Raw genomic sequence first — 115,343 nt, forward strand, 5'->3', positions numbered from 1 at the left:
ACCTCCCAGTCCGACGCCGAAATCCTGGCCTTTTTTGCCAGGGCCGCGGGCACCCGCACCTGCGGGCGCTTTGCGGCGGGGCAGCTGGAGCGGCCGTTGCAGCGCGCCGTCCCGGTTGCTCCAACGCGCTGGCGGGCCTGGCTCGCAGCGGCCGTGGCCTTGTGGAGCCTGCGCGAAGTGGCCCCCACGGTAGCCCAAGCGCAGGCTCCCGCCGAATGGCGCGCCCGCTACGGGGGCGGCCCGGTGCCAGCTACGCCGCCCGCGCCGCAACCTGCCGCTCACGCCGTACCCGAGGCAGCTTTGCCACTGGTGCTGCGAGGCGTTGTCACTGATTTTGCGAATAAGGAAGGCTTGCCAGGCGTCACGGTTCTTCTGAAGGGTACCACTATTGGAACCAGTACCAACCAAGATGGCACTTTCGAACTGGTGGTGCCCACGGAAATGGCGGCCCAAGCAAGCCTGCCCGTTGCGGTAAGCTCCATCGGTTATGTAACGCAGCTCCATTCTGTCGCAACTGCCGCGGTTGCCAGCCCGCTTGCTTTTCAGCTGCAAGCCGATAGGATGGAGTTTGTCGGAGGGATAGTAATGGGGGCAATGGTGATGCCCCGGGTTTTGCCGCCTGCGCCTTGGCACCCGCGCCGCTTTTACAATTGGGGTAAATACTGGGTGATGCGGCCCTTCCGGAGCAGGTAAAACTCAGCCGAGATAGGTAAAATTCTATGTTTATGCTACTTTCGAAGCATGGCTACTTCTCCGACCATTACTGTTCCGCAGCCCTGTAATCAAAGTTGGACAGCCATGAACCCTACGGAAGCGGGTCGCCATTGCGCCGCCTGCCAGAAAACCGTGGTGGATTTCAGCCTGAAAACAAGAGAGGAAATCCTGGCTTATTTAGCTCAACCCGGGCAAGAAAATTCATGTGGACGTTTTCGAAGTAGCCCGCAGCGTGCGCCGGCGCGGCTGTTGACCTGGTCAGCTGCCCCTTGGGCGGCCCTTTCGCTGGCGGCGGTATTAACATTGACCCATTGCACGCCCGATGCTTCGTCCCCTTCACCAGCTGATGTGCAAGCCACCATTCTGCCCGATGCGCAACTGGTTAGCGGCCGGGTACTCGACCGTGACACCCAGCAGCCGCTGGCCGGCGCCTTGATTATTTGTGAAAAGGATACCCTTTGCCAAACCCGAACTGCCGCCGATGGGTCCTTTCGCTTGGCTGTGCCGAAGCGTTTATCAGCCAGTAAGCTGATTGCAGTCCTGCCTGGGCGCCCGCAGGTGCGGCAGAATGAGGAAGATTGGTTAATGCCCTATATCCCTCATTATTTCACCGCGGGCCACGATGTAACAGTCCTACTGCGTAGGCCCCCAATGATTCTTGGAGAAACAAAGCTCGAGGCCGGCGAGACCCGCACTCCGGCTGTTTTGGGATATTTGATGCGTCAAGGTGCTGTACCACCGCCATTTCCTAAAATTGTCGATATAGAATTCCAGGCTCCAAAAACAAAGCCGTAACGACGGTAAGCAAACCTTTCGCCCCGCAAAATCCTTGTGGCAGGGTATGAAATTCTTGCGCTTATCCCTGCTGCTCGTTCTGGCTTCGGCCTGCTCTATCCTCAAGCCTACCACGCGGCACGACCTTTTTCCAGGCCAGGCCCAACTGCCGCAGGAAGAGGCCCCGCACGTCAAAAACTCGCTGGAGTGGTGGTATTTCACGGGCCATCTCAAGGACGTGGCCAGCGGCGAGGCCTTCGGCGTCGAGTACGTTTTCTTTCACTTCAACCCCGATGGCAAGCAGGATTACCAGATGGTAAACTTCGCCCTGACCGACCCGCAGACCCAGCAATTCCGCTACGACTACAAGCTCGACAAGCTTGCGGCGCCCCTCACCGCCGCACTGCCCATCAACCTCACCGGGCAGAAAGCCGCCCAAATCTGGACCCTCACCGGGCAGGAGGGCCGCTACCAACTTCTGGCCCGTATGGCCGACCATGCCGGCCAGGCCATCAACCTGACCACCACGCCGGCCAAGCCCGCGCTGCTGCACGGCGGCACCGGCTACGAGCAATACGGGGCCGTGGCCCAGGCCGGCTACTACAGCTTTCCGCGCCTGGCCGCCACCGGCACCCTCGAAGCGGGCGGCAAAATCCACCAGGTAACCGGCGACCTGTGGTACGACAGGCAATGGAACTGCGGCGGCGTAAACAAGAAAAACGTGGCCTGGGACTGGCTTAGCCTGCAGCTCGATGAGCCCAAAGAAGAGCTGATGTTGTACGCCGTGCACGACACCAAAACTGGCCAGCACATCGGCGGCGGCTCGCACTTCGGCGCCCAGGGCGAAAACCTGCACCTAGCCGAAACCGAGTTCAAACTCGAACCTCTCACGTACTGGACCAGCCCCAAATCCAAGAAAAAATACCCCGCCACCTGGCACGTGAGCGTGCCCAGCAAGGGCTACGAGCTAACCGTGACGCCGCTGGTGCCCAATCAGGAACTAGGCCTGCGCCTCTTCAAAGTCCTGAATCTGTACTATTGGGAGGGCATGTGCCGCGTGACCGGAACCCGCAACGGCCAGCCTGTGAAAGGCAACGCCTACGTGGAAATCACGAATCGGTGATTCGTACTCTAAACGCAAAGCGAACGATAACATCCCCTCCTTACCAAGGAGGGGACGTTGTCGCGCCAGCGACAACTGGGGTGGTTGGGGCGTCTGAATCGTTCGGGTGTCGTTCAACGATTCAACCACCCCCGTTCGAGCCAACGGCTCGAACATCCCCTCCTTGCTAAGGAGGGGAGTTTGACGTGCTACTGGTTCAGTATCAGCCGGAAGGTGGTGCCGCGGCCCACTTCGCTCCATTTCACGAAGAGCTTGCCTTCGTGGTAGTTCTCGATGATGCGCTTTGCCAGGGCCAGACCCAGGCCCCAGCCGCGCTTTTTGGTAGTGAAGCCGGGCATGAACACGCTCTCGAGCTTGTTTTTGGGGATGCCCTTGCCCGTGTCGGTGATGTCGATGGCGACCTGGCGGGGTGGGGTGGCCCGCCGGTACCAGGCGCGGCGGGTGCGAACGCGCCGCAGGTGCAGCGTGATGGAGCCGCGGCCGTCCATGGCGTCCACGGCGTTTTTGCAAATGTTTTCGATTACCCAATCAAACAGCGGCACATTGATGCGGGCGGGCGTATCGAGGGGCAGGTCGGATTCTATCTTGAATACCACCTTTTTCGACACCCGGCTTTGCAGGTATTCGATGGCGTTGCGGGTGGTGTGGTACAGGTTTTCGTCCTTCAGTACCGGCACGGAGCCGATGTTCGAGAACCGCTCGGTGATGATTTCCAGGCGCCGGATGTCCTTGCCCAATTCCTCCACAATCGGCTCGTCCTTGAAGCGGTCGGAGTCGCGGAGGTAGTTCTGCCAGCCCACCAGGCTGCTCAGCGGCGTGCCCAGCTGGTGGGCCGTTTCCTTGGCCAGGCCCACCCACACGCGGTTTTGCTCGGCGCGGCGCGAGGAGCTGAACGCGAAATAGGCAATGACGCCCAGGCAGCCAATCACCACGAGCTGCACCAGTGGGTAGGTGCGCAATTGCTGCAGCAGCTGCGAGTCGCGGTAGTAGATGTAGTTGACCTGCCCGGCCCCAAATTTTACCACAATGGGCTGGTGCTGCTGCTTCATGAGCATGAGCTCGCTCGCGAGCAGCGTCACCGAATCGGCCGGCGACAGGTGCGCCGGCATGTTGATGTTCTTGGCCGCAATGATGTCCTTGCCGTCGCTGCTGAGAATGACGGGAATGGTGGCATTCGCGTTGATTATCTCATTGAATACGAAGAGTGTATTCGAGTCCTGTTCGGAGTTGATGATGAACTCCTGGGCTTTGGCGTAGAGCTGAATCTGCTGCTGCTCCCGCTCCGACACGCGCTGCACCAGCAGGTTGGTGTAGATGACAGTGGCCGACCCAATGAGCAGCGCCAGCACCGCAATCAGGATTTTGAGGCGGGATTTTTGGTCGTAAATCGGAATCAGGTTCATCAATCAGCAGTACGGGGCAGGCAAAGGAACGCCAGTTAGCCCAACGTTAGTACAAAGCAGTCCGCAGGGAGGTGGCACGTAATGGAGCTGAACGGCGTGCGGCGCCAAACCATCTGTCATGCTTATCTGGCGTCCCGAAGGAAGCATCTTGCCCGCGCCTCTTGTCATGCAGAGCGCAGCGAAGCATCTTCTCACCGCGGAACAAATCGTTGTAACGTGATAGGATGCTTCGCTGCGCTCTGCATGACAGAAGGCGCGGGTACATTGCTGCACTCAGCATGAGCAGCTTACAAGCAAATCGAGGTAAATCAGCCGACCATCATGGCTTCGCTGCTGGCAATTTCCTGCAGAATCTCCAGCACCACGTCGGGCGTTTCGGCATCTACCAGGCGGGTACGCCAGGCTTTGGCTCCCTCCAGCCCGCGGAAATAGTGGGCGTAATGGCGGCGCATTTCAAAGATGCCCACTTTGGGGCCCTTCCACTCAATGCTCTTATCGAAGTGCATCTGGCACATGGCCACCCGCTCTTCCAGCGTGGGCGGGGCTAGTAGCTCGCCGGTGGCCACGTAGTGCTTGATTTCCCGAAAAATCCAGGGGTAGCCGATGCTGGCGCGGCCCACCATCACGCCATCTACGCCGTAGCGGTTCTGGTATTCCTTGGCTTTTTCGGGCGAGGTGATGTCGCCGTTGCCGAAGATGGGGATGTGAATGCGCGGGTTGTCCTTGATTTTGGCAATGAGGCGCCAGTCGGCTTCGCCCTTGTAGAGCTGCACGCGGGTGCGGCCGTGCACGGTGAGGGCCGCGATGCCGATGTCTTGCAGGCGCTCGGCCACTTCTTCCACGTTTTTGGTGCCATCGTCCCAGCCCAGACGGGTTTTTACCGTCACGGGCAGGTGGGTGTTGCGAATGACGGCGGCCGTCATTTCTACCATCTTGGGGACGTCGCGTAGCAAGGCGGCGCCTGCGCCCCGGCAGGCCACCTGCTTCACCGGGCAGCCGTAGTTGATGTCAATCAAGTCGGGTCCGGCCTCGGTGCTGATGGCTGCGCACTCGCCCATGGTTTCCACGTCGGAGCCAAAGAGCTGAATGCCGATGGGTCGCTCGTAGTCAAACACATCGAGCTTCTTGCGGCTCTTGGCCGCGGCCCGAATCAGGCCTTCCGATGAAATGAATTCGGTGTACATCAAATCAGCCCCGTTGGCCTTGCACACTGCGCGGAAGGGCGGGTCGCTCACGTCCTCCATCGGAGCGAGCAAAAGCGGGAAGTCGGGGAGCTGGATGTTGCCTATTTTAACCACGGAATATCTATTTTATTTCAGAACGTCATGCTGAGCCTGCTGAAGCATCTCGACCACGTAACTAGCTCAACGAATGGATTACTATTGCGGTTGAGATGCTTCGGCAAGCTCAGCATGACGTTCTCATTTGCTTGTTTTAAACAAGTCTAAAGTTAAAAACTGCGGTAAATTTACGCCCTTCCCAACCAGTCCCCGTCCATGAAAGGTTTCCTACCCCGTGCACTGCACCCTGGCCTTCAGGTATTGATGCTTCTGGTGCTGCTGGTGGCCGGCGCCTGCGTGGGCTACGCCGTGATATTTGCCTGGGCCAAGGTGGGCTTTGGGCTCTCGGTGCCGGAAGTGGGCAAGGTGATGACCTACCCCGCGGCCTTCCCGCAAGGCTGGGGCCTGCTGATGATGGCGCAGGGGGTGTTGCTGTTTTCGGCTTGCGCGGGTGGCGCGCTGGCGCTGGCTTCTGCCTTGGGCTACAGCTGGGCCGAGTACTTCAACCCCCGGCGGCTGGGCGCGGGCTGGTGGCTGGTGGCCGCGGCCTTGCTCATTGTGGTCATTCTGCCCTTCATGTCCACCCTGATTGCCTGGAATGCGGCCGTGCATTTTCCCGCTGTGCTGCACGATTTTGAGGTGTGGGCCCGGGCCAGTGAAGACCGCGCCCAGAACATCACCCAGTTTCTGACGCGTTTCAGCACCAACGGGCGTTTCTTGGCGGCGCTGTTGGTCATTGCCCTGGTGCCGGCCGTGAGCGAGGAGCTGGTGTTTCGCGGCGTGATTCAGAAAAACCTGGTGCGCTGGTTTTCGCCGCACGTGGGTGTGTGGCTGGGGGCGGCCATTTTCAGCGCCATTCACTTCCAGTTTTTTGGGTTTGTGCCCCGCTTTGTGCTGGGGCTGGTGTTGGGCTATTTGTACCTCTGGAGCGGTAATATCCTGGTGAGCATGGCCGCGCACTTCACCCAGAATGCCTTTCAACTCCTGATTCTGTACCTCACCCAGCACGGCCATTTTGGCTGGGGTTTCGACCCCGACGCCACCGAGGCACTGCCGTGGTGGCTGGTGGTGCCGTCGGCGCTGCTCACCGTTGGGCTGCTTTATTTTCTGCACGAGCGCATGAGTGCCCCGGCGGCCCCCACCCACATGCTCACGCTCAGCCACCGCGGCATCGAGGTGCGCAGCCCCAAGCCCTCGGCCTAGCGCCGCGGCCTGTTTGTCTTTATTCCCTCCTTATCCTTCCGAGTTGTCCGATTCTACGCCTCCGATTACCCCTGTTTCACCTGCTCCCACCGATACCAAGCCCGGCCCCAGCAACCTGCGCCTGCGGGTCATCTACGGCGTAATTGGCGCCGCGCTGCTGCTGGGCAGCGTCTGGTTTAGCCCCTGGACGTTTGGGCTGTTCTTCGCCTTTGTGCAGGCGGTGATGCTGTGGGAGTTCTATCGGATGATGCGGGGCAGCGGCTTGCACCCCGCCGGGGTATTGGGCATTGGCACCGGGTGGCTGCTGTTTGTAGGCACGTTCTGGTTTGCGCACACCGGGTACGGCCCCTCCGGTTTGGTCGATTCGTTGGAGTCTTTCTTCAGCGCCATCAACGGCCTGTACCTGCGCCTGCTCTGGTCGGGCCTGGCCGTGCTGGTGCCGGTGCTGCTCGTGCTTCGGGAGTTGCTGCTCTGGCCGCGCTATCCCAGCCCCTTCGGCAACGTGGGCGCGGCCCTGGCGGGCCTGTTCTACATTGGGCTGCCCATGGCCTTGCTGCCGCTGCTGGCCCAGGGCGAAGGTGGCTACGACTACCGCCGCATCTTCGCCCTGCTCTTCCTCATCTGGGCTTCCGACATCGGCGCTTACGCCGCCGGCCGAACCCTGGGCAAGCACAAAATGGCCCCCAACATCTCGCCCGGCAAAACCTGGGAAGGCTGGGTGGGCGGCTTCCTGCTCACGCTGGCCGTAGGGTGGGCGTTGGGCTACCTATTGCCCGATATGCCGCTGGCTCACCGGCTGGCGGCGGCGGGCGTGGTGGCCATTTTTGCGCCCATCGGCGACCTGGCCGAATCCATGCTCAAGCGCAGCATGGGCGTGAAGGACTCAGGCAGCATCATGCCCGGCCACGGCGGCCTGCTCGACCGTTTCGATGCCTTCCTGCTGGTGCTGCCCATGCTGGCGCTGCTGCAGCTGCTGGCCGGGTAGGAGGGACATCTGTCATTGCGAGCGCAGCGCGGCAATCCGTCCTCTCTATGCGACCAACCCAAAAGATTTGAAAAGCCTCGGTACTGCGCAGTGCCGAGGTTTTTTGCTGTTGAATAAAAGGCGTTGTGGCAAAAGGACATTGGTCACAGATAGAGGAAGGATTGCCGCGCTGCGCTCGCAATGACAGGCGGATTAATGCGGGCTGCGCTTGGTGATGACAAACTGAGCTGTCTCACAATGAAAAACTTGCAGAAAAACGCCGCAAACGTTTGCACCCAATTCGCCTTTCATCTTGGCAAAACCAATACCTTTGCGGCCCTAAACCGTACGCACACTCCCACCCAACACTTTCCCACTAACCATATCCCGAATGGCAACTCATACCGTGTATAAAGAGCCGGCTCCGATAATGGACCGCGAAAACCCGCTCGAATCCATGATGTCGCGCTTCAACATTGCGGCGGACATTCTGGGGCTCGACGATGCAACGTACAACGTGCTCAAAGCACCGGATAAGCAAGTGATTGTGAATATTCCGGTGACGATGGACGACGGCAATATCCGGGTTTTCGAGGGCTACCGCGTTATTCACAACACCATTCTGGGCCCGAGCAAAGGCGGCATCCGCTACGACGTAAACGTGCACCTCGACGAGGTGAAGGCCCTCGCGGCCTGGATGACCTGGAAGTGCGCCGTGGTTGACATTCCCTACGGCGGAGCCAAAGGCGGCATCATCTGCGACCCCACCAAGATGAGCGCCGGCGAAATCGAGCGCATGACCCGCGGCTACACCCTGGCCCTGAAGGATATCTTTGGCCCCGACCGCGACATTCCGGCTCCCGACATGGGCACCGGCCCCCGCGAAATGGCGTGGCTGATGGACGAATTCTCCAAGACCAACGGCATGACCTCGCCGGCCGTGGTAACGGGCAAGCCCCTGGTAATGGGTGGCTCGCTGGGCCGCACCGAGGCCACCGGCCGCGGCGTAATGGTATCGGCCCTGGCTGCCCTCAAAAAACTGGGCCTGAAGCCGACCGACGTATCGGCCGCCGTGCAAGGGTTTGGCAACGTGGGCTCCTGGGCTGCTGTGCTGCTGCACGCCCAAGGCGTTAAAATCAAAGGCGTATCCGATATCTCGGGTGCCTACTGGAACGACGCCGGCATCAACATCGACGACGCCATTGCCTACAAGAACGCCCACAACGGTCGCCTGGAAGGCTTCGAAGGCGCCACGCCGATGGACCCCAACGACCTGCTGATATCCGACGTGGACATGATTGTGCCTGCTGCGGTTGAGGACGTAATTACCGAGCACAACGCCCACAAAATCAAAGCCAAGCTGATTGTGGAGGGCGCCAACGGCCCCACCTCGGCTTCGGCCGACCCGATTATCAACGAGAAGGGCATCATGGTGGTGCCGGATATCCTGGCCAACTCCGGCGGTGTTACGGTGTCGTACTTCGAGTGGGTGCAGAACAAGCAGGGTTTCAAATGGAGCCTGGACATGGTAACCGAGCGCGCCGACCGCATTATGTCGGATGCGTTTGAGAAAGTGTACCAGACCAGCCAGAAATACAAGATTCCGATGCGTATCGCGGCCTACGTCGTGGCCATTGACAAAGTGGCCCAGACCTACAAGTTCCGCGGCGGCTTCTAAAAACACAACCCCAACCGTTGACGCCAATATTGCGTTAATCCGGTTGAAGGCAGCGTCCAGCTATGCTGGATGCCCTTAGAGAACATGCGGCCCACTTTACCCGTTGCGGTAAGGTGGGCCGTTGTTTAGAAAGAGGGCTTTAACTTGCACCCCCGGCGGCCCGTGTCGCAATTCGCATGAAGATTCACAAAGAAGGAAGACGTATCCTATTCGTCACGCTGCTGGCTTTGCTGGCGCTCAACTTATTGGTATTTCAGTTTAATAAGGGTGCCGACTTGGTGAACCGGCTATTTGCCGGGGCCACGGTCATCGTCTTCTTGTTGATTCTGCAGTTTTTTCGGAGTCCGTTTCGCCACCTGTTCACCCACGAAGACCTGCTGCTGGCCCCCGCCGATGGCAAGGTGGTGGTGATTGAAAACGTATTCGAACCCGAATTCTTTGAGGATGAGCGCAAGCAAATCAGCATCTTCATGTCGCCCATCAACGTGCACGTGACGCGCAATCCGATTTCAGGCATCGTGAAATACTTCAAGTATCACCCCGGCAACTACCTCGTGGCCTGGCACCCCAAAAGCAGCTCCCAAAACGAGCGCACCACCGTGGTGGTAGAAAGCGACGCCGGCCCGCTGGTGCTGTTCCGCCAGATTGCCGGGGCCATGGCCCGCCGCATTGTGTGGTACGTGAACGAAGGCGACGAAGTAAGCCAGGGCGAGGAGTTCGGCTTCATCAAGTTCGGCTCCCGCGTCGATGTTTTTGTGCCCCTCGATACCGAAGTAAAAGTGGAATTGGGCCAGAAAGTAAAAGGCGGCGAAACCGTAATTTGCCAGCTCAAAGTGAAGTAAATTCTACGAGCCTGTTGAGCTAAAAAAAGCCCGACTGCAGCGATGCGGCCGGGCTTTTTGCGTAATGCAGGCTCTATTAAAGCTAGTGAAAAGGCACTGCTGGGAAACCCATAATTCAGCCCAACAGGTGCGGCACAAACTCGGAGAGGTTGGTAATCAAGCCGGCCTCGCGCCGAAAGCCAATGGCGCAGGCCTCGCCCGCCCAGAAAACGCCCGCTTGGTAAAAGCGTCCTTGGGTATCGGTGGGCAACTCGGCCCAACGCTGATAAAGCGAAGGCTGGTGAGCAAACTCGCCCGGTACTTCCAGGCTGGCGGTGCCGTTGGGCTGGATTTCCGCTACGTTCTGGCCCTCGCGCCCATAAAAAGGCTTGCGAACGTGGTGCCCCGGCAGGGCCGCCAGGCTGGCTTCGAGCAGCAGCGGGTGGTGCGGAAATACGTCCCAGAGATGTGCCAGCAGGCCTTTGCTCTGGAAAAGCAGGCAGTAGGCCGGGTTGGCAATCACCACGTCGCGGGTAAGCTGCAGCTGCCCGAGGTCGGCGGTGAGCTCGGGCTCTTCTTCGGCCAGGATTTCCCACGGCACGAGCTTGAACAGAAAGTCGAACCGCTGCCACTGCGCCGGGGCCGTCTCTGCCCAGATGCCGCGGTCTTCGCCCTGCACCGAGACCTTCATGTCGTCGATGGGGCAGATGTGCACGTCGGCAAAGCGGGCGGCGCGGGCGGCCTCGGCCAGCACGGCACAGTTGGCTTCGTCTTCGGCGCTGCCGGGCAGGTACACGAGCAGGAGCGTGGCCTGCCGGTCGTTGTTGAGGGCGCGCCAGTGGCGGAACTGGTCTTCGAGGCACTCAAACAGGCCGTTGGCCTGGCGGCCTTCGTCGGACTGCCCGGCGGCTACCAGGCTGGCCCATTGCACCACGGCCGTTTCGGGCAGGCTGGTGGCCGTGTCGGCATTGAATTCTAGCAGCTTGGGGCCATCCGGAGTCATTGCCAGGTCGAAGCGGCCGTATAGATGCCAGTGGCGCTCGTCGTTCCAGGAGTGACGCACCACCTCCCATAAGTTGGCAGGGATGGCCAGCCGCTCCAGCAACGCATCCGGTATTTGGTCAGGAATGGCCTCCACCAGCATGTCGTAGAGCGTGTCGGCGGCCTGCAGCAGGGTTTCGGCCTCGCTTTCGGAGAGCTGCACGGCTTCGCGCGCCACGTAGTTCTGGCAGGCTTCCTCAATGGCCCATTCCCAGCCGAGCGCCCGCACGGCTGGCGAGACATCACCAGTGAGAGGAAGGAGGTTGATGTTCATTGAATGCTGGTTTTGGTAGTTCAATCGGCTGTCAGCAATCGTCTGTCATGCAGAGCGCAGCGAAGCATCTTCTCACGGCTCAACGAGTCGTTCAATCTTGAGAAGATGCTTCGCTACGCTCTGCATGACAAGAGGCGCGGATATGTTGCTTTACTACTGGTGCTGCATGCCGTCCCTTTTGCTTTATCCTAGCTTCTACCCGCCAAAACCCCGGAAGCCGCCGCGGCTTCCGAAACGGCTGCTGCGGCCAGACGGCGCGCTGCTGCGGAAACTGGGCCGGGGCGAGCTGCGCAGGGTGGAGCGGCTTTCCTGAATGCCGGCGTTGGGCGAGGTGCGGCCACCCGCAAAGCCCCGGCCGAAGAAGCCGCGGCCCTGGTTCTGGCGCTCGCGGGCCACGTTGGCGCGCCAGGCCTGGTTGCGCTGCAGCAAGCCTGGGTTGGCGTAGTAGCCGGGGTTGGGCGTGAGGAAGCGGCCGGCCATGTAGCCGATGCCGCTCCACATCAGCACGTCCATCATGCCGTTGCCCTGGGCTCGGTTTTCGGGGTTTGCGCGGCTGTAGTCCTGCATTTGCCGCTGCAAGGCCTGGCCTTGCAGGGTATCGGTCTTGCCATCGAAGTGGTGCATAATGGCGGCTACCTCTTCCTTACCGGCAGGGCGCTCGGCGGTAATCTTCCACTCGCCGGGCTGCACCTCGGTCATTTCGGTGATGACCCCTTCGCTGTAGCTCTGGCCACCCCAGCTGGCTTCGGCGCCGTTCTCATCCGCGCGGTTGTTGTCGCTGGAGCAGGCCGGCACGGTGAGGCCCAGGCTGCTGGCGGCGGCCATCAGCAAAACGTTGCGGCGCCAGTCGCCGAGGGGGTGGAAATGCTTTTTCATGGAAGTGCGCAGAAAAATAAGGTGCCGGAAACCGCAATGTTAGCTTAAAACCACCGGGCTGCCAGCTGCATGAGTTGCTCCAGCGCCGCCTGGTCGGCTTGGTCGAAGTCGTTGAGCTGGTCGCTGTCCACATCGAGCACGGCTACCACGCGGCCGTCTTTCAGAATGGGCACCACGATTTCCGATTTGGAATCGGAGCTGCAGGCAATGTGACCCGGGAAAGCGTCCACATCGGGCACCAGCACGGTTTGGGCCTGCGCCCAGCTGGCGCCGCACACGCCCTTGCCGTGGCGAATGCGGGTGCACGCAATCGGGCCCTGGAAGGGGCCCAGCACCAGCTCGTCGCCTTTCACCAAGTAGAAGCCCACCCAGAAAAACCCAAAGGCCTGCCGCAGCGCCGCCGCGGTATTGGCCAGGTTGGCGGTAAGGTCCGGCTCGCCGGCGGTGAGGGCTTCAATTTGCGGCAGCAGCTGCTGGTATTGCTCGGCTTTGGTGAGCGTGGTGTTGAGGGTGAGGTTTTCGGCCATGAGGGAAAGTAGCGCAAGTGGAAAAGTTCGCGCGGTTTAGGAGGATGACAAAGGGTTATTCGTTGAACTGAGCCGCGCATTACAGCTAACGCTTGCGTGGGCTCAGCTCACATTATTTATCGTTCACGTACCAGAACAATTCATCGGGCCCAACGTTCTCTTGGCTGCGCAAATGGCCCAGCCCAACCCGGGGCGCCGCAATGCCCTGGCCAAGCTTCATCGGCGCACGGAACACGCGAATCTCGTCCCAGAGCCCGGCGTTTATCAGCGCGTTCAGGACCGTGGGCCCGCCTTCGACAAAGACTGACAGAATCTGGCGCTGATACAAGTCGGCCAGCACTTGGGGAATCAGGTCGTCGGCTTCGGATAGCGTGACCAGGTCGAGGTTGGTGGTGTGGCGTGGCTGCCGGTACGTGTAGATGAGGGTGGGCTGCGAGCCGTCGAGCAGGTTGTGCGTGGGCGGCAAACTCAGGTTTTTGTCGATAACCAGGCGGGTAGGCTGGGGCCCGGGCCAGTCGCGCACGTTCAGGCGGGGGTTGTCGTGCAGGGCCGTGCGCGTGCCCACCAGGATGGCCTGCTCCTCGGCCCGCCACTGGTGGGTGAGCAAGCCAGCCTGCGGGCTGCTGATTTGCACGGGCTGGAAATACCGCCCGGCCAGAAAGCCATCGGCGGTTTCGGCCCACTTCAGCACCAGGTAAGGGCGCTTCTGCTCATGAAATTTGAAGAACCGACGGTTGAGCCACCGGCCTTCCGGGGCCAGCAGCCCGGTTTCTACCCGCACGCCAGCAGCGCGAAGCTTGTCGATGCCGCGGCCGGCCACCAGCGGAAACGGGTCCTCGTTGCAGATAACCACCTCGGGCACGCCCTTGGCAATGAGCAAATCGGCGCAGGGCGGCGTTTTGCCGTGGTGGGCACAGGGCTCCAGGGTCACGTACACGCGGCTTTCGCGCAGCAAGGCCTGGTTATCCACCGCGGCCAGCGCGTTTACTTCGGCGTGGGGCCCGCCGTACTGCCGGTGCCAGCCCTCGCCAATGATGCGGCCCTGGTGCGTGGCCACGCAGCCCACTAGCGGGTTGGGCCGCGCATAGCCGGTGCCGAGGTGCGCCAAATCGAGGGCGCGGCGCATGAAAAGGGCGTCGTCTGGTTTCATGCCCGCGAAGGTAGGGAGAGGGGCGTAGCTTCGCCGAAGGCCTACATTTGTGCCGATGACCGTCCGCGAATTCACCACTGCCCTAGCCACCGCGCTGCAACCCACTTATCCTGAACGCGAAGCCCAGGCTATAGCCACGCTGGTGGTAGAGTACCTGCTCGATATGGATTCGCTGCAGCGCATGATGGACGCCCAGGAAACGGTGCCGCCCGAAGCCCTGGCGGCCCTGCCGGCCTTGCAGGAGCGACTGCTGGCCCACGAGCCGGTGCAGTACGTGCTGGGCCAGGCGTTTTTTGGCGAAATGACCCTGGAGGTAACGCCGGCCACGCTCATCCCGCGCCCTGAAACCGAAGAGTTGGTGCGGGTGATAGCCCAGGAACAGCAAGGCCGCACCGGCCTCCACGTGCTCGATGTGGGCACCGGCTCGGGGTGCCTGGCCATTGCCCTGGCAGATGCCCTGCCCCAAGCCGATGTGCTGGCGGTCGATATTTCGGAAGCGGCCCTAGACGTAGCGCGTCGCAACGCCGCCCGCTATGCCCCCACGGTGGTTTTTCAGCATGTAGACATTCTGCAAGGCCTGCCCGCCGCAGTGGCTCCGGGCACGCTCGATGTACTCGTGAGCAACCCGCCCTATGTGCGCGAAAGCGAGCGGCTCCTTATGCGGGAAAACGTGCTGGCCTGGGAGCCCGCCACCGCCCTGTTTGTACCCGACGATGACCCGCTGCTCTTCTACCGTCGCCTGCGCGACGTGGGCCACGACCTGCTGCGGCCTGGGGGAGGGTTGTACCTGGAAATCAACGAAGCCCTGGGCTCTGACACCGCGGCGCTGCTCATCAAGCACGGCTATGAGGACGTGCGCGTGCTGACCGATATGTTCGGCAAGGCCCGCATTGTGCGCGGCACCCGCGCATAATTTTCCGTAAATTCCAGAAGCAAGTCTTGCGTTCAGGCAACCGACAGCCAGGAGCTGAGAAAGAAAAAATGCGGCTCAGCAGCTCAATTGCTTCCGAAAAAAGCCCGAGTTATAATGGCTCAATTTTGCTGAGCAACACGTCTCAATTAAGCTCACAGCAGCATTAATGCTCCCTTGCCTATGCTATTTTGGGGGCAACAGTTTCGAATAACCACCCCATTCATGGCGTAATTTGCGCAGCACACGTTACTATATTTTCACCCTTTTTTAACTCACCTACCTATGAGTCAAGAGCAAGACCAGACGCGCGGCGCCAACGCCGGCGAGAACGGTACGGCCGTGACCGGAGCGGGCAGCTCGCAGGATGGCCGTTTGGCTGCCGGCGAAAACGCCAATACGCTGACCACCCGCCAAGGCCACCCAGTCTACGACAACCAGAATCTGCGCACCGTGGGCAACCGCGGCCCCGCTACCCTGGAGAACTACCAGTTCCTGGAGAAAATCAGCCACTTCGACCGCGAGCGGGTGCCCGAGCGGGTGGTGCACGCCCGTGGCGCTGGTGCCCACGGCATCTTCGAAGCCTACGGCAAAGTGGGCAATGAGGCCATTGACAAATACACCCGCGCCAAGCTGTTCAACACACCCGGCAAGGAAACCCCGGTGTTTGTGCGCTTCTCCACGGTGGGCCACGGCGGCCACTCGCCCGAAACCCTGCGCGACCCACGCGGCTTCGCGGTGAAATTCTACACCGAAGACGGCAACTGGGACCTGGTGGGCAACAACCTGAAGGTGTTCTTCATCCGCGATGCCCTCAAATTCCCGGACCTGATTCACTCGCAGAAGCCCGACCCGGTACACAACCGCCAGACCGGCGAGCGCATTTTCGACTTCATCAGCAACACGCCCGAGGCCATGCACATGGTGTCGTTCCTGTTCTCGCCCTGGGGCATTCCGGCCAACTACCGCCAGATGCAAGGCTCCGGCGTGAACACCTACAAGTGGGTGAACAAGGAAGGCGTAGGTGTGCTGGTGAAATACCACTGGGAGCCCCTGCAAGGCATTAAAAACCTAACGCAGTCGGAAGCCGAAGCCATTCAGGCCAAGAACTTCAACCACGCCACCCAGGACCTGTTCGACAACATCAAGGCCGGCAACTTCCCGCAGTGGGAGCTGCGCGTGCAAATTATGAGCGACGACGAGCATCCGGAGCTGGACTTCGACCCGCTCGACGACACCAAAATCTGGCCCGAAGACCAGTTCCCGCACCTGCCCGTGGGCAAAATGACGCTGAACCGGAACCCCGAAAACTACTTTGCCGAAGTGGAGCAAGTGGCCTTTGGTACCGGTGTCTTGGTCGATGGCCTCGATTTCTCGGATGACAAGATGCTGCAGGGCCGTACGTTCTCGTATTCCGATACACAGCGCTACCGCGTGGGTACCAACTACTTGCAGCTGCCCATCAACGCGCCCAAAAAGCACGTGGCCACCAACCAGCGCGACGGCCAGATGGCCTACCACGTAGACTCGGCCCCCGGCCAGAACCTGCACGTGAACTACGAGCCCAGCAGCCTGCAGGGCCTGAAAGAGTCGCCCCGCGCCGGTGCCGAGCACATGCCGGCCTACGAGGGCCGCTTGGTGCGCCAGGCCATCGACCGCACCAACAACTTCAAGCAAGCCGGTGAGCGCTACCGCCTGCACGAAGACTGGGAGCGCGACGACCTCATCAACAACATGACAGGCGCCCTCGCTGATGCAGCTCAAGTCATCCAGGACAAGATGATTGACCTCTGCTCCCAGTGCGATGCTGACTGGGGCCGCCGCCTGGCCGAGGGCCTGCAAAACGCCCGCAACGGCAAAGCCGGCGCCACGCAAGCCAATGAAAGCAAAGCCTCGGCAGCCGTGCATGAAGCCGAAGCCATTGCACACGAAGCCAAGCCGTACTAGTTACGGTTGTTAGCTCAATAAAAAAGGGCACCCAATTGGGCGCCCTTTTTTATTGAGCTAACAACCGTCATGCTGAGCGCAGCCGAAGCATCTCGCGTGCAACAGTAATCAAGCTAGCTCAACGAAGCGGTAGAGATGCTTCGACAGCGCCCAGCATGACGGGCATTATGGTTGTTTTCTAATCCTACAGATTCTGCAGCACGAAATTGGTCATCTGACGGTAGAGGTGCAGCGAGGTGTTGCCGCCCCGGATGCCGTGGTTGCGGTTGGGGTAATACAGCGTCTGGTAGTCCTTGTTGGCCTTAATCATGGCATCGACGAAGGCAATGGAGTTCTGGAAATGCACGTTGTCGTCGCCGGTGCCGTGCACGAGCAAGAACTTGCCTTTCATATTCTGGGCAAACTGTACGGGCGAGTTTTCGTCGTAGCCGGCAGGGTTTTCCTGGGGCGTTTTGAGGTAGCGCTCGGTGTACACGGTGTCGTAGTAGCGCCAGTTGGTAACGGGGGCTACGGCGATGCCCATTTTGAACAGGTCGGCGTTTTTAGTCATGGCCAGCGAGGTCATGTAGCCGCCGTAGCTCCAGCCCCAGATGCCGATGCGCGACTTATCAACGAAAGGCAGCGTGCCCAGATACTTCGCGCCCTCGGCCTGGTCAATGGTTTCGAGCTTGCCTAGGTTGGCGTAGGTGAGCTTGCGGAAATTGCTGCCGCGCGCCCCGGTGCCGCGGTTATCCACCGACACCACGATGTAGCCCTTCTGGGCCAGCAACTGGTGCCAGAGGTAGTTGGTGGTCGAAATGCCGCCGCCGGTGTTGTCGGCCACGGTTTGCGAACCCGGGCCGCCGTACACGTACATCAGCACAGGGTATTTTTTGGCGGGGTCGAAGTTGCTGGGCTTCAGCATGGAGCCGTTCAGCTCTGTGCCCTCACTGGTTTTGAAGGTGAAGAATTCCAGCTTGCCCAGGTCGTACTGGGTCAGCGTCTGGCGCAGTTTGGCGTTGTCTTCCAACGTTTTCACCAGCTTGCCGCTGGCTCCCTCGCGCAGGCTCACCACCTGCGGCACGCCGGTCGACGAATGGATGTTGAGGAAATACTTCGTGTCGGGGCTCATGTTCACGGCATCGGTACCGTTGCCCGCCTCGCTCAGGCGCTGCTTGCCCGAGCCTTTCAGGTTGACGCGGTACAAGTGGCGCTGCAGGGGCGAGCCCTCGGTACTGGTGAAATACACAAACCCGGCTTTGGGGTCGAAGCCGTTGATGGTCGTAATTTCCCAGTTGCCCTTTGTGAGCTGGCGCAGCTGCTTGCCGTTCATGTCGTGCAGGTAGAGGTGCTGGTAGCCGTCCTTTTCGCTGGTGAATAGGAATTGCTTGCCGCCTGGCAAATAGCGCAGGTCGTCGGTGATATCGACGTAGGCCGGGCTGGTATCGGTCAGCACTACTTTGGTGTTGCCGGTGCTGGCGTCGGCATGCAGAATTTCGAGTTTGTTCTGCAAGCGGTTCAGGCGCAGAATGCTGAGGGTATTGGGTGCCGTGGTCCACTGCACGCGGGGGATGTATTGGTTGGGCTCGGGTCCCACGTCCATCTTCACAGTACGGGCGCTGGCTACGTCGTAGCTACTCACGCTTACGACCGAGTTTTTCTCGCCGGCTTTGGGGTATTTAAAGCGGTTTTCCTTGGGGTAAAGACTTCCCCATTCCTGCATGTCGTACTCGGGTACTTGGCTTTCATCGAAGGTGTAGAAGGCAATCTGCCGGCTGTCGGGCGACCAGAAGAAGCCCTGTGCGAAGGTGAATTCCTCCTCGTACACCCAATCGGCCGAGCCGTTGATGAGGTTGTTCTTCACGCCGTTGGTGGTTACGGCAGTTTCCTTCATGGTGGCCAGGTCGGTCACAAACACGTTGTTGTCGCGGGTGAAGGCCACGCGCTGGCCGTCGGGCGAGAAAGTGGCGTAGCCCTGCTTGCCGCCGGCGCTCAGCGGCGTCAGCTTTTTGGTGCCGCGGTCAAACACGTAGTAAGTGGAGCGCGCGCTATGCCGGTAAATGGGTTCCGTTTCGGTGGTGAACAGAATTTTCTGCTCGTTCGCATTGAAGGAGTAGCCATCTACCTCCAGGGGTTTGGCGGCACCGGGGAGTTGCAGGTCGGTGGCGGCTACCAGCGTTTGCAGGGCCTTGCCGGTGGTCACTTCGTGCTGCACGAGGCTGCCGCCTTCCAGCGCCGAGTAGTACCGGCCGTCGTTCATCCAATTGAAACCCGGCACACTGGCCGAACGGAACGTAGGCTTGGCCCAAATGTCTTCCAGGGTCAGCGGCAGCTTTTGCTGGGCGTGAATGGGGGAGGAGGTGAAGCCTGGCAGCAACGCTGGGCCGTTGGCGGCCAGCAAGGCGGCCAGCGCAAAAAAACGAAAACGCATAAAAGGGAAAAGCGTGAGCGAAATAAGGGAGGGAACTGAACGTTAAAGATAATACCCGCTGGCAGCAAGGTCGCAGGCCGGGTGGCTCCCGTTACCTTTGCCCTATGCGTTTTCGCCTCCTGTTGCTTTTCCTGCCCGTGCTCCTGGGTGCCTGCTCTAAAACGGCGACCCCCGTCCAGCTTGATTTTATCGGCACCACCACCCTCACGTCCGGCAACAAGGTGGTGAACCCCACCGATACGCTCACCACCCGGGCCTACGCCGTGGGCAACGATAACCTGCTCAAGCGCCTGCGCATCGCCGTTACCTACAAACCAGGCCCCGAGCCCATCCTCTACCCGGTGCCCATCTCTGGCTACGACCCCAAAACCGGGCCGCCCGAGAAGGAAATCGTGTACCTCGACTCGCTCCTAAACCCCATCGTGGGCTCAAACAACGATTCGCCCAAAGGCGGGGAGTTTCTATTCGAGAACCGGTTCTCAGCGCGCTCGACTTCGGGTACCGAACTCTGGCAATACACCGCTACGGATGTCGCCGGCGAAACGGCTTCGCGGGCCTACCGGCTCACGGTGCGCAAAACAGATTCTGCGGCCGTGTACCATAACTATACTACCGTGCTGCGGCCCGTGCCCCGCACCGACACCACCCGCGCCGCCCGTAGTACCCGGGCCCGCAGCCGCGTGTTCCTCAACCTGCGCTATGGCCTGCTGCTGCCCAAGTATGCCCTCCTGAACCAGGAAAACTCCCTACAAAGCAACCAGCCGCTCATCGACCTGATAGCCCTGTCCAGTGACGGCACCACCGTCAGCCTCAGCGCGCCAGCCGACACCCGGGTCCTGGTCCTCAACGCCGCCAGCTGGCCGGTGGCCAACCGCCGCGCCACCGAACTGCGCGCCACCAGGCTAACCCTTGCTGAATTCAGCACCGCGACGACAGCCGCAGCTTTCAACGCTGCCTTTACCAACGGCACGGCATTTTCCGACCCCTTGACCACGGGTACGCTGACCAAAAACCAAGTGATTGCCTTCCGCGTCGCCGAAGGCACGGCCACTCACACTGGCCTGCTTCTGGTTTCCGATGTGGTGCTGGGCACCGCGCCCGCGCTTTCCTGCTCGGTGAAGGTGCAGAAATAGCCATTTAGTACGCACGAAAAAGGCGTCCTCCGTACGGAGGACGCCTTTTTGCGTAGCATCGTGGGCAAGCTGCTAGAAGGTGATGCCTGCCGTGAGGCTGGTGGTAAAGCGGTTGTTGTCGACTTTCACCACTGGCTGCAGGCCATTGCCCAAGGTATAGGGCGTGTAAGTCTGGTCGAAGGAGGTGTACACTGCGGCGGCGTCGAGGAAGAAGTTGCCCTGGCGCAGGCCCAGGCCGCCGGTAAAGAAATTCTGGGCGCGCTCGCCGTTGGTATCGGCCTTGTAGGGGTCGCCGTAGCGGGCATAGCCCAACCGCACCCGAAACACGTCGAAGCGGCCCTCGGCGCCCAGGCGCACGTTGACGGCATCCTTGTAGCGGGCCTGGATGTCGCTGTTTTCAGCGCTAAACGAACGGGTGTCGCCGTTGGGGTCCTGCGAGTCGTTGTGCAGGCGGGCCTGACCGTAGCCCACGTATTCTACGTCTCCGGTCACGAAGCCGTGCTTGCTCAGGGTATAGGCCACTCCACCGTTGGCCCGGAAGGGCGTGGTTAGGGTATAAGCGTAGTCGTTGGGCAGCGCATCTACCGTAGTTGTTCCGATAGGCCCAGCGGGCAAGGAAGTCGAGACGATGTCGGTGCCCTGGGCACTGAACGTGGTGGTGATGCTGGAATTAAACGTGTCGGAAAGCCGCATAAACGTGGGCGTCTGAATGGAGGCGCCCACCCGCAAGGCATCGGTAGCCCGGTAAATAGCCCCGAGGCGCGCATTCAAACCCGAGCCGGTGGTTTTCAGCTCGTCGCGCAAGGTGTAGCTCGCCAGGTGGGTGGTGGGGTCGGTTTCGGTCTCGGTGAATTCCCGCACCCGGGTGAAGTTCGACGTGACGATGCCTACGCCAATGCCCAGGTACAGCCGGTCGCGGTAGCTGGCGCCATAGCCCAGGTCAAACTGCGACATCGAACCCTTCGACGAAATGAATTCCGACTGCCCAATGGGACCGCGGCGCACCCGCGAGCCCACCGAGTCCTGGCCCGTGGCGCCCGGCCGGCGGGTTTTGAAAATGCTGGTCAGGTAGGCCCCGTAGGCCAGGCCGTCTTCCGAGGTATAGTCGCCGGAATTTCCCTGGGCCCGCAGGTCGTCGAAGTAGCCCTGGCTGCCCAGGCCGCGCAGCGAGGCCAAGTACGACTGGTTGTCGCCCGAGATGATACGGCCATTCACGGTCCGGTCGTTGAGCTGGCCGGTGTAGCGGGAGGCCGTATTGAAATCGGCCAGCCGGGTAAAGCCAATGCCGAAAGAGCCGGCCCGCCAGTTGGTGCTTTCGTCGCTGTCAGGGTGCCGGGTGGTGAACACCAAGCCGCCACTGGCCACGTGCAGGCTGTTTTTGTCCTCGCTTTGCGCGCCCAGGGTGTTGTCTTCGATGCGGGCTTCGCTGCGCCCCACGCCGATGCCCGGGGTGAAATGCACCTCCGACTTCTGGTACATGCCCAGCCCGGCCGGGTTGCTGGTGAGGTTGCCGAAGTCGGCCCCCAGGGCGACGTTGGCCCCGCCGATGCCCAGCGTGCGGGCCGGCCCGCCAAACTGCAAGCGGGAATAGCGCAGCGCATCGGTGGCGCCTTGGGCAAAAGCGTGGCTGGCCTGCCCAACTACGAGGGCCAGGCTAAGCCAAATTATCCGTTTTTTCATGGGGTGGGGTAGGAAGAAAAGGAGCCGGCCGTTGGGCCGGCTCACTTGGGGAGATATGTCGCAGGAAGGGGCGCAGTCAGCGCTTAGTCGGGCCGGCTGCGGCTATGGCCACCGCCGCCACTGTTGTTAGAAGGGGCGGAGTACGAGGGCTGGCTGGAGCGCTGGGGCTGCTCGTACGACTGCTGCCGTTGGGGCTGCGGCTGCTCATAAGCGCGCTGCTGTTGCTGAGGCTGCTCGTAGGAGCGTTGCGGCTGCTGCGGCTGTTCGTAAGAGCGCTGGCGGGAAGGCTGCTCGGTGGCCTGGCCCCCGCTGTTGCTCGGCTCCGTGAGGATGTTTTGGAAGAAGCCACCCCGGCGCCGCTGGCCTTCCTGAGGCTGCGCCCGGTCGTTGCTCTGGGGTGCGGCCTCATCGTTGCGCCACCGGCCGCGGCTGTTGTCGCGCGTTACCTGGCCGCCCTCGGTGGGCTGGCTCATGTCGCGGTACACGGGCTGCTCGGTGCGCTCCGGCCGGCGGGGTTCGTTGTAAGCGTTGCGGCCGGGCGTCGATTCAGTGGGCTGAGGAGCCGCAGTTCCCTGCGTGCGTACTCGGCCTTCGTTGGGCGCAGAGGTGTAAGGTTGGGTCGTTGGGTTGGGCATGGCCACGCGGTCATCGTTCCGCACGCGGCCGTTGCCGGTACCGGTTGTGCCGGCGCCACCCGGGTTGCTCACGCTGCCACCCGACGAGTAACGGTCATCAGAAGAGCGGTCGGTGCGGTGGCCGGAAGTGCGGGGACGAGCATTGTCGCCGCCCGAATACCGGTTCCCGTAGCTGTAGTTGTTGCCGCCGTAGTAGCTGCTGCCGTAGTAAGCGCCCCGGCCATAGTAGCCGCCGTAGAAGGGGCTGCTGTAGTAGAATGGGTCATAGAACCCACCGCCGTAGCCGTAGCCATAGGGCCGGGCATAGCCATAGTAGACACTGCCGTAGCCATAGGGCCGCCCAAAACCAAGGCTGATGCTAAGACTTGAGCCATAGCCGTAGCCAAACGGGCTGTAGATGGGGCTGTAAAACGGGTCGCAGAAGGCGTAGGGCGAAAAGCCGCAGGCGCCGGCTCCCCAGCCATAGCCGTAGCCGCCGGGGTAGCTCAGACTAGTGTAGGGGCTATAGGGAGTGTAGTACGTGACGCCGGGGCCGTAGCCCGGCACGCCGCGCATGTAGGTATAGGTATTGTCGTAGTACTGGTCCGAGCCGCTGTTTTGGCGTGCCGACGGCTGGTTGGAGTTGCCGTTGTAGTCGGGGTTAGCGGCTTCGTTGGTGCTGGCCGGCGTCGGGGCCGTGCTCACCACCGCCGTGGTATGGTCTTTAGAAGAATAATAGACCCCATCGTCTTCCGACGAAGCGAGGCCCGCAGTGCTCGCACAGCCACCCAACGCGAGCAAGGCCAAAGCGGGCAAAAAAGCGGTGAGCAGGTTTTTCATGACTGAAAACTAAAGAGTGGGGAGGCTTACGGTAAAGTAACGACGCAAACGGGGGAAGCTGAATGAAGGAACAGTACTCCGCAATAGATCAACAAGCAGCCAGCACGAAGAAAGTTGCCACTGCCCACCTAGTGCGGGCAATCCAGCAAATAGACTCAATGCTATGTCCGCGCATTAGTAACGTAATTTGACCCCGAAACGGTGCCACTGGGTTAGGTCAAATCTTGTACCAGAATTTGGAACTATTTCAATTAATTTTAAGATGCCTCCCATGAGCAAAAAGTTGCCCACCCGCCAAGAAGATTATTCGCTTTGGTACAATGAGTTAGTGAAGCGTGCCGGGCTCGCCGAAAACTCGGCCGTGCGTGGCTGCATGGTTATCAAGCCCTACGGCTACGCCATCTGGGAAAAAATGCAGCGCCAGCTCGACGATATGTTCAAGCGCACTGGCCACGAAAATGCCTACTTCCCCATCTTCATCCCGAAAAGCCTGTTTGAGGCCGAGGAGAAAAACGCCGAGGGCTTCGCCAAGGAATGCGCCGTGGTAACGCACTACCGCCTGCAAACCGACCCGGACAACCCCGGCAAGCTGCGTGTAGACCCGGCCGCCAAGCTGGAGGAAGAGCTGGTGGTGCGCCCCACATCGGAGGCCATCATCTGGAGCACCTACAAGAACTGGGTGCAGAGCTACCGCGACCTGCCTTTGCTCATCAACCAGTGGGCCAACGTAGTGCGCTGGGAAATGCGCACCCGCCTGTTTTTGCGCACTGCCGAATTCCTGTGGCAGGAAGGCCACACGGCCCACGCCACCGCAGAAGAAGCCGTGGCCGAAACCCGCCAGATGCTCGATGTGTATGCCGAGTTTGCCGAAGAGCACATGGCCCTACCCGTTATCAAGGGCGTGAAAACCCCCAACGAGCGGTTTGCCGGTGCCGAGGATACCTATTGCATCGAGGCGCTGATGCAGGACGGCAAAGCCCTACAGGCCGGCACCAGCCACTTCCTGGGTCAGAATTTCGCCAAGGCGTTTGACGTGACCTATGCCACCAAAGAAGGCGGCCTGGAGCACGTGTGGGGCACCAGCTGGGGTGTGAGCACCCGCCTAATGGGCGCCCTCGTAATGGCCCACTCCGACGACGAAGGCCTGGTGCTGCCGCCCAAGCTGGCCCCGATTCAGGTGGTCATCGTGCCCATTTACAAGACCGGCGAGCTCGACGCGCTGCTCGAGCGCATCCGGCCCATTCAGCAGGGCCTCATCGCGCGCGGGATTGCCGTGAAAGTGGACAGCCGTGACACCGAGCGCCCCGGCTTCAAGTTTGCCGAGTGGGAGATGAAGGGCGTGCCCGTGCGCCTGGCCATTGGCGCCCGCGACCTCGACAATGGCACCGTGGAGGTAGCCCGCCGCGACACCAAGGAGAAAATGAGCTTGCCGCTCGCCGATATTGTGGCCAGCGTCGACCAGCTGCTCAATGACATTCAGCTCAATATTTACGCCAAGGCTAAGAAGTTCCGCGAAACCCACACCACCCGCGTGGATAGCTACGACGAGTTCAAGCGCGTGCTCGACAACGAGGCGGGCTTTGTGCTGGCTCACTACGACGGCACTTCCGAAACCGAAGAGCGCATCAAGGACGAGACCAAAGCCACCGTGCGCTGCCTGGCCCTGAACGAGCCCGACGAAGACGGCGTGTGCATGGTGACCGGCAAGCCAAGTACGCGCCGCGCCTACTTTGCACGGGCATACTAAACAGTTTGCTTAAGCAAATACCTGAAATTTAATACTTAGTTATTAGCGTTAAGCGCTACCTTAGCAAGGTAATGGGCTGCGCAATTGCGCAGCCCTATTTTTTTCTCCTTTTCCTTGCTATGCGTAAACTTCTATTCATTCTGATACTGTCAGCAACTTTTGCTGGCCACGCCCAAACGCTCACCCCCCTCGCGGTGCCAACCAGAGCAGCGGCGAAACTTGAGAAGGTTCTAAAAAAGACCCAAGACGGGTTGGTAACCGACAAGCGCCCCGCCTCTTTGCCCGTGGAGGCGCGGCCCGCCCTTAACCGCATTCTGGTGCAGTCCACCACCGAATTTTTGGCCATCACCTCGAATAATCCCACCAAGGAGGCCTATTTACAAACCCTGGATTCCGGCTTAAACCAGCTCAACCCACTGGTGAAGAAGGTGGAAGAGCGCCAGGACCTCGCCGTCTACTACCAGGCCTTGCTGGATATTGTGGGACTAAAAAGCTCCGAAGGTCTGCTCACGGCCTTTGTGGAAAAGAAGCCCACTTCGGCCAAGCGCTAGGTAGCCTGGAAGCTGGCCACTGCGTATCTTTAAGTAACCCATTTCTGTACGCCCATGCCTTGGCTCACTATTGCGATGCTGCTGTTGTTCGGCCTGCTGTTTGTGGCGGCTGAAGTCATTTTCATCCCCGGAACCACCGTGGTGGGCTTCGTCGGCTTTGCGCTGCTGGTGGTGGGCATATGGATGGGCTACCGCGACTTTGGAACGCCGGTGGGCCACTACGCACTGGGCGGCGTGGTAGCGCTGGCCGGGCTGATAGTGTACGTGGGGCTGCGGCCCAAAAACCTCGCGCGGGTGGCCCTCAACAGCGTGAATACTGCGGCGGTGAAGGATGTGAGGTGGCCTGACGTGGCGCCCGGCACGGTGGGCCGTACCCTTTCGGCGCTGCGGCCGTCGGGCACGGCACTGTTTGGGGCCGAGCGGCGCGAAGTGGTGACGCGGGGCGAATTTGTGGCCACCGGCAGCCAGGTGCGCGTGTTGGGAATTGAGCACAACCGCATTATAGTAGCAGCTGCATAGTTGGGTGTAAAATTCTGCGCTACCTTACGGCATGAATTTCCCCTTATTTCCATTGGCGGTAGCAGCCGTTGTGCTGCTCGTGTTCCTGTACTTTTTCCCCATCAGCCTGTGGGTCACGGCTATTTTTTCGGGGGTGCGGGTGAGCTTGTTTCAGCTGGCTTTCATGCGGGTTCGGAAGGTGCCGCCTTCGCTCATCGTCAATTCGCTAATTACGTCTACCAAGGCCGGCTTGCAGCTGACCGCCAACGACCTGGAGACGCACTTCCTGGCCGGGGGCAACGTGCCCAGCGTCATCAAAGCCCTGATTTCGGCCGATAAGGCCAATATTCCGCTCACCTTCAAGCAGGCCACTGCTATCGACCTGGCGGGCCGCAACGTGTTTGAGGCCGTGACCACCAGCGTGAACCCAAAGGTGATTAACACGCCCAACGTGGCGGCGGTATCGCAGGATGGCATTCAGCTCATTGTTATTGCCCGGGTTACGGTGCGCGCCAATATTGCCCAACTGGTGGGCGGTGCCGGCGAAGAAACCATTCTGGCGCGGGTAGGCGAGGGCATCGTGACCAGCATCGGCTCGTCGAAATCGCACAAGGAAGTGCTGGAAAACCCGGATAAGATTTCCAAGCTGGTGCTCTCCAAAGGCCTGGATGCGGGCACGGCGTTCGAAATCCTGTCCATCGACATTGCCGACGTGGATATCGGAGAAAACATCGGGGCCAAGCTGCAAATGGACCAGGCCGCGGCTGACTTGCGCGTGGCCGAGGCCCGCGCAGAAGAGCGCCGCGCCATGGCCGTGGCCGTGGAGCAGGAAAACCGCGCCAAAACCCAGGACGCCAAGGCCCGCGTGGTCGAAGCCGAGGCCGAAATCCCCAAAGCCATTGCCGAAGCCTTCCGCAGCGGTAACCTGGGCGTGATGGACTACTACAAAATGCGCAACGTGCAGGCCGATACCGAAATGCGCGATTCCATTGCGAACCCCGGCGGTAGTGGCAGCGGCAGTATCAAGCCGGGTAGGGAAGAAGGGCGGCAGAGCTAACGTCCCGTTTGTCATTGCGAGGCCGCAGGCCGTGGCAATCCGTCCTCTCCCTGCAACCAGCCCCTGAGTTGTGACAGGCCCAAATAAAAAAGCCCCGGCTCTGAGCAGAGCCGGGGCTTTTCACATTAGGAGGCTAGTCGCTGAGACCAGGACGGATTGCTTCGCTGCGCTCGCAATGACAGACAGTAAGCTAAGCGCAGGGCTTACTTCTTCGTGATGGTAAACTCTACGCGGCGGTTCTTGGCCCGCGTTTCCTCTTGGTCGTTGCTGGCAATGGGCTTGGTGCCGCCGTAGCCCTCGGTGGTGATGCGGCCGCCGTTGATGCCGTGGCTGCTGAGGTATTTCTTCACCTCATTCACCCGGTCCTGGCTCAATTTCAGGTTGAGAGCAGGGTCGCCCTGGTTGTCGGTGTGGCCCGAGATTTTGATTTCTACCGTGGGGTAGTCCTTCATAATCCGGATGAGACGCGCCAGCTCGGGGTAAGAGCTGGTGTTCAAGTAGTACTTACTCTGCTGGAAGAAGATGTTATTCAGCTTCACCGTCTGGCCCACATTGAAGGGCACGAGGAACAGGTCCTCCTTCTGCTCCGAGTATTTGTCCTTGGCCGTTACGTCGAGGTTGGCGTTTTCGGCGAGGTAGCCTTTGGCTTCGGCGCGCATGCCATACTGCACGCCGCTGGGCAGCACAATGGTGTAGGAACCGTCGACGGGGTCGGTTTCGGTTACCCCGATTTCTTCACCCGTGAGCAGGTTTTCGTAGTGAATGATGGCGCGCACGGGCTTCTTGGTATTCACGTCGAGCACGCGGCCGGTTACCAGCGTCACCACTTCGGGCTGGAACGCGGGGGCCAGTGAGATGCGGAAGATGTCCTTGGAGTTGTCGATGCCATTGCGCGACGACACGAGGTACGCATCCTGGCCGGCAGCCGAAATGGTGTAGTAAGCGTCGAAGTCAGGCGAGTTCACCACCGGGCCCAGGTTGCGGGGCGGGCTCCAGTTGGTCCAAGTATCGTCGAGGCGCTTCGTGTAGAAAATGTCCGATTTGCCGTAGCCGCCGCGACCTTCGCTGGCGAAGTATAGGGTCTTATCGTCGGCGGCCAAGAAGGGGGCAAAGTCCGACTTGTCGGTGTTCACGTTCGGGCCCAGGTTCTTGGGCTTGGTCCAGGCATTTGGAGCATCGGGCACGGGGAAGCTCACGAAGATGTCTTGGCCGCCTTTGCCGTCGGGGCGGTCCACGGCCATCAGCAGGGCTTTGCCCGAAGTGGCCAGGAAGAAATCGACGTGTTCTTTGTCGTTGTTGATAAAGTCTTTGATGTCCTGCGGTACGGGCTGTGTCCAGCCCATGCGGGTGCGCTTGCTGAGGCTGCAGCCCAAGGGGTCGAGGGTGCCGTCGCGGTTATAAATGTTGATGAGAATGGCGCTTTGGCCATTGGCCGACACCGAGGCGAGGCCGTTGGGGTCGTCGGGGGTGTTCACGGGGCTGCCCAGGTTTTTGGCCTGGTTCCAGGTTCTGTTTTTGCCGCTGGCCAATGTAGAGTACCACACGTCCTGCGGGTCGCGGCTGCCGCCCACGTTGCCGGGGTGGCTCTGGCGGGCGAAGTACAGCGTGCGGCCGTCGGGCGAGATAACGGGGTGCGTGTCGACGTAGCGCGTGTTTACGTTCGGGCCCAGGTTCACCAGCGACGAGTCGAACTGCGTGGAGAGCACCGCGTCGGGGCCTTTGGGCGCGTCAAAGGCCTTTTTTACCATGGTGGAGGCCACGTCGGCGATGCCGATGGCGTCAATCTGGTTCACGCCTTCCACCTTGCCGGTGTTCATGCGCACCACCACGCCCAGGGTGCGGTATTCGGCCGCGGGGAAGCGCACTTCCAGGGTGCGGAAGGGCTCGGGCAGCGGGCCGGGGTTGTCGTTGGAGTACACCTCGTGGTGCCCGCCTTTGGTATCTACCAGCTCAATTTTGGTGATGGAGCCGGGGTTGAAGTTCTCCACCACGGTCACCTGCTGGGCAGCTATTGAGCGGGCAAAGCGAACCTCGATGAACTCGTTGGGCCCTTCTTTTTTCGGAATCCAGGCGTCGTTGCTGATTTGGCCCAGCGGCAGGGCATTTGGCGTGCTCAGTACCTGAGATGGAGAGAAGGGCTCCTTGCCTTCCGATTTCTGCGACGACACCGCTACCAAGCGGGCTGCCCACAGTACGTGTTGCGCTTGAACGGTGGGGGCGGCCAGGAGCAACAGCGCTATCGGCCCAAGGGCCAATAGGCGAGACACAAAGGAATTAATCATAGAAGGAATAGCAGAAAAAGTAAAACTTCAGGGGCATGGCTGGCCAGATTATCAGCGCAGTAGCAGGCCCAAGCGGCTTTATTTACAGCTAACCTAATGAAAAACTAGTTCCCGGGCCACATTGCGCCGTGCATTGCCGTCCCGCTGCCGCTTCTTAAAACAGTTTGATACGGCTTGTTTGTAGCTGATAATGAAGTGGTTTTAGGCGCGTTTGGGCCATGGCGGGGCAAGGCGCCGCGCCTTGGCTGGGTGCACGGGCAAGGGCGGAATTTTGCTGGTTACGCTGGCGCTTGGGCCACCCGCCGATGCTCGTGGGCAGTCGCGTCGTTGCCGGCCGCTGCACTACCCGCCTGGCCACCGACCATGATAGCCGGTTGGCCAAGCGGAGTGCTGTACGGCAGCATTCCTTCGGAACCAGAATGTCGTCAGGCGGGTACTTCCATCGGCAGCACGCGCAGCAGCTCTTCCAGTCCCTGGGCCAGCTGTTCGGTTGCGCTTTGGCGTTCGGCTTCGGAGCTGGTTGCGGCTTCCAGACATTGGAGCAAGGGTGCCAGGCCGGCGGCCCCGAGCAGCTGCAGCGAGGGCCGCAGCTTGTGGGCCACAGCCGCCGCGGTGGGCCATTCGGCCGTGGCTTGGGCTGCGCGCAGGTCGGCTACGCTGCCGGGTGTGTTGGTGCGGAAGGATGTCAGAATGCGGTTCATGAAGGCCGTATTGCCGCGGGCCGTTTGGTGCAGCAGGGCCAGGTCGAAGGGTGGTTTTGCCTCGGGTGGAGCCGCGGTTGGGCTGGCTGCTGGGGTCGTGGCAGGTTCGCTCGGCGGTGCGGGAGCCTCCGCCGGAGGTGCATCGGGAAGGGAATCCGGGCGCGGTAGATCCACCAGGGGCCCAGGGGCGCCCGCAATCAGGGAGGCCAGCTTGCTGAGCAACTCGGCTTCGTCGAACGGCTTGGGCAGGGTGTCGTTCATGCCCGCGGCGGCATACTTTTCCGCATCGGCCCGGAAGGCGTTGGCCGTAAGGGCGAGGATGGGCGTGGCGGCCCGCGCAGCATCGGGGTAGGCGCGGATGTGGGCCGTGGCTTCCAGGCCATTCATGCCTGGCATCTGGATATCCATGAGGATGACATCGTAACGGCTTTGCTCGAATAGCACCAGGGCTTCGACGCCACTGGCGGCTTCGTCGACGATTACGCCGTGGCTTTCCAGCAGCAGTTGGGCTACTTCGCGGTTCACGGGATTATCCTCTACCAGCAGCACGCGGCGGCCCCGCACAGCCGCTTCCTGCACCGGCACCACGGGGCCCATGGCCGTACGCCGAGCCTCGGCGCTGGCTTTGGGCAGGGTCGTAATGAATGAAAATGAGCTGCCTTGCCCGTGCTGGCTTTGCACCGTGAGCCGGCCCCCCATCTGGGCCACCAGTGCCCGGCTGATGCTCAGGCCCAGGCCCGTACCCCCAAACTGCCGGGTGGTGTCGGCGTAGGCCTGGGTAAACTCCTGGAAGATGCTCTCCAGCTTGTCGGGCGCAATGCCAATGCCGCTGTCCGTCACCCGGAACTCGGTGGTGAGTGTGTCTTCGGTTTCGCTCACGAAGTACCCGCCCACCGACACCGTGCCGCCCGACGGCGTAAACTTGATGGCGTTCGACAGCAGGTTAATCAGAATCTGGTTGAGCCGGTACGAATCGCCTACCACCCACGGCAGGGGGCAGGAGTCGCGCAGCAGCGTGCCTACCACCCGGATGCCCTTTTCCTGCGCCTGTATCACCAGCGGCTCGGCCGCCTTGCCCATCGAATCGCAAAGGTTGAAGGCCGACTGCTCCAAATCCAGCTTGCCGGAGGTGATTTTGGCCATGTCGAGTACGTCGTTCACCACGTTGAGCAGGTGGCGCCCCGAATGCTGGATAATGGCGGTGTAGTTGCGCTGCTGCTCGTTGAGGCCGGTCTTGACGAGCAGGTTGGTCATACCCAGCACGCCATTTAGCGGCGTCCGGATTTCGTGGCTCATGTTGGCCAGAAAATTCTCGCGGGACGTGGCCGCGGCTTCGGCCGCGTGCTGGGCGTTCTTGAGGTCCGTGATGTCAGTGCTCACGCCGAGTACCTGGGCCGTACCGTCGGCCAGCACCAGCGGGCAGCGCACCGTCTGGTACCAGCGCGCTTCGCCATTGGCCAGCTTCACCGAGGTTTGAATGGTCAGCTGCTCGCCGGTGCGGAGGACTTGCTGGTCGGCCTGCATCGAGGTTTGGAGTTCCTCTTTGCTCAAGGCCGCCTCCATAGAGTCGACGTTTGCCAGTTGGCTCACGCGGCTGCGCAGGGCCACCATCTCGGCGTTCTCAAATATGGTGCGTCCTTCGGCGTCGCGCACCCAAATTAGGTTGGGGTTGAGGTCCAGCACTAGGTTGGTGAACGTTTGCTGGGCCAGCGCCTGGGCCTCGCTCTGGCGGGAGCGCGCCTCGGCCTGGCGCCGGTTCGTGATGTCGAGGCCGTAGCACATCATTTCCCGCAGCACCCCGTCGGCCCCAAAGATGGGCTGGTAATAACACTGCCAATAAATGGCGATTTCGCCGGTGGGCCCGGGCCAGCGCTCTTCCCAGCTCACCACCTCGCGGTTGGTCACCGCGCGCTCAAACAGGCGGCGCCGGCGCACGGCCAGCGCGGGAGGCAAGCCTACGTTGGCGCAGTGGTCGGCAAAATTCAGCCCCACGCGCGCTTTCCGCAGCGCCGGGTCGGGTTCGGCGTAGGGGTTCACGTAGCGGTAGCGTTGGTCGGGGTCGAGTACCGTCACCACGGCCGGCAAGTGGGCCAGAATGGTTTCGTAGAACTCGCGCTGCTCGCGGGTATCCTGCTCGGCCTGCCGCTGCGCGGTCACGTCGGTGAGGTACAGCATGGCAACGCCCTCTTCCGGCACCGGCACCGCAAACAGTAGAAACTGCAGGCCGTTGGCCAGCAAGTCGCGTTGCAGCTTCTCGCCGCTGCGCAGCGCTTGCATGGCCGCCTGCATCAGCTGCGGGCGCACCCGCGAGGGCCCTTTGGCTTGCAGCTCATCGGCCAGCATGGCCGCCGCGGGGTTGGCGTACAGGAGCTCCCCGGCAGCACTTAGCCGCAAAATCGGATTCGGGTTGAGCTGGGGGATGCGGCCGGCGGTGCGCAGCCGGGCCGCCTCGGCCTTGGCCTCGGCACAGCGTGTGCGTTCGGCCAGGAGCAGGGCGCGGAGTTCGGCCGGGTCGTCCGGCAGGAGCGAGGAGTCATTAGCTGTCATCACCTTACAAAGATGCCTGACAATAAGCAGAACGCTTCGGGGGAAGGCGCTGCGCTGAATGAAGAATGAAGAATGTGGAATGAAGAATTGGAATTGAGCTAAAGTGCTCGAACTTCCTCATTCCTCGAAGCGCTAAAGTTCTTTGCGCAGGCGGGCTACCGGAATATTGAGCTGCTCGCGGTACTTGGCCACGGTGCGGCGGGCAATGTTGTAGCCCCGGGCGTTGAGCATCTTCTCCAGTTTGTCGTCGCTTAAGGGGCGCTCTTTGCTTTCCTTGCCAATCAACTCTTTCAGGATGCTTTTCACCTCGCGGCTGCTGGCGTCCTCGCCCGAGTCGGTGGCAATGCCTTCGGAGAAGAAGTACTTGAGCGGGTAGATGCCAAACTCCGTCTGAATGGACTTGGAATTGGCCACGCGGCTCACCGTCGAAATGTCCATGCCAATGCGCTGGGCAATGTCCTTCAGAATCATCGGCTTGAGCTTGCCTTCGTCGCCTTCGGCAAAGAAGTCGCGCTGCAGCTCCACAATGGCATTCATGGTGCGCAGCAGCGTGTTTTGGCGCTGCCGGATGGCATCGATAAACCACTTGGCCGAGTCCAGCTTCTGCTTCACGAAGGTCACGGCTTCCTTCATCTTAGCGTCCTTCTTGGCCGCCTTGTCGTAGGTCCGGAACATCTCGGTGTAGGCCGGGCTCACGCGCAGCTCGGGCGCGTTGCGGGCGTTCAGGGTCAGGTTGAAGATGCCGTTGTCGTTCGTCAGAATGAAGTCCGGCATCAGGTACTGCGTCTTGCCCAAGCCGCTGGGGCCGCTGCCGCCCGGCTTGGGGTTGAGCTTCAGAATGACGTTGATGGCTTCCTTCAGCTCGTCGTCCTCAAGGTCCAGCTTCTGCTGAATGCGGGGGTAGTGCTTCTTGCTGAACTCGTCGAACGTTTCGGTGAGAATGCGCTCGGCGTTGGTGGTGGCCTCGTCCTGGGGGCGGCGCTCGAGCTGCAGCAGCAGGCACTCGGGCAGGTCGCGCGCGCCAATGCCGGGCGGGTCGAAGCCCTGAATCACGCGCAGCACGGCCTCAATCTCGGTCACGGTCACTTCCAGGTTCTGCGAAAAGGCCAGGTCGTTGGCAATGGCCGAGAGGTCGCGCCGGATGTAGCCGTCGCCGTCGATGGAGCCGATGAGCTGCTGGCCAATGGCCTCCTGGCGCTCGTCGAGGTCGGCAAAGTGGAGCTGGTCGAGCAGCGAATCCATGAGCGAGCCGCTGGTGTCGGCCAGGGGCGTGTCGCGCTCCTCTTCTTCGCCGGGGCCGTCGCCCTGCATCTTGTAGCCGGCTATTTCGTCGTCGTTGAGGTAGTCGCTCAGGTCGAGGTCGGTGTTGTCGGGCGCAGCTTCGCTGTCCACGGGGCCTTCGTCCTTGGGCTGAAGGTCGGGCTCGGGCATTTCGTCGGCCATTTCCTGGTCGGCGCCGCGGTCGTCGAAATCTTCGTCCAGCGTGTTTTCGTCGTTGTCGAGGGACGCATCGGGGTCGTCCGAATCGTCGCTGTCGTCCTCGTCCCGCTCCATTTCCTCGGGCTCGTCGTCGGCCTCGTCCTCTTCCAGGGCGGGGTTTACCTCCATCTCCTCCTTGATGCGGGTTTCAAGCTCGGCCGTAGGAATCTGCAGCAGCTTAATAAACTGAATCTGCTGCGGGCTAAGCTTTTGGGAAAGGAGCTGTTTAAGGTCGAGGCGTTGCATAGGAACGAAAATACGAAAAGGCCGGGCCGGCAGCCGTTTTTACTAAAATTTGGCATGAAAAGTTGGCGACGGCCACAACTCCCGCTGCCAGCTAAGGCAGCCCCAACGCTATACTCACGCATTGCTGCGCTATTCCCCAACTACAAGTTGGAGTTACGGCTACCTTTGCCCCCTTATCACCCGCTTCTCCGCTAAGTTATGTCCCTCAAACGGTCCACCGTGCAGCAACTTCTGTCGAGCCAGGAGCTCGACCGCGAAGTTCTCGTCAAAGGTTGGGTTCGCACCCGCCGCAGCAACAAATACGTCGCGTTCATCGCCGTCAACGACGGCTCCACCATCCACAACCTGCAGGTGGTGGCCGATGCCGAAAAGTTTCCGGAAGATAGCCTAAAAGACGTAGCTACGGGCGCTTCGGTGGCCGTGCGCGGCACGCTGGTGGCCTCGCAGGGCAAAGGGCAGACCGTCGAAATCCAGGCCACCGAAATTACCGTTATCGGCAAAGCCGACCCGGAAGAGTATCCGCTGCAGAAAAAAGGCCACTCGCTGGAGTTCCTGCGCGAAATTGCGCACCTGCGCCCCCGCACCAACACCTTCGGGGCGGTGCTGCGCGTGCGCCACGCCCTGGCGTTTGCCGTGCACGAGTACTTCAACAAAAACGGCTTCTACTACGTCCACACGCCCATCATCACCGGTTCCGACGCCGAGGGCGCGGGCCAGATGTTCCGCGTAACCACGCTGGCGCCCGAGCACCCGCCCCGCACCGCCGACGGCTCCGTGGACTTCACCGAGGACTTCTTCGGCAAGCAAACCAACCTCACCGTGTCGGGCCAGCTCGAGGGCGAGATTGCGGCCATGGCCTTGGGCAAGGTCTACACTTTCGGCCCCACCTTCCGGGCCGAAAACTCCAACACGGCCCGCCACCTGGCCGAGTTCTGGATGATTGAGCCGGAAATGGCCTTCTACGAGCTGGAAGACAACATGGACCTGGCCGAGGACTTCCTCAAAAGCCTGGTAAAATATGCGCTCGAACACTGCGCCGACGACCTGGCCTTCCTCAACGAGCAGTACGACAAGGAGCTGCTAAGCCGGCTCAACTCAGTAGTCGAAACCGATTTCCAGCGCCTCACCTACACCGAGGCGATAGAAATCCTGAAATCGGCGAAGCAGAAATTTGAGTTCCCCGTGGATTGGGGCACCGACCTGCAGAGCGAGCACGAGCGCTACCTCGTCGAGAAGCACTTCAAGAAGCCGGTTATCCTGACCAACTACCCAAAGGAAATCAAGGCTTTCTACATGAAGCTGGACGAAGACGGCCGCACCGTGCGCGCCATGGACGTCCTGTTTCCCGGCATCGGCGAAATCATCGGCGGTTCGCAGCGCGAAGAAGACCTGACCAAGCTCACCACCCGCATGGCCGAAATGCACGTGCCCACCGAAGACCTCTGGTGGTACCTCGACCTGCGCAAGTTTGGCACCGCGCCGCACTCCGGCTTCGGCCTGGGCTTCGAGCGCCTGGTGCTGTTCGTAACCGGCATGTCCAACATCCGCGACGTCATTCCCTTCCCGCGCTTCCCCAAGAACGCGGCGTTCTAAATCTCAATTCATAAAAAAAGGCGGCCCGATGAGGGCCGCCTTTTTTTATGAATTGAGGTAAGTCTTGAAATAAGTAGGCTGGTTTTGGCACGTTCGAATTGAGCTGGCTCAACTAAAGGAGTTTTAGTAGGTCAAAAACTCTCGATGACCTCCTGCACGGGGCTGGTCAGTTTCGATGCTGAAGGATGTAAATGTCTTCGGCTTCCGCACGAATTTTGGCCATGTAACCAGCCTGTGCTTGGTGCGCCCAGGCCGAATCAGGTTGTTGAGTAGTTTCGGCGGTAATTAGTTTGTTGGCAATCTGCTCGATTACCACATTCTCGGCTGGGGTATAGGGGTGATAGAGCCGATACACCCGGTCGGTGAAGCCAAACTCGCTTTTGATTAGATTGTGCTCCGTTATCATCAGCACAATAAATTGGCGCGATTCGATTTGCTGTTGTAAATCGACATCCTGACAGCCCAATCCCGTAGGCGTGAATGCTTTGTCGGGTAAGTATACCGCCATTCCGTAGTACCATAAGCGGGTGTCATCGGCAAAGCAACTGGTCAGGTAAGGACTAAACTGGCTCAGGCCCCAGAGAAAGCTGTCACCGACAAACAACGCGGGGGGGCGGGTTTGGCCAGGTCGGGGCGGGTCGAAAGCCAGTTGGCGGTAAGCTACCGGAATGGGTTCGGTCTGCTGCAGCAGGTTGAGGGGGGTAGCCAGGTCATTGTCATTGCCCCGCAGCGAGTCGGTGGTTTGCACCAGCACGGGCGGCCCGACGGTGCGCATTGTGGGAAAGCGCAGGCTGCCCAACTGTTCCAGCCGCCGCAGCAAGGTATCGGCGGCAAGGGTGGCACCATAGCCGCTCCAGTGGGTGCCAGCGCGCGAAAACAGTGGGTAGGGCTCGGTTTTCTTCCAGGCTGCAAACAAAGGTACCATGTCCAAGAGGTTGACGGCATTGGCCTGCAGTGCTTTGATGTAGCGGCTGTAGTTAGAGGGGGTTCCCGGTGCAATTTGCATGGCCGCCGGCAGGTCTTCTGGTTGAAAGCGCGCTTTGTTGGGGGCCATTACAAACAAGAACTGGACGCCCCGCTTGGCTAAGTCTTGCTGCACGGTGCGCAGGCGGATGGCCCGGGAGCGGACCCGGGCTTCGTCTAGCAGCTGGTAGCCACCGTAACTTTTGGCTTGCAGCGTTTCAAATAAAACGTTGTGCCGCCCAATGAGAATGCCACTCGAGCGAGGTACTTTAAACAGGGAGAACGCCAGTTGATTTCGGAGCCGAACCAAGGCGGGGCGAAAGCCAATGTGGTCCTCCAAATAGCGCTCCAACGTTGGCTGGAAAGTACCGCTCTGGAAGTCAGCCCAAGAAAACGTGGGACTAGAAGCCAGAGCGTACCCCCCGCCCAATCGATGCTCCTCAACAACGTGAAATTTGGCCTGCAGCACCAAGGCCACCAGCAAGGCAAAAATTACTCCCAGGGATAAGCGTTTAACAATAAGTCTCACAGTATAAGAAGGTGCTCGGGTAGAGAAAAGAGAAAGCGGCAGAATGCGTCGGGTGCTAAAATCGGAAGTAGATGAACGGGTTGAAGTAGCTGCTCACGATGTAACTCATGCTGACAACCAAAACCGCCACCGTGGCAATGGTAAGGCCGATGGCTCCTCGCCAGCTAAAATGGGCTTTGGCCAGGACGCGCAGCTCCCAGGATTCTACTTTGGGCCACGCCGCTGCGAAGGCAATGATGCCAGCCACGCTCAGCATGCCCCAGAACTCATTGGTCAAGTTGGGCAGGTTGGCTTCGTGCGGGCTTACGGCTGCGGCGCTGGTGCCCGCCATGCGCTTCAGGTAGGCGAAGGCCCCAGCCAGCGTTTCGGCCCGAAACAGCACCCAGCCTACTACGGTGATGAAGAAAGTGGGCAGAATGCTCAATACCCCGATTCTCTGGTATAAACGGAGCAGAAAAAGGCGGTCCAAAATGAGAAAAAAGCCGTGAAAGGCGCCCCAGGCGATGAAGTTCCAGGCCGCTCCGTGCCAGAAGCCCGAGAGGATAAACACAGTCCAAAGGTTGACGTAGAGCCGGCTGGGCTTCACGCGGTTGCCGCCCAGCGGAATGTAGAGGTAGTCGCGCATCCAGCGGCCCAGCGTGATGTGCCAGCGCTGCCAGAACTCGGTGATGGAACGCGAGATGTAGGGGTTGTTGAAGTTCTCGGGAAACTGAAAGCCCATCATCCGGCCCAAGCCGATGGCCATGTCGGAGTAGCCGGAGAAATCGAAGTAAATCTGGAAAGTGTAGGCTACCGCCCCCACCCAAGCCAGGGGCGCCGAAAGGGTGGCTGGCGCAAGGCTGAAAATGGCATCGGCCTGCTCGCCCAGCACATTGGCGATGAGCACCTTTTTCCCCAGCCCAATCACAAAGCGGAAGGCACCGGCCAGCTTATGGTCTATGGTGTCGAAAGCCGTGCGGTCGTTGAGCTGGCCGGCTATTTCGTGGAAACGCACGATGGGCCCGGCTATCATTTTGGGAAAGAGCATGATGTACAGCATGAAATCCCAAAAGCTCCGCAGGGGCTTGTTCACGCCGCGGTACACGTCGATGGAGTACGTTAGCTTTTCGAAGGTGAAAAAGGAGATGCCGATGGGCAGCACTACTTTTTCCCAGGTGAGCGGCGGCCCGCCGAAATAGCTACGGATGCTGCTTGCGTTGTCGAGAAAGAAGTTGGCGTACTTGAAGTAAAACAGCATTCCCACGTTGAGAATGATGCTTAGAATAAGGAAGATTCGTTGCTTCCAGCGCTCCGGCGCGGCATCCATGTAGCGGATGAGCACAAAATTGATTACTACTGAGCCGAGAAAAAGGGCCAGGAAATTGAGGCCACCCCAGGAGTAAAATAGGAGGCTGGCCACGAGCGCCACCGTGTTTTTAAAACGCGTTGGTACGGCATAATAAACCAGGAGAAAGCCCGGAAGAAAGTAGAAAAGAAAGAGGATGCTGCTGAATACCATCGGCGAAAAAAAAAGGCTGCCCAATAGGGCAGCCTCAAAGTTATGCGGCACTTAGTAATGGCAAGGCTTTAGCAAAAAGCCTCGCCAGTTAATCGCGTCGGCTGCGGGAGTAGCCCCCGCGGCCCTGGCCCGAGTCGCCGCGCCCGCCGCCCTGGTGGGCTTGGCCTTGGGGGCTTTGGCCGCCGTTGCTGCGGTTGTAGCCGCCGTTCTGGTACGGGCTGTTGGAGTAGCCACGGTTGCCGCCGGAGTACTGGCCCTGGTTGTGGTTGTCGTAGCCACGGTTTTCCGAGTAGCCGCCGCGGTTGTCGTATGCCCGGGCATAGCCGGGCCGGCCGTAGCCAGCGCTTGGGTAGTAGCCATCGCGGCCGCGGCTATATACCCGGTAGGGCTGGTAGGCATAGCGCGAATGGTAATAGTCGAGCTGGCGCCATGGCTCGCGGCCCCGGTACTCAATCACGACGGGGTGGAACTGGTAAGGGTCGTAACCATAAAGCTGCGGCAGCGGCACCCAGTAGCCGTCTTGGTAAACAATGTATTGCTGCGCGTACAAGTCATAGTACCCGTCAATCTCGGGGATATAGTAGTACTGCGCACCGTAGGGAGCGGGTGGCCCCCAGGCCGGAGACCCAATGTTGATGCTAACGCCCACTTGGGCCTGGGCAGCCGGAGCAGCGGCCAGTGCAAATGCACTCAGCAGGACTGTGCACAAAAACTTAGGAAGCGGGTTCATTGCGTTTTAGAAGAAGGAATTTAGGATATTAAAATATAACGCGGCAGCCGATAGGAACGTGCCAAATAGGTGGGTAATGCGAAAGCCCCACCAGAAAGGTGGGGCTCCGATTAATTAGATAGCCAGGCGGCTGGGAAGTTTAATGCTTGCCGTGCCCGTGTCCTTTGCCTTTGCCACCGTTGCCGCGGTCGTCATCACGACGGTCGTCGTCGCGGCGATAATCGCCGTAGCCACCGTTCATTTTCTTGGCTTGTCCGGGAGGCAGGCCGCCATTGCTGGGATTGGCGCGGTAACCCATCTTTTTGGCCTGGCCGGGGGGCAAGGCGCCGTTGCTGGGGTTGCCGCCGCGGGGGTAGCGGGCGCGGTACTCGTCGTAGCGCGTCCAGGGCTGGGCGCCTACATAGTCTACTACCACGGGGTGGAAATTGCTGGTATTATAGCCGTTGAGGGTGGTGGTGCGCACCCACTGACCATTGCGCGACACCACGTACTGGCGGGCCGGCACATCATAGAAGCCATTGGTTTCCGGGATATAGTAGTACTGCGCCCCATTGGGCACGGCCGGGCCCCAGCTGGGCGGATTAATGTTGATGTTAACCTGGGCGTGGGCAGCCGGAGCGGCGGCCAGCGCAAAAGCGCCAAACAGCGCAATGCGGAGGGACTTGAGGAGGTGTTTCATAAGGATTTCGCTAAAGGAAAGCGGGATGTACTGCTGAACTATGGGCAAGGACAGTGCCAATAAACTGCGCACTGGTACGGCGCAGCTGGCAGCGGGTTCTGCCAGGGTATTTACTTGTGCGGGCACAAACTGCGTGGCGTTGCTGTTGTGCACCAACGCACCTATTCCAACTGGCTAATGCGACTGGCAAATATGCGGTTGCCATTAGCCTTCGGGCTCCCTTTTTCGTACCTTTGCGCACTTATTCGCTGCGTTTCTGAATGGCCAAAAAATCCACTGCTACCCCGGTTGCCAAAGCCCCCAAAGCCAAGGCCGCCGCGCTGAAAACTCCAGCCAAAGACGGTGCCGCTAGTGCCGCCGAAACCGCAGCCGCGGTGCGCACCATGACCGAGCTTCCTGCCGCTGGCCCCCTTACGGAGCACACCAGCGGCCAGCTCAACGGCCAGAGCCCCGCCTCGCAGCACCTCGAAGCGCCCTTCATTGAAGTGTACGGCGCCCGCGAGCACAACCTCAAAAACGTATCGGTTAAGATTCCGCGCAACCGGCTGGTGGTGTTCACGGGCATTTCGGGCTCGGGCAAGTCGAGCCTGGCCTTCGATACCATTTATGCTGAGGGCCAGCGCCGCTACATGGAGACGTTCTCGGCCTACGCCCGCAGCTTTATGGGCGGGCTGGAGCGGCCCGACGTGGACAAGATTGAGGGCCTGTCGCCGGTTATCAGCATCGAGCAGAAGACCACCTCGCGCAACCCGCGCTCCACGGTGGGCACCATTACCGAGATTTACGACTTCCTGCGCCTGCTCTACGCCCGCACGGCCGAGGCCTACAGCTACGCCACGGGCAAGAAGATGATTCGGCAGAGCGACGACCAGATTATCAACTACATCCTGCGGCACTTCGACGGCAAGAAGCTGGTTGTGCTGGCGCCGGTAGTGAAAGGCCGCAAAGGCCATTACCGCGAAGACTTCCAGAAGATTGCCAAGCTGGGCTTCACCAAAGTGCGCGTGGATGGCGAGTTGCTCGACATCACGCCCAAGATGCAGGTGGACCGCTACAAAATCCACGACATCGAAATTGTGATTGACCGGCTCGTGGTGAAGGAAGAAGACCGGTTCCGCCTCAGCGGCTCGGTGCAGAATGCGCTGATGCACGGCAAAGGCACCATGCTAGTGCTCGACTCGGATGCGAAAAAAGCGCAGCCGCAGTTCTTCTCGCGCTTCCTGATGGACCCCACTACCGGCATCGCCTACGACGACCCGGCGCCCAACACGTTCAGCTTCAACTCGCCCTACGGCGCCTGCCCCACCTGCAATGGCCTGGGCGAAGTGCAGGAAATTACGGAGGACAGCGTGATGCCTGACCGCAAGCTGAGCATTGCGCGCGGCGGCATCGCGCCCCTAGGCGACTACCGCGATATCTGGATTTTCCAGCAGTTGCAGGTCATTCTCAAGAAGCACAAGGCCACGCTGAACACGCCCATCGAGAAGCTGCCCGAGGACCTGCTCAAGCGCCTGCTTCACGGCATCACCGAAGACGAGGCCGACGACAGCAAAACGCAGTACACGGAGGCGTTTGAAGGCATTATTCCCTTCCTGCGCCGACAGATGGATTCGGAGTCGGACAACATCCGCGAGTGGATAGCCCAATATGCCCAGGCCCAAACCTGCCCCGAGTGCCAAGGCTACCGCTTGAAGAAGGAAAGCCTGCACTTCCGGATGGCCGACAAGCACATCGGTGAGTTGTCGGTGATGGACCTGAACGACTTGGCAGGCTGGTTTGAGGGCTTGGAAAGCCGGCTCACCGAGCGCCAGAACGTCATTGCCCGCGAGCTGCTCAAGGAAATCCGCAAGCGCATCGGCTTCCTGCTCGAAGTTGGGCTGGATTATTTGAACCTGCACCGTCCGGTGCGCACGCTGAGCGGCGGCGAAAGCCAGCGCATTCGCCTCGCCACCCAGATTGGCACCCAACTCGTGGGCGTGCTCTACATCATGGATGAGCCCAGCATCGGCCTTCACCAGCGCGACAACGAGCGGCTCATCAAGGCGCTGCAGCATCTGCGCGACATCGGCAACTCGGTGATTGTGGTGGAGCACGACAAGGACATGATTCTGCACGCCGACCACGTGCTCGACATTGGGCCCGGCGCGGGCATTCACGGCGGCCACATTGTGGCCTCGGGCACGCCCAAGGAAATTCTGAACTCTGGCTCGCTCACCTCGCAGTATCTGAGCGGGCAGAAGCACATCGAAATGCGCCGCAAGAAGCGCAAGGGCGAAGGTGCCGAGCTGGTGCTGAAAGGCGCCAAGGGCAACAACCTGAAAAACGTGACCCTGAAAGTGCCGTTGGGCAAGCTGGTAGCCGTCACGGGCGTGTCCGGCTCGGGCAAATCCACGCTCATTCACGACACGCTGTACCCCATTCTCAACCAGCACTTCTTCAACGCTAAGAAGGAGCCGCTGGCTTACGGCAGCATCGAAGGACTGGACTTGGTGGACAAGGTGATTGAAGTTGACCAGTCGCCCATTGGGCGCACGCCGCGCTCCAACCCGGCTACTTATACGGGAGTGTTCACCGAAATCCGTCAGCTGTTTGGCGAAATGGCGGAGGCTAAAATTCGTGGCTACGGCCCTGGCCGCTTCTCTTTCAACGTGAAGGGCGGGCGCTGCGAAACCTGCGAGGGCGCTGGTATTCGCACCATCGAGATGAACTTCCTGCCCGACGTGCACGTGCCCTGCGAAACCTGCAAAGGCCGCCGCTACAACCGCGAAACGCTCGAAGTTCGCTTCAAAGGCAAGTCCATCACCGACATTTTGGACATGACGGTGGAAAAGGCCGTGGAATTCTTCGAGTTCCAGCCCCGTATTCTGCGCAAAATCAAAACCCTGAACGACGTTGGGCTGGGTTACCTCACGTTGGGCCAGCAAGCCACCACGCTTTCGGGCGGCGAGGCCCAGCGCGTGAAGCTCGCCACCGAGCTCAGCAAAAAGGACACCGGCAAGACGTTCTACATTCTCGACGAGCCCACCACCGGCCTGCACTTCGAGGACATCAACCACCTCGCCGACGTGCTCCAAAAGCTCGCTGACAAGGGCAATACCGTCCTCATCATCGAGCACAACCTGGACCTGATTAAGGTGGCCGACCACGTCATCGACATTGGGCCGGAAGGTGGCGCAGGCGGCGGCACCATCGTGGCCCAAGGCACGCCCGAGCAGGTAGCTAAATCCGACAAAGGCCACACGGCCCGTTTCCTGGCCGAGGAACTGAAAATCAGCAAGTACAGCGAGGTAAAAGCGGAGAAGGCCTAATAAATAGAAAAAACAATTTATTGATTCTTAGCCTGCACCGTCGGCAGCTCACAAATTTGTGGGCTGCCGACGGTGTTTTTGTTGGTGGCCGTGGAGAATACAGGTAGTTTAGCCCCTCTTTTTCCCACCTTATTACTGCTTATGCTGAAATCTGTACTCTTTTCCGGTCTGCTCATCGTTGCCATTGCCACGTCCCCACCCAAAAGCACACGGTGGATGGGCAGCGTAAGCAATGGCATGAAGGGCGATAAAATCAGTTTTGTGGTGTCGCCCGACGGCAAGACGCTTTCGGAGCTGACGTTTGACGGCTACTGGCGGTGCAGCGGCCGGCTCGAACGCCAGGTGGTAGGCCCCAAAGACACTTTTTCCATCGTGAACGGCAAGGTGAGCGGCGTGGCCCTCGACCCGCCCACCGGCGGCACCTGGCGCTTCGAGCTTCAGGGCGACTTCAGCGCCAAAACCGCCGCTACGGGTACTTTTCGCATGAACATCACCAGCCTGGGCTGCGACACCTACAAGCTGCAGTGGGCCGCCGCGCCGGTGCGCTAACCGAATCGAAATGCACATAAAAAAGCCGCTGCAACTACTTGCAGCGGCTTTTTTAGCTAGCCAGGTTCTCACAATAATTGAGAGGAGGCCCTGACCAAATCTTGATTATATCTTCATATTATTATTCTTTTGAGCCATGGCCAGGTGCTCCTGCACCACGGGAAGCGTTTTGCTAATAAAGGCCTTTATATCGGCATCCTTCGTCATTCTTTCGTGGGCCATCATCGTGTTGGCCGTTTTTTGGTGGTCGGCCTGCATTTGCTCCATATACTTCTGCTCAAACGCTTTGCCCGTGAGTTTTTCCATAGACGGCTTCATGGCTTTGTGCTCGGCGTCCATGTCGGTAGGCAGGGTAATGCCTTTCTTTTTGGCAATTGTTTTGAGGTCGGCCGTAGACTTGGAGTGGTCGGCAATCATCTTATTGGCCATGTCCTTGGCCATGCCGGTCACGCCTTTGGCCAGGGCCATTTTGCTTTGCTGAATCTCGTTTTGGTCGCTATGCGCGGCCGACATCATAAACTCCTTGTCGTCTTTGTGCGGCGCGGTGGGGCCATTGGGGTCGCCCATGGCGGTGCCGCCGGTAGTAGTGCCTTGGGCTGAGCCCGCGTTCTGGGGCTGGTTGGCGGGCTTTTCGGAGCCAGCCGGCATGGTGGTCGACACAGTGTCGCCGCCGGTGGCCGAGCTGGTCATGGTGTTGTCGCTGGCATTGCCGTTTTCGGCTGTTTTCGACTTGTTGTCGCCGCACGAGGCAAGCGCCAACAGGCCGGTTGCCAGTAAAGGAAAGAGGGTGCTTTTCATAATAGAAAGGGTTGTGTGGAAAGGAAAGAAGTGGTTAGCTCAACTAGCCGGCGGCTAGCCCAACGAAAAGCCAACCGGCTGGAAGTAGAAGTAGTACGGGCAGTTAAGGGAAAGTTGTTGCATGTTCGGGTATATTTTATTGTTCCCGTCAGTTCAAGGGGACTTACTGATTATCAATAAGCTGGGCGCTGCAAGGTGGGAATAAAAATAGCTGGCCTACCCCGGTAGGGCAGGCCAGCTGTGCGTCAGGGCTATATAAAATTACTTCCGTGCATCCACGGCTGGGCGCATTTTGGTCACCATGTCGAGGTGGCTTTTCAGCACGGGCAGGGTCTTAGCCGCAAAGGCCTTGATGTCGGGGTCGGATGCTTTAATGGAGGCATCGGTGAATTCCTTCACGTCTTCCTGGTGGTCCTTCAGCATCTCCTTCATGTATTCCTGGTCCATTTTCACGCCTTTCTCCTCCGTCACATCCTTCATGACTTTGGTATGGTCATCGCCGAGCGTGGCGGGCAGGGTGATGTTCTTCTTGGCGGCCAGCGCTTTCAGCTCGGCGTTGGCTTTGGTGTGGTCCGTCACCATTTTCTGGGCAAATTCCTTGGCTTGCGGTGTCACGGCGCGCGCGGCCACCTGCTTGCCCAGTTCTACCTCCAGCATGCCTCCGCTGGCGGCCTTTGTCAGGAACTCGGAATCGTAATCCATCTTTTTCTCCTCGAGTTTGCCCGTTTCCGTGGCCGTCGTGGCGCTGTCGGCTTTCGCTTCATTGGTCTTTTGGGCTTCCTTAACCGAGTCGTTGGAGGTGCAGCTGGCGCCGGCCATCATCAGAGCCGTACAGGTCAGCATCATAAGCGAGCGTTTCATGGCAATGAGTGAAAAGGTGAAAGGAAAGGAAAACTAGAGCTGCGGCGCAGCTCTAGGGCAAATCATCCGTGACTTCGGCCACTTCTTTGGCCCCGTCCAGTTCTTCGCTCACGGGGCGCTGGTACTTGGCCGCAAAGCCGCGAATATCCCCGTCGTACGCGTCGTCTTTCATGTCGTCGAAGGCATTGTCGTCTTGCTTCTGCGCCTTCACCAGCAGCTTCATAATGCTTTTGTCGAGCTCGTTGCCGGTTTTGGTGCTCACCTCGTGGTAGGCCGCTTGCTCGTCGGCGCCCAGGGCGGCGGGCAAGGCCAGCTTTTTGGCATCGGCCAGGGTGCGCAGCGCGGCCAGCAGGTCGAGCCGGTTTTGCACCAGGCGCGTGCCGTAGGCGCGCACGGCCGGGGTGGTAGCCCGGGCTTGGGCCAGCTTGGCCAGCTCCACTTCCAGCAGGGCGTTGCTGGTGGTTTTCACGAGAAACTGAGCGTCGGCCTCTTGCTTTTCGGTCACGTCGGCCGAGCTGATTTTGCTGTCATTCTGAGCCGTGGCCGACTCCACGGCGTCCTTGCCGCCCCCATCCGGCGAGCACGCCGTGAGCCAGGCCACCGCCAATGAAAAAAGCAGCGGCCGGGAAGGGAAGGAGAGGAGCAACGAGCCGCGCATGGCGAATGGATTGGGGGAATGGCTTATAGTTAACCAGCTATACGACGGCCCCCGGGCCAGGTTCTTTGGGCGAAAGGCATATTTTTTTTGGAGGTGCTTTAAACCCAGGCAGTATGCTTGCCTCCAACCGACCTAAACTCCAGCTTGCATTCTCTCACCTAACCCTTTTTTCATACCCTTATGCGTACCTCTTCTCTGCGTTCGCTCGCATTTGCTGCCCTTGCCAGCGGGTTGCTGCTCACCACTGGTTGCCAGCGCGACTCCGATGTTTCGCCCGATGACATTACCACCGCCGAAGACCGCAGCGAGGACAACATTGAAACGGCCGTTAGCTCAGACGCTATGCAGTCGGCCGGCCCAGTAAACCCCAACGTGCAAGGTTCTGCGTTCATTACCTCCGATGCCGAATTCCGGCTCAAGTTTGGCGCCTGCGCCACCCGCACCTACGATTTCTCGGCCCGCACGCTGACCATTGATTTCGGCCCCACCAACTGCCTGTGCCCCGATGGCCGCTACCGCCGCGGCCAGATTCTGGTTCGCTTCACCACCGATGTGCTCACGCGCCGCGCCGGTGCCGTGGTCACGCGCACCAACTACTTCGTGAACGACAACCAGCACACCGCCACCCGTACGTTCACGGACCTGGGCCAGGGCTCGTTCTCGGTTGATGTGACCAACGCCAGCATCATCCGGGCCAACAACGGCGGTACCCACTCCTGGACGGCCAACTGGGTCTTCACCCAAACGGCTGGTTTCGGTACGCCCCAGTTCTCGGACGACGTATTTAGCGTAACCGGCTCGGCCAACGGCACCAACCGCCGCAACGTGAACTACAGCACCGTCATCAAAACGCCCCTTATCAAGCGCGGCGACTGCTTCAAGTACTTTGTAGAAGGCACCGTGACCATCACCAACTCCAACGGCAAATCCATGCTGCTGAACTACGACCCGAGCGGCACCCACAACTGCGACAAAATCGCCAGCGTAACCATCAACGGCCGCACCAAGACCATTACCCTGCGGTAGTCTAGATTATCAACAAAAAAGCCCTCCCAGTAATGGGAGGGCTTTTTTGTTGTAGGGCCTTCCGGATTTCAGCTCAACCAGTTGCAGTGCCGACAGCTCAGCCTATCAGGTATCGTTTGGTGCCAAATCAATATCGATAATCTGACATTGCCCGTGCTACCTTAAGCCCCCTTAAAAACGGGCTTCCGCTTCTCGCTAAAGGCCTTCACGCCTTCAAAATAATCCTCCGACTCGCCCGCAACCTGTTGGCAGTGGGCTTCATAATCCAGCATCTCGTCGAGCGTAGCGGCGCCTGCTTTGTTCAGCATCTGTTTAATCAGCCCAATGGACTTCGTGGGAGCGGCAGCGTACCGGGCTGCTAGCGCATATGTGGCCTCATCAAGCTGCTCGGGGGCTACCACCTGGTTGACTAGGCCCAGCCGCAGGGCTTCTTCCGCGGGCACTTTCGAGCCCAGGCTGCACAGCTCGAAGGCTTTGAGCGTGCCCACCAGGCGCGGCAAAAACCAGGAAGAGCCCGAGTCCGGCACCAGCCCAATATTGATGAAAACCTCAATTAGCGAAGCTTCGGAACTGGCCACCAGCGCGTCGCAGGCCAGGGCCAGCGAGCAGCCGGCCCCGGCCGCCACGCCATTGATGCGGCCGATAATGGGCTTGGGCATGGCCCGCATGGCCCGGATAATGGGGTTGTAGCGCTTGTGCAGCGAATCGGAGAACGACTGTTGCTCGGCGCCCTGGGCGGCTTTCAGGTCCTGGCCGGAGCAGAAGGCCCGCCCCGCACCCGTGAGGACTATGGCGCGCACGGCGGCATCGAGCGTCACTTGCTTTAGGGCATCCTGCAGCTCGTAGCTCAACGAGTCGTTGAAGGCGTTGAAGACGTCCGGACGGTTCAGGGTGATGGTGGCCACGCCGTTGGGGCGCACGTCGTAGAGCAGGCTGGTGTATTCCATGGAGTGACTGAGTGGCGGAGCGCCTGAGTAGGAAAGCGGAAAGAGAACCGAGAAAGAAAGTTGCCTGCAAATAACGGCAGTCCAGATTCTACAGGGCTACGCTATTAGCTCAGGCTGCCGGGGGCGAAGCTCGCCAGCTCAGGCACGTTGCCACTTTGTTACGCAGTCGCTCTTAGTAGCGCCTCGGCCACTATTAGGTCTTCGGGCGTGGTGATTTTCAGGTTGCGGTAGTCGCCTTCCACCAGCTGCACGCGGCACAGGTCGTCCACCACGGTCGCGTCGTCGGTAAACGAAGCCAGCTCGGGCATAGCGTACGCGCGGCGCAGCAAGTCAATCTCAAACGTTTGGGGGGTCTGCATGAGCCGGAGTCGGCTGCGATTCTGAGCCGAAGATCCGTGCGGCGATACCAGGCGCACAGAGTCTTTGGGCATCACGGCGGCGGCGGCCGCGGCGTGGGTGGCGGCGGCGGCATAGGTGCGCTCCACCACGAGGCGCGACACCAGGGGCCGCACGCCATCATGCACGGCCACCAGGCCTTCCGGGTGCACACGTAAGGCACCCAAGCCGGCCTTCACCGAAGCCCAGCGCGTGGCCCCGCCAGCTACCAGGGTGTGCGGTATGCGCACTTGGTGGTGCTGGCAGAGTTGCTGCCAAGTTTCCATTTGGCTGGCGGGCAGCACCACGATTATCTCGGCCACGCCCAGCGCCGGTTCGGCAAAGCGGCGCAGGGTGTGCAGGAGCACGGGCTCGCCGTGCAGCAGCAGAAACTGCTTGGGACGGTCGGCGGCCATGCGGGTGCCACTGCCGCCGGCCACCAAAATTGCGAAACGAGGAACCGGCGGACGTGGATACTGAGGCGCTGGGCGGGGCGAAGGATTCATTGCCGCGAAGTTCAAACAAAAAAGAGCGCCGGAAACCCATGGTGGGTCTCCGGCGCTCAAAATTCAGCCGCAGCAAGTAGCGGGTGCTACTACAGAATCAGCATGGCATCGCCGTAGCTGAAGAACTTGTACTTCTCCTTGATGGCTTCCTTGTAGGCTTCCATCAGCAGGGGGTAGCCGGCGAAGGCGGCCGCCAGCATGATGAGCGTGCTTTCCGGCATGTGGAAGTTGGTCAGCAGGCAGTTTGCAATTTTGAAGTCGTGAGGGGGGAAGATGAACCGGTCAATCCAGCCCTGGGTGGGCTTCATGCGGGCATTGGCCGACACCGACGCCTCCATGGCGCGGATGGTAGTAGTGCCCACGGCGCATACCTTCTTCTTGGCGTCAAGCGCCTTGTTCACGATTTCACAGGCCGGAGCGGTAACGATGAAGTTCTCCGAGTCCATCTTGTGCTTGGTCAGGTCTTCCACATCTACGGTGCGGAAAGTACCAAGGCCCACGTGCAGCGTCACGTACGCCGGCTCCACGCCTTTGATTTCCATGCGCTTCATTACCTCGCGGGTGAAGTGCAGGCCTGCCGAAGGAGCTGCCACTGCACCAATGTGCTCGGCATAAATCGTCTGGTACCGCTCTTTGTCGGCGGGTTCGGTCTCGCGGTTAATAACCTCTTTCGGAATCGGGGTTTCGCCCAGTTCGTAGAGGGCCTTGCGGAACTCCTCGTCGGTGCCATCAAACAGGAACTTGATGGTGCGGCCGCGCGAAGTGGTGTTGTCGATAACTTCGGCCACCATGTCGGACTCGCCAAAGTACAGCTTGTTGCCTACGCGGATTTTGCGGGCGGGGTCCACCAGCACGTCCCACAGGCGCAGCTCCTTGTTCAGCTCGCGCAGCAGGAAAACTTCAATCTTGGCGCCGGTTTTTTCTTTGTTGCCGTACAGACGGGCCGGAAAAACTTTGGTGTCGTTCAGAACCATCACGTCTCCTTCGACAAAATAATCGAGGATATCTTTGAAGGTGCGGTGCTCAATCTGGCCGGTGGCGCGGTGCACCACCATGAGGCGGCTTTCGTCGCGGTTGCGGGCCGGATGCAGAGCTACCAGTTCTTCGGGGAGTTCGAACTTGAACTCATGCAATTTCATCGCCATAGGGCAGTATTGGGGGGAAGATACGGAAATTTGGGGAGGCAAAAGTACGGCTTTTTCTCATAGTATCTATTTTTTCGTACGCGGCCGCAACCCGTGCGACCTTTAGGTCTCAGCAACTTCCCTGCTTATTTCCGTCTTTTGAGGCTTCGATTACTGAAGGATGGAAAAACCGGAATGCCGGGTTTCCTTTGGAAACATCCTTTCCCCGTTCTTCATTCCTATTTGCGCCCTTATTATGCTCACGCTTCGCCTCACCCTGGAGAGTTTTCGCTTTGCCCTGGATGCCCTCAAGTCCAACTTGCTGCGGACCATCTTGTCGTTGCTGGGCGTCACGGTGGGCATATTTGCCATCATCGCGGTGTTCACCATCGTCGACTCGCTGGAGGCCAACATCCGCAGCAGCCTGGATTTTGCCGGCGATAAAATCATCAGCGTTTCAAAATGGCCACTTACGTTCGGCCCAGACTACCCGTGGTGGAAATATTTCAAGCGGCCCGTGCCCACCCCGCGCGAGTTTCAGCAGTTGCGCAAGCAGCTGGGCCCGAATAACAAAGGCGTGGCCATATTTGCTACGAACAATGGCAACACCCTAAAAGCCGGCTCTAACTCTGTGGCCGACTGCGTGCTGCAAGGTGTGAGCTACGACTTTCGGGCCGTGGGCAATGTGCCTATCAAGGAAGGTCGTTACTTCACCAGCCAAGAGGTAGACGCGGCCCGGCCGGTGGCCATCATCGGCGCAACCATTGCCGAAAACTTATTTCCGAACGGCAACGCCTTGGGCAAGCAGTTTAAGGCGCGCGGCCAAACCCTGACGGTAATTGGGGTGATGGAAAAAGAAGGCAAGAAGCTCGTTACCATTGCTAGCAACGACGCCAACTGCATCATTCCGTTCGGCATGTTTACCAAGATGTTCACCCTGAGCACCACCGGCTTTGGGGGCGGCCCCAGCGCCACCATCGCTGTAAAGGGCCGCGACGAAGACCCCGGCCTAATGGATTTAGAGTACGAAATGAGGGGCCTGATGCGCAACATCCGTGGCCTGAAACCCCGCGACGAAGACAATTTTGCCCTAAACCGGCCCGAAATGATAGCCGCGGCCATCGGCAAGCTGTTTGGCGTTATCGGCATCGTGGGAGGCGTTATCGGGTCGTTTGCCATTCTGGTGGGCGGCTTCGGCATTGCCAACATCATGTTCGTGTCGGTGCGCGAGCGAACCAATATTATCGGCATCGAGAAGTCGCTCGGCGCCAAGAATTTCTTCATCCTGTTTCAGTTCCTATTCGAAGCCATCTGCCTGTGCCTCATTGGGGGCGTGGCGGGCATTCTGCTCGTGTGGCTCGTGACACTGGTGCCGCAGGATGCGCTGCCGCTGAACATGTCGGCGGCGCGCGTCATCCTGGGCTTGCTGATTTCCGTGGGCATTGGCGTGATTGCCGGCATCGTCCCGGCTGCCCTGGCCGCCAATCTGGACCCGGTTATCGCCATTCGGGCCAAGTAGCGGGCTAACAGGCCCGGAGCCTCGGCTCCAGCGTGTGCCCTGCTTTATTTCAAAATCCCGCTAACCAGGCCGCGGCCTGGGGGTACTCTATAAGTTAGAATGACGCTGCCACCCTTTCTGCACTACGAAATTCTGGGCAATGCCCTGAGCCAATACTTACTTGCCGGGCTGATTTTGCTTGTGGGCGCCACGTTGCGGCGCTTGCTTTCGCGGCTATTGAGCAAGGTGCTGTTTCGCTTCACCAAGCGCTATACGGCCGGCGTGACGGAGGAGGAGATGCGCGAGCTGCTCATCCAGCCCCTGTCCATTCTGTTTCTGCTGCTCACGGTGTATGCCGCGTTTAGCGTGCTGCGCTACCCGCTGCCGCCCAATGCCGTGGTGGGCTACGAGCCCTGGCCCAAGGTGGCGCTGCTGCGCCTGTTCCTGTTGGGCTTTATTGCCACCGTTACCTGGGTGGTGCTTCGGCTGGTAGATTTTGCCCTGCTGGTGGTGCAGCGCCGCAACGAGCTGCGCGCAACTGCGGGCACTCAGCGGCTCGACAACCAGTTTCTTCCCTTTGCCAAAGACCTGCTCAAGGTCCTGATTATTATCATCGGCCTTTTGGTGGTGCTGGGGGAAGTGTTTGGCGTGAACGTAACGGCCCTGATTGGGGGCCTGGGCATTGGTGGGCTGGCAGTGGCCTTCGCCGCCAAGGAAAGCCTCGAAAACCTCATTGCCTCGTTCACCATCTTCCTCGACCAGCCCTTCGGCGTGGGCGACCTGGTGAAGGCCGGCGAAGTGAATGGTACGGTAGAAAAAATTGGATTCCGCAGCACCCGCCTGCGCACCGCCGAGAAAAGCTACCTCACCGTGCCCAACAAAAGCATGATTGACAAGCCCCTCGATAACCTTTCGCTGCGCACGTCGCGCCGGGTGGGCTTCACGCTCATTTTCGACCAAAAAACCACCAGTGCCCAGCTCCACGCCATCATCGCCGGGTCGTTGGAAGCCATGCAGGCCCACCCGCTGGTAACCCAGGAGGTGCAGATGAAATTCAACGCGCTGACCACCGTGGGCAAGGAAGTAACCGTGCAGTACTTCGTGGACACCACCAGCTACGATGAATACCTCGACGTGAAAGAAGACATTAACTACCGCCTGGTGGAAATGGTGGAGCAGCACGGCGGCGCCTTTGCCACCGCCCCAGACGCCGCCGCAGCCGTGGCCGCCAGGCCCTGATAGCTCAATTTCCGGCGCCATACTCCTAAAAAAGAAAAGGCCCTTCCGCTACGGAAGGGCCTTTTGCTTGGGTCTGAAAAGTGCCGGATTGGCCTAGCGACCACCCAGGAGCCCGCCGAGGAGCGAGCCCATGCCGCCGCCCCCGAGCAGGCTGCCCAGTCCGCCACCGCCGGCGCTGGCCGGCTGGGAGTTGGGCCGGCCGCCCAGGCCACCCAGGATAGACATCATCGAGCCCAGGCCGCCGCTGCCGATGGCCGAGCCTTGCTGCGGGATATTGGCAGCGCTATTACCGCCACCCAGGATGCCGCTCAGCATGCCGCCGCCCAACAGGCCACCCAGCATGCCGCCCAGGCCGCTGTGGGCCGCACCGCCCAGCAGGCCGCCCATGCTGCCGCCTAGCAGGCCACCGCCACTGCCTTGGTTGCCGTAGCCTTGGTTCTGGCTGCCGCCGCTCATCACGCGCGAAATGACCATGGGGGCCACCACGCCGAGCAGGCCGGTCATGAGGGCCGCTTTGGGAATGCCGGCGCTGGACAGCTTATCGCCGATGCGGCTGAAAAAGCCTTCCTTGGCCGGGTCCTGGGGGTCGTGGGCCACGGTAGCGGCTTGGTCCACCACGGTTTCGAGGGTTTGCTTTTGCTGTTGGTTGATGCCGAGGTACTCCGACATCTTGCTAATCATGGCTTCTTCGTCGTTAGCGTAAGCACCATCGGCCCGCGCGAAGCTGATGAGGTCGGTCACCAGTGAGAAGCGCAGGTCGCTGTTCTTCAAAACGTCGAGGTTCTGCTGAATGGTCTGGTTGGACGAGTCCTGGGCTGCGGCCAGCACTTGCTGGGTTGCGCCGCCCGACAGGCCCGCCTGCTGCGCCAGTGCCTGTAGAAACTGGGTTTCGGCGCCCGAAGCCTGGCGGTCGGCCGTGGCCAGGCTGGCAATTGCGCTCAGATAAGCGGTTTTCTCTTCTTCGGAGTAATTCTGCAGGAGTTGGGTATCCATGGGAAAGAAAGGTTGGTTGGAAAGAACTGTGGGAAGCTTAACGGTGCCGGCGCGAATACGTTGCTTGGGGACCGCGGGTCTAAAAACAGTTTTTTTTCGACCCCGTCTTTAACTTTTCTTTGCCTGAAAATGAAATTGTTGCTGCCTCAAAAGCCCCCGGCGCAGAAGATTCTGGCAGATTATTTCAGAAAATTGTTTGGCACTTCCAAAAACACCCCCCATCTTTGCAATCCCAAACGGAAACACCCACGGGGGATTAGCTCAGCTGGTTCAGAGCATCTGCCTTACAAGCAGAGGGTCGTAGGTTCGAACCCTACATCCCCCACTATTGAGAAACACCCACTTAGCTGCAAAGCCGAGTGGGTGTTTTGCTTTCGGTGCCCACCTTGGTTCATACAATTACACGCTGAGCTACCGGCAGAGAATTGGGCTACTGCACCGTGAGCCGCTGGCTGAGCGCGCCGCACCGCAGAATATAAATGCCCACCGGGAGCCCTGCCAATGGCAGCGCGGCTTCGGTCCCGGCGCTGGGGGCGGGCTGGGTGCGTACCACCCGGCCCAGGGCATCGTACACCTGCAGCGCCGCCGCGGGGGCCGGGTCCAGCAGCACCACTTGCACGGCGTCGTGAGCGGGGTTGGGGAATACTAACAGGCGGGCAGAAGCTGCCGCTTCAGTTGTAAGCGCCACGGTGCGTACCGGCGAATAGGTAGTGGTACCATCAAAGTCGACTTGGCGTAGGCGGTAATAGCTCGTGCCGGGTAGCGGCTGCAGGTCCACCACTTCGTAGTTGGTACGGCTTTGCGATTGGCCTGCTCCGGCTAAAATACGAAGGTCGCGGAACGTTTTCCCATCCGCTGACCGCTCTACTGCGAAGGTGGCACTGTTCTTTTCTGACGCCGTTATCCAGCGCAGCACAACCCGCTGCTGACGGGTGACTGCCGTAAACAAGATTAGCTCAACGGGCAGAGGCGGACAGTTCGGGCTGTTGCTGGAAACAAGCTGGTCGCAGGTTCGCTCGTTAGCATTGCCGCTGCTTGCGGGCGGGCACCCCACCGCGGCTATTCCCCGCGCACACACTATGGGGGTGGGCAGAATGGAGGAGCATTTCTGTGTGACCTGATTTAAGGCACCATCACCGCCGAACACACATCCCAGCGCAGTGACCCGGCCGTTGCCGCAAAGCCTGTTGTTGGCACTACCTCCCGACAGGTCAATGTTGCCGCGAATGGCCACGATGCCGTTGTCAAGAATACTTGAGTTGACTAGCACCAGGTTGCAGTTGGTGGCCAACGTGGCGCTTACGATGGAAGTAGAAGCTACCGTTATGGTCGCCTTATTCACTATTAATTGCTGTACATCCACGGTACTTCCAGGGGCGAGGGCCAGGCGGGTATCGTCTTGCGCTCCAGTGCCATCCCCTACGGTGAGCTGGCCATTGCCTACCAGCGAACCATTGCCCGAAACGGTGATGGAGCCACTCCGCGCCACAATGTAGTCTTGGTCCAGCGTAATGTTGAAGCCATCAATGATGATAATAGCATTTGTGTCTGATGTTGGATAGGTGCTAGTTCTGCAAGTTGAGCCATTCCCCGTTACGTCCCATATGGCGCTGAAAAAGCTACCGCTGCTTCTGGCTCTGTAAGTGCATTGGCCGAGAGCAGGTGAGTGAGCCAAAATGCTGAGTATAATTACCAGCAAGCAGAAGTGTAGTTTCCTGGCCATAGCGGTAAAGTATAAGCTGCTGTTTTTCAGAAGGCCATTGATGGGCTTTGAATTCCGTCAATAAATGTCCTGCGATGTCAAAAATTACTTAAGTTCAAAAAAAACATACGTTCTTCCATGGCTTTGTGTTCTGAAATAGGTGTAGATAAAACTTTAAATAATACTGTTGAGTATTGGGTGCGGAGCTGCTTTTAGGGCTGCTTGATGCTAGGGGTGGGCTGGTTAAGCGTTATTTAGGCTTAGCGGCAAAACCTATACACCCAGCAAAAAAAACGGTCGGTAAGTCAGCGAAAATCGCTGGCTTACCGACCGTCAGAGGCTTTCGTACCCAGTTATTTCGTAACCGTAATGCGCGTCGTTTGCACTTCGGAGCCCGTTACCAGGCGCACGATGTACAGGCCTTCCTCCAGGAGTTGAGCCTCAAACGGGATGTCGTACAGCCGGCCTGCTTCGGCCGTGCCTTCAGCCACATTTTGCACCAGGCTGCCCCGCACGTCGTACACTTTCAGCGAGTAGGCTTCGGTTTTGGCCCGCGAGAAGCTCAGGTGCGACTTGACCTGGAACGGGTTGGGGTAGGCCTGCAGCGTTTGCTGCATCGCCGGTTGTTGAGCTGGTTCGGAAACGACCACTGCGGCAGTTGATGTCGATGCAGCGGCTCCCTTCGTCACTTTAAACACGTCCTTGCTCGTGGCCGTACCATTGGCAGAGGTCACCCGGATTTTACCGGTTTTGGCCTTGTCTGGCACAATCACGGTGAGTTCCGTTGCGGTATTAGAGTTGGCCACAATCTGAGCCGGCTCGTGGTTAAACGTTACCCCGGTAGCACCTTCCAGGTTCAGGCCCACAATCCTTACCCGGGTTCCTGTGGGGCCAGAGCCCGGCGAGAAGGACGTAATAGTCGGAACATGGGTGGTAGTGGTAGTGACGATGAACCGGTCGTCGCTGCGGGCCTCGCCACCAGGTGTCGTCACGACAATCTTGCCGCTGCGAGCTCCGGCTGGCACGATAGCCACGATGGTGGTGCTGTTTACCACTTTGTAGTCCAGTGAAGGGTCCTGGCCGTTGAAGAAGTCAGCTGCCGTGGCCCCATAGAAACCAGTGCCTTTGATGGTCACTTCTGTACCCACGGGCCCGGAGAGCGGCTCAAAGGAAGTAATGGTAGGCGTAACCGTGAAGTCTGAGCTGGTGACAACTTCGCCAAACTTTGTGGTCAGGGAAATGCGACCCGTCGTAGCCTCTTCTGGCACAATGGCCTCTACCACCTGCTTCTTGCTGTCGAACGTGAAGGTAATAGCCGCTACGCCGTTGAAATGCACCGCCGTTACCCCTTCCAGGTTGGTTCCCTTAATGGTCACTTTGGTGCCCACTGGGCCTTTCGAGGGAGAGAAAGACGTAATTACCGGGAGGTTGGATACTTCCGTCACGGTAATGGTAATGTCCTTGCTCGTGGTGAGTTTGCCATCCGTCACCTGCACTTTGAAGGCGTAAGTACCCGGTCCCTGGGCCTCGGTCGGCGTCCAGGTGAAGACACCCGTAGTGGCGTTGATGGCGGCACCGGCAGGAGCCGTCACCAACGAGAACGTGAGGGCGTCGCCGTCGGCATCGCTGGCCTTCGCCATAAAGGTGTAGGGCGCCAATTCGGGAATGCTCACCGCGGCGGGTACGTTGCTCAGCTCAGGCGCCTGGTTGGCGGTAAGGATAACCGTAACCTGAGTTGAGCTGCTCAACACCGGCGTGCCGTTGTCGGCAGCTTTCACCGTCAGCACAAACTGGGGCGTAGTTCCCAGCACTAATGCTGCCGAGTTGGCCACTTTCAGGGTATTGCCCACCAACTGGAAAGCGCCATTGGTGTTGCCAGCAGTGATGCTATACGTCAGGGTCTGGCCAGCATCAGGGTCGGTGGCTTCTACCGTGCCCACCGTCTTGCCATTTGCGGCGCCTTCCGTTACAGTGAAGGTTTGCGCGTCAATTGCCGGTGCTTCATTTGCATTGGTCACCGTAATGGTGAAGGCCTTTTCAATCGAACCACTGGCAGCGTTTGTGGCGCGCACCCGGATGGAGTAGGAGCTTTTGGCCTCGTAGTCGAATACTGCGTTAGTTTTTAGCTCACTGCTGCTAATCTGGAATGCTGCGTTGTCGGTATCACCCGTGCCTGCAACCAAAGTATAAGTCACAATTTGCGGGATAATAGGCGTCGTGCTCAGGGTGCCGACAAGCGTGCCCTTGGGCTGATTTTCGGCCACATTGGCATTGCTGAGCGTGATGCCGGTAAGGCTCGGGGCGGCCGCGTTGACGGAGAGCGTGTAGGTGGCCGTGGCCGAGCAGGCGTCCTTGGCGGCGGTGACCGTGATGGTCACCGGGCTGGTGGTGGCCGCGGTGGGCGTGCCACTGATGGCGCCCGTGGCGGCATTCATCGTCAACCCGGCGGGCAGGTTCGTGGCCGAGAAGCTATAGCCAGTAGGGGTCGTGCTGATGGCCTGCGAGTAGGCCGAGCCGGCCGTGGCCGCGGACAGGACCGCGCCCGTGGCCGGGGTAAAGGCCACGGTGGGACAAGGCGGGGCGGCCGCGTTGACGGAGAGCGTGTAGGTGGCCGTGGCCGAGCAGGCGTCCTTGGCGGCGGTGACCGTGATGGTCACCGGGCTGGTGGTGGCCGCGGTGGGCGTGCCACTGATGGCGCCCGTGGCGGCATTCATCGTCAACCCGGCGGGCAGGTTCGTGGCCGAGAAGCTATAGCCAGTAGGGGTCGTGCTGATGGCCTGCGAGTAGGCCGAGCCGGCCGTGGCCGCGGACAGGACCGCGCCCGTGGCCGGGGTAAAGGCCACGGTGGGACAAGGCGGAGCAGTGGGTTCGCCGCAGTTAATGGCCATGCTTTGCAGCGTCGGCGTAGCCGTACCCCCAGTGCTGGTCAACTCGGCCCGGTACTGGATGTAGCGGGAGGTGCCGCCGACAGTTGCGCCGCTGGGCGTGATGGCCGTGAACGCCGTCCACGTGTTGTCGGGCGCGGCCGTGTTGCCCTGGCGCTGGAAGAGCTGCAGGTCGGTGCCGGCGGGCTGGTCGGCGGTCCAGGTGGCTTCTTTCCACGTCTTGCTGGCCCCGGCGTCGTAGATGCGCGAGGTGAAGGTGCCCGAGGCGGCGTAAGGCGTCAGGCGCACTTTATCCACGCTGAGCGAGGGCCCGCCGACGTTGTAGTCCGAGCCGCCCACGCGCATGGACGCGGTCAGCGCCACGTTGGCCGTTTGCACCAAAGCGCCGTCGACGTAGAATTCGATGCTGGCCGCTTTCCACTCGATGCGGTACGTGTGAGCCGAACCGATGAGCGCGCCGGGCAGGGGCAGGTCGGTTTGGGTGTTGTTGTTGTTGACCCGGGCCTTGAGGCCGGTGCTTGCGTCATTGCCGGTGCTGAACATGGCCCAGGTGGGCGCGCTGCTGAACATGCCCGCGTCGTCGCCGGCCCCAAAGCCGAAGTGCTGGAAGCCGGCGGCCCCGAACGTGGCGACGAACTCCAGGGAAGACCCCGGGCCAACAGTTGTGCCCACGGGCTCGGTGTTAAAGCGGGCGCCGTCCACGATGGCTTGCCCACCGGCGAAGGTGGTGCCGCCGCTGCCAGGAGTCCAGGAGAAGCTCTGCCACTCGGTAGCGGGTGGGGCGGCCGTGAATTCCTGGGCTACCTGCGGCTTCAGAATTACGCCTCCTGCAGCAGGTATATAGGTGCCCGTGCCGGTAGTGCCGTCAGTAAAGTTTGCCACGGTTTGGTCTTGGAAGCAAGCCGTAGCCGCCGCGCCGGCCGTCACGTTGAATGAGTGGGACACGGGCGCAGCGGCGGCGTACGTGGCGTCGCCGGCCTGGGTGGCCGTCACGGTGACGGTACCCGCGGTGCCGGCCAGCGTCAGGGTGCTGCCGCTGACCGTAGCCGGGCCGGTGGCCGAGTACGTCACGGGCAGCCCGGAAGAAGCGGTGGCCGCGAGCGTAATGGGGCCGGCGCTGGTCGTCACGTCGGGCAGGGCCGCGAACGTGATGGTTTGCGCGGTGCCCTGGGGTTGAGCTACCGTCACGGTAATGACCTCGTCGTCGCTGAGCACTGGGGAGCCGTTGTCGCTCACGCGCACCAGGAAGGAGAAGCTTCCGACCTGAGCAGCCGTCGGTGTCCAGCTGAAGGCGCCGGTGGTGGGGTCAATGGTGGCGTTCGCAGGTACGGTGCCGGCCGGCGTGGTGCCAGCGGCCGGCGTGCCGGCCAGGCTGAAAGCCAGCGTCTGGCCCTGGTCCCCGTCGGTGGCCGTGGCCGTAAAGGTCAGGGCTGTGCCCACGGTGGCGGTTTTATTGCCAATCGCAGCCAGCACAGGAGCCGCATTAGTGGCAGCAGTGGGCTGCACAGTCAGGGTTTGCAGGGGGCCCTGCTTCACGCAGCCTTTCGAGTCGGTAACGCTGGTCAGTGAGAACGTATTGCCGCCAGTGGCAGTGAATACGACATCCACCCAGTAGTTCGTCGCATTGAAAGATTGGTTTGGGAATGCAGTGCCAGTTTGGAACACGCCATTACCGCCATCCTCGCTCGACTGCAGAGCTTTCAAAGGCCCATTCGTAGTGCCAGTTGTGGCGAAGTAATTACTATTGACAGCATAGTTGCCGACTGGCGCATGGTAAGAGGCAATGTAAGTGGTATTGGCCACGATGGTTACCGGGCTCGAGAACAGGACTTCCTGCCAGCCTGAAGCCGTTTCGTTGGTGAACGTCGCCGTCGCCAGTAACACGCCTGCACTGCTCCACAAAGAGCCGGTGTGAGTACCGGTGTTCGTAGTACCCTTATAGAAGCGAACGCCTGTAATCTGGCCGGCCACCGTAGAACGGAATTTCACCCCGAGCTCAATTGAGCTATTATCATCGACGAAAGAAGCTATACTCGGAACGGTGCTGCTGCTCCAGATGCTGTTCGTGCCCGAAGTAGCGGCTTTTACGCCCGTATTGAAGGGCGTGCCGCTCGTCACGTTGGGGTAGTTTGTGCCGTTGATAACAAGGGCAAACGGGCCGGTGCCGGCCGTGGCCGTGAAGGTCAGGTTGATGTCCTGGCCAGCTTGCACGGCCCCACTGGCTGCCAGGGTACCGGCTGGGGCAGCGCCGGGCGTAACGGTGGCCGAGCTTAGGGAAGTACCTGTAGCGTTGCACGCGTTGGCGTCGGTGATGCTCGTGAGCACATAGTTCTGCGGGCCATTGGCTGCGTCATCTTTAAAGAGAACGTCGACCCAGTAGTTAGCTGCGGTGCCGCCATCGGGGAAGCCACCGCCGTACTTGTACACGCCGTTGGGGCCGTCGGTGCCGGATTGCAGCGCCGTAAGCGACCCGTTGGTAACGCCTGTGTTGGTAAAGAACCCGGCGCTGTAGGCAAAGCCGCCTCCCGTGGTTCCATCCCCGGGCGAAGTATAGGAAACGATGTAAGTCGTACCGGCCGTGATGGCAACTGGCGTTGAAAAATGAACTTCCTGCCAGCCTGAGGCCGTCTCGTTGGTGAACGTAGCAGTTGCTAGTTTGGCCCCGGCCGTCGTCCAGAGCGAACCGACATGCGTGCCCGTATGATTGGTGCCTTTAAAGAAACGCATACCGGTAACCGTTCCGCTTGTGGAGGCGCGGAATTTGGTGCCCACTTCAATGGTTTGGTGGGTGTCATGGGCATTAGGATTGTCGGGCGTGCCGGTAGCACCCCAAATGCTCACCTCGCCAGGGGTGAAGGTGGCAAACGTTTGGCCCACAGTTACATCGGAGTATGTAGTGCCATTTACTACCAGCTTGTAGGGCGACTGGCCCGTGGCGGCCGAAAGCTTGAGGGCTACCGGGCTGCCGGGGCACACCGTAGGCTCTACGGCGGCAATGGTGGCCGTGGGGGGCGTGCAGGTGGTCACGGCGCCATCGTAGGTGGCTACGTAGCTACCGGGCGTAGCGGGGAAGAAGGCATAGTCCATGCCTTTGATGCTTTCGGTGCGATAGGTGACGGGGGCGCCACCCACCGTGAGGCCGGTTAAGCGGCCGCCGGCAGCTACTATGGGCAGCATGCCCTGGAGGTTGAGCACGTTGTTGAATACCGACACCGAGAAGCTCAGCTTGTTGGCGTTCCAGGCCATGGCGCCAAACGAGGAGTTGTTACGGCCGTCGAGCCAGGTCAGCATCTGCTTGGCCGATACCACGGGAATCTGCCGTTGCTGGGCTGCCGCAATGATGGCGTTGGAGCCGTCGATGCTGGTTTGGTCAAAGTCGGTGTGCATGTTAGCTGTAAACACGCCATAGTACCCTTTGGAGCCGATGGCATTATCCAGCAGCGTGTTGATGTGCGTAGCGATGGTTATGCCTGATTCGTCGGTGAGCTGCGTGGTGGCCTGATACACGTCGATGAGCGAGCCGTCCAAATCCGCGAAGCGCATCGGGATGCCCGAGCCCGTAAACATGCCAGGCCGGTCTTTAACCCAGGCCTCTGGCCAGTAGTAGTAGTTGTCGTCGAGGCGGATGCCGTTTTCCAGCTCAATTTTGGGCTCACTGGCCCAGTCGCTCCACGCAATGCAGTGCGTGCGGTGAGTAACGGGCTTGGTGAGGCTGGGGAAATTAGCCGTCCACTGCCCCAGCTGGGTAGTGAAGTCATTCCGCAGGGACGTGGGCGTCCAGTTGTTACAGCCGGTGTTGAGGTGCAGACTGAGTTCAAAGCCTTGGGCTTCGTAGGCAGCGGCTTGCGCATCGGTGATGGGCGTGCCAGGGTAGATGTAGGACGTGCCGCGAACGGCCGTCCAGTCGGCAACGGCCTGGGCCGTATTAGAGGAGCTTTTGGTGATGAAAGAGTCGAATCTGTTCTTGGTGCCGCCGCTGCCGTGGTCGTCGCCACTCATCACTACGGCAGCTTTCAGGCCCTTGGGCAGATACCAAAACCGGGGCAGAGGCTTCTTGCTGCCCTGCTCCATGATGTTGGCCAGCAAGCGCTGCTGCTCGTCGGCCTGCGGAATGGCCACCTTGTTCATGTCAACCCAATCGGTGGAGATTGGGTCATTCGAGTGGAACATGTCGTCGGAACGGATGGGGTTGATTGCGCCGTCGCGCTTCTGCCCGGCCCATGCGGGGTTACCCTGGCGGGTGTACACAATGGAGCGGGCCAAATCGTAGGTGAAGGCAATGGCCTTGCCGCCGTTGGTGCCCACCGCCCGCTGCGTTACGGCTGGGTTGCTGGTGGCCGTGGTGGCGCTGGAGTAGAGCATGGCCAGGCTGGTGGTGCCGCTGTTCAGGGTATATAGGTCGGCTGTGCCATGAAACTGCATGGTTTCACCCACGATGCCCACGCCGGGCCCGCTGGCCGTATTCACCAGCAGGTACTTGTCGAGCAGGGTGCCGCCGGTGGCGGTAATGCCCAGCAGCGGAGCCAGCTGCGCATTGGGCTTGAGGGCAATGAGGGTTCCGCCGGCCGTTACCCAGTCGGTGAGCATGGTTACGTTGGCAGCCGACAAGGAGATGTCGCCCAGTATCACGACGTCATAGGAGCTTAAGGTCGTGTTGTCGACCTGCGAAATGTCTTTCGCGGCAAACTCATTGAAGCCTTCGGCCCGCAGAATCTCTATCGGGAAGCGACTGAACGGATTGGCCGAGGAGCTGATAACCAGAATGGGCCCACCGGGGCCCTCGTTGGGCGAGGGCAGGGGAGCAGGTGGTGGGGGCGGAGTGCCCTGGGTCGTGAACGACGACGTGAAGGTGGCCGCCAGCGCAATGCCTGCCAGGTCCTTGATGCGCGGGTCGGAAGCGCCGCCCTTCACCGAGATAGTGTAGGCCGTTGAATAGCTCAACGTGGCGGTGGGGTCGAGGGTGGCCGTGCGGCTGATGGCGTCGTAGGTGACGGTGGCCGCTACCGGCGAGGTGCCGTTCAGCAGCTGCACCGTGGTGCCAGATACGGTGGCCGGGTCCACCGCCTCGTCGAAGGTGACAGTGATGTTGGCCGTGGCCAAGGCAGACGCGGCATTGTTGGCCGGCGAAGTGGAGAGCACTGTTGGTGCGCTCGTATCGGGTCCCACGGCGGTGTCAAACACCACATCAACATAGTAATTGCTTGATTGGTAGCTGTCCGTGGGAAAGGCTGGGGTGCCGGTGACTTTGTACACGCCGTTGGGGCCGTTGGGGTCGGTGCTGGCCAAGCCGCGCAACGGACCGTTCACCACGGCCTGGGCAAAGCCCGTGTTATCGGCCGAGTAGTAGCCAGTGCTGCTGTGGTAGGAAATGACGTAGGTGGTGCCAGCCGTGATGGCCACTGGTTTGGTAAACGCTACTTGCTGCCAGCCCGTGGCGGTTTCATTGGTGAAAGTGGACTGCGCCAGCAGCGTGCCCGTGCTGTTGTAGAGCTGCCCGATGTGCGTGCCGGTGTTGCTGCTCTGCTTATAAAACCGTACTCCCGTAATGTAGCCGTTGGTGCTGGCCTGGAACTTCATGCCCAGTTGGATGGCACTGCCATTATCGCTATACGGGCCGCCGGTGGGCGCCACGGTGGGCTGAAATACCGTGCAGGGGCAGGCGCCCGTGCCTGTGCCCGTCCCGATGGAAACGCTCACCGAAACTGGCGCACTCATGTTGCCCGAGTCGTCGAAGGCGCGGCTCTGGATGGTGGCCGGGCCTTGGGTCGAAGGCGTCCAGGAATAGGTCCAGCTGGTGGTGCCGGTGGCGCGCTGCCACTTGGTGCCGCCGTCGGTGGATATTTCCACGCCGGCCACGGTATTGGCGTCGGAAGCCGTGCCCGAAACGGTAACGGCCTGGCCGCTGGGCAGGCTGGCCCCGCCAGTGGGGGCCGTGATGGCCACGGTGGGGGCCTGCGTGTCGGAAGAGGCCGAGGCGGCTGTCAGGCCGCTTTCCAGGGTGGCGGGCTGCACGCCCATGTCGGCAAACAGGTTCACGGTGGCCTGCTTCATATCCTTGTCGGGGGCAGCGCTGCCGCGGTCGTGGTGGCTGTCGAGGCCCCATGACCATTGCACGGTGCCGGCCCCAAACACCAATGCCCCGCTACTGTGCTTGTAGAGGGAAAGTTGGTGGGTGGCACCACCCAAAGAAGTTTGCGAAAGCAGGATTTGGCCCGCGGGATAGCTGTCCTTGAACGCGTCCTGCCGGGGGTCCCACTCGTAGCCCAGGGTGCCATCGGTGAAGGTGGCGGCGCCGCTGGTTAAGCTGGCCACGCTGGTGTTGCGCCAAAAGCGCAGATTCTTATAGCTGGCCGGCACCGTGATGGCGCCTTGGGCATTGGTCCAGCTGATTTGACCGCTCAGCTCATTTTCCGGACGGCACCCGTCTGCCGTGGAAAAATTGCAGCCAGAGCGCCACAGGCCCGTCCACGTCGTGCTGATGGGGTCGCACTTGCCGCCGCAGGTGTCATCGCCCTCTGTGCCTTCCTTGTAGCATACCAGGGTTCGGTGGCTGTCTTCCCAGCGGGTTTTCCAGTAGATTTCGTTGCCGCTGAAAAAAGCCACGTGCTTGCCGGCGTTGCGGGCGGCGGTCACGTTAGCCCGGGCCGTGCCCGACCAGTACTCGTCGTGGCCCACCGACATAAATACCTTGTGGCTCGTGAGCAGGTTGCCGCGCCGGTCCGTGTCCACGTCGGTGCTGTAGCTCACGTTGTAGCCGTTGGCTTCGAGCCAGCGAATCATGGGGTATTCGGCGTTGAAGAGCCAGTCTTCGGAAGCACCGCCGCCCCCACCACCATTGCGGGTGATGAAGGGCCGGTTGTAGCTCACCTTGTACGCGTGGTCGCCCGAGACGGCTGCGTAGAGGCTCTTGCCATTGGTGCTGTTATCGCCGTAAATGTTGTAGGCTTGCCAGGTTGCGTCCGAGGTCTGAAAGAGCAGGTCGGAGTTGCCGGTATCATCCCGCACAATGAAGACAATGTGGCTGGAGCCGCCATTATCAGAGCGGGTGAGCTTGGCGATGTATACGCCCGAAACGGCATCTGTAGGAATTTGCCAGTTGGCCGACTCGCTCCAGTTGCCGCAATCCAGCAAGCCCGTAGTGGGGTCAACTTGGCAGGGGAGTTGCGTCTGAGGCAAGGTAGCCGTGACGGTAGCATCGCCCTGGTACCGAGCACCGTTGCCTCTGTAGTAGCCCAAGCGGTAAATCTTGATGCTATAGCCCGAGGCATTGGTTTTAATTTTGAAGCTGGCCGCCTGGCCTTTGTTGTAGCTGATATCAGTGGCAAATCCCTGAATCGACAAGTCGCCGGCCCCGCTAATCTGCCATTCCGATTCCGGGTTGCCAGCCATGGCATTCTCGGTTACGATGGCGTTCTGGGCCCAACTGGTAGAGAAAGTAGCGCTTAGTACCAGGGCAAACAGCGCCCGGAAGGCCAGCGGGCTGTGCTGTAACCGACGCTTGGGAGTAAGATTTTTGCTAATGTAGAGTCTGAGTAGCTGTATGAAAATTGAAAATCGAAAGGCAGAAAAGCCTTGACAATGAATGGGTACTCTTATAGCTGTTTCCATAATTATGATAGATTAAGGTTAAGAGGCATAATGGCTGGCGATTGGGTGGGGCAATAGCTGGGAGATGAGCATAGCGGTGAGTGTTAAGTGATGAATTACAGAGTGTTTAATGCTGTGGACGCAAGAGGCCACCGGCCTTCCCCGTGAGAGGAGGCATTCTGAGAGCCCGTGGTGTTGCGCAATGGAGCGGGGAATAAACTAGGCAGGACCCTGACAATCAGGGCAAAAAGCTGATAGGGTGCTCCAGAATATTGGGTAGAAAACCAGAGTACTTGTTGTGAATAATGGCGGCTATAAGTTGCTTGTGTGGTAAAATTGTAACTATTTAATGGTAAGTCAATATTGACGAGTTTTGGAATTAATGTTTTTACGTATTAAACTTTAGCCTTTACGTATTAATTTTTGGTGGCAAAGTACAAATACTGCTAGGTGCTATAGAATCGGCAATATAATTGTGCTATCAACTCTTTATACGTTATATACTTTTGATTACAAGTACTTTACAAGAAAAAATAGGCGATTTTGATTCTTTTTAAAGACATTGATTTCGCATTCGAATGGCACGAGCATGGCTAATCGGGAGTTAGGCGGGCATTTCCCCGAAGCTGGTTTGTCAAGCTTGGGAAAGGCCCTGGGGAAGTAGCATCGGCTGAGATGCAAAATGTGGCCCAGCTAAGAAAGTCGGCAAAGGCCACAAGCGAACTTCTCAAATGCCTGAGATAAGGGCGGCTATCAAGGCGCCGGCAAGCCAGCACAGTTGAGGCTAGTGCCTGCCACCAACAATTGAGCTGAAGGCTTCCTACTAAATATATACGAATAATGTGGGCATGATGAGGCTTTCGAGCCGTGGAAAGTAGTCGTGCAGAAGTAACCGCATAGTAAAAAGGCGGTCATGCTGAGCTTGTCGAAGCATCTCTACTGCTTCGTCCGAGCCATTCAACGAAGCGGGAGAGACGCTTCGGCTCCGCTCAGCATGACGTTCATTTGAATACGCTTACTTCTGCGTGGGTACTTACCAGTGCGATACCGGGTGAAACCAAGCAAATCCTTATCTGATAAAAATCGGAAGGGGTATGCTTATTTTTCAAAAAAATGTCACTATGTTTATAAGAAAAACAACTATGCCATGAGCGACTTCTTTCCATTTTATTCAAGTATACCGGAGAAGGACGGGCGGCGGCTATACCATACGCACCCCCGCTGCCGGATTGCGCAGCGCATTTCGATGGCCTACCGCGTGGCTGGCACCGGCGATGAGCGGCAGCAATGTCCATTCTGTTACCTGTTTGGTCAGTTTGAAATGAACAAGGACTTTCGGGGCCCGCTCCCGCCGGGTTCTTCGCGTGGGGCACCGCGGGGCCAGGAAACGGGGGCAACATCTGCCTCGCAGTCGTAGTAGTACCCACCCGGCGAGCCGGCGGCTGGTACCGCAGTTGGGACGGCTAACCGGGCAAGCAGATGATGAACTCGGTGAATTCGCCTTCCTGTGATTCCACGGTGAGGGTACCCCCGTGGCTTTGGGTTACGATGTCGTGCGAGAGGGAAAGGCCCAGGCCCGTGCCCTCGTGGGTGGGCTTGGTGGTGAAAAACGGCTGAAACACCTTCTCCTTCACGGCCTCCGGGATGCCGGTCCCGTTATCGCGCACCCGAATTTCGACGTACCCCGTGGGCAGCTGGCGGGTGCTGACGCTGACTTCGCCCACATAGCCGGCTTCGCCCAATTTCTGGCGCTGCTGCACGGCATAAAACGCATTGGTGAATAAGTTGAGCAGCACCCGGCCCAAATCGGATGCTACGGCGGGCACCGGGCGCAGGTTGGGGGCCAGATGCTTGGTGCGGGCCGCATGAAAAGACGGGTCTTTGGCGCGCAGGCCTTGGTAGGCCAGGCGCAGGTACTCCTCGGTGAGCTGGTTGAGGTTGGTGGGGGCGAGGGGGGCGCTGCCGTTGCGCGAGCGGGCCAGCATGCCGGAAATGATGGACGTGGCGCGCTGGCCGTGCTCGCTGATTTCGCGCAGGTTCTGCTTGAGGCCGGCCAGCAGAATGCCCTGGCTGTGGTCGGGGGTGGGGCGGTGGGGGCTGCCGTCGGCCATGTCATCCACGAGCAGGGCACTCACATCGGCGAAGTTTTTTACGAAGGCCAGCGGGTTTTGCAGCTCGTGGGCGATGCCCGCGGTTAGCTCGCCCAGAAAGGCCATTTTCTCGCTTTGCACCAGCTGGGCCTGGGTGGCCTGCAGCTGCTCCAGGGTGCTGCTCAGCTCGTCGCGCTGGTGGGCAATCTGGGCGTTTTGGGCGTTGAGCTGCTGGTTGGCGCGCTGCTTGTGCCGGTTGTTGAGCCAGAGCAGCAGCAGGGCCGGCAGGGTACTGGCCAACGCGGCCAGCAGCCAATGGTAGCGGCGCTCGGCGGCGGCTTCGGCGGCCTGGTCGGCGAGCTCCTGCTGGCGCAGCCGCTCGCTCACGTCCAGCGCCTGCACCTGGGCCATCTTGGTGCGGCTGAACAGGCTGTCGCGCGTGGTGCTGGCCAGCGTGAGGTAGCGAAACGCGGCGGCGCTGTCGCGCCGGGCGGCATACGCCGAAGCCAGAAACTGGCTGGCTTCCAGAATTCCCTTGGGGTATTGGCCCAACTGCCCCGCGGCCAGCGCCTGCCGCCCGGAATAGAGCGCCGAATCGGACGTGGGGCCGTGCTGGCGTTGGTAGAGCCGGGCCTGGCCCAGGTAGGCCCGGCAGAGCGCAAACGTGATGCGCTGGCCGGTGGCCCGCGCAATGCTGCTGCGGTAGTAGCGCTGGGCCAGCTGGGGCCGGCCCAGGCCGGAGTAGATGTTGCCGAGCATGGCCGCATCGCCCACTTCGCTGGTCAGGTCGTGCTGGTTCAGGTCCAGCGCATATCCTTTTTGGGAGTAGAGCAGGGCCGAGTCGAGGCGGTTGAGCTGCACGTACACGTTGCCGATGTTGCCCATCACGCGGGTGAGCAGCTTCACGTTTTGGCTTTTTTCGGCCACTGTTTTGGCCCGAAACAGGTAGGCCAGGGCGGTGCGGCTGTTGCCCTGCTCCCAGTTGAGGTAGCCCAACGCGTTGGTGGCGCGCCCGATTAGCTCCGGGTCGTGCAGGGCCTCGGCCATGCGCAGGCCTTGCAGCCCCACTTGCAGCGCGGCGGGGTAGTTGCCGGCTTCCCGAAAGCCGGAGCCCAGCCGTACCAGCGCCCAGGCCTCGCCCCGCGGAAACTGCAGTTTCTGGGCGAGCTGCAGGGCCTGCTGGCCGTAGTAAATGGTGGACAGCGGCGCCGTTTGGGTGTGCTCGTAGGCCAGCTGGGCCAGCAACAGCACCCGGGCCGAATCGGGCGGCGCCGTGGCCAGCAGCCGTTGTAAGCTGTCTATCCGGGCATCGTGCTGGGGCGCCGGAAATAAGGATTCCGGGCCAGCCCACCACAGCAACAGCAGCAAAAAGATGTTCATGACAGGAAAAGAAGTTCTATCTGAAAAGCAGAAGCTCTATCCGGGTGAAGAAGAACGAAACACGGATGGGCAGCCTGGGGCACTTTCCATCGTGCCGGGCCGAGGCATCAGTAGCTCAACAGTACTGTTTCCTGTAAGGAAGCTCTGCTTTTAGCTCAAAAACTTACAGCGGAGCGGTGCGCAGAACTCTGCTACTGTTCAGGTAATTGCCATGGATAAGGAAATAAGATTGTCTAATATAGCGAGCGAAGCTCCTTGGTAATGCGCTGGCTTAGGATTATTTGCCCGGTAGGCCAACGGCCTGCGGCAGGAGCCTTAAGCTCAACCGCGGCCGCGGGTGTAGGAGGGGCTTTATACCAACTCCGCGTCGCACATCGCAAACGCTTTCGCCTTCCCGCTGCTGGCTGCAGTTGAGCTAAAGTCAGCTCAATAAGTACTGGTTGGCATTGCCAGTCAGGGTGTTGGTGTTGGTTTTGTGCCGTTGGTACGGTGCTGCTTGCGTGCCACGGCAGTGCCTTGCGGAGCGGACGCTGCCTTAAGCGGGCTGGCGGGTGTTTCTTTGCGGCCTTTCCGGGCTGTTCCCGCCGTTCTGTTGTTGGGAAGCTTTGCTCACTTGTTCGCGTCCTTCCCATGCCGCTAGTCAAAGTTATTGATGCCCGCCAAGCGCGGCTATTTCATGACCTTCCCGCCCGTCTGCACCGCAGGCAGCCGGTCTACATCGGGCCGTTGGCCGCCGAGGTCGAAGCCGTGTTTGACCCAATTAAGAATCTGAATTTTGCGCATGGCGAGGCCATCCGGTGGGTGCTGACGGACGACGCGGGCCAGGTGATTGGCCGGCTGGCTGCGTTTCTGAACCGCGACATGCCCGCCGTGGCCGATGCCGACCTGCCCACGGGTGGCCTGGGCTTCTTTGAGTGCATCAACGACCAGGCGGCGGCCAACACGCTGTTTGACGCCGGCCGGGAGTGGCTGGCGGCGCGCGGCATGCAGGCCATGGACGGCCCCATCAACTTTGGCGAGCGGGACCGGTTTTGGGGCCTGCTCGTGGATGGCTTTGAGCTGGAGCCCAACTACGGCATGTTTTGGCACCCGCCGTATTACCAGCAGCTGTTCGAAGGCTACGGCTTCCAGCTGTATTTCAAGCAGTACACCTGTTGGCGCGACGTAGATATGCCCTTGCACCCCAGCTTCGCGAAGCGGGCCGAGGCCTTCGCGGCCGAGCAGCCCGCCTACCAGTTTCGCCACGCCCTGAAGCGCGACCCCGAGCGCATGGCCCGCGACTTCCACCACGTATACAATCTGGCCTGGGCCAACCACTCCGGCGTGCCGGAAATGAGCCTGGACAAGGCCCGTCAGCTGGTGCAGCAAATGCGCCCGGTGCTCGACGAGCGGCTGCTCTGGTTTGCGTACCACCACGACGAGCCGGTGGCCTTCTTCCTGAGTTTGCCCGAGCTCAACCAGATTCTGAAGCATGTAGGGCCGCGCCTCGACCTCGTGGGCAAGCTGCGTTTCCTGTGGGAACGGTGGCGCTACCAGCGTCGCCGACCGAAGAAGATGTTCGGGGTTATTTATGGTGTGGTGCCCGCCCACCAAGGCAAAAACGTGGACGCAGTGATGCTGGTGCACGCCCAAAAAGCCTTCCAGGTGGCCGGCTACACCGACATCGAAATGAACTGGATTGGCGATTTCAACCCCCGCATGCTGGCCACCACGCGCTCCATCGGCGCCAAGATTTGCAAAACGCACATCACCTACCGCAAGCTGTTCGATGAAAGCCGGCCGTTTGAGCGCTGCCCGATAATTCGGTGATGAAAATTGGGCTGAGATAGCAGAACAGCAAGCTCCCCTCCTTGGTAAGGAGGGGATGTTTTCGCGCAGCGAAAACGGGGGTGGTTGAATCGTTGAACGATTCCATGCCGAGTCGTTCTTGCATCGTTCAACGGCTCAACCACCCCCGTCCGAGCCGTTGGCTCGAACATCCCCTCCTTGGTAAGGAGGGGAGTTGGTTGTTCTGCTAATATACTTTCTAACTTCTCTCTAGAATGGGTACCCGATGGCCAGGTTGAGGCGGCCGGCGGTGCTGGTGGGCGTGCCGTAGGGCGCCACCAGCGGAATGGCGTAGTCGAAGCGGATGACGAAGTACTGCACGTCGATGCGCAGGCCCACGCCAGCGCCCACGGCCATCTGGCTCAAGAAGCTGCTGGCTTTGAACTCCCCGCCGGGGCGGTCGGGGTCGGAGTTCATGAGCCAGATGTTGCCGGCATCGACGAATACGGCGCCTTTGAGGTAGGGCACTAGGTCCTGGCGGTATTCGAGGTTGCCTTCGAGGCGCAGGTCACCCACCTGGTCGTAGTAGCTGATGACTTGGTCCGTGGTCAGAGCCGGCTTATAAGTGCCGGGCCCCAGCTCGCGGGGCGCAAAGGCCCGGATGGAGTTGGGCCCCCCAATGCCGTACTGGCGCAGGTAAGGCAGGGAGCGGGAGTTGCCGTAGGGCAGCCCGATGCCGGCTTGCAGGCGGGCCACAATGCGGTTGCCGGAGGTGGGATTGGCCGAGATGCGGTAGTACTCGCGCAGCTCCAAATCGAACTTGGTGTACTGCGAAAAAGGCTGGCTGAACAGCGTGTAGCGGCCTTTGTCGTCTTTGCTCGACCCGAAAGCTCCGCTGAGGGCTCCGGCCACGTTGCCGCTCACCTCGGCCATGCCCTGGAAGAAGATTTGCTGGCGGCGCTGCTCCAGCACCTGCTGGTTGTAGGTGTAGCGGTAGCTGCTGCCCAGGATAAACTGCTGCTCAAAGGAGTTGCGCAGAAACGGCCGTTTAGTCAGAATGCTGTCGAACACGGGCGTGGTCGAAACCAAGCTGTACTCAATGTCAATCGGGCGGAGCTCCTGCTCGTTGGTAATCTTCGTTTTCCAGCTGTAGCCGTAGTTGAAATTGAAGTTGGAGGTACTGAAAAAGCCCGTGCGGGTGATGTAGCGCACGCCGGCCCCAAACGTGGTGTGCGGCTGGAAGTCGGAGTTGGTGAGGGTAATGTCGAGCAGCGGCAGGTCGGGGGAGAGGATGCGCGGCACTACCAGCTGGGCATTGATACCGAACTCCGTCGAGGTCAGCCCGGAATTGTTGCGCGATTCGGCACCGGTTGGGGCACGGGTCTGGGTTTCGGCAATGGCAGTGGCGTTGATGAGCAATTGCTCGCCGCCGCGCAGGGCCGAGCGGTTGCGGTACGACAGCGTAAGGCCCGGCCCCGTGAAGCCCGTGTTTTTGGTCACCATCTGCAGGTCGGCGCGCAGGCTTTGCTTCTTGAGCTGGCTCATCAGCACGTCGGCGTCGAGGCGGGCGCGGCCGGCCGAGTCGCCCGCAGCGGCCGGCTTCAGGCGGATTTCCACAAACTTGAACACGTTCAAGCTCATCAGGCGGCTGATGGTCTGGTCGCGGCGCTTGCGCCGGTACAGGCTGTCCGGGTACAGAAAGGCGGCGTTGGTAATGGCCTTGGCCTTAAACACCTTCTCGTCGGGGTAGTACTCGTAGCCGCGGTACCGTATCGGCTCGCGCCGGGTGGTGTCGGTGAGCACGTAGTTGGTGTTCAGCTTTATCACATCCAGCCAGTAGGGGCGGGTGGCCCGGGCGGGGGCAGTGCTTTTCACGCGCAGGTACACGTTCACCTTGTTGTTGAGGGTGCTGTCGACCTGGAACAGCAGAAAATCAGGCGTGAAGTAAAAGTAGCCCTGGTTTTTCAGGGCATTGTCGATGCGCACCCGCTCGGCGGTGAAGGTGTTCAGGTTGTAGGCATCGCCGGCTTTGAGTAGCGTGCCGGGCTGCGTGCCCCGAATGGCGGCGTCCACCAGCGTGTCGCGCTCCGGAAAGTGGATTTCCTGAATGGTGTACACCTTGCCCACCGTGGCCGTGTAGTCAACCTGAGCCGTTTTTTCCTGGGTTTTCACCTCATGGCTCACGCCTGCCTTGAAGAAGCCGTTGTTGTACAGCCGGTTGGTCATTAGGCCCTCGGTGGCGCTGATTTTCACGTCCTTCAGCAGCACCGGTGGCTCGCCGAACTTGTCGGCCAGGAAGTGGCCCAACCCCTTGGTCTTGCCCTGGCCCAGGCCCCAGAAGTACAGCTTGGGCCGCAGCCCCAGAATGGAGCCGTTGGGCTTGGGCCGAACCACGGACTCCAGCTCGGTTTGCAGCGCCGCTTGGTTGGTGATTTTCTCCGGCGTCTTGATGGTGACTTTGCTGCCGGTGTACAGTTTCTGGCCTTCGGGAATGAAGCGCAGGCCCGAGCAGCCCGACAGAATGAGGAAGGAGGAAAGAAGAACGAAGAATGTAAACTGAGGCTTCCAGGCCCTCCAGCCCCCTGGCAGCTGGTGCTGCGGCAGCATGCGCCAGCCGCCGCGTAGCAAAGTCCGCATGGTGTTAAAAAGTCGGTGATAATGCTTCATTCTTGATTCCTCAGTCTTCTATTTTTTCACCCGCGAAGTGTCGACCCGGGCCGTGGGCTGGCTCTGGACAGAGTCCTGCTCGGCTTTCTTATCCACTTTTTCCTGCTTGCGGTTCTCTTTCCGCTCTTCCTTGACGCTCTTCGGTACTTTCGAGAACAGGTCGGCCAGGTCGCGGTACTCGCGCTGGAACACCAGGCCGGCCCCCGTGCGCACAATTTGGCCATCGATGTCCTCGTAGGCATTCTGGCGGAACACGCGCACCCGCAGGCGGCCATCGGCCAGCAGCGAGTATTCCAGGCTCACGTCGCCGGTCAGGTTGCTGGGGGGCGTCTGGCCGGTGGTGGTTTGGGTGCCGGTGTTGCCGCTCAGGGCAATGTCGGTACCCACGCGCACGGTGAGGCGGTTGTTGAGCAGCTGGCGGCGCACGGCCACGTTCAGGTCGGTGCGGCTGCGGGCTTCGCCCGAGCTGTAGTCGGCCTGGTTGGTGAGGCCCAGGTCCAGGCCCAGGCCCGAGAGGTACTTGTCGGTAATGTTGTTGAGCTGGTCGGTGAGCACCGCGCTGGCGCTGCCGCGCAGCTGGCTGGCCACCACGCCTTCGCCGCTGCTGGTCTGGAAGGGATTCTGAGCCACAAAGCGGCCCAGCACCAGCAGCGAAAACACCTGCTTGCTCATTTCCGAGTTCTGGTTGGGCTGGCGCAGCTGGGCCAGCTTGGCTTCTACTTGGCCGCCCAGGGCGCCGCGCTGGTTTTCGGGTAGCGTGATGTCGAAGCCAATAGTGGGCTTGCTAATTTGGTCGGTTACGTTCAGCAGTACGTTGAACGGAAGGCGGTTGCGCGCGAGGGTGTTGCTGGTGGCGTCGTCGAGGCCCTGGCCGGACAGCAGCTCGGCAGGCGCGGCCCGCACCTTGTACAGGGCCGTCACGTTGAGGTCGGCGTTGTAGGGGTCACCGTCCCAGGTGATGGACGAGCCCCGGCGGATGATGAAATCGCGCGACGCCAGGTCGTAGAGCGACATGTGGTACTGGCCGCGCGCCACGTCGAGCCGCCCGCTCAGGGTGATGGTGCCGTCCGGCGCAATGTTGGTGTTGAGGGTGCCAGCGGCCCGCACGCGCAGGTTATCGCCGCTCACCGGGTCGATGACGATGGTAAACGGCGTGCGGTCGTTGATGGTGACCACGGCCGTCAGGTCGTAGCCGGTGGCGTCAACCTTGGTGGTGTCCAGCGCCACTTTGCGGGCCAGCATGGTATCAAGCGGGGCGCTTTTGTCGATGAACTCCACAATGCCTGCCCGCTCCACCGCAGTGGGCGTGGCATTCGGCGATTCCACGGTGAGGTTCGAGCCCTCCACCACCGTCACCCGGGTGTCAACTTTGATGAGCGAAACCGGCCCGGTCAGGCGCGTATCCGAATCGAGCACCAGCCGGCCGTAAAACAGCTCATTGTTGGCGCGGGTGCTGCGCACGGCCATGAAGTTGTTGGTCGTGGCCCGCATATCGAAGGAGTAGTTGATAAAGTCCTTGGTCAGCAGGTAGCCGTTGGCCACGGCTTTATTGGAAGCCGAATCCAGCACGGTAAAGTCGTGGAAGGCAATGCCCCGGTTGTCAAACGTGAGGTCTTGGTTGGGCAGGCGGAAAGGCGAGCCCAGCTGCGGCACGGTAAAGCCGGCGTCGTCGGAAGTGGTGAGGGTGCCGCGAATCTGGGGCGTGGCGGGCGCGCCGGTCACGCTCAGCTGCCCATGCACGAAGCCGGTGGCGCTGCGCACCTGGCCCACCGAGAACGGCTCCACCAGTTTCAAGTTGAGCCGGTTGGCATCCACAGTAAAGTTAAGCGGAGTGGCGCTGCTGGCTAGGTAGGTGCCGGTGAGGTGCACGTCGTTGCCGCTGCCGCCCACGCTGCCGGCCGCGCCGCCGGTGAGGCGGGCGTCCACGTCGTAGCGGCTGGGGGCGGGGTTGGTGGCCCGCAGGGCAATGTCGCCGATGGCGGCTTTCTGAAACACCAGGTTGCTCACCGTGGCGTCTGCCGTGAAGGCCTGGCGTTTGGTGCCCAGGTTGTCGATGCGGGCCGTGCCATTGAGCGTGCCGGCCACCAAAGAATCCTGCTGCTGCACGATGCGGGCCAGCTCGGCCAGCTCAAAATTGGTAAACGTGACGCCCAGCGGCGAAGTGGGCACGGCCGGGTTCTGGCTTTGCAGCGCCAGGCTGCTGCGGCCGTTGGTGAGGCGCAGGCCGTCGGCCACCACGGCGCCGGTGGGGTAGTAGCGCACGTAGTTGTTGGCGCCGGCCGTCCAGTTCTGGTAGTTGAGCACCTGCTCGGGCGCGGCCGAAAACTGGTAGATAACCTGGTCGCGGCTGCCGGGCACGGGCAAGGACTGCAGCGTGCCGGCCAGCGCCAGCCGCTCACGGGTAGAAGAGTCGCCGAGGATGGCCGCGCGGGTGAATACCTTATTGTTGGCCACGTTGCCGATGATGCTCGGGCGGCGCAGCTTCAGCGTAGTATCCTGCGCGGCCTGGGCCATGCGCAGGCCATAGTCGAGCTTGCTGGCATCGGAGTCCACGTTCAGGCGCAGCGAATCGATGCGGTAGTTGTTGTACCGGATGATGGGAATGCTGGTATTGGCCGTGAGGCGGGCGGCCTGGCGGCTGTAGTCGCCGGCCAGTGTGAAGGGCGAAATCTGCTTGAGGCCGGGCACCAGCTTGGTGGCCAGCTTGCCGTCTTTCAGCTGCAGTGAATACGTAAAGTGACGGTCGGCGGCGCTGGGCACGTACCGCACGCCGGGCAGGTCAAAGTAGCGGTCAATATGCTGCTCCAGCTCCGGGGCCAGGTCGCCGAGGTGCACGTTGCCATCGAGCTTCGCGGCCACGATGTTGGAGGTGAAGTCCAGCGCGGCCCGCGTGGCGGTCTGCGTGATTTTGCCGCGTAGCGTATCAAACGCAAAGGGCTGGTTGTCGCGCACCAGCACCACGTTGGTGCCGCTGAAGGTGCCATTGAGCGTGTTGAGGTTGCTGCCCGATAGGTTGGCGTTGAGGTTGCCCTGCACGCGCAGGTCGCCGCCGGTGTAGAAGCCCAGGGCCGTGAGGTTGGCGCCGCGCAGGTTCAGCGAGGTCACTTCGTAGGTGGGGTTGCGCGGGTCGCGCAGGTTCACCACGGCCTGCAGGTCCAGGTTTAGGTTGGGGTCGTTCTTGCTGTTGGCGCTGATGACGAAGCGGTTGCGGTCGAGGTCTACCTTAGCCACCACGCCGTGGTAGTTGTAGCCGTTGTAGCGGGCGCTTTGCACGTTGGCGTTCACCTGGCCCACCAGCGTGCCGGGGTCTTTCAGGTTGCCCGTGGCATTGATGCGCCCGGTGGCCGTGACGCGGCCCAGCTGCGGGTTTTTCAGCAGGCGGCCAAAGTCAAAGCCCTTCGTGGCAAACGTGCCCACCACCGGCTGGCGGCCGTTGGCCTGTGCCGCCCCCAGGTTGCCGCTAAACGCCATGTCGCCGTAGGTGCTGCGCAACTGCAGGTTGGTGTTGAACTGCAGCGTGGTGGGCCGCCCCCGGAACGTGCCGCTCACGGCCAGCGACGGCGGAATGCTGATGTTGGTCGGGATGCTGCCCTTCGGCGCCAAACTGCGGATATCGGCCTCGGTGGTGCTGAATTGCTGGATGTCTAGGTCGGCGTACAGCCGCGAGTCCACGTTGGGCAGGCCCTGTATGCGGCCGCGCCGGGCGCGCAGCACCGTGTTGCGCAGCCCCACAAACTCCAGGTTGCGCACCGTGAAGTCGCCCACGCGCCCGGCAATCTGCCCGTTCAGCAGCACCGACTGGTTGGGGCCGGTATTGAACGGGGAGGTGCCGGCCAGGTCCGGGGCCAGGTACAGGATGTCGCGGAAGCCGAGGCGCACGTTGCGCAAATCGCCTTCAATCTTCAGGTTGGGCAGGTTCTTGGAGTTGCCCAGGGCCGCCAGGCTTTCGTAGCCAATGGCCAGCGTGCGCCGGATGCGGGTGTGCGGCGTAATCAAATCGAGGCTGTCGAGGCGGATTTGCACCGAGTCGTACACCACGTTGGCGCGCCACTTATTCACCAGAAAGCCGCTTTGCTCGCGGCCGGCCAGGTTGTCCACCTTGGCCGTGGTGCGGTTTTCGGAAAAGGAAAAGTCCCGGGTGTTCAGCACCAAATCCGAGAAGTGGAGGTGGTTGTAGTCCATGGCCGGCAGGCGGGTGCGCTGCTTGGGCTGGTTGAAATTGTCGAAGGCCACATCCAGGCCGCTGATGTCGGATTGGGCCAACGTCACGCGCCACTTCAGGGGCTGGCCGGTGGCGGCTTTGGTCTTGTCAGCGGCTTCGTCGAGCTTGCGCACGGCCTCGGCGGGGTTCACCACCCGCTCTTCCACGGGCACGTTTTCGTTTTGGGCGTAGGCGAAGCGCGTGTTTTTGAGGGTGAGCTTGGTGAGGTCAATCCGCTCATTGCGCAGGTCAATGTTGCGGGCCGTGATGTCGGCCAGCCCAATGTTGGTGCTGATAAATTGAGCTGCGGGGTTGTTCTTATACGTAAAGGCCACGCTGTCGAGGGTGGCCTTGTTGAGGCCAAACTGCAGCGTGAGCGGCTCGGTAGGAGCGGGGTTATCCACTTCCGGGGCCGTTTTGGTTTGCACAATGGCGATGGAAGCTCGACGGAGAGCGACGTTATCCACTTTGTAGATAGACTTATCCACATCTACCTCGTCCATGTTCACCGTCAGCTCGCCCAGGCGGGCGCGCACGTCGGAGCCGGTTATCTGGTCGTTTTGGGTAAAGTAGATGTTGGTGAGCCGCAGCTTGCCGATGTCGTACTTGAGCTTGGAGGCCGTGGTGTCGGTGGGCGCGTTGGGGTCCACGAAGGCATCGATGATGAAGTCGTAGTTGTTCACCGAGTCGGGCTCGGTGCGGGTCAGGCGCACGCGGCCGTCGTTCAGCTCTACGTTCGACACGTTGATCTGGCTGTGCAGCAGCGCCAGGATGTCGAGGTCGACGCCGAGGTGGCCCACCGACAGCAGGGTGTCGCGCTGCTGGTCGGCCAGGTACACGCCGTCGAGGTTGATGGCGTGGCGGAAATCGGTGCGAAATTTCCCAATGCGCACCTCCGTCTTCAGCTTGCCGCGCAGGTAGCTTTCGGCCCGACGGGCCACAAAATCCTGCCCCGCGGGAAATTGCAATACCACCACTACAGCTACTACGAGGACGAGAACCAGGGCCAGAAGCCCGAGCAGTCCGTAAAGGGCACGGCGTAAAAAAGTGGACAAAGCAGAAGGTGAGTAAGCGGCGAACAGAACGGGACGAGGTTCCAAACGCAAAACCTACGGCCCGGGTTGGCAACTATTTGCCGCCGAATGCATATAGTTGAGCTTGATGCGGGCTGCCACATGCCCGCCTTATCTTGCGCCCCCCAAACTCACCGATTGCATGATACTACGCTTTTCTCTTCCCTACCGCACCGCATTTGGCCAGCGCCTGGCCGTGTGCGGCTCCCATCCCGATTTGGGCAATTGGCAGCTGGCCACCGCGGCCATCATGCTCTACGACGAAGCCACGGGCTGCTGGAGCTATGAGCTGACCGTGGGCGATGCGGCAGCCGAACAAGTGCTTACCTATAAATATGCCTTGCTCGACGCCAACACCGGCAGCCAGACTTGGGAATTCGGTCCCAACCGCAGCATCGCCTACGATGCTTCCCGCGCGCCGCGCTTGCAGCTGGCCGATTACTGGCGCTCCCCGTCCCAACCCGAAAATGAGCTGTTCACGGCTGCCTTCACCAAGGCCCTGTTTCGGCGGCCCGCCTCAACAACCAGCGCTGCGGCCCCAACCAACAATGGGAAAAAAGCCAAATCCGGCAAAGCCGTGACCGAAGCGCCGGTAGCTACCCCAGCGGCTACTTCCGTGGCCGCCCCCGGCGCTGGCCAAACCCTGTTTCGCCTGATGGCGCCGCGTGTGCCGCCACAGTACGGCCTGTGCATCCTCGGCTCCGACCCGGCCCTGGGCGCCTGGGACAACACCAAAGGCCTCGTGCTGTCGGATAAGGATTTCCCGACCTGGGCCGGCACCATCACGCTGCAAAACCCCACCGAGGACTGCCAGTACAAATACGCCATCTGGGATGCGCAGGCCGGCCACGCCCTGGACATGGAGGGCGGCGAAAACCGTGTGATTCCCGCCACCACCAACCGCACCGCGGCCCGGGTTTTCAATGACGAAGCTTACCGCTACCCGGATGCGTGGCGTGGTGCCGGGGTAGCCCTGCCCGTATTTGCCATGCGCAGCGAAAACGGCTTCGGCGTGGGCGAATTCGCCGACCTGAAGCTGCTCACCGATTGGGCCGTGCAAACCGGCCTGAAGCTGGTGCAGATTCTGCCCATCAACGACACCACGGCCACCCACACATGGGTCGATTCCTACCCGTACGCCGCCATTTCGGTGTTTGCCCTGCATCCGCAGTTCATCCACCTCGAAGGCATCGCGACTCTCAAGGACAAGAAAGCCGCCAGCGAAATGGCCCAGCTCAAGCAGGAGCTGAACGCCAAAGACTTCGTGGACTACGAGCCGGTGATGAACGCCAAGTGGAAGTTTCTCAAGCTGCTCTACCAGCAGGAGAAAAAGACATTCCTGGCCAACCCCGACTACCGCGAGTTCCTGAGCAGCCAAGCCGATTGGCTGGTGCCCTACGCCGCCTTCTCGGCCCTGCGCGACCGGTTCGGTACCGCCGACTTCCAGCAGTGGCCCACCGAGTTCCGCACCCCGCAAAACTTAGCTCAACTCACTGCCGAAACCGCTTCTGACTACGACGAGTACGGCCTGTTCTTCTTCACGCAGTTCCATCTCGACAAGCAGCTGCGCGAGGCCGTGAACTACGCCCGCAGCCGCGGCGTGGTGCTGAAGGGCGACCTGCCCATCGGCATCTACCGCCACTCCGTAGACGCCTGGACCCAGCCCAAGCTCTACCACATGGACCGCCAGGCCGGCGCCCCGCCGGACGATTTCTCCACCACCGGCCAGAACTGGCGCTTCCCCACCTACAACTGGGAGCGCATGGCCCTGGACGGCTACAAGTGGTGGAAGCAGCGCATGGGCCACCTCGCCCGCTACTTCGATACCCTGCGCATCGACCACATTCTGGGCTTCTTCCGCATCTGGGAAATGCCCATTGAATCGGTGGAGGGCTTGTTGGGCCATTTCTCGCCGGCCTTGCCGCTGCACCGCCATGAGATTCAGCGCCGCTTGGGTTGGTTTGACTACAGCCGCCTGTGCGAGCCGTACATCCGCTGGCACATGCTTCAGGATATCTTCCAGGGCGAGGCCCAGTCGGTGTTCGATGAGTACATGTACGACGCCAGCTATGGCCGCATCCACCTGAAGGAGGCCGTGGACACCCAGCGTAAGATTGAGGCCTACATTGCCCAGAAGCTGGCCGTCGCGCCCGAGCACGCCGACTACTTTGCCTGGCTGCAGAAGGGCTTGTTCCAGCTGGTGAATGAGGTGTTGTTTGTGCCCGCCGGCGATGACTTCTACCACCCACGCATCACCCTCAACAAGAGCTACTCGTTCCGCGAGCTCGACACCGACGAAGACCGCCGCCGCCTCTACGACGACATCTACGTCGACTTCTTCTTCCGCCGCCACGAAGAGTTCTGGCGCCAGCAGGGCCTCGTGAAGCTGCCGCCCGTGCGCTACGCCACCGACATGCTCATCTGCGGCGAAGACCTCGGCATGGTGCCAGCCTCCGTGCCCGGCGTGATGAAGGAGCTTGGCATCCTGGGCCTGAACATCCAGCGCATGCCCTCCAACCCCGAAACCGAGTTCGGCCACCCCGACACCGCCGCTTACCTGAGCGTTGTCACGACCAGCAGCCACGACATGAGCACCATCCGCGGCTGGTGGGAAGAAGACCGGGTGCGTACCCAGCGCTTCTTCGAAACCATCTTGGGTCACTGGCGCGAAGTGGCGCCCTTCTACTGCGAGCCTTGGGTAGCGCGCGAAATTGTGGTGCAGCACCTGCACTCGCCCGCCATGTGGGCCATCTTCCCGCTGCAGGACCTGCTGGCCATGGACCGCAACCTGCGCCGCGCCAACCCGCACGACGAGCAAATCAACGTGCCCAGCAACCCCACCCACTTCTGGAAATACCGTCTGCACCTGCCCTTGGAGGAGCTGGTTGACGCCGTGGGCTTCAACGAGCCGCTGCAGGCGCTGGTAACAGCCAGCGGCCGCAGCTGATTAGCTCAATATTCCTTTAAGCTTACCTATATGAACGGCCCCGCATAAGCGGGGCCGTTTTTGTTTTAAGGCCTAAAGCATCAGCTGATTCAGTTGCGAAAATGCAGGGGTTGCCGAAAACGCCAAATCACTTAGGGGATACAATTAATCATTCGGCCAGAAAAAGTGGCAACTCGGCCAGAAGCTCAATAATCGAAATCCTATATAAAATACGTTTGTGCCCAGTTTAAAGCAAGTATAAGCTCAGCAATTAGATGCTTTTAATGCTTAGTGAGTGCTGTTTGTCTTTTTAGTTGAATAAGCTGCTTTTGTAATCATTTGCTTTTTTTTACCTCTAAAAGTTTTTATGAAATTTTCTTTACCCTTTTGGTACACCTTCCTTGCTCTGCTACCCTTAGGAATTCGGGCGCAAGTGCCGTTACTTGAATTGAACGAAAGCACTCCCAAGGTTGGCACAGCTGATTTGCGTAAGCGTGAAGTAGCGTTCAAGCAGTTAAGTACGGCTGCGGCCGCGAGGGCTACGGCGGCTTGTACTAACACCACGACGCTTAATTTCTCTCAGCGGCAGCTGAATGAAGATTGGAAGAACCATTCCCCGGTCAACGCCGGTGCGGCGAATACTAACACGACAATTACGACGGCTGGCTCTTACATAGAGCCAGTAGGCGGAGCCGAAACCTTTTTGTACGTAGGTAACAATGGCGGCACGCTAAATGGCCAGCCGTTGTTTTGGGGCGCCGATTATACCAGCTCGCAAAATGCGACCACGCAGATTACATACTCTTTCAACCGTCCGGTCAACAACTTCTCGCTCCACATTCAGGACATCGATTTGGGAGCAGGAGCATCGGGATGGGTTGATGTTGTAACCCTCGCTGCTTCCCAGGCCAATGGCGTTGTCCTGAACTTATCATCGGCTTCCGATGCCACGTTCACCAATGACGCAGCTTATACATCTATAAGCGGCAACAGAATCACTGGCATCAGGAATAATGTGGCTAACTCCGAACTCGCCTCGGTTACCATCACTTTTAATAAGCCCATTACCTCCTTCCAGATTACCTATCAAAACACCGTCAATCTGACAAATCCCGGGGGCCAGTTCATCGGAATTGATTACATGAGCTGGTGTACGCAAGCCAACGTGGCAACCACGCTTACGGGCCCCGCCCGTGCCGTGGTAGGAACGCAGGTGGTTTACACTGCCACCACTACGGCATCCGGCGACTATGATGCCTCCGGCGTTCAGCCGAAGGTGCAGCTCACTCCTGGCCTGAACACGCAGAGCCCTGTATTTCCAACGGGCAGCAGCTACAACAACGCCACTGGTTTGCTCACCCTGCAAGCTGTTCCGCTACTGGCCGTTGGCACCAGCACCACATCCGTCATCAAGTTCAATATGCCCGCCTCTACGGTAACCGGTTCGGCCAGCAGCAGTATTGATACCGACGACGCTGACCCGTTGGATAACAACGGTTCCCTTGCGGCCGCCAACGTAACCACTACCACCAATGCGACTCCGACGGCGGCAGCCAAGACGGCCAGCGTTACTGCCAACACAACGGTATACTCTGCACTGCCAGCCATGACGGGCACCGATCCGAACAACGACGTGCTCACCTATACGATTGTTGGGTCGAGCATTGCCAGCATCAACTTCGGAACCGTCTATTACACCCGCGGTGGGGTGCGGACGGTCCTTGCCGGCACCAGCGATGTGACGCTGACGGCAGCCGAGGCGGCGACCCTGGAGTTTAAGAATACCAACGGCGCAGCAAATTCCAGCCGTGCCTTCAGCTACTTTGTGTCAGACCCTTACGGCGGCAGCAGCCCTGCGGTAAACTATACCATTGCCATCGGCAACCAGCCAGCCGTGTACAGCTCGCCAAACGTTGCTTATGTAGATGGCGCGAATTATCAAAACGAAGTTATTGCTACAGTAACCGACCCGGATGGCGCTATTGCTACCGCTTCTATAACTGGTGGTACACTGCCAGCTAACTTGCTGTTTAATGCTGCTACGGGTACTTTTTCGCGGGATAACAAAAAAGATATTCCTGCTGGAATTTACACCTTTACCGTGACCACAACCGGTACCGCAAGTGGTACTACAACCGGGATTAGCGTCACTATCAAGATTATTTCTTCCGATACAGAAGCCGCCTATTCGACTGGCAACACGTTCAACCGCGACGCCCTCACCAACGGCTCGACGCTGGCTACGGTTACCGACGCCGATGGTCCGCTGACTGGCGCCACGCTCACAGGTTCTGCAGCCAGGGGAATGTTATTCAACACGCAAACCGGGCAATTTTCCGTCGGTTCGGACACGGCGCCGTTTGTGGGTACCTATACCTACACGGTAAATACGACCGATATAGCAGGCGGCCTCACCACGACGAACGTTACAATCGCCATCCGCGACGATGTGGAAGCTGCTTACACCGCCGTTCAATCCTATAACCGGGATGCCTTAGCAAACAACACGACGCTGGCCACCGTGACCGACGCCGATGGCGTTGTATCATCGGCTACGTTAGCCGGAGGGGTGTTGCCAACGGGCACTGCTCTTAATCCCACCACGGGCGCCTTCAGTGTAAGCGACGCCACGGCTCTTGCCAACGGCAGGTATTCCTTCACCGTGAATACCGTGGACGTTACGGGTGGCCGAACCACTTCCCTGATAGGAGTCAATTTGTTCGAAACCGAGGCAATATATACTTCTGCCCCGTCCAAGACAGGGGCGTATGCCAATGGGTATTCGCTGGCTACCGTGACCGATGCGGATGGGAGCATTACCAATGCGGTACTGAGTGGGTCGAGCCTGCCGGCCGGGGTTGGGCTGAATGCTAGCACAGGTCAGTTCACCGTTACCGACCGTACGCTGTTGCGGTCCGGCACGTACACTGTACAAACCAAAACAACCGACGCTACTGGGGGCATAACCTTGCAAGGCGTGACAATCAATATTGGGGCGTATCCGCTCCCAGTTGAGCTGACTGCCTTCACGGCTGCCGTAAAAAACCAAGATGCCCAACTTGCCTGGCGCACCGCCTCCGAAAAGAACAACGACCACTTCGACGTGGAGCGCAGCCTCAACGGCACGGACTTCGCTAAGATTGGCCAGGTGAAGGGCCAAGGCACGAGCTCGGCGGCAACGGACTACACGCTGACGGATGCAGGCATCGGCGCCAAGGCCACGGGCGTGGTGTACTACCGCCTGCGGCAGGTAGACGCCGATGGCACCGAGAACTTCTCGCCCGTGCGCAGCGTGACGTTTACCAAAGCACTGGCTCCCGCCATTAGCCTGTTCCCCAACCCGGCCACTGCTGCCGGCACCAAGCTCGACCTGACGGCCCTGCCGGCTGGCGTGTACCAAGTGAGCGTACTCGACGACGCCGGCCGCACCGTGCTGGTTGCAACGCTGAACGCGGGCCTCGCCCACGCCCTGGATTTGCGCACCATAGCCAGCGGTAGCTATACGCTGCTGGTGCGTGGCCAGAATGGCGGCCAGGTGGTGAACCTGACCAAGCGCCTCATTAAAGAATAAGACAGCTGCCGCTACACCGGCAAATGAAAAAAGCCCCTCCCGCTTCGGGAGGGGCTTTTTTGTGCCTTCGTTGAGCTGCCCGACGCAACCTCCTACCCGTGGCGGGGGTTAAAACGGCTTGGGGCTTGTTTTTTGTCTTTCCGATGCAATTTCAATACGACGTTCTGATTATTGGGGCGGGCAGCGCTGGCCTGTCGGCGGCCCTTACGCTGGGGCGTTGCCTGCGCCGGGTGCTGCTGGCCGATGGCGGCCCCCCGCGCAACGAGGCCTCGCCCGGCGTGCACGGCTTTCTCACGCGCGACGGCATTCCTCCGGCCGAACTGCTGCGGCTGGGGCAGGAGCAGCTGCGGCAGTACACCACGGTGGAAATGCAGTGCCTGGAAATTAACGAGGTAATCCCGCTGGAAAAGGGCTTTCGGGCCTCCGGCTGTCTAACCACCGACGATACGCCCGTGAGCATCACGGCCCGGCGGGTGCTGCTGGCCACGGGCGTATTGGACGTGTTGCCGCCATTGCCGGGGTTCCGGGAGCTGTGGGGGCGGGGGGTGCTGCACTGCCCGTACTGCCACGGGTGGGAGGTGCGCAACCAGCCCCTGGCGGTGTACGGGCAGGGCCGCATTGTGACGGGCCTGGCGCTGCTGGTGAGCCGCTGGAGCCACGACGTGGTGGTGGTGACCAACGGGCCGGGACACCTGACGCACAATGCCCGGCGCCGGCTGCGGCGGCAGCACATCAAAATCCGCGAAGAACACATCACGCGCCTCATCGGCTCGGCCACCGACGACCTGGAATGCATTGAGTTTGCCGATGGCAGCCAGCTCGAGCGCAAGGCCCTGTTTCTGCACGCCTCCCAGTACCAGCGCAGTACGCTGGCCGAAAAGCTCGGGGCGCGCCATACCAGCAAAGGCGCCGTGTGGGTCAATTCGGGCATGCAAACCTCGGTGCCGGGCCTGTACGCAGCCGGCGACACCACCCCTGGCGCCCAGCAGGCCCTGCTGGCCGCGGCGGCCGGCAGCCGGGCCGCCATCGTCATCAACGAAGCCCTTACTCGCGAGGAATGCCCGCGTTGAGCTAAATAAGGGCCGCCAAAGCCCTCAGGCTTATTCCAGGGCCCGGCTGCGGAAGAGCAGGTAGCCCAGGTGCCCGTACACGCTGAAGCGGCGGGCGGGGTCGTCGTAAAACAGCGCGTGCAGAGCCAGCGGGCCCACCGGCGTTTGGAACACGAGGCCCGTGCTGGCCGTGAGGCGGGGGCGCTCGAAGCTGCCGAGCCGGACGGCGCGCTGGTTTTCGTCCTGCCGCAGGGGCTTGTAGTTCACGTGGGTAAACACTTCGTTGCGCCATTCGAGCTTGCCCAGGAAGGGCATGGTGTAGCGCAGGCCCACGGCCGCGTAGCGCGGCGAGCGGTAGTTGTCCATAAATGAAGTGCGCGAGTCGGGCAGGGGCGCAAATACTGGCGCCGTGGTGATGCTGGAGCGGTAGTTAGCAAATGTGCCCTGGCCGCTAATTACCACTTCGCCGTAGTAGCCCCAGGCGTGCTTGTCGCCCTTCAGGGGGAAGTATTTCTCGAGCGTGCCGCGAACCTGCACCCACTGGTGGTTTTGCGAGAAGCCGGGCAGAATGGAGGTGTCGCCCTGCTTGTAGTCTTCGGAGCCACTCACGCCGCGCACCGTGAACACGGCGCGCTTGCCGCTGGTAGCATACTGCTTGCGGTTGAGAGAGTTGCGGGCAAACTGCACGGCTACCGTACCGCCCCGGAAGTTAGTTTTGTCGAGCTTGGTGGTGCTGGATATTTCAGACACGTTGGCGTAGTCGTCGCTCAGGTAGAAGGCGCCCACATCGAGCAGAATCCGGCTGCGGTAGTTGGGGCTGATGCCTACTTGCGCGCCCACTTTGGTGTCCTGCTGGCGCACCTGGGTACTCAGCACGTCGCGGCCCAGCAAGCCGCTGGTGTTCTGGTAGTCCCAGCGGTTGTAGGTGGCGGTGGGTTCCACGTAAAAGGGCAGCCGGCCGGGCACGTTGATGCGGAAGCTGCCCTGCGCGCCGTTGTAAAAGCGGCCCAGGCTCACGTTGGCCGTGGCCGAGTACAGTAGCCGGCGAAGGTAGCGGTACTCTACGCCCACGTAGAGGTTGTCGAGCGGCCGGTTGCTCAGCACAAAGCCCGCTTCGGCGGTCACGTTGTTGTTCTGGCGGGCGTCCACGCTCATCACGTAGCCTTTCTGGGCGGGGTCGTACTTGATGCGCGGGTAGATGTTGCGGAAAAAGTCGTCCGACGCCAGCCGGAAGTAGCCCTCTTCCAGGTCGTCGATGGTGTAGTTGCGGCCCGCGGAGCGACGGAAGAACTGCTGCGCGTAGCTGTTCTGGTCGGGCCGTAGGCCTTGCACCCGCACCTGCACAAAGTTGGGCTCGGGCGCGCCGGCCTGGAAGGCCTGCCGGCGCTTCTGCAGCTCCAGCGTGTCCACGCGCCGCGTGATGCGTTTCTTGAGCAACTCCAGCTGGCGCTGGGCGGCGGTGTCGCCTTTGGCAATCAAGTCGTGCACCCGGTCAAAATCGGTGCCGCCGAACCCTTCCAGGTCGGGCTGGATGAACACGCCGTTTTTGCCCACGCTCAGGGTATCGGCCACGTTGGCGCCTAGGAAAAGCAGCGTGCCGGTGAGCAGCGCGTCGTCGTTCTTGAAGGGGTATTTCTTGTACGCCACGTCGCCCACGTTCACGCCGATGATGACGTCCGGGGCGAATTCCTTGCGCATCACATCGGTGGGAAAATTGTTGTAGATGCCGCCGTCGAAGAGGTAGCGCCCGTCGGGGTTGCGGATGGGGCGGAAGGCCAGCGGCACGGTCATGGAGTTGCGCACGGCATCGGCCAGCGAGCCGCTTTTCTGGATTACCTGCTTGCGGGTGAACACCTCCGCCGCCAGGCAGCGGAAGGGCACAAACAACTTGTCGAAATCGTAGTTGGCCTGCGCGGCGGCTGGGGCCAGCGTGCGGGCCAGGGCAAAGTTGAGGTTGAGGTCGTTCACCAGGTTGGTGCTGATGCGCGCCTTGAACGTGGAGTCCAGCGCCACACCCACCCGCAGGGCCGAGGGCGAGGGCTCGGCGGTGAGGTAGTTGAAGGTCTTGTCCTCGGTGGGCTTGCCGCTCACCCAGTTCTGAAATTCCGGCGTGAGCATCAGCTGCTCCATTTCGCGCGGCGAGTACCCCGCCGCATACAGCGCCCCCACAATGGAGCCCATGCTGGTGCCAATAATATAGTCGATGGGGATGCCGTTCTCCTCCAGTACTTTAAGCACGCCCACGTGGGCCAGTCCTTTGGCGCCTCCGCCGCTCAGCACCACGCCCACCCGCTGGGCCGAGGCCCCAAAAGGCAGCAGGCAGACCAGCCCTAAAAGCGCAACAATGCGCGGTATCATTTTTTGCATAAATCTAAGTTACTGTGCTTTTAAACAAAGCAGTCTTCTCTACGCCTCCGGTGCGGGGCGGGTTGTTGGGTGCGGGCCAGGCAAAGGGCCTGGACTAGCGTGCCAGCGGGGTCAGTAGCTGCCCGTTACCACTTCTTAAAGATGACGTACACGGCGGCCACCAGCAGCGCAAAGCCCACCACGTGGTTCCAGCCCAATTTATCGGTTTTGAAGATGAAGACGGCGCACAGCGTAAACACCGTGAGGGTGACAACTTCCTGAATCACCTTGAGCTGAAATAAGCTGAACGGCCCGCCATTTTCTACAAACCCCAGCCGGTTGGCCGGCACCTGAAAGATGTACTCGAACAGCGCCAGGCCCCAGCTTATCATGATTACGCCAAACAGCCCCATTTTGGCAAACCAGGCCATTTTCTTGAACAAGTGCAGATGCCCGTACCAGGCAAACGTCATGAATAGGTTGGAAAGGGTGAGGAGCAGGATGGAGTAAACACCTTTCATGGGAGGAAACCGGACAATTTGCGGAGCTGGAGTGGATGGTTCAAAACAGACAAAGCAGGACTCGGCCATCCTTGTTATAGTTTCGGCCGTGGGTTCTCTGCTGCCGATGCCAAACGGTAGCCGGGCCCTGCAAGTTGGGCCGGAATTAGCTCAACCGCTCGTTTTTAGTTTTCAGCAGTACCCCTATGGCAACCCTCGACCCCGGCATTGGCGAAAAATTCTCGCGGCGCACCAAGCGGGCCATCAACCACGACGGTTCGTTCAACGTGCGGCGGCGCGGCGGCCCCCACCGCTTCGACGCTTACCAGTGGCTTGTGCAGATGGATTGGTGGCCATTTATCGGCGTAGTGGTGGCGTTTTTCGGCGTGCTCAATGCCATTTTTGCCGCTGCCTACCTGCTGCTGGGGCTGGAAAACCTGCCCGGGGTAACGGCGCCCCGCGGCGTGTGGCAGGATTTTCTAAGCGCCTTATTTTTCTCTATCCAAACCTTCACGTCGGTGGGCTACGGCCACGTGTACCCGGGCAGCAATGGCGCCGGACTGGTGTCCAGCCTGGAGGCGCTGGTGGGCGTGCTCACCTTTGCCCTGGCCACGGGCTTGCTATACGGGCGGTTTTCGCGGCCCACGGCACGCATTCATTTCAGCCGCACGGCCATCATCAGCCGCCGCCCCGACGGCACGCCCAGCCTGCAGTTCCGCATCGCCAACCAGCGCTCCAACATCCTGATTGACTTGCAGGCCCGCGTGCTGGTCAAAACCATTGAGCCGGGCACCAGCAACCAGAAGTATGCTTTTCTGCCGCTGGAGCGCGATACCGTGAATTTCTTCCCGCTCAGCTGGACGATAGTGCACGACATTACGCCGGAAAGCCCGCTGTACGGCTATGGGCCGGAAGATTATCAAGCCCAGGACGTGGAGATTATCATCCAGCTGAAGGGCTACGACGACACCTTTGCCCAGGATGTGCACGCCCGCAACTCCTACACCCACGAGGAAATCGAGTGGCACCGTCGCTTCATCCGCGCCTACGAAGTGGACGATGACGGCATCGCCGTTATCGACCTGGACCAGCTGCACCGCACCGAGCCGCTGGAGGATTAATTGGGCTAGAAAACAAAACTCCCCTCCTTGGTAAGAAGGGGACGCTCAACTGCTAAGTTGAGCTGGGGTGGTTGCGGGCGTTGAACGACACCCGAACGATGCTGGTGCGAAACGTTCAACGCCCGCAACCACCCCCGTTTCAGCTGGCGCTGAAACATCCCCTCCTTGGTAAGGAGGGGAGTGATGTTTGGCTTTCCTTATTCGTCGTGTCCGGGCACACTCACTACCGGCGCGGCTGCTGCTTCCTTAGCTTCGCGTTCGAGGCGTAGCTTCTCAGTTTCGGAAGGGGTGCGGGGTAGCTTGCTCAAATCGGGCGAACCGGCATCGACCCAGCAGGTGTACCAGAAGTTGCCGATGAGAGCCGCGGCGTAGCGCATCTGGCGCTCTACCTGGCCGTTGAGCCGGGCATGGTAGGCTTTGCTGAACTCGCGCGAATACGTGCGTACGGTTTGGGTGCCGCGCTGCTCGTAGCCGTATTTGCGGTCTTCGGGAAATTGAGCCGTCAGCTCTTTTTCGAAGCGAAACACCGAGTCCACGGCGGCGTGCGAGCGGATTACGGCGGCCCAAATGGCGTCGGTGGGCTTTTCCAGGTACTGCGCCTTGCCGCTGAACAGGTCGTAGTCGGTGCTCAGCAGCTCGGGCAGGCGCGACTCCCACAGGCCGTGAATGCCACGCTGGTTGGTGAGCTGGCCGTTGTAGTTTTTGGTGGTGTGCAGCGGCACGCAGGCATCGGCAATGTAGTGGCCCAGGTCGGCGGAGAGGTGCAGGATGCGGTCGGTGTCGCGGGCCTGGAAGGCGGCGGTGAGCTGGTTTTTCATCGTCACCACGTTCCAGGGCACGATGCCGTGGAGCAGCAGGGAATCTTCGCCGTAGCGGGCCACGGCATCGGCGTAGCGGCGGGGCATTTTGTAGGCGGCGCTGTCGCCGTAGCGGTCCACGTCGAGGAAGTGCTTTGGGGCCTCGGTGGGCACCACCATGCGGCGCGAGTCGGGCCGGGTGGCGTTGGTGGTCAGGTAGTCAATGTTGGCCTTGTAGAAGCCCACCATGGCGGGCGGCAGCGTGTACACGGCCAGGCGGTTGAGCAGCCGGTGGCCAAAAAAGCCCCAGGCCTGCGCCCGATGATAAAAGAAGAGCAGGGGTAGACAAACCAGAAGGAGTAGAGCAGGTTTTTTCACGGGCAAAAGGTACGGGAACCGTCTTTTATCCGAAGCACAATTGAGCTAAAACCCCTTGCCCCATAAATAAAAAACACCCCTGGCGCTAAGCCAAGGGTGTTCTTGATAGTTATGGGCAAGTTGAGCTAATCTACCACCCGCACGCGGACGGCGGTAGACACCAGCTGCCGGCCGTCTTCCAGGGTAATGAGGAAGTAGAAGGGAAGCTGGTTGGGGTTTTGGGCGTTGAAGGCAGCGGTTGGCGCCACCACGGCCGGCTGGCCGGCGGCGGCGGCGCCAACGCGGGTGCGGTAGGTGGTGTACTGGCTCAGGCTCGAAGTAAACGTAATCTGGTTGGTGCCATTGCCGGGGATGGGCACTAGTTTTTTGCCCGTTACGTCGTAGTTGTAAGACAAGGACTCCGCCCCGGTCATGTTGGCCAGGCCGGCCGTGCCGGTGGTGATGCGGCTGATTTCTTTAATCTTGCCCTTGTCGGATGGGATTTGCAGGATGATGGTGAAGGGCCCCGTGTTTCCGGCGGCGTCCTTCTTGCTCACCGAAGCCGTGACGATGGGGAACCGCTCGAAAAACTCCTGGTTGGGCACCGTGATGGGGATTTCGGCTACGCTGTCTTGCAGGGGCGAGAGGCTTTTGTCGTCATACTCCTTTTTGCAGGAGAACACTCCCACCGAAAGCAGGCCGAGCAGGATGAATTGGGCGAGTTGCTTTTTCATGATAATGAGTCGAAAGACGTGAGGAAAGCAGGTCCGGCCTTATTCGGCCCACCACACTTTCACCGTGGTCAGGGGCTGGGGAGTGGGGATGTTCTGGGCATTGGAGGTAATCTCCACGTTTGGATAATAGAACCGGCTGGGGATGGCGGTGGGGCTTTCGGAGCTGGGGTTGGTGGAGAGGGCCAGCCGCGGGAAGCCCGTGCGGCGGTAGTCGTTGTAGGCCTCGTAGCCATTGCCAACCCAGGCTATCCACTTCTGGGTGATAATCTGGTTGAGCCGGTGCTCGGTGGTGCCCGATAAGGTCACCACCTTGGGGTTGGCCGCGAAATATGCCGTGATGTCGGTGGCCGAAACGCCCGCCTTGGTCATCGAGGCCCGAATGCCTTCCTGAAACAGCGTTTGCGCCGTTTGGCCCGTTACGGTTACGCCGGGCAGGGTCAGCACCGACTCGGCCAGGATGAAGGCCCGCTGGAAGTTGGTAACCAGCCGGATGGGCGCTTCGCCGCTGGTGCCGATGGTGTAAACGCCGTAGCGCGAGCGGCTGGATATCACGGGCGTAGCGGCCGTGCCGCCGTTGTCGTAGCCCGTAAACTTGCCGAAATCGGTGTTCGTAGCCGCTGCGTTGCCCGGCGTGGCCGTGAAATACCTGGGAAGCCGCGGGTCCTTCAGCAGGTTGAGCGTATCGAGAAAGCGCTGGCTCAGCATCTGGTCATCGGGGCGGTTCACGTAGTTGTAGGCGTATATGGGATTTTGGTTGCCCACGGCCGTGCCGAAGGGTACCTCAAAGTCCTCGCTGTTGTCGGCGATGTACGCTGTGGGCGTTTTGGCCAGCACTTCCTTGATGACGGTGGTTGCCAGGGCCGGCTCCTTCTTGCTGATGGTGTTGGCAAACTTGAGCAGCAGCGTGTTGCCAAACTTCTTCCACTTGGCCAGGTCGCCTTTGTACACCAGGTCGTCGCCGGCGCCGGGCTTCAGCGTGCTGGTCTTGTCCACATCGGCCAGGCCTTCGCGCACCAAATCGAACAGGCTCTGAATGCCCAGCGCGGTGTTGCCTTTGTAGATGTCTTCCTGCTTGTCGAAGCGCGGCTGCAGGTTGGGGGTTTCCAGGTTGCCCTGCAGGGCCTGCGAGTAGGGAATGTCGCCCCACAGGTCGGTGAGCACGGCGTAGTTGTAGGCCTTCAGCATCTTGGACACGCCGGCGTAGGCCGGGCTGGTGGCCTGCGTCGAGTTGATGATTTGCTGCAGGTTAATCAGCGTGCCCCCGTAGAACTCGTTGTTCCACTGGTTGTCGAAGCCGCCCCGAATCTGGTACGTGTCGTAGGTGCGGGGCTGGTTGAGGATGCCGGCCGTGTGCTGCACAAACAGCTCGGCCACCCGGCCCACCTCGTTGCCAATGGCAAAGCCCGTGGTGGCCTCAGCCCCCGTGAGCAGCACCGTGGGCGGTACATTCTGGGGCGAGTTGGGGTTGTTGTTGACATCCAGAAAGTCGTTCTTGTTGCAACTGCCCACTGCCAGGGCAACCGCGAGCACCTGAGCACAGCGAAATAGCGTCATGGATTTCATGTCGGAATCGGTCGAAACCGCTTAAAAAGTAAAACGGATGTTGGCGCCGTACGTGCGGGCGTTGGGCGGGCCCTGCAGGTCGAGCCCGCGGATGTTGCCGGCGCCCTGGGTGTTCAGCTCGGGGTCGAAGTTGGCGTTGGGCGCGTAGAAGAACAGGTTGCGGCCCGAGAGCGAGAAGTTCACCTGGCCAAAGGGCAGGTTGCCCAGCGCCGTCTTGGGCACGGTGTAGCCCACCGATACTTCGCGCAGGCGGTACACGGTGGCGTCGTACACGTTCAGGTCGCTTTGCAGGCCAAACGCCGCCCAGTAAGTCTGAGCGTCTACCTCGATGTTGTTGGGCCGGAACGTGCCGTCCGAATTGCGAATCACGCCCGGAATCACGCGGGGCAGCTCCCGGTCGTGGCCGGTTTCCTCGAGCGCGCCGTTGGACCGGTAAAAGCCGTTGGTGAAGGAGAGGATATCGCCGCCCTGGCGGGTGTCCACCACAAACGAGAGGTTGATGCCGCGGTACGTGAGGTTGTTGGTGAGGCCGCCCTGCCAGCGCTGGTTGGGGTTGGCAATAATGGAGTTCGGGATATCGGCCTCAAACACACCCGTGCGCGGGTCGATGATGTACTGGCCGTCGGGGCTGCGCGACTTCTTGCCGCCCACAATCACGCCGTAGGGCTGGCCCACCACAATAAACGGCAGGCTGCCAATGAAGCCCGAGCCGGTGATACGGGCCCGCTCCACGCCCTCGGCAATGGACACCACCTTGTTGCGGTTGGCCGTGTAGTTGGCCGTGATGTCCCAGCGGAAGTTGTCGGTGCGCACCGGCGTGACGGTCATCAGGCCTTCGATGCCCTTGTTGTCGAGCCGGCCCACGTTGGCGTAGCGTTGCGTAAAGCCGGTGCTACCCGGCGTGGTGATGGGCACAATCTGGTTGCTGCTGACGGTCTTGTAGGCCGTCAGGTCAAACGTGAGACGGTTTTGGAAGAAGCCCAGGTTCAGGCCCGCTTCCACCGACTTGGTAAATTCCGGCTCCAGGTTCGGGTTGCCCAGCGTTTGGCTGATGCGGAAGCCGCCGCCGCCGTTCAGTGGGAACGTGAGGCCGGCCACGTTGTTGCCCTGCACGATGACGCTGTAGGGCGTGGTCAGCGAATACGGGTCGGCGTCGCGGCCTACGCGGGCCACGTTGCCGCGAATCTTGCCATAAGAGAGAATCGACGAGTTGAGCTTGAGCGCATCGGTGAACACCAGCCCCAGCGTGGCCGAAGGGAAGAAGTAGGAGTTCTTGTTCTTCGGCAGGGTTGAGGTTTGGTCGATTCGGCCCGTCACGTCCACAAACAGATAGTCGTTGAAGGCCAAAGACAGTTGGCTGTAGTAGCCCAGCAGCCGCCGCACCTCCGACCGCTCGCCGGTGCCGTTCGAGAAAACGCCGCCCACCGAGGCATTTGTAAAGCCCGGCACCAGCACGTTGTCGGCCTGCGAAGAAATGCTCTGGAAGCGCCGCTGGTTGACGTTTTGGCCCAGGAGCAGGGTGGCGTTCAGGCCCGGCCGCAGCACGTTGTCGCGCTTCAGGGTCACGAGCAGGTCGCCGTTGAGCTCACTACGGAAAATGTTTTGGTCCAGAATCTGGCCCGAGGGCACACGGGCGGCCCCCACGGAGTAAATCTGCTTGCGCCGGTCGGTGTAGGTGTCGTAGCCCAGGCGGTAGGCCACGTTCAGCCAGGGGGCCACGTCGTAGCTCAGGTTACCCACGTTGATAAAGCGCGTGAGGTCGCTGGTGGTGGGGTTGTTGCGCAGGTTCCAGTAGGGGTTGTCGGAACCGCCGAAGAAGACGCTGCGGCCCGTGACGGGGTCCGTGTTGGGGAAGCCCTGCAGGTCGTAGCTGCGCGGCACACTGGGCAGCTGGCCAAACGCGCTGCTGCCGTTGCCCACGGGCGCGCCCAACTGGTTCGACAAAACCATGTTCACCGAGCCCCCGGCCTTCAGCTTATTAATCAGGGTGGTATTGCCGCCCAGCTGCACGTTGGTGCGCTTCAGGTTGGCAAATTCCGTGATGCCGACCTGGTTGGTGTTGTTGATGTTCAGGCTGAAGTTCTGGTCCTTATTGCCGCCGGCGATGTTGGCCCCGTTCGATAGGATGTGGCCCGTCCGGAAGAAGTTCTTGATGTTGTTTGGGTAGGCCTTGTATTCCACCGGCGTGCCATCGGGCAGCTTCAGCACGCCAATGCCGTTGGCCGCCGTGGCCGGAGTGCCGAACCGCGGCCCCCACGATGCCTGCGAACCGGTGTTGATGTTACCACCCGTGGTGATGAGCACCCCGCCGGTGCCCTGGCCGTAGTCGTTCTGGAAGTCCTGCAGCCCGTACACTTTCTGGATGCTGTAGTCCGACGTCACCGTTACCTCGAGCTTCTTGTTCACGTTGCGGCCCGACTTGGTGGTAATGATAACCGCCCCCGACGCCGCGCGCGACCCATATAGGGCCGCCGCGGCGGGCCCTTTCAGGATGCTGATGCTCTCCACGTTGTTGGGGTCAATGTCGAGCGCGCGGTTGGAGCTTTGCGCGGCGCCGAGCGTGCCCAGCGTGGTGCCGTTCGTCACGTCCAGCGAGTTGCTGATGGGGATGCCGTCCACGATAAACAGGGGCTGGTTGTTGCCCTGCAGCGAGGTAATGCCCCGGATGTTGATGTTGGTGGAGGAGCCCGGAAGGCCGCTGGCACTGGTGATGTTGACGCCAGAAACCCGGCCCTGCAGCGTGTTGAGCACGTTGGGTTCCGATTTCTGGGCCAGGTCTTCGCCTTTTACCTGCTGCTGCGTTGTATTCACCGAGCGCACGTCGCGCTCAATGCCCAGGGCCGTCACCACCACCTCGTTGAGCTGCTTCACGTCGCTGGCCAGCGCTACGTTGTAGGTGTTATCCGTGCCGATGGGCTGCTCCACGGTGGCGTACCCAATGGAGCTGAAGCTAAGCGTGCCCCCGCTGGCCGGTACGCTGAGCGTAAACGAGCCGTCCGGACCGGTCGAGGTGCCCACGGTAGAGCCTTTCAGTAGCACCGTCACGCCCGGCAGCCCTTCACTCGTTTGCTTGTCCGTGACCCGCCCGGTAATCTGTCGGTTCTGCGCCCAGGCAACCTGGAGCGCATTGAGCAAAATAAATAAGCCCAACAGTAGCATTTTTTTCATAATGGCTGACTTTTATTGAGGAGGGAATCTGCAACAAATTACAAATCAGCGCGCCAAATAATATAGTATTGACAAGACATTTTTGAATTATTAGCAGTAGTTGAGCTAAAAAAGTCGTCAGTTGTGCTGACCTACTGTTAACGGGTTGCTGGAAATCAGCTTCTTGATTTCATGGAGAAAAATAAAGATTCTAATATTATTTAAGCGGCTGCAATGAGGAAAATTCAGGTCTACTAAAAGTCTGCTCAAGGTCTCAACCCACGGCAACCGCTATCCAGCTACTAAAGAGGCGCAGGGTCCCGTAAAAGCCGCGCCCCCGGCAGCTGGAGCTACCGGGGGCGCGGGAGGGCGAAGGCTGGTCACGCTCAGAGAGCGGAACGGGCAGCCTTCAGGAGAAATTGAGCTGGTTTAGCGGCGCTTGCCTTCGCCGGCAAACTTCATGCGGTAGTCGTGCTTCACGTCGCCTTTGCTGATGCGGGCGAGCTTGCCTTTCAGCAGCTGCTTTTTAAACGCCGACAGCTTGTCGGTGAACAGCACGCCTTCCAGGTGGTCGTACTCGTGCTGAATGATGCGGGCGGCCATGCCGGAAAAGGCTTCTTCGTGCACCTGGCGGTTTTCGTCTTCGTAGCGCAGCACGATGTCGGCGTGGCGGTTCACCAGCTCGCGCACCCCGGGGATGCTCAGGCAGCCCTCCTCAAAGCCCCACATCTCGCCGGTTTCGCTCACCATCACGGGGTTGATAAACGCGCGCTTGATGGGCGGCTCGGGCATTTCGCCTTCTTCCAGCTCGGCCAGGTCTTCTTCGTCCAGCTCCACCATCGGCCCCGAGTCCATCACAAACAGGCGCACGCCCTTGCCAATCTGGGGCGCGGCCAGGCCCACGCCGTGGGCGTAGTACATGGTCTCGTACATGTCGGCAATGAGCTGCTGCAGGTCGGCAGCGGCCAGGTCGGCCGCCAGGTTTTTGGCTTTGGTCTTCAGCACGGGGTCGCCAATGGCAACGATGGAGTAAATCATATTGTAGTGGTCAATTTAAAATAGAACGTCATGCTCATCTGGCGTCCGCGTAGCCGAAGCAGCTCGCGTGGGGTAGCAATCAAAGCAGCCCAACGATGCGAGCGAGACGCTTCGGCTACGCGGACGCCAGATGAGCATGGCGTTTAACAAAACAACTAAACCTCACGCATGAGCGGCGATTCAAGAAACGATTGGAGAATGATGGTGGCACTGATGCGGTCTACGGTGGCTTTGTCGCGGCGGGCCTTCTGGCCAAGGCCACCGGCCAGCATGGTGGCGTGCGCCATGCGGGAGGTAAACCGCTCGTCGAGCTCGTGCACGGGCACTTCGGGCAGCTCGCGGCGCAGGCGGCGCAGCAGGCCCACCACGGCGCTGGTCACGTCGGTGGGCTCGTTGAGCAGCGTGCGCGGCATGCCCACCACCACGGCCCGCAGCGGCTCGCGCTGGTGGTACGCCAGCACGTACTTCACCAAATCCTGGCTATGGATGGTTTCCAGGGGCGAGGCAATCATGCACAGGGGGTCGGTCACGGCCAGCCCAACGCGCTTGTTTCCGTAATCGATGGCGAGAATGCGGCCCATGTGCCCGGGGGTGGAGTAGCGAAGTGAGGTGTTGGCAAGTATTGCCGCCGCAAAGATACGGCAGGGGCAAGGGCCTCAATCCAAAGGGTTGCTCCGGCCCGTAGTTGAGCTGGTTTTGAAATAAAAATGGCCGAGTTAGGGGGCGGAAGAATAGGACGTTTCAAGAAGGGGTAATTGGTGTGAAATTCGGAAAATATCAAGCTTATATGGGTAAAATTATAAAATGTGTCTCCTCAAAACTTATTATTTAGAGGTGTTTACAATTGTAATTTGCCATTAAATACGTCAAAATTTATCTTTATAGACGTAAAATGTTGTAATTTTCTTCGAAATACAAGTATTGTTGTCTTAGCGAATTCTGTTCTAAGAAAATTTCAATAGTTTTGGTCTGTACAATACGATTTTTCTATTCGCTAGCACTTATACCTTTCTTATGTCTTCCTCGTCTTCAGCGGCTTCCGAAACGGCTCGGCCTGCTCCCTCCCGGGGGCGGCGCGGGTGGTTGCGGCAGGGAGTACTACTGATGCTGGCCATGGGCTGCGGGGTGCTGGTGGCCAACAACCCCTTCCGCCCGTCGTCGGAAAACCCCGACGCTACGGCTCGCGGCTACCTGCGCTTCAAGGAAATATTGAGCTACGTGGACCGCGACTACGCCGACTCCGTCGACACGGAAGCCCTGGCCGACTACGCCGTGGGGCAGATGCTCGAAAAGCTCGACCCGCACTCCGTCTACATCCCCGCCCGCGACCGCGAAAAGACCGATTCCTTCCTGCAAAGCGACTTCGACGGCATCGGCATCGAATTCAACCTGTTTCGGGACACCATGACCGTGGTGGCCCCGCTCAGCGGCGGCCCGGCCGAGCAAGCCGGCGTGCAAGCCGGCGACCAGATTCTGAGCATCGCCAACAAGCGCGTATCGGGCGGGCACCTGAGCACCGCCCGGCTCAGCGAGCTGCTGCGCGGGCCCCGCGGCAGCAGCGTCACGATGGAGCTGCGCCGCCGCGGCCAGGGCCACCCGCTCAACCTGACCATTCCCCGCAGCCGTGTGCCCAACGCCTCGGTAGATGCCGCGTACCTGGTGGATGGCCAAACCGGCTACATCAAAGTGAGCCGGTTCGCCTCCAATACCTACGACGAGTTCAAGGCTGCTTTGGCTGACCTGCGCCGCCAGGGCCTAACCCGCCTCGTGCTGGATTTGCGCGGCAACCCCGGCGGCTACCTCGACCGTGCCACCCAGCTGGCCGATGAGTTTATTGGGGGCTCGCGCAAAATCGTGTACACCGACGGCAAGGGCGAGCAGTACGACTCGCAGACCTACGCCCGGGTGGCCGGCGAGTTTGAAGAAGGTGCCCTGGTGGTGCTCGTGGACGAAGGCAGCGCCTCGGCCGCCGAAGTGGTGGCCGGCGCCCTGCAAGACCACGACCGCGCCACCATCGTGGGCCGCCGCACCTTCGGCAAGGGCCTGGTGCAGCAGCCCATTGCCCTGAGCGACGGCAGCGAGCTGCGCCTGACCATTGCGCGCTACTACACCCCATCCGGCCGCTCCATCCAGAAGCCCTACGGCGCCAACTACGCCGAATACCGCGCCGACGTGGCCAACCGTGCCGCCCGCGGCGAGCTGCAGTCGGCCGACAGCATTCGCTTCGCCAAAGAGCTGCGTTTCCGCACCGACCACGGCCGCACCGTGTACGGCGGCGGCGGCATCATGCCGGATGTATTTGTGCCCCGCGATACGCTGGCGCATTCCGCCTACGTCACCAAGCTGCTGAGCTACGGCGTGGCCCGCGCCTTTGCGCTCGCCTTTTATCAGGCGCACAAAGCGGAGCTGGAAGGCCTGCGCTTCGAGCAGTTCCATGCCACCTTCCGCATTTCCGATGCGCAGCTGGTGAGCCTGGCCGCCCAAGCAGCTCAGGTTGGCGTGACCACGGATGTGGCCTCCATTCGCCGGTGCGCGCCCCTGCTGCGCAACCAGCTCAAGGCCTACATTGCCCGCAGCGCCTACGGGCCCGTGGCGTACTACACGGTGCTCCGCGAACAAGACCCCGAGCTGCAGCGCGCCCTGCACGTGGTGAGCGACAGCACCGCCCAACTGGCCCTGCTGGGAAAATAAGCGCGGGCGGCACCTGTCATTGCGCCTTTTCTGTCATTGCGAGCGCAGCGAGGCAATCCGTCCTGTAAAAGCCAGACACTTTCTAAAGCGACAAGCCCCGGTACTGTGCTGTACCGGGGCTTGTCACATTATTGGGCTGGTCGCGGAGAGAGGACGGATTGCCGCGCTGCGCTCACAATGACAGGCGCTGCCCATAATGACCGTTGGGCAACGCCAAAACAAGCCGGCCCCGTAACTTCACTGCCCAAATCCCACCCTTGTTCTCATGTCGCACTACCACCGCCTCGGCCAGATTCCGCGCAAGCGCCACACCCAGTTTCGCCAGCCCGATGGCACCCTGTATTCGGAGCAATTGGTGGGCACGCTGGGCTTCCACGGCGTGTCGTCGCTACTGTACCACGTGCACCCGCCCACCCAGATTAAGCATGTAGGCGAGCCACGGTCCTACGCCCCCAAGCTGCTGAAGGACCGGCCGCTGCAGCCCGAGCACCTGCGCACGCTGGCTCAAACCAGCACCGGGGGCGACTACCTCGCCGCTCGCCAAACCCTGCTCGGCAACGCCGACGTGACCATGAGCATCTGCAACCCCACCGACAAGCGGATGGATTATTTCTACAAGAACGCCCAGGCCGATGAGGTGATTTTCGTGCACGAAGGCCGCGGCGAACTCTGGAGCCAGATGGGCAAAGTTGCCTTCGAGCCCGGCGACTACGTGGTGGTGCCGCGCACGGTCATTCACCAGCTCCACTTCGAAGAAGGCCCCGTCCGGCTGATGATTATTGAGTCGTTCAGCCCTGTGGAAACCGTACGGCGCTATCGCAACCACTTCGGCCAGCTGCTGGAGCACTCGCCGTATTGCGAGCGCGACATGCGCCCACCCACCGAGCTGATTCTCGACGACTTGCCCGAGGGCGACTACGTGGTGCAGGTCAAGAAAGAGGGCATGCTGCACCAGCTCACTTACGCGCATTCGCCCTTCGATGTGGTGGGCTGGGATGGGTATTTCTACCCCTACGCCTTCAGCATCCACGATTTTGAGCCCATCACCGGGCGCCTGCACCAGCCGCCACCCGTGCACCAAACCTTCGAGGGCCGCAACTACGTCATCTGCTCGTTTGTGCCGCGTCTTTTCGACTACCACCCGCTCAGCATTCCGGCGCCCTATAACCACTCTAACGTCGATTCCGACGAGGTGCTGTACTACGTGGCCGGCAATTTCATGTCGCGCAAGGGCGTGGACCTGGCCTCCTTCACCTGGCACCCCACGGGCCTGCCGCACGGCCCGCACCCCGGCACCGTGGAGGCGAGCATCGGCAAGAAAGAAACCCACGAGTTGGCCGTTATGCTCGATACCTTCCGCCCGCTCTACCTCACCGAAGCGGCGCTGCCTTATGTAGATGCCCGCTATCCGATGAGCTGGAATCCCGGCTTCGTGCCCGACCCGCCCAAATCGGCGGATATGATGGATTGAGCTGAACTGTGGGCTAAGCGCTAGCTAAGCCAAAACAGAACGTCATGCTGAGCTTGTCGAAGCATCTCTACTGCTTCGTTGAGCCGCACCGGGGAACCTCACCCCTGGCCCCTCTCCAAAAGAGAGGGGAGCCTGACGGTAACCAGTCAACAAAAAGACCCGACTCAATATTGAGTCGGGTCTTTTAATTAGGAATTGAGCTGATTCTTGTGCCGTGGCTCCCCTCTCTTTTGGAGAGGGGCCGGGGGTGAGGTTCTCACGCGAGATGCTTCGCTCAGCCGGAAGCTCCACTCATTCTCGGCCGTCAGTCTTATTGCTCCATCTTCCCGCCGGCCCGCTCGGGGTGCTGCGCGGGGATGGTCTGTAGCTTGAAGGGCTGCTTTTTTAAGTCAGCCATGATGACATCCACAGCTTTGGCAAGCTGCGGGTCGTCGCCGTTTTGAGTAGCGTTGGGCAGCACGTCGACTTCGATGTCGGGCGAGACGCCGATGTTCTCGATTTCCCATTTCCCGTCGGGGCTGTAGATGCCGAAGCTGGGCGAGGTCACGCTGCCGCCGTCGATGAGCGGCGGGTAGCCCGAAATGCCAACCAACCCGCCCCAGGTGCGCTTGCCCACGATGGTGCCCAGCCCGCGCCGCCGGAAGAAGGCCGGCAACGCATCACCGCCCGAGCCGGCAAACTCATTCACCAGCATCACCTTCGGGCCATAGATGGATGCCCCCGGGGAGGTGAAAGCGGGGCCCTCCCGAGTGGCCCAGTAACTGAGCAAAGGCCGGTTGAGCAGGTCGAGGATGTAGTCGGCCACGAAGCCGCCGCCGTTGAACCGCTCGTCAACGATAACGGCCTGTTTGTCGAGCTGGCTGAAGTAGTAGCGGTTGAAAAACTCGTAGCCCTCGGGGCCGGTGTTGGGCAGGTACACGTAGGCTACGCGCCCGCCGGTGAGCTCGTCCACCTTGCGGCGGTTGCCCTCAACCCAGGCAATGCGGCGCAAGGTGGCCTCGCTGGCCACGGGCACCACGGTTACCTCGCGGGCACCGCTCATGGTGGGCTTGGTGTTTACCGTAAGCGTGATTTGCTTGCCCACGGTGTTCTCAAAGAAGCTGTACACGTTGTCGGTGCCGCGCACCGGGCGGTTGTTCACGGCCAGTAGGTACTCGCCTACTTTTACGTTCACGCCGGGGCCGGTGAGCGGGGCGCGAAGGCCGGGGTTGAAGCTTTCGCCGTTGAAGACCCGCTTGAAGCGGTAATGGTCGTTGGCTACCTCGTAGTCAGCGCCGAGCAGCCCCACGGGGCCGGCTTGCAGGGCCGGCATGTCGCCGCCGCTCACGTAGTTGTGGCCCACCACCATTTCGCCCATCATCTCGCCAAATAGGTAGTTGAGGTCAGCGCGGTGTGCCACGTAGGGCAGGAAGGAGGCGTACTTTTTCTTGGTGGCCACCCAGTCCAGGCCGTGCATGTTGGCGTCGTAGAAGTAGTCGCGCTCCAGGCGCCACACTTCGTTGAACATCTGCGCCCACTCTTGGCGCGGGTCGATGTAGGCGTCCATGCCGGTGAGGGTGAGCTTGCCGTCGGTCGCGGTGGGTTTGCCCGCAGCTTCCACAATTCCGAAGGCGTTGCCGGACGCCATATAGAGCAGCTTCTTGCCATCGGCGCTGAGCGCATAGCCGCTCACCTCGGCCATAAACACGTCGTCTTTGCGCTCTTTCAGGTCGAAGCGGTGCAGGCGTTGGGTGGGTTCGGCGGCCGTGGCCGCGGGGCCGGCCGGGGTGGTGGCGGGCATGGCTTCCAGGTAAAACAGCTTGTCGCCGTCGGCTACTTCCAAGCCGTCGAGGGAGCCCACGGCAGAGCCGGGCACCACCAGCACGCGCTGACTCATGCCGACGGTGTCGATAACCACTTTCACGCTGGCTGGCTTTTTCCCTTTCAGGTCCTTTATGGCCACTTTGGGGGCGGGGCGGTTGCCCACCGGCTTGCCCACTGCCACAGAGTCCGGCTTTCTGATGGCGTCCTTTTCCTCGTCGCTTTGCGGGGCAAAAGGCGACGCATCCTTCTGGTTGAGCACGGCCACGTAGAGGGTGCGCTTGCTCATGCGGTCGTAGGCTGTCATGTCGAGCCAGGTGGTGCGCAGGCCCACGTCGGTGCTGGCCGCAAAGAAGAGGTACTTGCCGTCGCGGCTAAAGGCTGGCGAGGTAGCGTCGCTGCGCCCGTCGCTGATGGCAAAGCGCCGCCCCGTGGGCAAGTGGTATACAAATACGGTGCGCAGGTGATTGGGCATCAGGGCCGAGTAGGCCAGCCACTGGGCGTCCGGCGACCAGGCCGGAGCCATCACCGGCTCGCCGCGCACGGGGCCGAAAGCATCAGTGGCCACCCGCACCGACTTTTTGTTGGCCAGGTTCAGGTACCAGAGGTTGAGCTTTTTGTCGGTGTAGGCAATTTTCTTGCTGTCGGGCGACCACAGCGGATGGAAGTAAAAGGACGGCGCCCCCAGCGAGTAGGACTCGGCGGGCTTGATGCCGCGTTGGTCCTGCACGTGCAGCTGGTACTCGCCCGATACGTCCGACACGTAGGCGATGCGCGTGCCGTCGGGCGACCACGCCGGGTAGCGCTCGTGGGCGCCGTCGGAGTGGGTGAGGTTACGGCTCTCGCCTTTCTTAGCGGGGACGGTGAAAATGTCGCCCCGGGCTTCTACCACGGCCCGCATGCCGGTGGGCGAAATCGCGGCCGAGCGCAGCATATTGGCCACGTTGCGGTACTGCGGGCGCAGGGCCAGCACCTCGGGCGTGATGCTGATTTTGAGGGACGTGGCTTTGCCCGATTCGGTATTGAGCACATGCAGCCGCCCGGCCTGCTCGTACACCAGCTCGGTGCCGTAGCCGGCCAGCGCTTTCACGTCGTAGTCGGTATGGCGCGTGAGCTGCTCCACTTTCTTGGAGGCCACGTCGTACACAAACACGTTGTTGGTACGCTGCCGGTCGCTGAGGAAATACACCTTGCCGCCCAGCCAGCGCGGGCTGGTATCGGTGGCGTTTTCGTGGGGGATTTCTTCGGTGGCCAGGGTTTGCAGGTTGGTGAGCCAGATGGGGCCGGTGCGGCCGCCGCGGTAGTGCTTCCAGGTATCGGTAGCGTTGGTGATGTGCGTGTGGGCCAACGTTTTGCCATCGGCCGAGTAGCTCCCTTTTTCGCCCATGAGCAGGGGCAGGCGCGTGGGTAGGCCACCGGCCACCGCCACCGTAAACAGCTGCAACGACCGCGCATACGCTTCCTGCGAGCTACTGAAGAGAATGCTCTTGCCGTCGGGCGTCCAGTCGCGCACCACGTCGGCCGAGGGGTGCCAGGTGAGGCGGCGCGGCTGCCCGCCGCCGATGGGCACCAGGTACACGTCGGGGTTGCGGTCGTAGTCGCCGGTGAAAGCTATCCACTGGCCGTCGGGCGAGAAGTGGGGGCTGGTTTCCACGCCCGGGCCCACTGTGAGGCGCTGCGGGTTGGAGCCGTCGCGGTTGGCCGTCCAGATGTCGCCGGCGTAGCTGAAGGCCAGCTTGTCGCGGCTCAGGGCCGGCTCGCGCAGCAGCAGGGTTTCGGGGCCAGCGGTTTGGGCCTGGGAGGGTAGCGCAAACGCCCACGCCAAGGCAAGCAAAGAGTAAGGTTTCACCATGTTTTAATTGAAGGATATGAAGAGGTGTCCAAGTTAGCTCTGAAACTGATAAACAAGTATTTTCGCTTAGGCGAGGAGCTACCTGCTCGCGGTGAACCATTGGCTTAGCTTTTGCCGTATTTGCAGTCCAGTCATTCTTTAATCTCTATGAAAAAGATTTTCCTATTAGCTCCTCTGGTGCTTTTCCTGGCCGTGGTCGGCTGCAAAAAGCTTGACCAGCTTCTGACTTTCAACGTCGACGTTTCGCAGAGCGTAACCATACCCGGCTATTTCGTGGGCGCCCAGCTGGCCCCGGTGAAGGTGGTTACGAAGTCGGAAGAGTCGTTCCGCAACAACAAGACCACGCGCGACAACGTCAAAAACGTGTACCTCAACAAGATGGTGCTGACAGTGACCAGTCCCTCAGGGTCCACGTTTGACTTCCTGGACAAGATTGATATCTACATCAATACGCCCAATGCCAACAACAAAATTAAGTTGGCCTACCTCTACACCGTGCCCCAGGGCACCAACACCATCACCCTGATACCCACCACCGATAAGCTCGACGAGTACCTGAAGTCCGACACGTACGAGCTGACGGTAGACGCCAAGCTCACCGGCTTCAGTGCCAACGACTTTACCGTGCGGTCCGACGCCACCTTTAAGGTTACGGCTGACCCGCTGTAGCGCAAGCCGATTTATTGAAAACGACAACGCCGGCCCGAATTGGGCCGGCGTTGTCGTTTTCGGAGCAGTTCGGGTAGTTATTTCACCACCGCAATGCGGTTGTAGTAGTCCATCATGCGGGCAATGTCGGCGGGGCGGGTGTAGTCGAGGTGCTGCGTGGTAGCGAAGGTGCGCACCTCGTCGGTGCGGGCGCCAAACAGACGCAGCACGCCGGCCTGGGTGGGCTCGAGCGGGCGCAGGGGCTCGCTGCCGTTGGTGCCCGGGCCGGCAAGCAGGGTCGCTACCAGGGGGCGGCGCCCGTTGGGCGTGGGCACCGGCGCGACTGAATACAGCCAGCCCAACAGCATGGGCCCGGCATCGATGGCGGTGAGCACTTCCACAAACTCGCGGCGCGTGCCGGTGCTGCCTTCCTTCACCACCCGGGAGCGGAAGCGGCGCAGTGGCATTTCCGCGTCGCCGGCTTCGCCCAGGTCGAAGCCCCGCAGGCTGCCGGCCGGCCACAAGTGGGTGGAGTCAATTTCCACCGAGTCCTGGGTTTCGAGCAGCTGCAAGCCGGCGTGGTAGCGCAGGCCCGGCACGGGGCGGCAGTGGCCATCGTAGGTGCGCAACGTGCCAAACTGGAAGGTGCCATCGCCCAATAAACCGGTTGCCTGCTTGACCGAAGCTCGCAGGGTGCGCCCCAAAGTGGCGTCATTGGCCTGCTGGTAAATACTTTGGGCTTCCGCTTGGTCTCGTGCCATCTGGGCCCTGGCGGGCTGCCAGCAGGCCAGTAAGAACACCGCAAATAAGTAGTAGGAGTGCTTCACTAACTTATTATTAAAGGAAGATGGAATAAAAACGGCACCAAAACTACAATAACATCGGCATCTATCACGATTCTGCTTAGCGTGCCAAATTACTTTCGGGCAGCCAAGCACCGTGCCAACCCAAGACGCAGAAATTATGTGCAGGTTTCTTGCGGATGTAAATAAATGATAAATAGAGAGAAAGATGATAAGGGTTGGCGCATTTCATCTAGTGCTTGACAGAATAATCAGCCTAACCTATTAGCTCAACTTAAGAAACGCTGGTTGTAATATTCCACCATTTACACCTTATCTGTTCCGTTGCTATTTGGGCGTGGGCCAGGGCTGCGAACATAACGAATAGAAGTGGCCGTGCTGCGCAGCGTGGTTTGCGAATAGTCGGCAGAAAGCCACGCAAGTGCTGGAAAGCAAAAACGCCACCCCGACGCCCGTAAATTGAGCTGAAAGGGTGACGCTGCATTGCTGATGAATACAGACTTACCGGTTGCGGCCGTACTGCTCGTGGCTGCTCACCCAGTCGGAGCTGCTGATGGCGGCGCCCAAACTCAATTCGCCAGCCAGGACCACGCCGGCCACTATTTCGGCAAATTTGCGCACCGTGCCGCGGCCCACGCAGCCCAACATTTCCAGGCATTCGTTTTGGGTGGCCAGGCCAGTGCCGCCGCCGTGGGTGGCCACGATGAGCGAGGGGATGGTGATGCTGATGTACAGGTCGCCATCGGGCGTAACTTCCGAGTACAGCACGCCGGCCGACGACTCGCTCACGTTGGCCACGTCCTGGCCGGTGGCGATGAACATGGCCGTGATGCCGTTGGCCGAGTGCGCGCCGTTGTTGTTGGCCCCCGACATGAAGGCACCCACGTTGCTCACCTGGCCGTGGTAGGCCAGCTGCTCGGGCGTCACGCGCATGCGCTGCTGCAGCACCTCGCGCTTCACCACGGCTTCGGCCACCACGCGCTTGCCGCGGGTGCGCATGATGTTGATTTGGGAGGCTTTCTTGTCGGTGGCGAAGTTCGACTCGAGGTAGAAGTGCTCCACTTTGGCGCCGCGGTAGTTCTCCAGAATCCAGGAGCAGGCCGCAAAGGTGGCCCGGCCCACCATGTTCTGCCCGGCGGCGTCGCCGGTGCTGAAATTGAAGCGCAGGTACGCAAATTTGTTGCTGAGGTACGTGTCGATGTACTGCAGCTTGGCCACGCTGGACGTGCTTTCGGCCTGGGGCCGGATTTGCTCAATGGACTCCTCCACCCACTTGCCAAAGTCGCGGGCGCCGCGGGCATCGCTGAACACGAACACCGGCGCCCGCTGCATGGCGTCGCCGATGACGGTGCATTTCACGCCCCCGCACAGGTTCAGCACCTGCATGCCGCGGTTGTAGCTCGCTACCAGCGTGCCCTCGGTGGTGGCCATCGGTATCAGAAACTCGCCTTGGGCGTGCTCGCCGTTCACGAGCAGGGGCCCGGCCAGCCCCACCGGAATCTGCGCCACGCCCGTGAAATGTTCGCAGTTGCCCTTAAGCACGTGGGGGTCAAAAGAGTAGTGCTTGAGGTGCTGAAACTGCTTGCCCGAAAACTCCTCGGCGAAGCGCTGTCGGGCCGCGATGGCCGCCTCGGAGTAGTCGTCTTCCTGGGAGCGCGGAATGTGGGGCTTAAAACTGGTCAGGCCCACAATGGCGTCTTCGACCTCCACGTGCAGGTCGCCGAAGGCATCGGTTGAAAACCAAATCTGCACCGGGTGCATGCCCTCGGCGAGGCGAGGCGTGTCGAGAAAAACCTCGAGCGAGCGGCCCACGGGCAGCTCAATGGCCCGCCCGTCGGCGTTGATGTCGGTAGCAGCCCGCCGCTCTCCGTTGCCCAAATCGACGTGGATTTTCTCAGCCGGAATCACCACATCGCCGATTTGTACCTGCTTAAAGCCCGTCAGGTTCACGTTGTCGAGCCGGTTTTTAATGCTGAACGCCACGCCTGAATGCGGCAGGTTGTGGAGGCTGCCGCGGGTGTAAAGCAGCTTCAGGAGCATGGGGCTGGGGGTGAAGACCATTGGTTTTTGCGGGAATGTGAGGAGGTAGGAACGGGTGCGGGAGTGCGTGGGGGTGAAGGTGGGAAATTTTAAGGAGAAAATTGCCTCCATCGGAACGATGAATGCAAGCCCGGGACGCCCGGACTTCGGCCGTAAGCGGGAATACTTCAGCTCACCGCCCGGCCAATGCCCACCTTCTAGAGGCCAGTGGCGGAAAAAGTAATGGCCCCATTGGGGGCAAGTTGCAAAATTGTGGGGCTGGAGGTATATTCATGTAGATAAAGTATTTAGCAAGTATATCGGTCTTTAGTGTTTAGGTTAGTTGACCTGTTCACCCTCCATTCATCCTCCTGTTGCGTATTTTACTTATTAAACCCCCCGTGCATCGGCGCGGTTAGTAGGCGCCATACGTCTCCAATTCTGCCTCACATAGGGCAGTGGCTATGCCCTAATTATTACCTTTGTGCGGCGTCGGGAATGCCCGTCGGCTGCCTCTTTTCTGCTATGGCCTCCCCCTCAGACTATCCACGCTTCACGCTCGGCAGTACGCTTACTGCCGAACAGCGAGCTTTTTTCTCTAAACACGGCTTCCTTCACTTTCGCCCCTTTGCCTCGCCCGAATACGTTCAGCAACTCCTGAAAGCCACCGAAGAAGTACAAGCCAAATGGCTTGCCCAGGGCGTAGAAAAAGTGAACGGCGTGCCCATCAAATACGGCCACGACGTAGATGGCTCCCGCATTGTGCAGCGCTTCGCTTTTGCCTCGCAGCACAGCCCCATACTACACGAGCTGGTGCAAGACCCCCGGTTCAAGGCCTTGTTTCCGTTGCTCGAAGCCGAAGGCGGCCGGGTGGGCGAAAACGAGAAGGACGGACTCGTGGTGAACCACTACGTGAACATCGAAGGCTCGGAATTCTCGCAGATGGGCTGGCACACCGACTCGCTGCGCGACGTATTCTACGGCAAGCGCATTGGCCCCATGCTCAACGTGGGCCTGCACCTCGACGGCACCAAAGCCACCAACGGCGGCTTGCGCGTGATTCCCGGCACCCACCGCCAGAGCCTGCACAAGATGCTGTTTCGGAAGAAGTACTACAAAGACGTCTTCTACGACCCCAACGAAATGGCCATCGAAACCGAAGCCGGCGACCTCACCGTGCACGACGGCCGCATGTGGCACCGCGTAGCTCAATCGCCGCTAATCGGCGAAGCCAGCCGCCGCCGCGTGATGTACGTGCCCATCATCGCCGGCAAGTACCAGCCCAAGAGTGAAACCAGCCCCACGCCGTTTTACCTGCGCTTCCTGCACCTTGTTAAATAAATGAGGAATGAAGAATGAGGAAGGAAGAATTAGTCGTTGGGCTAATTCCTCATTTGTCATTAGTCCCTCCTCATTAGTCACTCCACATAAATGGCTTACGCACTCGTTACCGGCGCTTCGCGCGGCATTGGCCGCGCCCTTTCCCTTTTGCTGGCCCAGCGCGGCTACGACCTGCTGCTGGTGGCGCGCTCCGAAGCCCAATTGCAGGACCTGGCCCGGGAAATAGGGGAGAAGCACCAGCGTCAGGCCCGCGTACTGGCCCTGGACCTTGCCGCTCCCGGCGCCGCCGAGACTGTAGCCACCTGGGCCACCCAGCAAACCGACCAGCTGGCCATCATGGCCAATAACGCCGGCTACGGCCTGTGGGGCCGCTTCGAGCAGCTCAGCTTGGCCGAGCAGCAAAACATGCTTCAGCTCAACATGCATTTGCCGGTGGCGCTCACGCACGCGCTGCTGCCGGCGCTGCACCGGGTCCCCAAGGCTTACGTGCTGAATGTGGCCAGCACCGCGGCCTACCAGGCCGTGCCGTCGCTCTCGCTCTACGCGGCCAGCAAGGCGTTTTTGCTGAGCTTCAGCCGGGGCCTGCGCTACGAGCTCAAGAGCAGCAACATCTCCGTGACCTGCCTGTGCCCCGGCGCTACCACCACCAGCTTTGCTGACCGCGCTGGTATGGGCGCCGAGCTGCAAGCCACCGCCAACAAAGTATCGATGACGGCCGAGGCCGTGGCCGAAGCCGCCGTGGTGGGCCTGCTGGCCGGCGAAGCCGAAATCATCCCCGGCATGCTCAACAAGGTATCGGCGGGCCTCACCAGCGTGGTGCCCAAGGGCATTGTGGAGAAAATCGCCGCCGGGATTTACGAGAAGTATTTGTAGGGCGGCCGGTGCCGGGCCACTTGCTCGGCCAGCCAGTAAGCCAGCCAGGCAAACAGCGGCGCGGCCAGCACGTCGTAGGAATAATGCACCCGCTGCACCAGCACTAGGGTGCCCACTGCCCCGGTAAGCACCGCCAGCGGCCAGCGCCAGCGGCGGCCCCGCACGGCCAGGGCCAGCAGGGCCATGGTGGCCGTGTGCCCCGAGAAGAACAAGTCGCGCACCACGGGCTGCGTGGTCACGGCAAAGAGGTGGTCCACCACGGGGTCGTGCAGCGCGACCAGCGCGAGGGGCGGGTCCAGCGGCAGCAGCCACAGCGTGAACATGCGCAGCAGCTGCAAAATAAAGTACGCCCAAAAAGCCCGGAGCAGTAGCTGGGGGCGCGGCAGCAAGAAGGCCAGCGTGGCCCCAATGCTCCCATAAATCAACCCAAAAGTGAGGGTCGACTCGTCGTGCACCGGCAGCAAACTCAGCAGCGGGTCGGCCAGCAGCCGGCCGGGGCGCGACTGAATGAAGTGGAAGTAGCGCGGCGCCGCCTCCAGCAGCCCCAGCAGTCCCAGCCCCACCAGCCCCAGCCGCCCGCGGAAATCCGGGCTGGCCCAGGCCCCCGGCCAGGATTGCTCAGGGGGAAGCGTTGCCGGGGCCGGTGCCGCGGCTTTAGGCAAACGACGGGGTTTTAAGAGCGTAGCCACAGGAATTGGGCAGTCGGGTAGTGAGCAGCAGAAGAATCGGGTACAAAAATACGCCTATGGCTCAACACTAGCGGATTTGTAGCCATCCCGTGCGTAACATTACCTGCCGGCTCAATTGTGCCGTGCGCCCCTCATCCGTTGCTTACATTCTTTATGCGCATTTCTATTCCCCTGGTTTCCGCAAGCGTTGTGATGGCGCTGGCCAATCTGCCTGCCCAAGCCCAAAACAGTGCCCTCAATGCCCGGATTGGCCAGCTGGCTACCCAGGAAGAAAGCAAGGTCATCGCCTGGCGGCGCGACATTCACGAGCACCCCGAACTGGGCAACCAGGAAACCCGAACCGCTGGCATTATTGCCGCTCATCTCAAGAAGCTGGGCTTTGAGGTGCAGACCGGCGTGGGCCGCACCGGCGTGGTGGGCATTCTGAAGGGCGGCAAGCCCGGCCCCGTGGTGGCCCTGCGCGCCGACATGGACGGTCTGCCCCTCACCGAAAGCAACGACCTGCCCTTTGCTTCGAAAGTAAAAACCACCTACCTGGGCCAGCCCGTGGGCGTGATGCACGCCTGCGGCCACGACACCCACGTGGCTATGCTCATGGGGGCGGCCGAGGTGTTGAGCCAGGTGAAAAAGGACCTGCCCGGCACCGTGAAGTTCATCTTTCAGCCCGCCGAGGAAGGCTCCTTGCCGGGCGTGGAAGGCGGTGCCAAGCTCATGGTGAAGGAAGGCGTGCTCGACAAGCCCAAGGTGGATGCCGTGTTCGGGGTGCACATCAGCGCCGGGACCGAAGTGGGCAACCTGAACTACCGCCCCGGCGGCGAAATGGCGTCTTCTGACCGCTTCACCATCAAAGTGCACGGCAAGGGCGCGCACGGCGCCTACCCCTGGAACAGCGTGGACCCCGTGGTGACGGCCGCCCAGATTATCATGGGCCTGCAAACCATCGTGAGCCGCGAGGTAAAACTCACCGATGACGCCGCCGTGGTAACTGTGGGCACCATTAACGCAGGCGTGCGCTACAACGTCATCCCGCCCGATGTGGAGATGAGCGGCACCATCCGGGCCCTCAACCCGGCCGTGCAAAAGCAAATCTGGGCCTCCATCCGTCGCATCGCCACCAACATTGCCGAGAGCGCCGGCGCCACGGCCGATGTCACCATCGAACCCTACGTACCCGTGACCATCAACGACCCTGCCCTGACAGCCCAAATGCTGCCGACGCTGCAAGCTGCGGCCGGACCGGGGCGCGTGCACGAAATCAAGGCCGTGACCGGCGCCGAAGACTTCTCCTTCTACCAGAAAAAGGTGCCCGGCTTGTTCCTCTTTGTGGGCGGCATGACCAAAGGCCAGGACCCCGCCACCGCGGCCGACCACCACACGGCCGGCTTCCGCATCGACGAAAGTGGGCTGACGCTGGGCGTGAAAACCCTGGCCACGCTAGCCGCCGATTACTTGAACGCCAAGAAGCTCTAGCCGGCCGACATAGCCGCCACCGATACAACCAAAACCGAGGCCCTGCGCGGGCGGCTGGTGGGCTCAGGCCCCGGCTGCTGGCGCAGGGCCTCGGCCGTTATTGACAGCGCTAAGGGTGCCAAAATGGAGCCGCCGCCAAGCGGAACAAAGCTCCTCTATGCCATCCGTTTCAGGTGCCTGGACCTGATTAGTTCTAGCAAAAATCGACCCAATTTAATTATCGTGTTAAAGGAATGTTTCAATTTGGCAGAGTGCAATTCGTTTAAATATTCATGTATAAGATTCGGGCATTTGTAACCAAATTTTCAAGATAGAGTAAGGCCCATCACGAATTTGATTACGTTGCGTCAGCTTTATGGCGAATTATTGAAATTCGTGCAATTCTTTTTCCCACCATCACTCCATTTTCTTACATGAGAAAACAATACTCTGCTGTTGCATTATTGATGCTCGGCTCACTGGCTGCTACCACAGCCCAGGCCCAGGATGCCGCGCGCATTCAAAACAAAGTTTTAGGCGAAGACAACCAGCCCGTGCTGGTGCAGTTCAGCGCCGAAGGAAAAATGGCTTACCGCGGCATTGAAGGCAGCCAAGTCCTGCGCCAGCAGCTGGCCCTGACCAACGCCGACCAAATGGTGAAGCGCAACGTGGAAACCGACCAGCTTGGCTTCACGCACGAGAAGTTTGCCCAGTACTACCAGGGCATCCGGGTGGAGCACGCCGACTACACGGTGCACGCCAAGGGCGGCACGGTGGAAAGCATCAGTGGCGACTTCGAGCGGATTGAGGGGCTGAGCACCACGCCCTCGTTGAATGCCTCGGCGGCGCTGACCCGGGCCCT

Annotated in this window: 72 protein-coding genes and 1 tRNA gene (1 of these 73 running past the window's edge); 33 read left to right on the forward strand and 40 right to left on the reverse strand. The window is 60.5% G+C overall.

Annotated features, from left to right (window positions below):
* From LJ738_RS11470 to LJ738_RS11480, 3 genes are all read left to right on the forward strand, one after another.
* Positions 1-693: carboxypeptidase-like regulatory domain-containing protein (locus LJ738_RS11470; protein WP_227786454.1), on the forward strand; the 693-nt coding region annotated here is incomplete at its 5' end.
* Positions 694-741: 48 nt separating this feature from the next.
* The gene (locus LJ738_RS11475) at positions 742-1,509 is read left to right on the forward strand and encodes a carboxypeptidase-like regulatory domain-containing protein (protein ID WP_227786455.1); all 768 of its coding nucleotides are present in this window, start codon (positions 742-744) and stop codon (positions 1,507-1,509) included.
* Positions 1,510-1,555: 46 nt separating this feature from the next.
* On the forward strand, positions 1,556-2,611 hold the full coding sequence (locus tag LJ738_RS11480; RefSeq protein WP_227786456.1) for a lipocalin-like domain-containing protein: 1,056 nt from the start codon (positions 1,556-1,558) through the stop codon (positions 2,609-2,611).
* Between the two features lie 188 nt (positions 2,612-2,799).
* Here LJ738_RS11480 and LJ738_RS11485 read toward each other — a convergent pair whose 3' ends face one another.
* Positions 2,800-4,014 carry an ATP-binding protein gene (locus LJ738_RS11485; RefSeq protein WP_227786457.1) on the reverse strand — a complete coding sequence of 405 codons (1,215 nt, stop codon included), beginning with the start codon at positions 4,012-4,014 and terminating at the stop codon, positions 2,800-2,802.
* Between the two features lie 308 nt (positions 4,015-4,322).
* Positions 4,323-5,312: a tRNA dihydrouridine synthase DusB gene (dusB, locus tag LJ738_RS11490; protein WP_227786458.1), complete on the reverse strand. Its 990-nt coding sequence runs from the start codon at positions 5,310-5,312 to the stop codon at positions 4,323-4,325.
* Positions 5,313-5,510: 198 nt separating this feature from the next.
* Here dusB and LJ738_RS11495 point away from each other — a divergent pair, with 198 nt between their 5' ends.
* The 4 genes from LJ738_RS11495 (at position 5,511) to LJ738_RS11510 (ending at position 9,981) form a co-directional block, all read left to right on the forward strand.
* Positions 5,511-6,497: a CPBP family intramembrane glutamic endopeptidase gene (locus LJ738_RS11495; protein WP_227786459.1), complete on the forward strand. Its 987-nt coding sequence runs from the start codon at positions 5,511-5,513 to the stop codon at positions 6,495-6,497.
* A gap of 43 nt (positions 6,498-6,540) precedes the next feature.
* On the forward strand, positions 6,541-7,482 hold the full coding sequence (locus LJ738_RS11500) for a phosphatidate cytidylyltransferase (RefSeq protein ID WP_227786460.1): 942 nt from the start codon (positions 6,541-6,543) through the stop codon (positions 7,480-7,482).
* Positions 7,483-7,852: 370 nt separating this feature from the next.
* Positions 7,853-9,139, forward strand: a complete 1,287-nt coding sequence (locus LJ738_RS11505; RefSeq protein ID WP_227786461.1) for a Glu/Leu/Phe/Val family dehydrogenase — start codon at positions 7,853-7,855, stop codon at positions 9,137-9,139.
* Between the two features lie 176 nt (positions 9,140-9,315).
* Positions 9,316-9,981 carry a phosphatidylserine decarboxylase family protein gene (locus LJ738_RS11510; protein WP_227786462.1) on the forward strand — a complete coding sequence of 222 codons (666 nt, stop codon included), beginning with the start codon at positions 9,316-9,318 and terminating at the stop codon, positions 9,979-9,981.
* Between the two features lie 115 nt (positions 9,982-10,096).
* Here the strand turns inward: LJ738_RS11510 and LJ738_RS11515 are convergent, their stop codons facing one another.
* The 4 genes from LJ738_RS11515 to ribD all read right to left on the reverse strand — a co-directional run bounded on the left by LJ738_RS11515 (position 10,097) and on the right by ribD (position 13,828).
* The gene (locus LJ738_RS11515; protein WP_227786463.1) at positions 10,097-11,275 is read right to left on the reverse strand and encodes a glutathionylspermidine synthase family protein; all 1,179 of its coding nucleotides are present in this window, start codon (positions 11,273-11,275) and stop codon (positions 10,097-10,099) included.
* Between the two features lie 195 nt (positions 11,276-11,470).
* Positions 11,471-12,151 carry a Cj0371 family chemotaxis-regulating polar lipoprotein gene (locus tag LJ738_RS11520; protein WP_227786464.1) on the reverse strand — a complete coding sequence of 227 codons (681 nt, stop codon included), beginning with the start codon at positions 12,149-12,151 and terminating at the stop codon, positions 11,471-11,473.
* A 44-nt stretch (positions 12,152-12,195) separates the two neighbouring features.
* Positions 12,196-12,678: a GAF domain-containing protein gene (locus LJ738_RS11525; protein ID WP_227786465.1), complete on the reverse strand. Its 483-nt coding sequence runs from the start codon at positions 12,676-12,678 to the stop codon at positions 12,196-12,198.
* Positions 12,679-12,790: 112 nt separating this feature from the next.
* Positions 12,791-13,828: a bifunctional diaminohydroxyphosphoribosylaminopyrimidine deaminase/5-amino-6-(5-phosphoribosylamino)uracil reductase RibD gene (ribD, locus tag LJ738_RS11530; protein WP_227786466.1), complete on the reverse strand. Its 1,038-nt coding sequence runs from the start codon at positions 13,826-13,828 to the stop codon at positions 12,791-12,793.
* A gap of 55 nt (positions 13,829-13,883) precedes the next feature.
* Here ribD and prmC point away from each other — a divergent pair, with 55 nt between their 5' ends.
* A complete protein-coding gene (gene prmC / locus LJ738_RS11535) occupies positions 13,884-14,741 on the forward strand; it encodes a peptide chain release factor N(5)-glutamine methyltransferase (RefSeq protein WP_227786467.1) in 858 nt (285 codons plus the stop codon).
* 282 nt (positions 14,742-15,023) lie between these two features.
* Positions 15,024-16,685, forward strand: coding sequence for a catalase (locus LJ738_RS11540; RefSeq protein ID WP_227786468.1), 1,662 nt, complete (start codon positions 15,024-15,026; stop codon positions 16,683-16,685).
* A 184-nt stretch (positions 16,686-16,869) separates the two neighbouring features.
* Here the strand turns inward: LJ738_RS11540 and LJ738_RS11545 are convergent, their stop codons facing one another.
* Positions 16,870-19,095, reverse strand: a complete 2,226-nt coding sequence (locus tag LJ738_RS11545; RefSeq protein ID WP_227786469.1) for a S9 family peptidase — start codon at positions 19,093-19,095, stop codon at positions 16,870-16,872.
* A 104-nt stretch (positions 19,096-19,199) separates the two neighbouring features.
* Between LJ738_RS11545 and LJ738_RS11550 the strand changes: the two genes are divergently transcribed.
* Positions 19,200-20,228 (forward strand): hypothetical protein, encoded by a 1,029-nt coding sequence (locus tag LJ738_RS11550; RefSeq protein ID WP_227786470.1) that lies wholly within the window; start codon positions 19,200-19,202, stop codon positions 20,226-20,228.
* Positions 20,229-20,300: 72 nt separating this feature from the next.
* Here the strand turns inward: LJ738_RS11550 and LJ738_RS11555 are convergent, their stop codons facing one another.
* On the reverse strand, positions 20,301-21,908 hold the full coding sequence (locus tag LJ738_RS11555; protein ID WP_227786471.1) for an OmpP1/FadL family transporter: 1,608 nt from the start codon (positions 21,906-21,908) through the stop codon (positions 20,301-20,303).
* An 83-nt stretch (positions 21,909-21,991) separates the two neighbouring features.
* Positions 21,992-23,362 carry a hypothetical protein gene (locus LJ738_RS21505; RefSeq protein ID WP_302716070.1) on the reverse strand — a complete coding sequence of 457 codons (1,371 nt, stop codon included), beginning with the start codon at positions 23,360-23,362 and terminating at the stop codon, positions 21,992-21,994.
* Positions 23,363-23,633: 271 nt separating this feature from the next.
* Here LJ738_RS21505 and proS point away from each other — a divergent pair, with 271 nt between their 5' ends.
* The 4 genes from proS to floA all read left to right on the forward strand — a co-directional run bounded on the left by proS (position 23,634) and on the right by floA (position 27,215).
* Positions 23,634-25,109: a proline--tRNA ligase gene (gene proS / locus LJ738_RS11565; RefSeq protein WP_227786472.1), complete on the forward strand. Its 1,476-nt coding sequence runs from the start codon at positions 23,634-23,636 to the stop codon at positions 25,107-25,109.
* 119 nt (positions 25,110-25,228) lie between these two features.
* On the forward strand, positions 25,229-25,660 hold the full coding sequence (locus LJ738_RS11570) for a DUF4844 domain-containing protein (RefSeq protein WP_227786473.1): 432 nt from the start codon (positions 25,229-25,231) through the stop codon (positions 25,658-25,660).
* 54 nt (positions 25,661-25,714) lie between these two features.
* The gene (locus tag LJ738_RS11575) at positions 25,715-26,179 is read left to right on the forward strand and encodes an NfeD family protein (protein ID WP_227786474.1); all 465 of its coding nucleotides are present in this window, start codon (positions 25,715-25,717) and stop codon (positions 26,177-26,179) included.
* Between the two features lie 31 nt (positions 26,180-26,210).
* Positions 26,211-27,215 carry a flotillin-like protein FloA gene (floA, locus tag LJ738_RS11580; protein ID WP_227786475.1) on the forward strand — a complete coding sequence of 335 codons (1,005 nt, stop codon included), beginning with the start codon at positions 26,211-26,213 and terminating at the stop codon, positions 27,213-27,215.
* Between the two features lie 203 nt (positions 27,216-27,418).
* On the opposite strand, the gene LJ738_RS11585 is transcribed toward floA, so the two are convergent.
* The 3 genes from LJ738_RS11585 to rpoN all read right to left on the reverse strand — a co-directional run bounded on the left by LJ738_RS11585 (position 27,419) and on the right by rpoN (position 34,470).
* Complete coding sequence (locus LJ738_RS11585; RefSeq protein WP_227786476.1) at positions 27,419-29,497, reverse strand: OmpA family protein; 2,079 nt, start codon at positions 29,495-29,497, stop codon at positions 27,419-27,421.
* 425 nt (positions 29,498-29,922) lie between these two features.
* On the reverse strand, positions 29,923-32,745 hold the full coding sequence (locus tag LJ738_RS11590) for a response regulator (protein ID WP_227786477.1): 2,823 nt from the start codon (positions 32,743-32,745) through the stop codon (positions 29,923-29,925).
* A 132-nt stretch (positions 32,746-32,877) separates the two neighbouring features.
* Positions 32,878-34,470 carry an RNA polymerase factor sigma-54 gene (gene rpoN / locus LJ738_RS11595; RefSeq protein WP_227786478.1) on the reverse strand — a complete coding sequence of 531 codons (1,593 nt, stop codon included), beginning with the start codon at positions 34,468-34,470 and terminating at the stop codon, positions 32,878-32,880.
* A gap of 198 nt (positions 34,471-34,668) precedes the next feature.
* Here rpoN and asnS point away from each other — a divergent pair, with 198 nt between their 5' ends.
* The gene (asnS, locus tag LJ738_RS11600; RefSeq protein WP_227786479.1) at positions 34,669-36,063 is read left to right on the forward strand and encodes an asparagine--tRNA ligase; all 1,395 of its coding nucleotides are present in this window, start codon (positions 34,669-34,671) and stop codon (positions 36,061-36,063) included.
* A gap of 166 nt (positions 36,064-36,229) precedes the next feature.
* Here the strand turns inward: asnS and LJ738_RS11605 are convergent, their stop codons facing one another.
* The 4 genes from LJ738_RS11605 to LJ738_RS11620 form a co-directional block, all read right to left on the reverse strand.
* Complete coding sequence (locus tag LJ738_RS11605) at positions 36,230-37,378, reverse strand: alginate O-acetyltransferase AlgX-related protein (RefSeq protein WP_227786480.1); 1,149 nt, start codon at positions 37,376-37,378, stop codon at positions 36,230-36,232.
* Positions 37,379-37,610: 232 nt separating this feature from the next.
* Positions 37,611-38,954, reverse strand: coding sequence for an MBOAT family O-acyltransferase (locus tag LJ738_RS11610; RefSeq protein ID WP_227786481.1), 1,344 nt, complete (start codon positions 38,952-38,954; stop codon positions 37,611-37,613).
* Between the two features lie 187 nt (positions 38,955-39,141).
* The gene (locus LJ738_RS11615) at positions 39,142-39,783 is read right to left on the reverse strand and encodes a hypothetical protein (protein WP_227786482.1); all 642 of its coding nucleotides are present in this window, start codon (positions 39,781-39,783) and stop codon (positions 39,142-39,144) included.
* 139 nt (positions 39,784-39,922) lie between these two features.
* Positions 39,923-40,462: a hypothetical protein gene (locus LJ738_RS11620; RefSeq protein ID WP_227786483.1), complete on the reverse strand. Its 540-nt coding sequence runs from the start codon at positions 40,460-40,462 to the stop codon at positions 39,923-39,925.
* Between the two features lie 260 nt (positions 40,463-40,722).
* Between LJ738_RS11620 and uvrA the strand changes: the two genes are divergently transcribed.
* Both uvrA and LJ738_RS11630 read left to right on the forward strand, forming a co-directional pair.
* Positions 40,723-43,770, forward strand: coding sequence for an excinuclease ABC subunit UvrA (uvrA, locus tag LJ738_RS11625; RefSeq protein WP_227786484.1), 3,048 nt, complete (start codon positions 40,723-40,725; stop codon positions 43,768-43,770).
* A 141-nt stretch (positions 43,771-43,911) separates the two neighbouring features.
* The gene (locus LJ738_RS11630) at positions 43,912-44,319 is read left to right on the forward strand and encodes a hypothetical protein (RefSeq protein WP_227786485.1); all 408 of its coding nucleotides are present in this window, start codon (positions 43,912-43,914) and stop codon (positions 44,317-44,319) included.
* Between the two features lie 105 nt (positions 44,320-44,424).
* Here LJ738_RS11630 and LJ738_RS11635 read toward each other — a convergent pair whose 3' ends face one another.
* From LJ738_RS11635 to LJ738_RS11645, 3 genes are all read right to left on the reverse strand, one after another.
* On the reverse strand, positions 44,425-45,117 hold the full coding sequence (locus LJ738_RS11635) for a DUF4142 domain-containing protein (RefSeq protein WP_227786486.1): 693 nt from the start codon (positions 45,115-45,117) through the stop codon (positions 44,425-44,427).
* Positions 45,118-45,378: 261 nt separating this feature from the next.
* Complete coding sequence (locus LJ738_RS11640; RefSeq protein ID WP_227786487.1) at positions 45,379-45,978, reverse strand: DUF4142 domain-containing protein; 600 nt, start codon at positions 45,976-45,978, stop codon at positions 45,379-45,381.
* 52 nt (positions 45,979-46,030) lie between these two features.
* Complete coding sequence (locus tag LJ738_RS11645; protein ID WP_227786488.1) at positions 46,031-46,636, reverse strand: DUF4142 domain-containing protein; 606 nt, start codon at positions 46,634-46,636, stop codon at positions 46,031-46,033.
* A gap of 180 nt (positions 46,637-46,816) precedes the next feature.
* Between LJ738_RS11645 and LJ738_RS11650 the strand changes: the two genes are divergently transcribed.
* The gene (locus tag LJ738_RS11650) at positions 46,817-47,662 is read left to right on the forward strand and encodes a hypothetical protein (protein ID WP_227786489.1); all 846 of its coding nucleotides are present in this window, start codon (positions 46,817-46,819) and stop codon (positions 47,660-47,662) included.
* Between the two features lie 161 nt (positions 47,663-47,823).
* On the opposite strand, the gene LJ738_RS11655 is transcribed toward LJ738_RS11650, so the two are convergent.
* The 3 genes from LJ738_RS11655 to queA form a co-directional block, all read right to left on the reverse strand.
* Entirely contained in the window at positions 47,824-48,609 is a 786-nt protein-coding gene (locus tag LJ738_RS11655; protein ID WP_227786490.1) for an enoyl-CoA hydratase-related protein, read from the reverse strand.
* 158 nt (positions 48,610-48,767) lie between these two features.
* Positions 48,768-49,490 carry a 2-C-methyl-D-erythritol 4-phosphate cytidylyltransferase gene (locus tag LJ738_RS11660; RefSeq protein WP_227786491.1) on the reverse strand — a complete coding sequence of 241 codons (723 nt, stop codon included), beginning with the start codon at positions 49,488-49,490 and terminating at the stop codon, positions 48,768-48,770.
* An 89-nt stretch (positions 49,491-49,579) separates the two neighbouring features.
* The gene (queA, locus tag LJ738_RS11665) at positions 49,580-50,629 is read right to left on the reverse strand and encodes a tRNA preQ1(34) S-adenosylmethionine ribosyltransferase-isomerase QueA (protein WP_068191451.1); all 1,050 of its coding nucleotides are present in this window, start codon (positions 50,627-50,629) and stop codon (positions 49,580-49,582) included.
* Positions 50,630-50,870: 241 nt separating this feature from the next.
* On the opposite strand from queA, the gene LJ738_RS11670 reads away from it, so the two are divergent.
* Positions 50,871-52,133 carry an ABC transporter permease gene (locus tag LJ738_RS11670; protein WP_227786492.1) on the forward strand — a complete coding sequence of 421 codons (1,263 nt, stop codon included), beginning with the start codon at positions 50,871-50,873 and terminating at the stop codon, positions 52,131-52,133.
* A gap of 99 nt (positions 52,134-52,232) precedes the next feature.
* Entirely contained in the window at positions 52,233-53,351 is a 1,119-nt protein-coding gene (locus tag LJ738_RS11675) for a mechanosensitive ion channel family protein (protein ID WP_227786493.1), read from the forward strand.
* Positions 53,352-53,444: 93 nt separating this feature from the next.
* Here the strand turns inward: LJ738_RS11675 and LJ738_RS11680 are convergent, their stop codons facing one another.
* On the reverse strand, positions 53,445-54,344 hold the full coding sequence (locus tag LJ738_RS11680; protein ID WP_227786494.1) for a TerB family tellurite resistance protein: 900 nt from the start codon (positions 54,342-54,344) through the stop codon (positions 53,445-53,447).
* Between the two features lie 250 nt (positions 54,345-54,594).
* On the opposite strand from LJ738_RS11680, the gene LJ738_RS11685 reads away from it, so the two are divergent.
* Positions 54,595-54,669 (forward strand) — tRNA-Val (locus tag LJ738_RS11685).
* A gap of 105 nt (positions 54,670-54,774) precedes the next feature.
* Here LJ738_RS11685 and LJ738_RS11690 read toward each other — a convergent pair.
* The 3 genes from LJ738_RS11690 to LJ738_RS11700 form a co-directional block, all read right to left on the reverse strand.
* On the reverse strand, positions 54,775-55,833 hold the full coding sequence (locus LJ738_RS11690) for a T9SS type A sorting domain-containing protein (protein WP_227786495.1): 1,059 nt from the start codon (positions 55,831-55,833) through the stop codon (positions 54,775-54,777).
* 566 nt (positions 55,834-56,399) lie between these two features.
* The gene (locus tag LJ738_RS11695) at positions 56,400-66,320 is read right to left on the reverse strand and encodes a DUF4082 domain-containing protein (RefSeq protein ID WP_227786496.1); all 9,921 of its coding nucleotides are present in this window, start codon (positions 66,318-66,320) and stop codon (positions 56,400-56,402) included.
* Between the two features lie 1,661 nt (positions 66,321-67,981).
* The gene (locus LJ738_RS11700; protein ID WP_227786497.1) at positions 67,982-69,988 is read right to left on the reverse strand and encodes a tetratricopeptide repeat-containing sensor histidine kinase; all 2,007 of its coding nucleotides are present in this window, start codon (positions 69,986-69,988) and stop codon (positions 67,982-67,984) included.
* Positions 69,989-70,618: 630 nt separating this feature from the next.
* Here LJ738_RS11700 and LJ738_RS11705 point away from each other — a divergent pair.
* Entirely contained in the window at positions 70,619-71,797 is a 1,179-nt protein-coding gene (locus tag LJ738_RS11705) for a hypothetical protein (protein ID WP_227786498.1), read from the forward strand.
* A gap of 228 nt (positions 71,798-72,025) precedes the next feature.
* Here the strand turns inward: LJ738_RS11705 and tamL are convergent, their stop codons facing one another.
* Together tamL and LJ738_RS11715 are read right to left on the reverse strand one after the other, a co-directional pair.
* Positions 72,026-74,392 (reverse strand): translocation and assembly module lipoprotein TamL, encoded by a 2,367-nt coding sequence (gene tamL, locus LJ738_RS11710; RefSeq protein ID WP_227786499.1) that lies wholly within the window; start codon positions 74,390-74,392, stop codon positions 72,026-72,028.
* Between the two features lie 48 nt (positions 74,393-74,440).
* The gene (locus LJ738_RS11715) at positions 74,441-79,678 is read right to left on the reverse strand and encodes a translocation/assembly module TamB domain-containing protein (protein WP_227786500.1); all 5,238 of its coding nucleotides are present in this window, start codon (positions 79,676-79,678) and stop codon (positions 74,441-74,443) included.
* 160 nt (positions 79,679-79,838) lie between these two features.
* Between LJ738_RS11715 and LJ738_RS11720 the strand changes: the two genes are divergently transcribed.
* From LJ738_RS11720 to LJ738_RS11730, 3 genes are all read left to right on the forward strand, one after another.
* On the forward strand, positions 79,839-82,643 hold the full coding sequence (locus LJ738_RS11720; RefSeq protein ID WP_227786501.1) for a 4-alpha-glucanotransferase: 2,805 nt from the start codon (positions 79,839-79,841) through the stop codon (positions 82,641-82,643).
* Positions 82,644-83,325: 682 nt separating this feature from the next.
* A complete protein-coding gene (locus LJ738_RS11725) occupies positions 83,326-86,193 on the forward strand; it encodes a putative Ig domain-containing protein (protein ID WP_227786502.1) in 2,868 nt (955 codons plus the stop codon).
* 143 nt (positions 86,194-86,336) lie between these two features.
* Positions 86,337-87,263 carry an NAD(P)/FAD-dependent oxidoreductase gene (locus LJ738_RS11730; RefSeq protein ID WP_227786503.1) on the forward strand — a complete coding sequence of 309 codons (927 nt, stop codon included), beginning with the start codon at positions 86,337-86,339 and terminating at the stop codon, positions 87,261-87,263.
* A 30-nt stretch (positions 87,264-87,293) separates the two neighbouring features.
* Here LJ738_RS11730 and LJ738_RS11735 read toward each other — a convergent pair whose 3' ends face one another.
* Positions 87,294-89,609, reverse strand: a complete 2,316-nt coding sequence (locus LJ738_RS11735) for a patatin-like phospholipase family protein (RefSeq protein ID WP_227786504.1) — start codon at positions 89,607-89,609, stop codon at positions 87,294-87,296.
* A 125-nt stretch (positions 89,610-89,734) separates the two neighbouring features.
* Positions 89,735-90,109, reverse strand: coding sequence for a DMT family protein (locus LJ738_RS11740; RefSeq protein ID WP_227786505.1), 375 nt, complete (start codon positions 90,107-90,109; stop codon positions 89,735-89,737).
* Positions 90,110-90,294: 185 nt separating this feature from the next.
* On the opposite strand from LJ738_RS11740, the gene LJ738_RS11745 reads away from it, so the two are divergent.
* Positions 90,295-91,209, forward strand: coding sequence for an ion channel (locus LJ738_RS11745; protein ID WP_227786506.1), 915 nt, complete (start codon positions 90,295-90,297; stop codon positions 91,207-91,209).
* 197 nt (positions 91,210-91,406) lie between these two features.
* On the opposite strand, the gene LJ738_RS11750 is transcribed toward LJ738_RS11745, so the two are convergent.
* The 6 genes from LJ738_RS11750 to ruvX all read right to left on the reverse strand — a co-directional run bounded on the left by LJ738_RS11750 (position 91,407) and on the right by ruvX (position 99,426).
* Positions 91,407-92,384 (reverse strand): zinc dependent phospholipase C family protein, encoded by a 978-nt coding sequence (locus tag LJ738_RS11750; protein ID WP_227786507.1) that lies wholly within the window; start codon positions 92,382-92,384, stop codon positions 91,407-91,409.
* A 125-nt stretch (positions 92,385-92,509) separates the two neighbouring features.
* The gene (locus LJ738_RS11755; protein ID WP_227786508.1) at positions 92,510-93,097 is read right to left on the reverse strand and encodes a hypothetical protein; all 588 of its coding nucleotides are present in this window, start codon (positions 93,095-93,097) and stop codon (positions 92,510-92,512) included.
* A 39-nt stretch (positions 93,098-93,136) separates the two neighbouring features.
* Positions 93,137-94,651, reverse strand: a complete 1,515-nt coding sequence (locus tag LJ738_RS11760) for a SusD/RagB family nutrient-binding outer membrane lipoprotein (RefSeq protein ID WP_227786509.1) — start codon at positions 94,649-94,651, stop codon at positions 93,137-93,139.
* A gap of 30 nt (positions 94,652-94,681) precedes the next feature.
* Positions 94,682-97,828 carry a SusC/RagA family TonB-linked outer membrane protein gene (locus LJ738_RS11765; protein ID WP_227786510.1) on the reverse strand — a complete coding sequence of 1,049 codons (3,147 nt, stop codon included), beginning with the start codon at positions 97,826-97,828 and terminating at the stop codon, positions 94,682-94,684.
* 408 nt (positions 97,829-98,236) lie between these two features.
* Entirely contained in the window at positions 98,237-98,845 is a 609-nt protein-coding gene (gene def, locus LJ738_RS11770; protein WP_227786511.1) for a peptide deformylase, read from the reverse strand.
* A 155-nt stretch (positions 98,846-99,000) separates the two neighbouring features.
* A complete protein-coding gene (gene ruvX / locus LJ738_RS11775) occupies positions 99,001-99,426 on the reverse strand; it encodes a Holliday junction resolvase RuvX (RefSeq protein ID WP_068191489.1) in 426 nt (141 codons plus the stop codon).
* Between the two features lie 433 nt (positions 99,427-99,859).
* On the opposite strand from ruvX, the gene LJ738_RS11780 reads away from it, so the two are divergent.
* A complete protein-coding gene (locus LJ738_RS11780; protein ID WP_227786512.1) occupies positions 99,860-101,536 on the forward strand; it encodes a S41 family peptidase in 1,677 nt (558 codons plus the stop codon).
* A 265-nt stretch (positions 101,537-101,801) separates the two neighbouring features.
* Positions 101,802-103,007, forward strand: a complete 1,206-nt coding sequence (locus LJ738_RS11785; protein WP_227786513.1) for a homogentisate 1,2-dioxygenase — start codon at positions 101,802-101,804, stop codon at positions 103,005-103,007.
* A 310-nt stretch (positions 103,008-103,317) separates the two neighbouring features.
* Here LJ738_RS11785 and LJ738_RS11790 read toward each other — a convergent pair whose 3' ends face one another.
* On the reverse strand, positions 103,318-106,659 hold the full coding sequence (locus tag LJ738_RS11790; protein ID WP_227786514.1) for a S41 family peptidase: 3,342 nt from the start codon (positions 106,657-106,659) through the stop codon (positions 103,318-103,320).
* Between the two features lie 147 nt (positions 106,660-106,806).
* On the opposite strand from LJ738_RS11790, the gene LJ738_RS11795 reads away from it, so the two are divergent.
* The gene (locus LJ738_RS11795; RefSeq protein WP_227786515.1) at positions 106,807-107,328 is read left to right on the forward strand and encodes a hypothetical protein; all 522 of its coding nucleotides are present in this window, start codon (positions 106,807-106,809) and stop codon (positions 107,326-107,328) included.
* A 77-nt stretch (positions 107,329-107,405) separates the two neighbouring features.
* Here LJ738_RS11795 and LJ738_RS11800 read toward each other — a convergent pair whose 3' ends face one another.
* Both LJ738_RS11800 and LJ738_RS11805 read right to left on the reverse strand, forming a co-directional pair.
* Entirely contained in the window at positions 107,406-108,134 is a 729-nt protein-coding gene (locus LJ738_RS11800; protein ID WP_227786516.1) for a hypothetical protein, read from the reverse strand.
* Between the two features lie 477 nt (positions 108,135-108,611).
* Complete coding sequence (locus LJ738_RS11805; protein ID WP_227786517.1) at positions 108,612-110,171, reverse strand: hydroxymethylglutaryl-CoA reductase; 1,560 nt, start codon at positions 110,169-110,171, stop codon at positions 108,612-108,614.
* A gap of 483 nt (positions 110,172-110,654) precedes the next feature.
* Between LJ738_RS11805 and LJ738_RS11810 the strand changes: the two genes are divergently transcribed.
* Positions 110,655-111,470 carry a phytanoyl-CoA dioxygenase family protein gene (locus LJ738_RS11810; RefSeq protein WP_227786518.1) on the forward strand — a complete coding sequence of 272 codons (816 nt, stop codon included), beginning with the start codon at positions 110,655-110,657 and terminating at the stop codon, positions 111,468-111,470.
* A gap of 90 nt (positions 111,471-111,560) precedes the next feature.
* Positions 111,561-112,343 carry an SDR family NAD(P)-dependent oxidoreductase gene (locus tag LJ738_RS11815; RefSeq protein ID WP_227786519.1) on the forward strand — a complete coding sequence of 261 codons (783 nt, stop codon included), beginning with the start codon at positions 111,561-111,563 and terminating at the stop codon, positions 112,341-112,343.
* On the opposite strand, the gene LJ738_RS21510 is transcribed toward LJ738_RS11815, so the two are convergent.
* Positions 112,325-113,032, reverse strand: a complete 708-nt coding sequence (locus LJ738_RS21510; RefSeq protein WP_227786520.1) for a phosphatase PAP2-related protein — start codon at positions 113,030-113,032, stop codon at positions 112,325-112,327. The two genes, LJ738_RS11815 and LJ738_RS21510, sit on opposite strands and share 19 nt — an antisense overlap.
* A 153-nt stretch (positions 113,033-113,185) precedes the next feature.
* On the opposite strand from LJ738_RS21510, the gene LJ738_RS11825 reads away from it, so the two are divergent.
* Together LJ738_RS11825 and LJ738_RS11830 are read left to right on the forward strand one after the other, a co-directional pair.
* A complete protein-coding gene (locus LJ738_RS11825; protein ID WP_227786521.1) occupies positions 113,186-114,502 on the forward strand; it encodes an amidohydrolase in 1,317 nt (438 codons plus the stop codon).
* Between the two features lie 413 nt (positions 114,503-114,915).
* Positions 114,916-115,343, forward strand: partial view of a M4 family metallopeptidase gene (locus LJ738_RS11830; RefSeq protein ID WP_227786522.1) — the start only. 2,032 nt of this gene lie beyond the right edge of the window; 428 of the gene's 2,460 nt are visible here — the first part of the coding sequence; its start codon is at positions 114,916-114,918; its stop codon lies off the right edge, out of view.

Source organism: Hymenobacter plasmatis (genome assembly GCF_020711255.1).
GTDB lineage: Bacteria > Bacteroidota > Bacteroidia > Cytophagales > Hymenobacteraceae > Hymenobacter.

Bases quoted from the DNA above. Each gene is read 5' to 3' on its own strand.
- LJ738_RS11475 (WP_227786455.1), top strand. From the start codon at position 742: ATGGCTACTTCTCCGACCATTACTGTTCCGCAGCCCTGTAATCAAAGT.
- LJ738_RS11480 (WP_227786456.1), top strand. From the start codon at position 1,556: ATGAAATTCTTGCGCTTATCCCTGCTGCTCGTTCTGGCTTCGGCCTGC.
- LJ738_RS11485 (WP_227786457.1), bottom strand. From the start codon at position 4,014: ATGAACCTGATTCCGATTTACGACCAAAAATCCCGCCTCAAAATCCTG.
- LJ738_RS11495 (WP_227786459.1), top strand. From the start codon at position 5,511: ATGAAAGGTTTCCTACCCCGTGCACTGCACCCTGGCCTTCAGGTATTG.
- LJ738_RS11505 (WP_227786461.1), top strand. From the start codon at position 7,853: ATGGCAACTCATACCGTGTATAAAGAGCCGGCTCCGATAATGGACCGC.
- LJ738_RS11510 (WP_227786462.1), top strand. From the start codon at position 9,316: ATGAAGATTCACAAAGAAGGAAGACGTATCCTATTCGTCACGCTGCTG.
- LJ738_RS11515 (WP_227786463.1), bottom strand. From the start codon at position 11,275: ATGAACATCAACCTCCTTCCTCTCACTGGTGATGTCTCGCCAGCCGTG.
- LJ738_RS11520 (WP_227786464.1), bottom strand. From the start codon at position 12,151: ATGAAAAAGCATTTCCACCCCCTCGGCGACTGGCGCCGCAACGTTTTG.
- LJ738_RS11525 (WP_227786465.1), bottom strand. From the start codon at position 12,678: ATGGCCGAAAACCTCACCCTCAACACCACGCTCACCAAAGCCGAGCAA.
- ribD (WP_227786466.1), bottom strand. From the start codon at position 13,828: ATGAAACCAGACGACGCCCTTTTCATGCGCCGCGCCCTCGATTTGGCG.
- prmC (WP_227786467.1), top strand. From the start codon at position 13,884: ATGACCGTCCGCGAATTCACCACTGCCCTAGCCACCGCGCTGCAACCC.
- LJ738_RS11540 (WP_227786468.1), top strand. From the start codon at position 15,024: ATGAGTCAAGAGCAAGACCAGACGCGCGGCGCCAACGCCGGCGAGAAC.
- LJ738_RS11545 (WP_227786469.1), bottom strand. From the start codon at position 19,095: ATGCGTTTTCGTTTTTTTGCGCTGGCCGCCTTGCTGGCCGCCAACGGC.
- LJ738_RS11550 (WP_227786470.1), top strand. From the start codon at position 19,200: ATGCGTTTTCGCCTCCTGTTGCTTTTCCTGCCCGTGCTCCTGGGTGCC.
- LJ738_RS11555 (WP_227786471.1), bottom strand. From the start codon at position 21,908: ATGAAAAAACGGATAATTTGGCTTAGCCTGGCCCTCGTAGTTGGGCAG.
- LJ738_RS21505 (WP_302716070.1), bottom strand. From the start codon at position 23,362: ATGAAAAACCTGCTCACCGCTTTTTTGCCCGCTTTGGCCTTGCTCGCG.
- proS (WP_227786472.1), top strand. From the start codon at position 23,634: ATGAGCAAAAAGTTGCCCACCCGCCAAGAAGATTATTCGCTTTGGTAC.
- LJ738_RS11570 (WP_227786473.1), top strand. From the start codon at position 25,229: ATGCGTAAACTTCTATTCATTCTGATACTGTCAGCAACTTTTGCTGGC.
- LJ738_RS11575 (WP_227786474.1), top strand. From the start codon at position 25,715: ATGCCTTGGCTCACTATTGCGATGCTGCTGTTGTTCGGCCTGCTGTTT.
- floA (WP_227786475.1), top strand. From the start codon at position 26,211: ATGAATTTCCCCTTATTTCCATTGGCGGTAGCAGCCGTTGTGCTGCTC.
- LJ738_RS11585 (WP_227786476.1), bottom strand. From the start codon at position 29,497: ATGATTAATTCCTTTGTGTCTCGCCTATTGGCCCTTGGGCCGATAGCG.
- LJ738_RS11590 (WP_227786477.1), bottom strand. From the start codon at position 32,745: ATGACAGCTAATGACTCCTCGCTCCTGCCGGACGACCCGGCCGAACTC.
- rpoN (WP_227786478.1), bottom strand. From the start codon at position 34,470: ATGCAACGCCTCGACCTTAAACAGCTCCTTTCCCAAAAGCTTAGCCCG.
- asnS (WP_227786479.1), top strand. From the start codon at position 34,669: ATGTCCCTCAAACGGTCCACCGTGCAGCAACTTCTGTCGAGCCAGGAG.
- LJ738_RS11615 (WP_227786482.1), bottom strand. From the start codon at position 39,783: ATGAACCCGCTTCCTAAGTTTTTGTGCACAGTCCTGCTGAGTGCATTT.
- LJ738_RS11620 (WP_227786483.1), bottom strand. From the start codon at position 40,462: ATGAAACACCTCCTCAAGTCCCTCCGCATTGCGCTGTTTGGCGCTTTT.
- uvrA (WP_227786484.1), top strand. From the start codon at position 40,723: ATGGCCAAAAAATCCACTGCTACCCCGGTTGCCAAAGCCCCCAAAGCC.
- LJ738_RS11630 (WP_227786485.1), top strand. From the start codon at position 43,912: ATGCTGAAATCTGTACTCTTTTCCGGTCTGCTCATCGTTGCCATTGCC.
- LJ738_RS11635 (WP_227786486.1), bottom strand. From the start codon at position 45,117: ATGAAAAGCACCCTCTTTCCTTTACTGGCAACCGGCCTGTTGGCGCTT.
- LJ738_RS11640 (WP_227786487.1), bottom strand. From the start codon at position 45,978: ATGAAACGCTCGCTTATGATGCTGACCTGTACGGCTCTGATGATGGCC.
- LJ738_RS11645 (WP_227786488.1), bottom strand. From the start codon at position 46,636: ATGCGCGGCTCGTTGCTCCTCTCCTTCCCTTCCCGGCCGCTGCTTTTT.
- LJ738_RS11650 (WP_227786489.1), top strand. From the start codon at position 46,817: ATGCGTACCTCTTCTCTGCGTTCGCTCGCATTTGCTGCCCTTGCCAGC.
- LJ738_RS11655 (WP_227786490.1), bottom strand. From the start codon at position 48,609: ATGGAATACACCAGCCTGCTCTACGACGTGCGCCCCAACGGCGTGGCC.
- LJ738_RS11660 (WP_227786491.1), bottom strand. From the start codon at position 49,490: ATGAATCCTTCGCCCCGCCCAGCGCCTCAGTATCCACGTCCGCCGGTT.
- queA (WP_068191451.1), bottom strand. From the start codon at position 50,629: ATGAAATTGCATGAGTTCAAGTTCGAACTCCCCGAAGAACTGGTAGCT.
- LJ738_RS11670 (WP_227786492.1), top strand. From the start codon at position 50,871: ATGCTCACGCTTCGCCTCACCCTGGAGAGTTTTCGCTTTGCCCTGGAT.
- LJ738_RS11675 (WP_227786493.1), top strand. From the start codon at position 52,233: ATGACGCTGCCACCCTTTCTGCACTACGAAATTCTGGGCAATGCCCTG.
- LJ738_RS11680 (WP_227786494.1), bottom strand. From the start codon at position 54,344: ATGGATACCCAACTCCTGCAGAATTACTCCGAAGAAGAGAAAACCGCT.
- LJ738_RS11695 (WP_227786496.1), bottom strand. From the start codon at position 66,320: ATGGCTGGCAACCCGGAATCGGAATGGCAGATTAGCGGGGCCGGCGAC.
- LJ738_RS11700 (WP_227786497.1), bottom strand. From the start codon at position 69,988: ATGAACATCTTTTTGCTGCTGTTGCTGTGGTGGGCTGGCCCGGAATCC.
- LJ738_RS11705 (WP_227786498.1), top strand. From the start codon at position 70,619: ATGCCGCTAGTCAAAGTTATTGATGCCCGCCAAGCGCGGCTATTTCAT.
- tamL (WP_227786499.1), bottom strand. From the start codon at position 74,392: ATGCGGACTTTGCTACGCGGCGGCTGGCGCATGCTGCCGCAGCACCAG.
- LJ738_RS11720 (WP_227786501.1), top strand. From the start codon at position 79,839: ATGATACTACGCTTTTCTCTTCCCTACCGCACCGCATTTGGCCAGCGC.
- LJ738_RS11730 (WP_227786503.1), top strand. From the start codon at position 86,337: ATGCAATTTCAATACGACGTTCTGATTATTGGGGCGGGCAGCGCTGGC.
- LJ738_RS11735 (WP_227786504.1), bottom strand. From the start codon at position 89,609: ATGCAAAAAATGATACCGCGCATTGTTGCGCTTTTAGGGCTGGTCTGC.
- LJ738_RS11740 (WP_227786505.1), bottom strand. From the start codon at position 90,109: ATGAAAGGTGTTTACTCCATCCTGCTCCTCACCCTTTCCAACCTATTC.
- LJ738_RS11745 (WP_227786506.1), top strand. From the start codon at position 90,295: ATGGCAACCCTCGACCCCGGCATTGGCGAAAAATTCTCGCGGCGCACC.
- LJ738_RS11755 (WP_227786508.1), bottom strand. From the start codon at position 93,097: ATGAAAAAGCAACTCGCCCAATTCATCCTGCTCGGCCTGCTTTCGGTG.
- LJ738_RS11760 (WP_227786509.1), bottom strand. From the start codon at position 94,651: ATGACGCTATTTCGCTGTGCTCAGGTGCTCGCGGTTGCCCTGGCAGTG.
- LJ738_RS11765 (WP_227786510.1), bottom strand. From the start codon at position 97,828: ATGAAAAAAATGCTACTGTTGGGCTTATTTATTTTGCTCAATGCGCTC.
- def (WP_227786511.1), bottom strand. From the start codon at position 98,845: ATGATTTACTCCATCGTTGCCATTGGCGACCCCGTGCTGAAGACCAAA.
- ruvX (WP_068191489.1), bottom strand. From the start codon at position 99,426: ATGGGCCGCATTCTCGCCATCGATTACGGAAACAAGCGCGTTGGGCTG.
- LJ738_RS11780 (WP_227786512.1), top strand. From the start codon at position 99,860: ATGTCTTCCTCGTCTTCAGCGGCTTCCGAAACGGCTCGGCCTGCTCCC.
- LJ738_RS11785 (WP_227786513.1), top strand. From the start codon at position 101,802: ATGTCGCACTACCACCGCCTCGGCCAGATTCCGCGCAAGCGCCACACC.
- LJ738_RS11790 (WP_227786514.1), bottom strand. From the start codon at position 106,659: ATGGTGAAACCTTACTCTTTGCTTGCCTTGGCGTGGGCGTTTGCGCTA.
- LJ738_RS11795 (WP_227786515.1), top strand. From the start codon at position 106,807: ATGAAAAAGATTTTCCTATTAGCTCCTCTGGTGCTTTTCCTGGCCGTG.
- LJ738_RS11805 (WP_227786517.1), bottom strand. From the start codon at position 110,171: ATGGTCTTCACCCCCAGCCCCATGCTCCTGAAGCTGCTTTACACCCGC.
- LJ738_RS11810 (WP_227786518.1), top strand. From the start codon at position 110,655: ATGGCCTCCCCCTCAGACTATCCACGCTTCACGCTCGGCAGTACGCTT.
- LJ738_RS11815 (WP_227786519.1), top strand. From the start codon at position 111,561: ATGGCTTACGCACTCGTTACCGGCGCTTCGCGCGGCATTGGCCGCGCC.
- LJ738_RS11825 (WP_227786521.1), top strand. From the start codon at position 113,186: ATGCGCATTTCTATTCCCCTGGTTTCCGCAAGCGTTGTGATGGCGCTG.